Origin of the sequence: Streptomyces sp. NPDC048191 (assembly GCF_040652655.1) — a bacterium.
In the GTDB taxonomy this organism is placed as follows: Bacteria; Actinomycetota; Actinomycetes; order Streptomycetales; family Streptomycetaceae; genus Streptomyces.
This window is the reverse complement of the sequence record NZ_JBEZMO010000001.1, coordinates 228,020-343,362: the sequence shown is the minus strand read 5'-3', so window position 1 is coordinate 343,362 and position 115,343 is coordinate 228,020. Positions and strand designations below refer to the sequence as shown.

Genomic DNA, 115,343 nt, shown 5'->3' with positions numbered 1-115,343 from the left:
GCGGACGGGCGTTCGTCGGCCGGGTCGCCGAGCGGGCGTCGCTGCGCTAGGCGTCCTCGGTGAACAGTTCCCGGACCGCGTCCGCCACCGCCTCCGGCCGCTCCTGCGGCAGATAGTGCCCGGACTCCGGCACCAGCCGCACGCGCAGCTCGTCGGCGTACGGCTCGGCGCCCGCCAGCATCGACGGTACGACGACGGTGTCCCGCTCCCCGCCGAGCAGCAGCGTCGGCACGGTCAGCCGCCGGTGCCGCCAGGTGCCCCGGACCAACGCGGGGATGTCGTGCAGGACGTACTGCCAGAACAGGGACTGGACGGCGGTGGCGCTCGCCGAAGTGGCGGCGGCGTACTCGGCGAGCTCCGCCTCCGTCCACACGGCCGGCCGGCCCGCGACCTGGTGCCGCAGCAGGAACCGGGTGAAGCCGGGCCAGTGCCGCAGCACGGCCCGCCCCAGTACCGGGTACTCGACGAACGCGGTGAACCACAGCCGCCACAGGTTGGGCACGACGGCGCGGTGCCGGGGCCAAGGGTGGGTCATATTGAGCGCGAGGTACCCGGTGAACCGCTCCGGCGCGCGCAGACAGAGCCGGAACCCGAGATGAGCGCCCCAGTCGTGCCCCACCAGTCCGACCCGCTCCAGCCCGAGCGCGTCGAGCAGCGCGAGGGCGTCGTCCGCCAGGGCCTCCATGTCGTAGCCCCGCCGCGTGACCTCCGACCAGCCGAAGCCGCGCAGGTCGGGGCAGAGCAGCCGGTGACCGCCGGCCAGCTGTCCGGCGACCTTGTGCCACGCGTACCAGTGCTGCGGGAACCCGTGCAGCATCAGCAGCGGAGTCCCGGTGCCGGGGTACTCGGCCAGATGCAGCCGGGTACCCCGGACGCCCAGCATTCGGTGCTCGGCGCGCGCGTCCTCGGGCAGTGGACGATCGGTGTGCGGTGCCATGCCTGACCCCTCTCGGGCCGGTGCGGTCCCCCGTCGGGCCCGCGTCGCCGGGTCAGGAGTCGGCGTCAGCGCGAAAGGTTCCCTCCCTTGCGCTCCTTGCCGTTGCGCCAGGCAGGGAGCTGGTCGTAGGTCTTGAACGTGTACGAAGCGTCGTACGACAGCAGGTTCCCTTCGGTCGCCGGCAGACCGAGCCGTCGGTTGAGGGGGCCGGTGAGGGGCCCGCAGTGTTCGGCGGCCGGGGCGGTGAAGGTGTCGTCGTACGCCGAGAACTCGATCACCGGGGGATCCTGGGAGACCCACTTCGACGGGCCGGAGCGCTTCAGCCGGAAGTCGACGGGTGCCGTCGCGCCGATGGTGCAGCCGTGCGGCACCAACGGGCCGACGAGCCGGAAGCGGAGGCTGAACTGCCCGGTGTAGAAGTCGGACCGCCCCCCGTACTCGGGCTGTATCGCCAGCCCCAGGACGGCCGCGCGATCACCTGCGGAGGTGCCGGTCAGGCCTCCCGGTATGGCCGTGGCGGAACTGTGCATCGCGCCCCACACCTGGCCGTTGCCGCCGTCCGGCATCGGACCCTCGGCGTGCGTCATGGTGATCGGGGCGAGGTCCACCCCGACCTTTCCGATCGTCAACCGCGGGGCGGCGGTGTGCACTTCGCATCTCCACCGGGCCGGGTCGACACCGTCGGGAAGGGGCGGGCAGTCGCTGAAGTCGGTCGCGGACGGAGTGGTCGCGGATGGTGCGGGGCCGCCCGACGACGCGTACGCGACTCCCGGCGCGCACACCGCCGCCGCACCGGCGAGGACTGCGGCGGCGCCCCCGAGGACGGCGGCACGACGGGCGAGGGCAGCGCGGACGGAGGCGTGACGGGCGGCGGAGACAGGACGGACGGACGCGGAGACACCGGGGCGAAGGGCGGCGGATTTCGTCATGACACCAGCGTGCCGCCGTGGCCACTCCCTCACCATCCGTGACCTCCCCCACTCGACCCCGACCTCCCCCTGATACGGCGTCAGGGTCCGCCGCGGAGCGGCCGGACGACAAGACGCCGTACGGGAGCGCGAGCAGGCGTCAGCCGAGCCCCGGAATCCGTACCCGCCGCAGCTCGCCGACCTTGAGTGCCTTGGCCAGCACCAGATAGACGAAGGCGAGCGCGAGCGTGCCGGCGGTGGTCGTCAGGACCGCCCCCGCCGTACCGCCTCCCAGGACCCCGGCACAGCCCCGCGCCGCCGCCCAGCCCGCCACGGCGCCTCCGGCCCCGGCGCACAGCAGCCTGACGTAGGTGCCGCGCAGGGTGCCGTCGTCGAGGCGGCCGCCGGTGCGGCGGGCCAGCAGGCGGGCGGTGAGGGCGAGGCCGGCCAGGTAGGAGAGGGTGTAGGCCCCCGCCATGCCGGTGACCGCCCACCGCGCGGGCAGCAGGACATGACAGGCGCTGGCCAGCGCGATGTTGACGATACCGATCCACACGGCCATGAAGAACGGCGTACGGGTGTCCTCGAAGGCGTAGAAGCCGCGCAGCAGCAGGTACTGCGCCGAGAAGGGGATCAGTCCGAGGCCGAAGGCCTGGAGCATGTGGCCGAGCGGCTGGGCGGTGGTGGGGTCGGCCGCGCCGTGGGCGAAGAGGAGGACGGCGATGTCCGGTCCGAGCGCGGTGAAGAGGAAGGCGGCCGGGACGACGACGACCCCGCTGACCCGCAGGGCCCGGGACAGATCGGCGCGCAGATCGCCGGTCCTCCCCTCGGCCGCCGCCCTGCTCATGCGCGGCAGCAGTGCCGTCACCAGCGAGACGGTGACGATGGACTGGGGCAGCATCCAGATGGTCTGCGCGTAGCTGTAGGCGGTGTAGCCGACGCCCGCCTTCGGAAGCTCCGTGTCGGCGGCGTTGGCGTAGTTGGTGACGACGGTGAGGGCGACCAGGTTGGTCAGCACGAACAGCAGCGTCCACTTCGCCGCGTGGATCCCGGAGCCGAGCCCCGATCCGCGCCAGTCGAACCGCGGCCGGAACCGGAAGCCGGCGGCGCGCGCGAAAGGGATGAGCGCGAGGGCCTGCACGGCGATCCCGAGGGTCGTACCGGCACCGAGCCAGCGGACCTCGGTGCCGGTGATGTCGGCGACGGAGTGCGGGACGGTCATCATCCCGAGATAGACACCGAACATCGCCACGAGAACGACGTTGTTGAGCACCGGCGTCCACATCATCGCGCCGAACGTCTCCCGGGCGTTGAGTACCTGGCCGAGGATGGCGAACAGCCCGTAGAAGAAGATCTGCGGCAGCAGGAACCGGGCGAAGACGACGGTCAGCCGGAACGCGTCGTGCTCCTTGGGCGTGTCCCGGATGTACAGGCTCACGATCTCCGGTGCCGCCCACACGGCGAGCACGGTCCCGACGGCCAGTACGGCGACGACGAGGGTCACGAGCCGCTGCTCGTACGCCCGCCCGCCGTCGGCGTGGGTGGCCCGGGCCCGCACCAGCTGCGGCACCAGTACGGCGTTCAGCGCGCCGCCGATCAGCAGGGTGTACAGGCTGGTCGGCACGGTATTGGCCGTGTTGTACGTGGTCGCGAGCAGCCCCGTACCGAGCGCGGCCCCCTGCAGCACCTGCCGGACCAGCCCACTGGCCCGCGAGACGACGGTGCCGCCGGCCATGAGGACGGAGGCCCGTCCGACACCCGCTTCGGCTCTGGGCTTCGCGTGCCGGGCCGTTGTGGTCTTCTCCCCCGTCACCATGCGGTCAATCTACGGCAGTTGGGATCAGGCTCGAACAGGGCGGCCGGGACGGCGGAGTCGACGAAGACGCGCTGCGCTGCCCTGTCGGCCGACCGACCCGAAAACCCGTTTGTCCGAACGCACGCCTCACCGCCGCCTACCTTCGGCCCATCGACGTGTAGCTCAGCAGCAGAGCACCGGGCTTCCAACCCGGAGGGCGCGGGGGCGGAACCCGCCACGTCGGCTATGAACGACGACGCTGAGCAGCAGCACCTCGCCCAGGCGAACCCCGGATACGCGGCCGGTCAGCTGGCCGCGGCGTTCCGTACGGCCGTCGCACACCCGGACCCGGAGACCCGCCGACGCGGCGAGGAACGCGGCCGCAGGTGGCGCGCGGTCCTGAACGGGATGGCGAACGGCCTGCTGACGATCGGTTCCCGCACGCCCGTCGCCGGACTGCCCGCGTGGGTCACGCCGGAGGTCGTGCGGGGCGGCTTCGCCACCGGCGAGCCGAGCGCCGGCGGTCCCCTGCTCGACTTCGAGGTCGCCGCCGCGCGCCGGGCCGGTGTGCCCGAGGACCGGCGGGCGCTGTTCGGTCACTTCCTGTCCGAGGACGGGCTCGCCCACCTCTGCGCACTGCTCGACAGCGGTCGTTACGAGGTGACCGTTCCTGAGGAGGCCGCCCTGCTCACCGTGGCCTGGCTGGTCCGGGCCGAGGAGCCGGACGCCGCGCTGGACCTGGTCGAGGAGCTGGCGCCGTTCGCGGACCGGCTGCGGTTCAGCCCGCGGCCGGCCGAGCGGCCCGCGCCCCGGCCCGATGCCGTACACCGGTCCACCGTCGCCGAAGCCTCCGCGGCGCTCGCGGGCCGGCGCCCCAGCACGGCCGTCGAGACCCAGCGTGAGTCCCTGGCCGTCTGGCAGCCCTTCGGTGACGAACTGCTGCTGCACTGGCTGGAGGTGACCGACGAGGAGGGGTATGTCCGGGTCCCCGAGCCCGCCGAAGGCGACTGGCACGCCCGCTCGGCCGAGCTGCTGCGCCGCTACCGCGAGCTGGCCCGCCGCCACACCCGGTGCACCAAGCACCGCAAGCCCAAGGAGAACCTGGGCATCCTGCGCGGGGCGCTGGAGGAGACCGTCGCCGGTGGCGAACTGGAACCCCGGCGGCTCGGGCTGCTGCGGCACGCCGTCGCCTCCATGGTCCGGCGGCGTGGCCGGCCCGGCTCCGCGGAGCACACCGCACTGCGCCGGGAGCAGGCCGTCCAGGCCGCGCTGCCCTCGCACCACGCACTGGCCCACGTCGTGCTGGGGCGGCTGTCCGGCCTGCCGCGGGACGGCGGGGTGAGTGACGTCGCGCCGGTCGTCGCGCCGGTGAGCGCCGAGGAGGCCGGCGCGACGGGGGTGCCCGCGGGCGCGGTCATACCGCCCGCCGTACGCCGGCCCGTCGAGGCGGCGCTCAGCGCACCCGTCGGCACGCTCGTGGAGCGCGGGGTCGTCCCCTCGGCGGAGGTCCTGGCCGAGCTGGTCCCGCAGCTCGTCGCCGCCACCACCGCCGCGGCGCACCGCGAACCGGCCCTGCGCGCGCTGGCCGCCGCGAACTACCGCGCGTTCCGCAACCGCCGCTCCCTGCTGCTGTTCAACCTCCAGCGGCAGGTGCGGGTGGAGGAACTGCCGTGGGTGCGAGCCGTCGCCGCCCACCGTGCGGACGCGGGGGCCGGGGAGGTGGCGGGCGCCGCGCTGCGTGAGCTGGGCGGGCTCGCGGTGCGGGCTTTCCCCGGCACGATCCTGCCCAACCCGCTGATCCGCGAGCTGTCCGTCCTGGCCCGGCAGGCCGAGCTGGGGGCGCCCTTCGTCGAGGAACTCGCGGCGGACATCTTCATGGGCACGTTCACCCCGAAGTTCCTGACGGCCGCGCGGGTGGCGGCCGAACTCCTCGGCGGCGGTTCCCTCTACGAGCGTTACTACGTCATCGACTACCAGGCGGTGCGCAACCTCGCGGTCATCGAGGCGGGGGACGCCGTGCTCCGGTCCGGTGGTGCGCGTACGTCGCCCGGGTTCGCCACGCTGTGCACGCGGCGCGCCGCCGAGTTGGCGCCGGGCACGCGGACCTCCTCCGGCTCCTGGGTCGCGGGGAACGGCACGGTGATCGAGCAGGCGCAGATCCTCACCACCCACAACCTGGCCACCCTCGTCCACCGGGTCGGTATCGAGCCCGGCACCGGCTGGGACGAGGCGGCCCTGCGCTGCTTCGGCACCGTGTGCCGGCTGACCGGGCGGGTGCACCACAACCCGCGACCGCTCGGCACCATCAAGGATGTCGCCTACGCCTGGCGCCAGATGGTCTTCTACCTGTCGCTGTGCGCGCCGCAGGAGCAGTGGGGCGTCCTCGACCGCCTGACCGAGGACACCGCCCGCCACCCCTGGCACGTGGCCGGCCGGCTCGCTCCCGCTCTCACCGGGCTCCGCCAGGTCATGGCCGGCGCACCGGCCGACGCCGGCGTGGGCCGCCGTCTGCTGGGCTGGAGTACCGGCGGCCACTGGTTCCGCCCGGATCCGGCACCGAACGGACGCCGATGACCGGTGGCTCGAGTGGGGTACCGGCCGCCGTCGCCGGCGAAGTGCGGGTGGTGCCGCGGAAGGTGTGGGAGGCGGTCGCACGTCGAGTGCACGGCCGCCCCCTCCGGCATCCGGGGCTGTCCACCCGGAGCCCTCACGCCCAGGTGATCAGCCGCTTCGGCTGCTCCAGGACCGCCGCCACGTCCGCCAGCACCTTCGAGCCCAGCTCGCCGTCGACCAGGCGGTGGTCGAAGCTCAGTGCCAGCGTGGTGACCTGACGCGGCTTGACCTTGCCCTTGTGCACCCACGGCTGGAGCTTGATCGCGCCGACGGCGAGGATCGCCGACTCACCGGGGTTGAGGATCGGCGTGCCGGTGTCGACGCCGAAGACGCCGACGTTGGTGATCGTCACCGTGCCGCCCTGCATCGCCGCCGGGGAGGTCTTGCCCTCGCGGGCCGTCGAGACCAGCTCGCCGAGCGCCTCGGCCAGCTGCGGGAGCGTTCTGTCGTGCGCGTCCTTGATGTTCGGCACGATCAGCCCGCGCGGGGTGGCCGCCGCGATGCCCAGGTTGACGTAGTGCTTGACCACGATCTCCTGGTTGGCCTCGTCCCAGGACGCGTTGATCTCCGGGTTCCGCTTGATCGCGACCAGCAGGGCCTTGGCGATCAGCAGCAGCGGGTTGACCCGCAGCCCCTGCATCTCCTTGTCCTGCTTGAGCTCCTCGACCAGCTTCATCGTGCGGGTCACGTCGACCGTCACGAACTCCGTGACATGCGGCGCGGTGAACGCCGAACCGACCATCGCCGCCGCCGTCGCCTTGCGGACACCCTTGACCGGGACGCGCGTCTCGCGCGCGCCGTCGTACGACGCGACCGGCGCCGGGGCCACGGGCGCCGCGGGAGCGGCGGTCGGGGCGGCCGTCGGCGCGGTGGACGTGGGTGTGGCCGCCGCGTGGACGTCCTCGCGCGTGATGATGCCGTCCGGGCCGGACGGGGTCACCATGGCCAGGTCGACGCCGAGGTCCTTGGCCAGCTTGCGCACCGGCGGCTTGGCCAGCGGGCGGGGCCTCTCGGCGAGCGCGGCGTGGCCGTGGCCGTTCAGCTCCGTCTGGATGGCCTGGGCCGGCGCGGGGACACTCACCTCCGGGCCCTTGCGGGGACGGCGCTTGGTGGAGGACGTCGACACGCCGTAGCCGACCAGCACCGGCTGGCGGCCCTCCGGCTCGGCCTCGGGCTCCGGCTCCTCGGGAGCTGCCTCCGGCTGCTCCGCCGGTGCCTCTGCGGGTGCCGCTCCGCCCGCCACGTCCACCGCGATGATGGCCGTGCCCACGTCCACCGTGGTGCCCTCGGGGAAGTGCAGGGAGCGGACCACGCCGTCGTAGGGGATGGGCAGTTCGACGGCCGCCTTGGCGGTCTCGACCTCGCACACCACCTGACCGTCGGTGACCGTGTCACCCGGCTGGACGTACCACTTGAGGATCTCGGCCTCGGTGAGTCCCTCACCGACGTCCGGCATCTTGAACTCGCGTACGGACGCTTCCGTCATCGTCGTCACGACCCTCTCCTCAGTACGCCAGCGAGCGGTCGACGGCGTCGAGCACGCGGTCCAGGTCCGGCAGGTACTCCTCCTCCAGGCGGGCCGGGGGGTAGGGGGCGTGGTAGCCGCCGACCCGGAGCACCGGTGCCTCCAGGTGGTAGAAGCAGCGCTCGGTGATCCGGGCGGCGATCTCCGCGCCGGAGCCGAAGAACACCGGCGCCTCGTGGACCACGACCAGGTGGCGGGTCTTCTCGACGGATGCCTGGATGGCGTCGAAGTCCAGCGGGGACACCGAGCGCAGGTCCAGGACCTCCAGGCTCTTGCCCTCCTCGGCGGCCGCGGCGGCGACCTCCTGGCACAGCTTCACCATGGGGCCGTAGGCCGCCAGGGTCAGGTCGGTGCCCTCGCGGACGACCTGGGCCTTGTGCAGCGGGGCGGGGATCGCCTCGGCATCCACCTCGCCCTTGTCCCAGTAGCGGCGCTTCGGCTCGAAGTAGATCACCGGGTCGTCGCTCTGGATGGCCTGCTGCATCATCCAGTACGCGTCCGACGCGTTCGACGGCGACACGATCTTCAGGCCCGCCACGTGCGCGAAGAGGGCCTCGGGGGACTCGGAGTGGTGCTCGACCGCGCCGATGCCGCCGCCGTAGGGGATGCGGATGACGACCGGCATCTTGACCTTGCCCAGCGAGCGCGCGTGCATCTTCGCGAGCTGGGTGACGATCTGGTCGTAGGCCGGGAAGACGAAGCCGTCGAACTGGATCTCCACCACCGGACGGTAGCCGCGCAGGGCCAGGCCGATCGCGGTGCCGACGATGCCGGACTCGGCCAGCGGGGTGTCGATGACGCGGCTCTCGCCGAAGTCCTTCTGCAGACCGTCCGTCACGCGGAACACACCGCCGAGCTTGCCGACGTCCTCACCCATGACCAGGACCTTGGGGTCCGTGTCCAGGGCGCGGCGCAGCGACTCGTTGATGGCCTTGGCCATCGCCATCTTCTCGGCCATCTCAGTGACCCCCTTCTGCGCCCGCGAACGACGCCTGGTAGGCGGCGAACTGCGCTCGCTCCTCGTCGACGAGCGCGTGCCCGTCCGCGTACACGTTCTCGAAGATGGCGAAGTGGTCCGGTTCGGGCATGGCGCGGACCGCTTCGCGCACTCGTTTACCGAACGCCTCGGACTCGGTCTCGAGTTCCTCGAAGAATCCCTCGTCCGCGTGGTTTGAGGCCTCCAGGTACCGGCGAAGGCGCAGGATCGGGTCCTTCGCCTCCCAGGCGGCCCGCTCCTCGTCGCCGCGGTAGCGGGTGGGGTCGTCGGAGGTGGTGTGGGCGCCCATGCGGTAGGTGAACGCCTCGACCAGGGTGGGGCCCTCGCCGGCGCGGGCGCGCTCCAGCGCCCACCTGGTGACGGCGAGGCAGGCCAGCACGTCGTTGCCGTCCACGCGCACGCCGGGGAAGCCGAAGCCCTGGGCGCGCTGGTAGAGCGGCACGCGGGTCTGCCTCTCGGTGGGCTCGGAGATCGCCCACTGGTTGTTCTGGCAGAAGAACACGACGGGGGCGTTGTAGACGGCGGAGAAGGTGAACGATTCGGCGACGTCGCCCTGGCTGCTCGCGCCGTCGCCGAAGTAGGCGATCACCGCGCTGTCCGCGCCGTCCTTGGCGATGCCCATCGCGTAGCCGGTGGCGTGCAGGGTCTGGGAGCCGATGACGATCGTGTACAGGTGGAAGTTGTTGCTGTTGGGGTCCCAGCCGCCGTTGTTCACGCCGCGGAACATGCCGAGCAGCTTGGTCGGGTCGACGTCACGGCACCACGCGACGCCGTGCTCGCGGTAGGTCGGGAAGACGTAGTCGTCCTCGCGGGTGGCCCGGCCGGAGCCGATCTGGGCGGCCTCCTGACCGAGCAGCGACGGCCACAGGCCCAGCTCGCCCTGGCGCTGCAGGGCGATGGCCTCGGCGTCGAAGCGACGGGTGAGCACCATGTCGCGGTACAGGCCGCGCAGGTCTTCGGGGGTGATGCCGGCGACGTAGGCGTCGTACTCGGCGTTCTTGACCCGCTTGCCCTCGGGCGTCAGCAGCTGGACGAGCTCCGGTTCGGTGCTCTTCGCGGCGGCGCGGGTGGTGCGCTTGGCGCCGGTGGTGCCGGCCTTGTCTGCGGCGCTGCGTCGCGGCTTGCGCGCGGCACTGCTGTCCACGGTCACGTGTGCTCCTCCGTCGTTCCGGCCCCCGGGGTTGCCGGTAGGCCAGTGCGGCTCACCTGTTTCGACCACCGGGCACGGGGTGGGTGCCACTCGGCCGGGAACAGGCGTGACAGGTGCCCCGGCGAGCGCCCTGCAACCATCACGTTACCCAGTGCTCCACATTTCTGTGAAACCCCACCTGACCTGCGTTTTTGCTTGGATTTCCAAGTAAATCGAGGAGGTGTGGAAGCGTGCTGGTCACAGCCTTGCGAACGGCCGGAGCAACCGCACGTTATCCCGCTGACCCAGGTGACGGGAAGACTTTCTTTGTGACACCCGCCTCGGGTACGAAGGCGTAGATATCCGCCGAAGAGATCACGAGTCGCCGGTGGAGTTCGGCGGCGCGTTCTCGGCGTGGCCGCGGCGGCGCGGCGGTCCGTTCCGCCTCAGGGCGCGGCGCGGGCCTGACCTGTTCGACGAGCGTCCTGGTCCACCCTGTGACCGAAAGCGACCAGCGACGACTGCCTGTGACAAGCCCCAGCTCACAGCGTCTTTTCGTGCCCTAACATCTGCGGCGTGCCGCGCTCATGTGTACCACCCCCCGTGCCCCACGCGCCCCCTCTGGGCACCCTGCTGCGCCTCTACGCGGCCGGTACCGCACTCACCTGTGAACCGGTCGACCAGGGCCTGCTCAACCGCGGCTACCGGCTGTGCACCACCCGCGGCCGCTACTTCCTCAAGCACCACTTCGACCCCGACACCGCCGACCCGGCCGCCATCGAGCGCCGGCACCGCGCCACGCAGCGCCTGGCCGACCTCGGCGTCCCCGTCGCCGTACCGCTCGCGCACCGCGAGGGCCGTACGGTCGCCGTCGTCGGCGGGCACGCCTACGCCCTGCACCCCTGGATCGACGGCAGGCACCGCCACGGCGGCCAGCTCACGCGGGCGGAGAGCGCACGCCTGGGGGCACTCCTGGGCGCCGTGCACGCCTGCCTGGAGCGCGTCATGCCGCCCAAGGGGCGCACGCGTCCCGCCACGAGCCCCCACCCGGTGGTGAGCGCCGACCCCGCCGACACCTTCGCCCTCATCGACGACCTGCTCGCCCAGGTGCGCCGGCACCGTCCCGCCGACGCCTTCGACGAGCTGGCCCGGCACCGGCTGCTGGAACGCCGTGCCCTCCTGGAGCAGCACGCGGACCGGCGTCCCCCGCGCGGTGGCTCGGTGGGCTGGGTGCACGGCGACTTCCACCCCTTCAACGTCCTCTACAAGGACGACGCGCCGGCGGCCATCGTCGACTGGGACCGGCTCGGCGTGCAGCCGCGCGCCGAGGAGGCCGTACGCGCCGCCGCGATCTTCTTCGTACGGCCCGCGGGCGCCCTGGACCTGCCGAAGGTGCGCGCCTACGCGCGCGCGTACCGGCGCGCGGCCGGGGCCACGCCTTCGGAGCTGGCGGCGGCCGTGCACCGGGTGTGGTGGGAGCGGCTGAACGACTTCTGGATGCTGCGCTGGCACTACGAACGCGGTGACACGCGCGCGGACTGCCAGTTTCCGGCCGCGTCCGCGCTCGCGGTGTGGTGGACCCGCGAGTACGACGCGGTGTGCGACGCGTTCGTGCGGTGAGCGCGCCGGGGGCGGCTCAGAAGGAGGCCTTCGGGGGCGCCGTGGGCGTCCTTCAACCGGTGGGGTCGCCCGCGCCGCCGACGGTGGTGTTCCCGACGCTGGTGCCGTCCGTGGTGCCCGTGTCGGTGCCGCCGTTCGTCGTGCCGGTGTCCGTGCCGCCGTTCGTCGTGCCGGTGTCGGTACCGCCGTTGGTGGTACCGGTGTCCGTGCCGCCGCTCGTCGGGTCCGAGGACTGCGACGGCGAGGTCTGCGGGTCCGTCGGCTCGTCCGTCGGCCCCGTGGACTGCGACTGCGAGGTCTGCGGGTCCGTCGGCGTGTAGCCGGACCCGCCCGAACCCGAGTCCGAGCCGTTGTCGGTGGCGGTGTCCGAGGGCTGGTCCGTGGTGTCGTCCGACGGGCTCGGGGAGTCCGAGTGGTCCTTCGTGGACGTCGAGTGTGTCGCCGGCGGCTTGGTGTCGGTACCCGTGCCGGTGCTGTGGCCCGCGTGCTTGAGCGCCAGCGCGACACCCGCCGCGATCGCGATGACCGCGAAGACGGCGAGGATCCACAGCCTGCCGCGGCCGCTGCCCTTGTTGCCGTGTCCCTCGAAGCCGCCGTCGTCGCCGTTGCCGTATCCCTGCGGCAGGATCGGCTGCGGGATCTGCGCGGTGCCCGAGCCGAAGTCGCCCGGGTGCTGCATCGCGGTCGTCCTCGTGAAACCGCCCGGCGGAGTCTGCCGGCCGTCGTGCGCGTCCACCGGGCCGGTGTTCCAGGTGCCGGTGTGCCCGCCCGCCTCGTAGAGCATCTGCAGGCCGTACTGGACCAGGCCGCGCATCTCCTCGGCCGTCTGGAACCGGTCGTCCGGCTCCTTGGCGAGCGAGCGCATGACCAGGCCGTCCAGCTCCGGGGGGCAGCCCTCGGCGACCGCCGAGGGCGGCGTCGGGATGTCCTGGACGTGCTGGTAGACCACCGACAGCGGGGTCTCGCCGGTGAACGGCGGCCTGAGCGAGAGCAGTTCGTACAGCAGGCAGCCGGTCGCGTACAGGTCGGAGCGGTGGTCCACGGCCTTGCCGAGCGCCTGCTCCGGGGAGAGGTACTGCGGCGTGCCCATGACCATGCCGGTCTGCGTCATCGTTGTCGAGGCGCCGTGCAGGGCGCGCGCGATGCCGAAGTCCATCACCTTGACGGCACCGCTGTTGGTGATGATCACGTTGGCGGGCTTGATGTCACGGTGCACGATGCCGTGCTGGTGCGAGTAGGCGAGCGCCTCCAGCACGCCGGAGACGATGATCAGGGCCTGCTCGGGTCCCGGCGCCTCGGCGTTCATCAGCAGATCGCGGATGGTGCGGCCCTCGACCAGCTCCATCACGATGTACGGCACGGACTGGCCGCCGACGAAGTCCTCGCCGGAGTCGTACACGGCGACGATCGCGTGGTGGTTCAGACCGGCGACGGACTGCGCCTCGCGCGTGAAGCGGGCCTTGGAGACCGGGTCCTCGGCCAGGTCGGCGCGGAGCAGCTTGACCGCGACGGTACGGCCCAGACGGACGTCCTCGGCCGCGAACACCTCGGCCATGCCGCCCCGGCCCAGCCGGTGCGTCAGCCGGTACCGGCCGTCGCCGACGAGCCCGCCGTTGCCCCACATCTCCGGCGCGTCCGACATGCCGCCGCCACTCGCCTCGGGGTCGGACGGGCCCTGGGCGCGCTGCGTCTGTGCCATCAGTCCTCGCCGTCGTTTCTGCCCGCGGTGCGCGCGGTGTTGTCACGGTCTCCGTCGGCCACGCTACAGCCTCCGCGCGAGCCACCGGTTCGGAACCGGAACCGGGACCGGCCGAAGCCGGACCGGCCATGAAACCCCTAGCACGCGCTGTCGTGCAAATTCTGTGTGCCGGTCGTACGGCCCCTGTAACGCTTGCGCGACGCTTCTTGCGCGTACGGTCACGGAACGGGCACCGCGCTTGACGTGTCAGTGGCCTGGGGCAGACTTGGCCGGGAATGACACATTCGATCAAGGCCCGTGCGATGAGCGAAGGCGCCGGACGGCCAGTGGGGGACGCGGAGAGATGAGCCAGGACGGCGCACACGGCCGGTACGCGGGACAGGCTCTGGCCGGTGGCCGCTACCAACTGCGCGACTTGCTCGGCGAGGGCGGCATGGCCTCGGTGCACCTGGCGTACGACGCCGTGCTCGACCGCCAGGTCGCGATCAAGACCCTTCACACGGAACTCGGCCGGGAACAGGCCTTCCGCGAGCGCTTTCGCCGCGAGGCACAGGCCGTGGCCAAGCTCACGCACACCAACATCGTCTCCGTCTTCGACACCGGCGAGGACGATCTGGGTGGTCTGACGACTCCGTACATCGTCATGGAGTACGTCGAGGGCCGCCCGCTGGGCTCGGTCCTCGAGGAGGACATCCGGCAGTACGGCGCGATGCCCGCCGACAGGGCGCTGAAGGTCACCGCGGACGTGCTGGCGGCGCTGGAGATCAGCCACGAGATGGGGCTGGTCCACCGCGACATCAAGCCGGGCAACGTGATGGTGACCAAGCGTGGCGTGGTCAAGGTCATGGACTTCGGCATCGCCCGTGCCATGCAGTCCGGTGTGACGTCGATGACACAGACCGGCATGGTCGTCGGCACCCCGCAGTACCTCTCGCCCGAGCAGGCCCTCGGCCGCGGCGTGGACGCCCGCTCCGACCTGTACTCGGTCGGCATCATGCTGTTCCAGCTGGTCACCGGGCGGCTGCCGTTCGACGCGGACTCGGCGCTGGCGATCGCCTACGCGCATGTGCAGGAGGAGCCGGTCGCGCCCTCCTCGGTCAACCGGTCCCTGCCGCCCGCGGTGGACGCGCTGGTCGCCCGCGCGCTGAAGAAGAACCCGAACGAGCGCTTCCCGACCGCCGAGGCCATGCGGGACGAGTGCCTGCGCGTCGCCGCCTCCTTCCAGGCGGCCGCGCCGAGCATCGTGCCGGGCGCCGGGCCGACGCAGAGCGGCGCGGGCGTCGGCTCCGCGGTGTTCCCGCCGGTCGACCGGACCGCCCAGGCAGCCCCCGGCCCGGTCCAGACGCCGTACCAGCCGGGCCCGTACGGCACTCCGCAGACACCGGCCGCGGCCTACGGCTACCCGCAGCAGGGCGGCTACCCGACACCGCCCTCGATGGGCTACGGCCCGCAGACCGCGCCGACCCCGCCGCCGTACACCATCTCGCCCCAGCAGGCCGCCCAGACGTCCGTGGCCGGCGGCAAGGGCAACAGGCCGGTGATCATCGGCTCGATCGTGGTGTCGCTCGTCGCGGTCGGCGCGCTGGTCGCCGCGCTGATGATGAACAACGACCCCAACCACAAGGGTGGCAGCGGCGGCACCTCGGCGTCCTCCTCCCACCCGGCGGGCTACCGCGGTCCGGACACCACGCGGCAGATCGACAAGACCAAGTGCACCGAGCCGACCGAGGCCTACAACGACGAGACCAAGGTCGAACTGCCCGACTTCCGCTACAAGGACGTCACCTCCGTGAAGGCCTGCTTCCAGGCCGCCCACTGGATGTACAAGGTCACGCCCCAGGACGACAACACCTGGGGCAAGGACACCGTCCTGGACCAGTTCCCCTCGGCGGGCACGAACATCGACCCGAAGCACCCGGGCACCATCGAACTGACCGTCTCCACGGGCAATCCGCCGCAGTGACGGCCGGGACGACCGCGACGGCGTCCCGAAAGCGACCGGGTCAGACGGAGGTTGACGCCCCCTCACCCGGGGCGACGGCTCCGGATCCGAGGGTCCGCTCAACCCGAGGTACTGACCGGCCTCTCGCACAGAGGCAGGGCCCGGCGCTTTCCGTGCCGGGCCCCGGTCGTTTCAGGTATGGCCTGGGTGCTTACGGGAACGGCCCCCGTGGTTACAGGTACGGGCCGCCGGACCGGCCGCCCGTGCGCGGGTCGTCGCCCTCGTGTCCCGTCACGCCGGGCGGAAGCGCGCGGCGCATCTGTTCCAGCTGGGCCCGCGCGGCCATCTGCTGGGCGAACAGCGTCGTCTGGATCCCGTGGAAGAGGCCTTCCAGCCAGCCCACCAACTGGGCCTGTGCGATGCGCAGTTCCGCGTCGCTCGGGGTCGCGTCGTCGTTGAACGGCAGGGAGAGCCGCTCGAGTTCCTCGACCAGTTCCGGCGCGAGGCCGTCCTCCAGCTCCTTCACCGAGCTGGAGTGGATCTCCTTCAGCCGCACCCGGCTGGCCTCGTCCAGAGGAGCCGCACGCACCTCCTCCAGAAGCTGCTTGATCATGCTGCCGATCCGCATGACCTTGGCCGGCTGTTCCACCTGCTCCGTCACCGGGGTCTCACGGGACTCGTCGTCCCCGTTGCCGCCGCCGAGAGCCATCCCGTCCTGGCCCACGACGAGGATCTGGGGGTTCTCCGGCGACCGTTCGTTCCTCGGCATCTCCATGCCGCCATTCTCTCGCACGCCTACACCTCATCACCGTGGTGCCCCCTCATGGGGCTGATCCACCGTTTAGCCCCGACGGCGCACTCTGAAATGCCTTGTTCGCCACTGAATGTGAGGGTTGTACCCGTCGCTCATTCATCGATCCGGCGATCAGGACATCCGGGCTCCGGGAGGTCACCGACGTGACTCCATGGCTGCGCATCACGCTCCGCTGCACAGGACCGCTCCTCGCCCTCGCCGCGGCCCTGCCCGCGTACGGCGCCATACCCAGGCAAACACCCCCGGCGTACGGCAACATACCTGGGCAAACCACCCCGGCGTACGGCACCATACCCGGGCACCCCAAGCCGTCGTACACCGCCGAGCCCGGCCCCGGCGGCTCCACGGGGGCGGGACGTCCGCACCGCTCCGTCCCGCCGATAGGCGGGGGCGGCCCGTACCGCCCCGTACCCCCGGAGCACACCCCACTCGAACGCCCGCACGAGCCCGGCTCCGGCCCTGCGGACTCCGCCGGGCACGATCAGGGTCCCGGTCCCGGTCGGACCGGCTCCCCTCTCGCCGAACCCGCCCCGATACCCATGCCCTCCGACTCCGCCTCGGCCTCGTACCGCCCGCCCGGAGCCGTTGCGCCGACCCGGGCGGGCAGCCCGGCCGGCGAGGGGCGGATGCGGCCGGGCCGGCCGGACGGGCCCGCGGCCGAGGTGGAGGGCGACGACTATCCCGTCCCCACCCGGACCCCCGCCTCCGGCCGGCCGGAGGAGCCGGAGACGGCGGACCTCCCCACCCTGACACCGCCCCCCTCGAACGTCCCCGACGAGGCCGGCCTCAACCAACCCCCGGCACAGAACCCCGCCTCCCAGGGCCAGACCGCCCCCGCACCGGTCCTGCAGATACTCCCCCTGGGCAGCGGCCTGGTCCTCATAGGCCTGGGCCTGGCCCTGGCCTTCCTGGGCCTCAGACTCCGCCGGGACTGACGACGGCAAGCACCCGCGGTCGTACTCCGGAACAGCGTGCCGCCCCGGCCCCGCGGCCCTACGGAGCGACCAGCAGCACCTTCCCGATGTGCCCGCTCGCCTCCACCACGCGATGCCCCTCCGCCGCCTCCGCCATCGGCACCTCCCGGTCCACGACCGGCCGCACATGGCCACCGGCCACCAACGGCCACACATGCTCCCGCACGGCCGCCACGATCGCCGCCTTCTCGCTCACCGGCCGCGCCCGCAACGAGGTCGCACTGATCGCGGCCCGCTTGCTGAGCAGGGTGCCGATGTTCAGTTCACCCTTCACCCCGCCCTGCATGCCGATGATCGCGAGCCGCCCGCTGACGGCAAGCGCCTGGACGTTGCGGTCCAGATACTTGGCCCCCATGTTGTCGAGGATCACATCGGCCCCCGCACCCCCGGTGGCCTGCTTGATCTCGGCGACGAAGTCCTGCTCGCGGTAGTTGATCAGGACGTCCGCGCCCAGCTCGGCACAGCGCTCCAGCTTCTCCTTCGTACCGGCCGTCACCGCGACCTTGGCACCGACGGCCTTGGCGAGCTGGATCGCCATGGTGCCGATGCCGCTGGACCCGCCGTGCACGAGCAGCGTCTCGCCGGGCCGCAGATGGGCGACCATGAACACGTTGGACCAGACCGTGCAGACCACCTCGGGCAGCGCGGCCGCCTGCCTGAGGTCGACGCCCTCGGGCACGGGCAGCAGCTGCCCGGCCGGTACGACGACCCTCTCGGCGTACCCACCGCCCGCGAGCAGCGCGCACACCTCGTCGCCGACGGCCCAGCCGGACACCCCGGGGCCGAGCGCGGCGATCCTGCCGGAGCACTCCAGGCCCGGGTAGGGGGAGGCCCCGGGCGGCGGGTTGTAGAAGCCCTGCCGTTGCAGGATGTCGGCACGGTTGACGGCGCTGGCCACCACCTCGACCAGCACCTCGCCCTCGCCGGGCACCGGGTCGGGGGCCTCCGCCCACACCAGCGCCTCGGGACCACCAGGTTCGGGAATCGTGATCGCATGCATGTCCGCGACGCTACTCCCCACCCGGGCCGGCTCCGGGGCAGACCCGCTCGCTCCCGTTGGTCGGGGGTGCCGGGTCAGTCGCGGGGCAGCGGCCGTGTGCCCGGGGCAACCTGGGCCCCGGGACTCGCCCGCACGATGGTGATCAGCCGGTCCGTCAGCTGCAGCGTGCCGACCGCCGGATCGTCGTATCCGAGCACCCGGTGCCCTCGTACGACACTGATCACCAGGTCCTCGGTCTCGCGCGTCCGCTTGCCCACCTCGCCGCGCACCACGGGACGTTCGACCAGGTCCAGCCCGCTGCCCTGCTGGATCAGGTCCTCCATGACCATGCCGGCGGCGGGGCTGAGCACGGAGAGCCCGAGCAGCCGGCCGGCCGCGCTCGCGGAGGTGATGACGGCGTCGGCCCCGGACTGCTTGAGCAGCGGCGCGTTCTCCTCCTCACGCACGGCTGCCACGATCTTCGCGCCCCGGTTGAGCTGCCGCGCGGTCAGCGTGACGAGGACGGCGGTGTCGTCGCGCTGCGGGGCCACGATGATCTGCCGGGCCTTGTGCGCCTCGGCCCGCTTGAGCACGTCACTGCGCGTCGCGTCGCCCACGACCCCGGCGTAACCCTCGGCGGTCGCGGCGTCGACCGCCTTGGCGCTCGGGTCGACCACGATCACCTGCTCCTTCTTCAGCCCCGTCGCACAGACGGTCTGGATCGCCGAGCGTCCCTTGGTGCCGAAGCCGATGACGACGGTGTGATCGCGCAAGGCGGACCTCCAGCGGTTCAGGCGCCACTCCTCCCGGGTCCGTTCGGTGAGGACCTCCAGCGTGGTACCGACCAGGATGATCAGGAACAGCACGCGCAGGGGCGTGATGACGAAGATGTTGGTGATCCGGGCGCCGTCGCTGACCGGGGTGATGTCGCCGTAGCCGGTGGTGGACAGCGTCACGGTCGCGTAGTAGAAGGCGTCGAGCAGACCGACCGAACCGCCGGCGTCGTCGTGGTAGCCGTCACGGTCGGCGTAGACGACCATCGCGGTGGCGACCAGCACGAGCAGGGCCATGAGCAGCCGTTTGACGACCTGGCGGATCGGGCGGTCCACCACTTTCCTCGGGAGTTTCACCCGATCGGTCACCAGATCCTCGCCCGCCGGACGGGCGATGGCGTCATGGCCCGGAAGTTTCACGTGAAACACACCTCGATGCCGGCCGCCGCCCACGGCAGGTCCAGCAGCTCCGCCTCCTCGCCCTGCCGGGCCCCTCCGGGCGGTACGACGGCCAGCGCGTCGGCGGCGGCGATACCGCGGAGCATGGCCGGACCGTTGTAGTGCAGCGGTACGGCACGATCCCCGCGCAGCACCACGGGGATCAGCCGGGTGTCGTACGGGTGTCCCTGCACCGCCTCCTTCAGCGGCAGCGTGTACGGCTCGGGAGCCGGGTGGGCGGCCAGAGTGCGCAGCAGCGGCTCGGCGAGCGTGAGCAGGCCGGAGACGGCCGCGAGGGGGTTGCCGGGCAGGCCGACGAGGTGCTGGTCGTCCTTGGTGCGGGCCAGCAGCATGGGGTGGCCGGGACGCACCTTGACGCCGTCGACGAGGAGTTCGGCGCCGACGCGCTCCAGGACGGGGTGGACGTGGTCGACGGGGCCGGCGGCGGTGCCTCCGGTGGTGACGATCAGGTCGGCCGTGGCGCCTTTGACGGCCTTGTGCAGCGCCTTGGCGTCGTCGCCGATCCGGCGCACCGCGACGACCTCGGCGCCGAGCGCGCGCAGCCACGGCGGCAGCATGGGGCCGAGCGCGTCCCGGATCAGCCCGTCGTGCGGCCGTCCCTCGGTCAGCAATTCGTCGCCGAGCACGAGGACTTCGACGCGGGGACGCGGTACGGCGGTGACGGTGTCGTACCCGGCCGCCGCGGCGAGCCCCAGCACGGCGGGGGTGACCCGGGTGCCGACGGGCAGCAACTGGTCGCCGCTGCGGCACTCCTGGCCGCGCGGGCGAATGTCCTGGCCGTGCACGATCTCCCGGGTGGCGTGGAGCCGGCCCTGGGTGTCGGTGCGGCCGTGCTCGCTGCGCAGGACCGCGGTGGTGTCGGCCGGGATGCGGGCGCCGGTGGCGATACGGACCGCCTCGCCGTCGGTGAGCGGCTCGGGCTGGGCGTTCCCCGCGAGCACCCCTTCCTCCCGTACCTCCCACGGCCCGGGTCCGGCGACCGCCCAGCCGTCCATCGCGGAGGTGTCGAAGGACGGCAGGTCGGTGAGCGCGTCCAGAGGGGCGGCCAGGACCAGGCCGAGGGCGTCGCCGAGCGGCACGGAGACGGGGGCACGGCGGAGCCGGGCGCGGGCCGCGCGGGCGGCGATCTCACGGGCCCGGTGCCAGGAGGTGGCCCGGTGCCGCTCGCCGTGTGCTTCGGGCGCCGGGGCGGACAGCCGGCCCGGATGGTCGCCCCTGGGCTCTCTCACGAGGGCGAGGGCCTCCTCGACGTCGAGTTCGTCGCTGTCGTCGGCGGGTGCTCCGGCCCGGGTTCCGGGGGCGGTCATCCGGCGTCCGGGGCGCTCGGGCCCCCGCTGTTCTCTGTGCCGCGCTTGCCGTTCTCTTCCGCCCAGCGCAGCGCGAGCGCGGCGGCCTTGCGCGCGGCCTCGGCGACGGCCTCGGGGCCTCCCTCGCCCCGGGCCGCGGCGTAGCCGACGAGGAAGGTGGTCAGCGGGGCGGCGGGCCGGGCGACGCCGTGCGCGGCGTCACGGGCCAGGTCGAGCAGAACGCCGGTGTCGACGTCCAGGTCGATGCCCAGCTCGTCCTTGACTGCGGAGATCCATTCATCCAACACGTGCCCATGCTCCCTGATGCGTGCCCTGGCGTTGACGAGGTCGTCCCAGGTGTCGCAGTCGAAGGACGCGAGCGGGTCCGGGACGCGGGTGAGGCGGAGGGCGCCGGTCAGCCGGCGCAGGGGCAGTCCGGTCAGGCCGTCGGGACCGGCCGCGAGGGCGGCCAGCTCGCGGCGGAGCGCGGCGGCGCGGTAGGCGGCCACGAGCGGCTGGTCCCGGCCGTCGGCGTCGGTGAGCAGCGCCCCGTCGGCCCCGGTTTCGCCGAGGGCGGCCAACAGCCGCCGCAGCGTCGCCGGTTGGAGGAAGGGCAGGTCGGCGGAGAGGACGACGGTGTGGTCGGCGGTGGTGAGCCGCAGCCCGGCGTCCAGCGCGGCGACCGGCCCGGCGCCGGCGGGTTCCTCGCGCACCCAGCGCACCGGCCGGGCGGTGGGCCGCCTGTCGGCCACCACGACGGTCTTCCCGGCGTCCGCGCAGGCCGCGAGCACCCGGTCGATGAGTGTCCGGCCCCCGACCCGCAGGCCGGGCTTGTCGGCCCCGCCGAGCCGCCGGGCGGCACCGCCGGCCAGCACGACGGCGTCGTACGGCACCGGCGTCCCGGGGGCGGCGTTGTCGGTCACCCCCCGAGTATGTCCCGGGGGGTGCCGCTTGTATCGTCCGCGGGGCCTTCCTTCCGGGCCCCGCGTGCGTCACAGGGTGCGCAGGAGCACCGCCGGCTGTTCCACACAGTCCGCCACATACCGCAGGAAGCCGCCCGCCGTGCCGCCGTCGCACACCCGGTGGTCGAAGGTGAGCGAGAGCTGGACGACCTGGCGCACCGCCAGCTCGCCTTCGTGCACCCATGGTTTGGGGACGATCCGGCCGACGCCGAGCATGGCCGCCTCGGGGTGGTTGATGATCGGGGTGGAGCCGTCGACACCGAAGACCCCGTAGTTGTTCAGCGTGAAGGTCCCGCCGGTCAGCTCCCCGGGTGTCAGCGCCCCGGTGCGGGCGGACTCGGTGAGCCGGGCGAACTCGGCGGTCAGCGACTCGGCGTCGCGCGCCTGGGCGTCCCGGACGACCGGCACGACCAGCCCGCGCTCGGTCTGCGCGGCGAACCCGAGGTGGACGTGGTCGAGCTGGACGACCTCGCGGGCCTCGGCGTCGACGTAGGAGTTCAGCTCGGGGAACCGGGCGAGAGCAGCCGTGCAGACGCGGGCGAGCAGCGCGAGGAGGGAGATCTTCGGCCCGCCGGTCGCGTTCATGGCGGCACGCGCACGCATGAGTTCGGTGGCGTCGGCGTCGACCCAGCAGGTGGCGTCCGGGATCTCCTGGCGGCTGCGGGAGAGCTTGTCGGCGACGGCGCCCCGGATGCCCTTGAGCGGGACACGGAGGCCGCCCCCGGGTGCCGTGGCGGCGCGCACCGGCTCCGGTGCGGCGGGGGCGCTGGTGGTCGTGGCCCGTCGCAGGACGTCCTCGACGTCGGCGCGCAGGATCAGCCCGTCGGGCCCCGAGCCGGACAGCTGCCTGAGGTCCAGGCCGTTGTCCCGGGCGAGCCTGCGCACGAGCGGGGAGATCACCGGGACGGGTCCCTCGGCGGGCGCCGGTGCCGTCACGCGCGCGTGGGGCGTGGCGGCGGTCGCGGGCTGCCGGGACCTTCCGTTCCGCTCGGCCCGCACCTCCCCGGGGGCCTCCGCTCGCCGGGCCTGCCCGTTCGCCGCGTCCATGCCCGCGGACGCGGCCCGTATCCGGCGCCGCCGGGCCGCGGGGGCCTGTGTGCCGTAACCGACGAGGACGTTGCCGGAGCCCTCCGGCTCCGCGGCGGCCGACGGTTCGCCCACGGCCACCGTCAACAGCGGGGCACCGACGGGCAGTTCGGTGCCCTCCTCCCCGAAGCGGGCGGTGATCACGCCGCCGTACGGGCAGGGCACCTCGACCGTCGCCTTGGCCGTCTCGACCTCGACGACCGGCTGGTCGACGGCGACGACGTCACCGACCTGGACCAGCCAGCGGACGATCTCCGCCTCGGTGAGTCCCTCGCCGAGGTCGGGCAGCTTGAACTCCAGCACCTGTGCCATCAGCCCTCGGCCTCCCACTGCAGCCGGGCCACGGTGTCCAGGATGCGGTCGACGCCGGGCAGGTGGTGCCGCTCCAGCATGGGCGGCGGGTAGGGGATGTCGAAGCCGGCCACGCGCAGCACCGGCGCCTCCAGGTGGTGGAAGCAGCGCTCGGTGATCCGGGCCGCGATCTCGCCGCCCGGCCCGCCGAAGCCGGTGGACTCGTGGACGACGACCGCGCGTCCGGTGCGCCGTACGGCCGCGCAGACCGTCTCGTCGTCGAACGGCACCAGCGAGCGCAGGTCGACCACTTCCAGGTCCCAGCCCTCGGCCTGCGCGGCCTCGGCGGCCTCCAGGCAGACCGGCAGGGAGGGGCCGTAGGTGATCAGCGTGGCGCTGCGGCCGGGCCGGCGCACCACCGCACGGCCGAGGGGTTCCACGTCGGTCGGGTGCTCGGGGTTCCAGGAGTCCTTGGACCAGTAGAGCCGCTTGGGCTCCAGGAAGACGACGGGGTCGTCGGAGGCGATGGCCTGGCGCAGCAGGCCGTAGGCGTCGGCGACGGTGGCGGGCGTGACGACGTGCAGGCCCGGCGTGGCCATGTAGTAGGCCTCGGAGCAGTCGCTGTGGTGCTCGACGCCGCCGATGCCGCCGCCGTAGGGGACACGGACGGTGATCGGCAGGGGCATCTTCCCGCGCGTGCGGTTGCGCATCCGCGAGACATGGCTGATGAGCTGTTCGAACGCCGGGTAGGCGAACGCGTCGAACTGCATCTCGACCACCGGGCGCAGGCCGTACATGGCCATGCCGACGGCGGTGCCGAGGATGCCGGCCTCGGCGAGCGGGGTGTCGGTGCAGCGGTCCTCGCCGAACTCCTTCGCGAGGCCGTCGGTGACCCGGAAGACACCGCCGAGGGTGCCGACGTCCTCGCCCATGACGTGCACGGCGGGGTCGGCGGCCATCGCGTCGCGCATCGCGCGCGTGAGGGCCTGCGCCATGGTGGCGGGCTTGACGGCCACGGTGGTCATCGGGCGCCGCCTTCCTGCTCGCCGTGCTGCTCCTGCTCGGCTTCCAGTTCGGCCCGCAGCAGGGCGCGCTGTTCGCGCAGCTGGGCGGTGGTCTCGGCGTAGACGTGGTCGAAGAGGGCCATGGGGTCCAGCTCGGGATCGCGGTTCATGCGTTCGCGCAGGGCGGCGGCCATCGCTTCGGCGTCCTTCCTTGCCGAGTCGATGCCGGCCTCGTCGAGCAGTCCGCGCGCGGTCAGCTCCGCCTCCAGCAACTCGATCGGGTCGTGGGCGCGCCAGGCCTCGACCTCGGCGTCGCCCCGGTAGCGGGTGGCGTCGTCGGCGTTGGTGTGGGCGTCGATGCGGTAGGTCACCGCCTCCACCAGGGTCGGGCCACCGCCCGCACGCGCGTGCCGTACCGCGTCGCTGAGGACCTCGTGCACGGCCGCCGCGTCGTTGCCGTCGACCAGCCGGCCCGGCATGCCGTACCCGACGGCCTTGTGGGCCAGGGAGGGGGCGGCGGTCTGCTTGGCGAGCGGGACGGAGATGGCGAAGCCGTTGTTCTGCACGAGGAAGACGACCGGGGCCTGCCAGACGGCGGCGAAGTTCAGCGCCTCGTGGAAGTCGCCCTCGCTGGTGCCGCCGTCGCCGACCAGGGCGAGCGCGACCACGTCGTCGCCCTTGAGGCGGGCGGCGTGCGCGAGCCCGACGGCGTGCGGCAGCTGGGTGGCGAGCGGGGTGGAGAGGGGCGCCACGCGGTGCGCGTGGGGGTCGTAGCCGCTGTGCCAGTCGCCGCGCAGCAGGGTGAGGGCCTCGACGGGGTCCACGCCCCGGGCGACGACGGCGAGCGTGTCGCGGTAGCTGGGGAAGAGCCAGTCACGTTCTTCCAGGGCCAGGGCCGCGGCGACCTCGCAGGCCTCCTGGCCGGTGCTGGAGGGGTAGACGGCGAGGCGGCCCTGCTTGGTGAGCGCGGTGGCCTGCGTGTTGTAACGGCGACCGCGGACCAGCTGTGCGTAGAGCCGGCGCAGCAGGTCCGGGTCGGCCTTGGCGGCCGCCTCGGTGCCGAGGACGCGGTACGGCTCGGTGTCGGGCAGCAGCGGCGCGGGATCCGTGCGGGGCTGCCAGGCGGGCGGCGGGGAAGGCCGGTAAGCGCCCCGCTGCTCCATGACCGTCATGACGGCACCTCCTCGTGGGAGCGGCTACGGGAGACGGGTCGGCTGTGAGCCGTCTCACCAACCGATTGTTCGGTCGCCGGCACATTTTGGCTACAGCTCCCTCCAGGCTGTGGACAAACGGTTCTCCACAGCCTGGAATGAACGCAGGACGTCCACGGCGAGGGAGCGGGGGGCAATGGCAGCTGAACAAATGGCCGACGGACCGCAGGACGGCACGGCGCTGCCGCCCCCGCGTCCGCTGGACGCCATCGATCAGGACATCCTGAAGATGCTGCAGGCGGACGGCCGCGCCTCGATACGGTCCGTCGCCGAACGCGTCCACGTCTCGCGCGCCAACGCCTACGCGCGCATCAACCGGCTCGTCGAGGACGGTGTCATCCGCGGGTTCAGCGCGCGGGTGGACCACGAGCGGGCGGGGCACGGCACGTCCGCCTACGTCACGCTGAAGATCGTCCAGAACACCTGGCGCACGGTCCGCGAGCAGCTCAGACAGCTGCCCGGCGCCTCCCACATCGCTCTTGTGGGAGGCGACTTCGACGTACTGCTGCTGGTGCACACGCCCGACAACCGGGCGCTGCGCGAACTGGTGCTCACCCGGCTCCAGGCCATCCCCGAGGTGCTCAGCACCCGCACGCTGCTGGTGTTCGAGGAGGAGGACCTGGAGCCGGAGGCGTGAGCGGGACCTAGTCCTGGCGCAGTCCCGCGAAGACCAGCCGGGCCACCGCGTCGGCGACCTCGCGTTCGCCGGCGCCCCGCGGGTCCGGCCGGTACCACTCCACGATCGAGTTGATCATCCCGAAGACCAGCCGGGTGGCCAGCCGGACCTCGACGTCGCCGCGCACGTCCCCGTCGGCCGCCGCGGCCTTCAGCAGTTCCGCGACCCGGTGGTCGAAGTCACGGCGCCGCTCCAGCGCCCACCGCTCCGTCGCGGTGTTGCCGCGCACCCGCAGCAGCAGCGTGACGTACGGCAGCTCGCCTATGAGCACCTCGACCATGCGCCGTACGACGTGCTCCAGCCGGTCGACGGGCCGCCCCACGCGCGCGTGCTCCTCGTCCAGGATGGCGAACAGGCCGTCCAGGGCGCGGCTGACGGCCCGGCGCAGCAGCTCCTCCTTGCCGCTGACGTGGTGGTAGATCGACGACTTGGAGATGCCGGCCGCCTTGGACAGGTGCTCCATGGAGGTGCCGTCGTAACCGCGCTCGTTGAAGACCTGGACGGCCACGGAGAGCAGCGTCTCGGGCGTGTACGTGTCGCGTCTGGCCGTGGTCATGGGGTGCCCTCCCGCTTGTCGATGGCATACGCGTGGCGATAGAGCGCGAGGGAGGGCGCGTAGCGTCCGGAGGGGTCGCGCTCGTGCATCTCGTCCAGGACGTCGAAGGCGAACTCGCGGCCGAGCCTGCGGTCCCACTCGAACGGACCGAGCGGGTAGTTCACCCCGAGGCGCATGGCCGTGTCGACGTCCTCCTCGGTGGCGACGCCCTTGGCGACGGCGTCGTGGGCGAGGTCGATGATCCGGGCGACGGTGCGCGCGACGATCATGCCGGGGACGTCGCCGATGACGCTGACGTCCTTGCCGAGTGCCTGGAAGAGGCCCGTGGCCTCAGCGAGGGTGTGCGGCGAGGAGTCCTGGGAGGCGGACAGGGCGATGCGGGTGGCGGTGCGGTAGTCGAGGGCGAGGTCGAAGTAGACGACGTCGCGGAACTCCACGGCGGTCTGGCCGTCGGCGAGCACCAGCTGACCGCCGCTGGGCAGCACCAGCCGGGTGCCGTTGTCCTCGTCCTCCTCGCGGACCTGGATGCCCGCCTCGCGGATCAGCGTGAGCAGTTCGGCCGCGGGGCCGAGGCGGCCCTCGGCGACGACGTACGCGGGCGGCTGTTCCTTGTCGGCGGTGTGCGGCTCGGGCGCCTCGGCGCCTTCGGAGTGGTCGTACCAGCCGTGGCCGGTCTTGCGGCCGAGGCGTCCGGACTCCACCAGCCGGCGCTGGGCGAGGGACGGCGTGAAGCGCACGTCCTGGAAGAAGGACTGCCACACGGAGTGGGTCACGGACTCGTTGACGTCCTGACCGATCAGGTCGGTCAGCTCGAAGGCGCCCATCCTGAACCCGCCGGACCCGCGCAGGACCGCGTCGATGGTGGCCGGGTCGGCGGCCTGGGCCTCATGGACGGCGAAGGCCTCGGCGTAGAACGGCCGGGCGATCCGGTTGACGATGAAGCCCGGGGTGTCGGCGCAGGCCACCGGGGTCTTGCCCCAGGCGCGGGCGGTCTCGTACGCGCGCGTGGCCGACGCGACGTCGGTGGCGAACCCGGAGACGACCTCGACCAGCGGCAGCAGCGGGGCCGGGTTGAAGAAGTGCAGGCCCACGAAGCGGCCGGGCCGGCGCAGGGCCCCGCCGATGGCCGTCACCGACAGCGAGGAGGTGTTGGTGGCGAGCAGGCAGTCCTCGGCGACGATCTCCTCCAGTTCGCCGAAGAGCTGCTGCTTGACGTCGAGCCGCTCCAGGACGGCCTCGATGACCAGCCCGCAGTCCGCCAGCTCCGTCAGGCTCTCGGCGGGCTCGAGGCGGGCGCGGGCCGCGTCCCGGTCGGCGCCGGTGATCCTGCCCTTGTCCGCGAGCCGGTCCAGGCGGGCACCGATGGCCGCGGCCGCTTCCCGGGCACGCCCGGCGACGGCGTCGTAGAGCCGCACGGGGTGGCCGGCGACCAGCGCGACCTGGGCGATGCCCTGGCCCATGGTGCCGGTGCCGACGACGGCCACGGGGCTGCTGAGGTCGAGTGCTGTCATGTGCGCGATCCTCCCGCACGACGTTGTCCACAGATGCGGCGGACCCCCTTGTCCCGACCGATCGTTCGGTTACTCTAGCTCTGACCGCCCGATCCCGCTGCTCTTTCTGCAAGGTCACGAACTCGACGACGAGTTCTCCAGACGAGGAGTTGGTCCCGCATGGCCGCCGAACTGACCGCCCACGAGCTGATCGCGAAGCACCGGCCCACCCTTGACCAGGCCCTGGAAGCGATCCGCACGCGCGCGTACTGGTCCCCCCACCCCGAGCATCCGAAGGCCTACGGCGAGAACGGCAGCCTGGACGCGGCGGCGGGCAAGGCCGCCTTCGACGCCCTGCTGAACACCCGGCTCGACCTCGGCCAGCCCGGCACGGACGACTGGGTGGGCGGCGAGGTGTCGCCGTACGGCGTCGAGCTGGGCGTCAGCTATCCGCACGCGGACGTGGACGTGCTGATCCCCGCGATGCGGGCCGGGCAGCGGGCCTGGCGGGACGCGGGCGCGGAGACCCGGGCGATGGTGTGCCTGGAGATCCTCAAGCGGATCAGCGACCGGACGCACGAGTTCGCGCACGCGGTCATGCACACCAGCGGCCAGGCCTTCATGATGGCCTTCCAGGCGGGCGGCCCGCACGCCCAGGACCGCGCCCTGGAGGCGGTGGCGTACGCGTACGCGGAGCAGGTCCGCACGCCCCAGGCGGCCGAGTGGACCAAGCCCCAGGGCAAGCGCGACCCGCTGGCGCTCACCAAGCAGTTCACGCCGGTCCCGCGCGGCCTCGCCCTGGTCATCGGCTGCAACACCTTCCCGACCTGGAACGGCTACCCGGGCCTGTTCGCCTCCCTGGCCACCGGCAACGCGGTCCTGGTCAAGCCGCACCCCCGCGCGGTGCTGCCGCTCGCGCTGACCGTGCAGGCCGCGCGCCAGGTGCTCAGCGAGACGGGCTTCGACCCGAACCTGGTGGCGCTGACCGCCGAGCGCCCCGGCGAGGGCATCGCCAAGACGCTCGCCACCCGCCCCGAGGTCCGGATCATCGACTACACCGGGTCGACGTCCTTCGGCGACTGGCTGGAGGCCAACGCCCGGCAGGCGCAGGTCTACACCGAGAAGGCCGGCGTCAACACGGTGATCGTGCACTCCACCGACAACTACAAGGGCATGCTGTCCAACCTGGCGTTCTCGCTGTCCCTGTACAGCGGCCAGATGTGCACCACCCCGCAGAACCTGCTCATCCCGCGGGACGGCATCCGCACCGACGCGGGCCCCAAGACCTTCGACGAGGTCACCGCCGACCTCGCCCGCGCGGTCGACGGCCTCCTCGGCGACGACGCCCGGGCGAACGCCCTGCTGGGCGCGATCGTCAACCCGGACGTCAAGGCCCGCCTGGAGGCCGCCGCCGGCCTCGGCGAAGTCGCCCTCGCCTCACGGGAGATCAGCAACCCCGAGTTCCCGGGCGCGGTCGTGCGCACCCCGGTCGTCGTGAAGCTGGACGGCGCCAAGCCGGACGACGAGGCGGCCTACATGAGCGAGTGCTTCGGCCCGGTCTCCTTCGCCGTAGCGGTCGACTCGGTGAGCGACGCGGTGGAGCTGCTGCGCCGCACGGTCCGGGAGAAGGGCGCGATGACGGTCGGCGCCTACACCACCGACAGCGAGGTGGAGCAGGCCGTCGAGGAGGTGTGCCTGGAGGAGGCGGCCCAGCTGTCGCTCAACCTCACCGGCGGGGTGTATGTGAACCAGACCGCCGCGTTCTCCGACTTCCACGGCTCGGGCGGCAACCCGGCGGCGAACGCGGCCCTCACCGACGGCGCGTTCGTGGCCAGCCGCTTCCGGGTGGTGGAGGTACGCCGGGAGGCCTAGGAGGCCGGGACCACGCCTCCCGTGGCGCTCCAGTGGTACAGCGTCATCGCCACGCTGGTGGCGAGGTTGTAGCTGGAGACCTGGGGGCGCATCGGAAGCCGCAGCAGCCGGTCGGCACGCGCGCGCAGCTCGTCCGACAGGCCGCTGCGCTCCGAGCCGAACGCGAGCACGGCGTCGTCCGGGAGCCTGACGCCCCGGATGTCGTCGCCCTCGGGGTCCAGGGCGAACACCGGCCCCGGGGGCAGCTCGTCGACGCCGAGGCGCTCGACGGCGGTCGCGAAGTGCAGTCCGGCGCCGCCGCGCACCACCGTCGGATGCCAGGGGTCGAGCGTGCCCGTGGTGACCACCCCGGTCGCCCCGAAGCCGGCGGCCAGCCGGATCACGGCCCCGGCGTTGCCGAGGTTGCGCGGGTTGTCCAGGACCACGACGGGCGCGCTGCGCGGGATGCGGGCGAGCCTGCGCAGAGCGGCCTCGCGGGACGGCCGTACGGCGAGCGCGGCCACGCCGGTCGGGTGGGGCCGCGGGACGAGCGAGGCGTACGTCTGCGCGGGCACCTGGGTGAGCAGCGCGTCCAGTGCGTCCTGGACGTCCTCCGCCAGCTCCTCGGCGAGGGCGAGGGCCGCCCGCCGGTCCGTGGTGATCGCCACGGGGACCTCGGCCCCGAAGCGCAGTGCGTGCTTGAGGGCGTGGAAGCCGTCGAGCAGCACGGCGTCGTCGGCGTGCGCGAGCCAGCGGGCCAGCGGGTCGGTCATGCGGTGAACCTTCCCCCACGCTCGGCCGCGCTCGCGCGGGGGGAGTCCCATCGGCCCTGGGAGCCGTCCTCGGCGCTCTCCTGAGGGGAGCGCGGCGCGGGCACCGTGCGCTCGTCACGCCGGGCGAACCGCTCACACGCGCGTACGGCGAGTGTGCCCAGCCGGCGCAGGAACGGCGTCGGCAGGAAGACGGCGTCCGCGGTGATCATCGCCAGCGAGAAGAACGGCAGGCCGAGCACGACCGCGATCACCGAGTGCTCGATCATCAGCAGCACCAGCAGGACGTTCTTGACCCGCCGGTTGAACAGGGTGAACGGGAAGGCGACCTGCACCATGACCGTGCCGTAGGCGACGACGGCCATGATCGTGCCGCTGGAGGACATCAGGTCGGCCAGGGCGGGCCAGGGCGAGAAGTAGTCCAGGTGGAGCGGGTAGTAGACGGCGGTGCCGTCCTGCCAGCGCGAGCCCTGGATCTTGTACCAGCCGGCCGTCGCGTAGATCAGGCAGGCCTCCGCCATGATCACGACCAGGGCGCCGTTGTGCAGGACGTTGGCGACGGCGTCCAGCAGGATCCGCGGCTCCGACGACCTCGGCCGGCGGCCGGCGGCCCACCACAGGGCGAGTCCCGCCCACGCCGTCCACAGCAACGCGGGGATCAGCCAGCCGTTGGCGAACCGGCCGGTGAACGTCGCCAGGACGAGCACCAGGCCGAACACCGCCCACAGGGCCGGTCCCACCCGGTCGGCGGCCACCCGTTCCCCACGCTCGCGTGCCGCCTCCACGCGTGCCGCCCGCCGCGCGTCCAGGGACCAGACCTGTCCGCAGCGCGTGAAGACGAGGTAGAAGGACATCAGGTGCAGCACGTTGTCGCCGCCGTCGCCCACGAAGACGCTGCGGTTCTGCAGCGACAGCACGCCCACCATGAACAGCACCGACGCCGTCCGGGTGCGCCAGCCGACGAGCAGCGCGGCGGCGGCGAGTATCGCCAGCAGGTAGAAAGACTCGAACCACAGCTGCCCGTCGGTCCACAGCAGGGCCGTGAAGGCGTGGTTGTCGGCCGTCAGCTCCTTGGCGAGGTTCCAGCCCCAGGGTCCGGCCGGGCCGTACAGCTCCTGGCGGTGCGGGAACTCGCGCAGCAGGAACAGCAGCCACGTCCCGGCGAACCCGATGCGCACCACCGCGCTCTGGTACGGCCCGAGAGCCGCCTCGGTGACCTTGGCGACACCGCGCGAGAGGGTCAGGGAGAGCCTGTTCACTTCACGCCTCCCGCTGCCTCGTCGGCCGTCACGGTCCACCAGGGCAGTACTCGGTAGACGGGCTTGTCGGACACGCGCTCACCGCTCCACCGGGGCGGCTGCACATTGGTGGTGCTGGAACGGATCTGCACGCGCTGGATGACGCCGTCGGCCGGAGAGGTCCGGTACAGGCGCATCACCACGATCCGGCGCAGGTACTGCTCGGAGAGCGAGCCGCGCATGCCCACGGGGCGGTTGTCGGCGCTGTGGGTGGCGGTGAAGAAGTCCCAGGCACGGCGCAGCTCGTTCTGCTGGGCGTGGCTCGGCACCAGGTTGCCGTCTATCGCGGCACCGTCCTGGGCGGACAGGTCGGTCCACCCGGTGGTGCGCAGACCGGCGCTCTTCGTCCGCACCACGGCTCGCACCTGGACGGCGATGTTCTGCTGCAGCGGGTTGGGCGCGAACAGCTTCCAGTTCTGCTCGAACTCGGGGTACACCCACTCCTCGACCGCCTTGCCGTGCTGCTTGGTCACGGTGTTGGCGGGGGCGAGGCTGAGGAACACCATCAGCAGATGCACACAGGCCGCGACCGCGACCACCGCGACCACCGCCGCGGCGGCGACCTGGTAGCGGGGGGAGAGGGCGGCCACTCCGGTACGGGGCCCGGAGGGCGGCAGCACGGGTGCGCCGGGCCCCGCGGCGGTGACCGGACGGGTGGCCCCGCCCGGACCGGCGGGCCCCTGCGGGGTGGCTGTCCGGGCCTGCTCGTCCCGCCCGGCCGCCCGGGCCGCCTGCCCGCCGCGATCGCCGTCGGGCTCCTCGCCGGCCGCCGGGTCCACGCCGCCCGTGGCATCCGTGCCCGTCGGCGAAGCCGGGTCGGCCGGGGAACCCTCCGGGAGACGCGCCCCCACCGACCCGCCGGGGCCGGATCGGACCCCCGGGTCCTCGTCGTACGCGTCCATTCCGCCCCGTCCCCCGTTTCGGCTCAGTCGTTCGGCTCAGTGGGCCCGCTCAGTGGTCCCGCTCAGTGGAGTGGCGCCCGCCACGAGCGTCCCATGCTTCACGTACGCCCCTCCTGGGCGTAGCACGGAACGGTACTCAGCCCGGGCCACCGGGCGCAGCCCCGGGTACGGGCGAGGACCGTGGTCCTCGCCACGCGGCACGGCGCCGGGCCCTGCCCGCACCCGGCCTCCCGCAGGTCGTCCACAGCCCGCCCGCCGGAGTTTTCCACAGCGGTTGACGCCCCTCGCGGGCCCGGCAAGCCATGAACGCACGTGGACCGAACGATCGGTCGGGACGGGGGAGGCTGGACCTCCGGGAACGCCACGGCTCCACCCCCATTCCCTTCTTCTAGAACCTGTTCTATCTTGACGCACCGTCAGATCACCGACCCCCGTCGGAGGGACAGGCCGTGGACTTCACCTTCACCGAGGAGCAGCGGGCGGCGGCCGAGGCGGCGCGCGGGGTGTTCGCCGCGGTGGCCCCGGACGCGGTGCCCAGCCCGGCGCTCACCACAGGGGCCGTGGCCGAGGGCTTCGACCGGGAGCTGTGGTCCCGGCTGGCCGAGGCGGACCTGCTGAGTCTGCTGCTCGACGAGGCACACGGCGGTTCCGGCCTGGACGCGATCGCGCTGTGCCTGGTGCTCAGGGAGTCCGCCAAGGTGCTCGCCCGGGTACCGCTGCTGGAGCACAGCGCGGCGGCAGCGACCGTACAGGCCTACGGCGGACCGGAGTTGGCGGGGCGTCTGCTGGCGCGGGCCGGCCGGGGCGAGCTGGTGCTGACCGTCGCGGCGCACGGCCGCAGCGGCCACGACCCGGCCGGACTGGCCGTCGGCGCACGGCGGGACGGGACGGCATGGGTGCTGGACGGGGTGCAGACGGCGGTGCCGTGGGCGTACGACGCGGACCTCGTGGTGGTACCGGCGCATCTGGAGGGAGGGGCCGCCGAACGGACCGTGCTCGCGCTGGTCCCGCGTGAGGCGGACGGGCTGGTGCCGGCCGAGCAGGTGTCCACCAGCGGGGAGCGGCTGGCCGAGCTGCGGCTCACGTCCGTACGGATCGACGCGGCCGACGTCATCGAGGCGGACGGTGCCTGGGAGTGGCTCCACGCGCTGCTGGCCACCGGTGTCTGCGCGCTGGCACTCGGGCTGGGCGAGCGGGTGCTGGGCATGACCGCCGAGTACACCGGCAAGCGGGAGCAGTTCGGGTATCCGATCGCGACGTTCCAGGCGGTGGCCGTGCAGGCCGCCGACCGGTACATCGATCTGCGCGCCATGGAGGCCACCCTGTGGCAGGCCGCGTGGCGGATCGCCTCGGGTGCGCCGGGGGCACTGCCCGCCGCCGGGGACGTCGCCGTGGCGAAGATCTGGGCGGCGGAGGGGGTGCGCCGGATGGTGCAGACGGCCCAGCACCTGCACGGCGGTTTCGGCGCCGACACCGACTACGCGCTGCACCGCTATCACGCCTGGGCCAAGCACCTGGAGCTGGCGCTCGGCCCCGCGGCGGCGTACGAGGAGCGGCTCGGGGACCTGCTCGCGGCCCATCCGCTGGGCTGACCGCACGCCCCCGGGGCCGGGGGCTACAGGACGAAGCCGGGCTGACCGTCGTCCGTGATCACCTCGCGGCCGGCGGCCTGCCAGACCTGCATGCCGCCGTCGACGTTCACCGCGTCGATGCCCTGCTGGACCAGGTACATGGTGACCTGCGCCGAGCGGCCGCCGGAGCGGCAGATGACGTGAACGCGGCCGTCCTGCGGGGCGGCCTCGGTCAGCTCTCCGTAACGGGCCACGAACTCGCTGATGGGGATGTGCAGCGCTCCCTGGGCATGGCCCGCCTGCCACTCGTCGTCCTCGCGGACGTCCAGGAGGAAGTCGCCGTCCTTGAGGTCCGTGACCTCGACCGTGGGTACACGAGCTGCGAAGTTCATGTCCCCGACGCTACCCGAACGCGCCGGTGCCACCGGAACGAGCCGCGTTCAGCCCTGTTCCAGCAGGGCCGCCAGCTGCGCCTCCCGCTGGGCGATGTCGGCACGCAGCCTGTCGGCGATCTCCTCGAGCAGCGCGTCGGGGTCGTCCGGGGCGAGCCGGAGCATGCCGGCGATGGCGCCGTCCTCCAGTTCGCGTGCGACGAGGGTGAGGAGTTCCTTGCGCTGGGCGAGCCATTCGAGGCGCGCGTACAGTTCCTCGGCCGGGCTCGGGCGCCGCTCGGGCGGAACCGGGCCGGCCGCCCACTCCTCGGCCAGCTCCTTCAGCAGCGCCTCGTGACCGCGGGCGTAGGCGGCGTTGACGCGGGTGAGGAATTCCTCACGCCGCTTCTGTTCCTCTTCTTCCTGGGCGAGGTCGGGGTGGGCCTTGCGAGCCAGGTCGCGGTAGAGCTTGCGGGCCTCCTCGCTGGGCCGCACCCGCTCCGGCGGCCGTACGGCCTGTTCGGTGAGCATGGCGGCGGCCTCCGGGAACAGACCGTGGCCGTCCATCCAGCCGTGCAGCAGTTCCTCCACGCCGGGGATCGGCAGGACCCGGGCGCGGGCCTCCTCGGCGCGGCGGATGTCCTCCGGATCGCCGGTGCGGACGGCCCTGGCCTCGGCGATCTCGGCGTCCAGCTGCTCGATACGGGCGTAGAGGGGGCCGAGCCGCTGTTCGTGCAGCCGGGAGAAGTTCTCGACCTCGACGCGGAAGGTCTCCACGGCGATCTCGTACTCGATCAACGCCTGCTCGGCGGCCCGTACGGCCTGTTCGAGCCGTTCCTCGGGCCGCGGTGCCTGGGACTGTTCGGCTTCCGGGGTCGTCACGCGCCCAGCGTAGCCGCTGCGCCCGGCTCGGACGGGGGGTGCGGGGTCTTGCCGTAGGTCCCGCGCGGGGTATCGCCGTAGGTTTCGTGCGGGGTATCGCCCTGGGCCGCGACGGTCGGTGCCGGGTGCGTGTCCGTCGTGGGTGCTCGCGGGCCCACGCGGCGGAGCCGTATACGGCCACAGCCCGCGCCGCTCACGTCCCGTCCTCCTCACACCCCCGGCTCGGCCGCGATCCGTCCCGTCCTGATCCCCTCCACCAGCTCGGTGTGGTCCGCCTCGGTGCGGTCGGCGTAGGCGACGGCGAAGGCGGCTATCGCCTCGTCGAGCTCCTCGTTCTTGCCGCAGTAGCCGGCGATCAGGCGGGGGTCGGCGCTGTGGGAGTGGGCACGGGCCAGCAGGGCGCCGGTCATACGGCCGTAGTCGTCGATCTGGTCGGCGGCGAGGGCGGCGGGGTCGACGCTGCCCTTGCGGTTGCGGAACTGGCGTACCTGGAAGGGGCGCCCGCCGACCGTCGTCCAGCCGAGCAGGATGTCGCTGACCACCTGCATGCGCTTCTGGCCGAGGACGACCCGGCGGCCCTCGTGCTCCACCGCTGGGGTCGTGAAGCCGGCGGTGGCCAGGTGCGGGACGAGCGCGGAGGGCCGGGCCTCCTTGACCTGGAGCACCAGCGGCTGCTCGCGGTGGTCGAGGAGCAGCACGACGTAGGACCGGGTGCCGACGCTGCCGGTGCCGACGACCCGGAAGGCCACGTCGTGCACGGCGTGCCGGGCGAGCAGGGGGTGCCGGTCCTCGCTGAGCGTGTCGACGTACGCCTCCAGGGACGCGGCGACGGCCGCGGCCTCGGTGTCCGGGATGCGGCGCAGGACCGGTGGGGCGTCCACGAACCGCCGTCCGCCGTCTGCCACCGTCTCGGTCGACTTCGCCGCGAACCGGCCGCTGGTGTTGGCGCGGGCCTTCTCCGAGACCCGCTGCAGGGTGCCGAGCAGGTCGTGGGCGTCGGTGTGGGAGACCAGCTCCTCGTCCGCGATGGCGTTCCACGCGTCCAGGACCGGGAGCCTGGCCAGCAGCCGCATGGTGCGGCGGTAGGCGCCCACCGCGTCCTGGGCGGCCGCGCGGCAGGTGTCCTCGTCGGCACCTGCCTCCCGCCCGGCGAGCACCAGCGAGGTGGCGAGCCGCTTCAGGTCCCACTCCCACGGGCCGTGCACGGTCTCGTCGAAGTCGTTGAGGTCGATGACGAGGTCGCCGCGGGGGTCGCCGTACAGGCCGAAGTTGGCCGCGTGCGCGTCCCCGCATATCTGGGTGCCGATCCGGGTCATGGGGGTGCGGGCCAGGTCGTAGGCCATGAGGCCGGCCGAACCGCGCAGGAACGCGAAGGGGGTCGCAGCCATCCGCCCGACGCGGATGGGGGTCAGCTCCTCCATACGGCCGGCGTTGGACTCGACGACCGCGCTCACCGCGTCGGGGCGGGCGGCGTCCAGGTCGAGCGTGCGGTGGGCACCGCGCGGCACGCTCGAACGCAGCGCCTTGCCCTCCTCCTTGGGCGAGCCCTGCCGTGGCCACTGGGCGAACCCGCGCACCCGCGGCAGCCGGCGCTTCTCCGCGTCCACCGCGTCCACCGCGTCCGCCACCACTTCCACACCGGCTCCGGTCACCGCGACCGCCTCCCCCGAACACCCGTCGGCACGAACATCAACTCGTGCAGACCGTACAACCGACGCCCAGCACGCGTCAGACCCTGTGGATAACTCCCTGTGGACAACCCGCGCCGCTCAGCGAGCCACCGGCCTGCGACCGCACGGGCACGTGAGGAAGCTCTCGCCCGACCGCCGGGGGGCGTTGTCCGTACGCCTTCCGGCTCAGTGACGGGCACGAGGGGGGTGGCGTGGGGAAACCTGTGGTCAGGGGGCAGCGGCCACCTGACGGGAGACGACCATGGGACCGGTGCGAAGGAACGCCTGCGGCGGGCGGGCCACGGCGGGCCCGGGGCGCGAACAGGTCTCCGGCCGGGGCGTCCGCCGTGCCTGAGCTGCCGGACGTCGAGGGTTTCCGCGGTGTGCTCGTGTCCTGCGCGAAGGGCAGGGTCATCCGCCGCGTCGACGTGCGTGACGCGGGTGTCCTGCACGGGGTGAGCGTGCGGCGGCTGCGGGACGCGCTGGAGGGCCGGCGCTTCACCACGCCGGAGCGGCACGGCAAGTGGCTGCTCGCCCACACCGGTGGCCCCACCCTGCTGCTGCACTTCGGCATGACCGGCCGACTGCTGTGCGCCCGTCCCGACGACGCCGTCGAGGCCCACGACCGCGTCCTGTTCGATCTGAGCGGCGACCGCCAGCTCCGCTACCGCGACCAGCGCAAGCTCCAGGGCCTCTGGCTGGCCGACGACGACCTGGCCGTTGCCCGGGTGCTGGACCGTCAGGGCCCCGATGCGCTGACCGTGGAGCGTGAGGAGTTCGAGGCCGCGCTGTCCGCACGCCGTGGCCGCATCAAGACCGCGTTGACCGACCAGTCCGTGGTGGCCGGTCTCGGCAACCTGCTCGCCGACGAGATCCTCTGGCGTGCCGGGCTGCACCCCGGCGCACGGGCGGCCGATCTGACGCAGGCCGAGCTGCGGCATCTGTACAGCCACATGCGGCGCACGCTGCGTTCCGCGGTCAGCGCCGGCTGTGTCCCGCCGCGCGATTCGTGGCTCACCGGCCACCGCGACGACCCCGACCCGGTCTGCCCCCGCTGTGGCACCCACCTGCGGCGCACCCGCCAGGCGGGCCGCGGCACGGTGTGGTGCCCGCGGTGCCAGCGGGGCGCGGCCTGAGCCCCGCGCGCGCCTGACCCCCTGGCCGGGGAAGTCGGGATGACCAGGCCGCGGGCCCACCGGCGTTGAACACCACCCCGGCTCGCCACCGACCGCGCCGTGCGCTGGTCAGCGCCTACGCATCAATCCCGAAGGCCATTACCCATGCCGACCGGGATCGTTTCCCGCCTCGCGGACCGGGCCGTCGTCGGGGATGGTCATGGAGACGACCGTGGGTGCCGGCGAAGCAGGGGCAGCGCTTCGTCCCGGCCGTGCTCACACCAGCGGCGGGCCACGATCTCGGCAACGGGGAAATACCCGCCCTGCTGCCGTTCCCCGGTGCCCGTCAGGCCGTCCAGGCACCGCGTGCGCGACACGGCCTTCACCGAGGATGCCTCCCGGATGTGGACCGGCAACACACCAAGGGCCACGGCCAGTTGGCGCGACCCCGCCATCGGCGCCCCTTCGCCCCGCTCCGCCTCAACCATCACGAAACGGACGTCGGTCGATCGTGCCGAAGCCCCGGGCTCACCCTAGACAAACTTCTTCCGGACGGCCACCGATTGTTGCGGACCCCGCGCGCGGTTACTCGTACGTATTCCCTGCCCCGGAGTCGCCGCATAATGTTCGGCCCGGCCGGACGGTGGGCCCGGAGCGGTAATCGGCGTTTTGCAGAGGCCCGTCGGTAAAATCGGAGACCGGAGAGGTGACTAGCCCGGTGACCTTGTGTGTACTGTTCAGCGAGGGTGCCATCTCGCCCCGTGAGCTGCTCATCGCGCTGGAAAATTACGATCCCGTCGTCTTTGCCATCGGCAATGACGCATATGCGCGTTCTTACCTGCCGCTCATCGAGACGGCAGGCACCGTGGTGGAGTTGACCGGCGATACGGCGGTCGACGCGACGCGGTTGAAAGCCGCCGGTGTCACCGGCATCGTCACCTACAGCGAAGGCGGCATTCCCGTCGGCGCCCGGCTCACCGAGCGGCTCGGCCTCCCAGGGCATGACGTGGCCACCGCCACGGCGCTCACCGACAAACACACCCAGCGCGCCCTGCTGTCGTCCGCGGGGGCGGGCGGCGTGGACAGTCGGCTGATCACGTGCACCGAGGACTGGGACGCGGCAGTCCACGAGATCGGGCTGCCCCTGGTGGTCAAACCCCGGTGCGGTGAGCGGAGCAGGAACGCGCGGCCGGTGCGCGACGCGGACGAGGGACGCGCACTCGTCGCGCGGCTGCTGGACCGGGCGGCCGCCGGCCATGAGAAGGATCTGGTCGCCGAGCAGTACCTGGTCGGGCTGCCCACGCATCCGTACGGGGACTACGTGTCCGTCGAGTCGGTCTCTTCCGAGGGCATCATCCGGCACATCGGCGTGACCGGCAAGTTCCCCCTGTCGCCGCCGTTCCGCGAGATGGGCCACTTCTGTCCCGCGCCCTTCGCCCCGGATTCACTCGGCGAGATCGAGGAGCTGGTCGGAACCGCACTGCGCGCTCTCGGGGTCCGGCACGGCATCACGCACACCGAGGTGAAGCTGACCGCACAAGGACCTCGGATCATAGAGGTGAACGGCCGGCTCGGCGGATTCATGGCCGCCCTTTACCGACGTTCCCAGGGCCTTGATCTCATACAGGTGGCCGCCGATCTCGCACTGGGGCGGCCGGGAATTCCGGCAGGAAAGCCCGACGGCCTGACGCACTTTCAGTACACCACGCGGGCCCCTGTGGACGCGCGTCGGCTTGTTTCCGTGTCCGGCCGTGACGTTCTTCTGACCCACCCCATGGTCGACGCTTATCAGCTGTATGTGATACCTGGTGCTCCGCTGGACCCGGACATGACCTATCTGGACTGCGTCTCGGGTTCGGCCGGCTCACCCGCCGAGATGATGCGCGACATCGACGAGTGCCTCGCCCTGCTGACCTACGAGTTCGAGATGCCCGACGGGTCCCTGAGCATCGACGGGGCCTCCCTCCGAGCCGCCACTTCACCCGCGAGAAGCACATGAATCGTGGTCACCGTGCCATTCGGCACCGGGTGATCAGTTCCGTGGTGGAAATTCCCTGCGTGTAGGAGACCAACCGCAGCTTGCCGGCGGCGGATACCTCGCCGAAGATTTCCTCGACGACCTCGGGCATGATGTCGTCGCCGTGCACCACCAACGCTATGTCGTGTCGGTCCAGGAAATCCCTGGTGACCCGATAAGGCGCGTCCGGGAGCACCTCATCGACATAGCGGCACGCTTCGATCACCGCGATTCGTTCGGCGAGACTCATGATGGGACGACGCTTGTACGAGGCCACCACCTCGTCGGAGAGCACGCCGACCATGAGGTAGTCACCAAATTCACGAGCCTCTTTGAGAAGCGACACATGCCCCGAGTGAAAGAGGTCTCCCACCATGTCCACGTAGACACGTTTCTGGTTGCTCATACCGGCACGGTCTGTCATGGTCGATGCCACCTCGCAAGCTCCACGGAACTCAGCCATCGCCGTCAGTATTGTCCGTAGACTCACTCAAGACGAGGACGGAACTTGAACATCGCGGATTCACACGCAGACGACGTAACAGCCACTTCCGCAGTCAGTTCCCACAACGAGTGGGACCCTCTTGAGGAAGTAATCGTGGGCACCATCGAGGGGGTGACGATTCCGCCCCTGACGCACGAGATGAAGGTCATGGTGCGCCGTGACTACTGGGACTTCTATCGGCAGCACGCCGGAGAGCCCTACCCCGAGCATCTGGTGCAAGGCGCTTCGAAGGCCCTCGACAACCTCCAGAAGGTCCTCGAGGACGAAGGAGTCAAGGTCACCCGGCCCGAGCCCGTCGATTACGCCACCAAGAAGTTCCGCACGCCGTACTTCGAGTCGACCGGCTTCTTCAACGCCGACGTCCGTGACGTGCTCCTGGTCGTGGGTGACGAGATCATCGAGGCGCCGATGGCACTGCCTCCCCGCTACTTCGAGCACCTCAAGTACCACTCGCTGCTCCAGCAGTACTTCGAGCGCGGGGCCCGGTGGACCGCGGCCCCGAAGTGCTCGATGGGCCGGCACATGTACGACTACGACTACCCGGACGAGCACCTCGCGTTCTTCCGCGGCGACCCCAACATCCCGGAGGACGTGGGTCCGCTGGTCGGCCAGTACATGACCAACGAGGCGGAACCCTGTTTCGACGCCGCGGACTTCGTACGGTTCGGCCGCGACATCATCGTGCAGCGCAGCCAGGTCACCAACGAGCTCGGCATCAGGTGGCTGGAGCGGCACCTCGGCAGCAAGTACCGGATCCACCGGGCTCGCTTCCGCTCCTCGGGTCCGGTCCACATCGACACGACCTGGGTGCCGCTCGGTGAGGGCCGGGTGCTCACCTGCCCGGCGCGGCCCTGTCTGTCGCCAGAACTCCTCGACATGTTCAAGCGGGCCGGCTGGGAGATCATCGAGGCCCCGGAGGGGGTGGCGCCCGCGGAGTTCCAGCTCTCCAGCCGGTGGCTGTCGATGAACCTCCTGGTCCTCGACGAGGAACGGGTCGTCGTCGACAAGCACGAGGAACCGACCATCAAGATGCTCAAGAACCTCGGCATGAAGCCGGTTCTCGTGGACTTCAAGGATCACTACGTCTTCGGCGGCGGTCTGCACTGCGCCACCCTCGACGTCCGTCGGCGCGGTGTCCTCAAGAGCTACTTCGACTAGACGCAGGATGTCCCGGTATGACGAGAGGGCGTCCGCCGAGGCGGACGCCCTCTCGTCATGGCAGCAGGAACCGCCGCACCGTCAGCCGGCGGCCGCGGCGCCTATGTCACCGGGACGGTACTCGCGCACCAGCTCGTCGTAGGCCGCGTCGCCCTCGGGAGTGTCCGGCTCCGCCAGCCGGACCCGGTCCCAGTCGGACTCCGGCGCGGTCTGGTAGAGGCCGTAGCACTTGGCGATCCCGATCACCTCGCTGCGGCTGAGCTGCGGCTGGTCGAGGATGCTCACCTCGAGGTCCGTGATGTCGCAGAACGTGTCGGGGTCGAGGTATCCGTTCTGCTCCGCGATCTTCCGCAGCTCGGTGCCGTGCAGCGGCGAGAAGATGAAGCACCCCACGGTGTCGATGTCGTCCGGCAGCCGTCGGGTGAACTCCACCGTCTCGAAGACCAGTTCACGGGTCTCCTCGGGCATGCCGATGATGCAGTTGCCGGTGGTCGAGAAGCTGCGGCCCGAGCAGATCTCGAAGGCGCGGCGCAACTGGTCGTTCGTCTGGAACCGCTTGAGCATCTTCCGCCGGTACTCGGCGTTCCCGTGCTCGATGCCGATGCTGGTGCGCAGCATGTTCATCCGCTCGAGACCGTCGGCCGCGTGCTCCGTCATGGTCTCGGACCGGGTGTTCATCCAGAACGGGATGCGAAAGTCCTCGTAGCGCTCGACCAGTTCGTCGAACTCCCGCGTCGGAAGCGCCAGGAAGGTGTCGGCGAGCCAGTAGACGAGTTCGATGTCGTGGAGCCTGTGCTGGTGTTCCAGTTCCGCCATGGTGCGGTCGAGCGACTTGCGCCGGTAGAACTTGCTGCCTTGTTCGGCGGAAGCAATGCGGTTCTGCCCGGGGGAGTTGCAGTAGGTGCACTGGAACGGGCACCCGCGCTGGCTCTCGATGCCGATGGTCCGCCAGAGCCGGCCTTCCATCGGCCGGTATATCGCCTGTTCCTCGAACAGGCTGTAATCGGCGAACGGCAGCTGGTCGAGGTCCACCCGGGGGCCGAGCGGATTGCGGTACAGCTGTCCGTCCTCCCGGACCCAGAGGTTGGGGATGTCGGTCAGCGACCGGCCGTCGCACATCCGCTCGCACAGCTCGATCAGCGCGATCTCGCCCTCACCGCGGCACACGAAATCACCCACGTTGTCACGCAGGATGAAATTGGGTGCGAAGGTCGCGAAGGGGCCACCCCAGATGGTGGGGATCTTACGGTCCTTCTCGGGCAGCGCCTGGATCATGGCTCGGCCGATGGAGTAGGTGTTCTCCACCACCGAGACGGCGATCAGGTCCGGCTGGTACTCCGCCACCTTGGCCCGGAAGTCGTCCAGCATTCTGGTCTGCCGGAAGTGCACATCACGTTCGAGCCAGTCGAACTGCTTCACGAAGGTCCGGTAGTGGACGTAGTTCGATGTCAGGTCCTCCGCGTAGAAGGTGCTGTCGAAAAGATCGACCTGGAAGCCTCGTTCGCGCAGCAGTGCGGTGAAGAGCCCCATAGAATAGGGCATCATCGCCGCCTGCTGAATGTTCGGATAAACCAGCAGGACCCGGAAATCCGATGGTTTCTTCCGTGCGTGCCGCTTCGCGCCCCGAGTTTGCACTACGACTTCGACTTTCTGAGCCATCCACGCTCCCACCGATGTCGGCCATACCGCGACAATAGGACCTGCACGCTGACATATACGCTTCAACCAGGTCAACCGCGGAAGATCGGATTGAGGAAGCGCCCCGGGTGTGCAACCCCGGAATTTCCGCGGTTGCACACCCGGTCAGTGGCCACGCCGGCCGAACCTACCGGCTCGGGCTGCCCCACCGCCGCCGCAGCAGGCCGGCCTCGACGCACTGCTGAAGCAGGTTCCACACGGCCCGGGGGCTCAACTGCCCCTCGCCAGCGGCAAGTGCCTCGGCGAAGCCGAACCAGTCAGGGGCGTCCGCGAGCATCCAGCGGCAGAGTCCGGCGGCCGCGGCGGGCAGTTCGACGTCGACTCCCTTCCCGCCGTAGTCGACCACGACGGGCGGTTCGGCGATCAGCAGCCGGGCCGCGGCATCGGGTTCGACCTGGAAGGCCGCCTGGTGGTGGGAGGCGAGATTGCCGAGCAGGTCTTCCTCGAGCAGTTTCTGGGGATCCTCCAGTGCCTCCCTGGCGCGCCCGGCCGCCCAGGCCATCCCCTCCCGCGCCTCGGCGGACGGCCCGGCCGGCCCGAAGGCGTCGAAGGGGGTGGTCCGCATGCGCGGATCGCACGTGAGCCGGCGTTCCAGGGCGGCCAGCACGACATGCGACCACGTGGGCAGTGAGAAGTGGTAGCCGAGGGACAGTGAGGCCTCGTCGTCGGCCAGCGTCGTGTGGTAGATGCCGCGGGGCATGATCAGTGCGGAGCCGCGCCGCATCTCGATCACCTCCAGATCGGTCACCAGCTCCGACTGCGTGCCCATGCGTGGCAGGGAGGGCGGGAAGTCCAGCCGCGCCGCGAGCTCCTCGTTGTAGAGGGGGTATTCGAGGAACGGATGGCGGCCCACACGCCAGCGCTTGTGTCCGCGCAGGTGCACCACGACGCTGTCGAACCGGTCGTAGTGGAGGCCCAGTCCGGAGCCGGCTCCCGCAGGTGTGTACACCATGCTCAGCACGAACGGCCAGGTGCTGCTCCAGGGGTCCAACAGCCCCCGCGTCGCCACCGGCTGATGCGGCAGGCCGAGCGACTCCAGGATGCCGGCGCCCCGTTGGCGCGCCTCGGGCAGGTGCTCCAGCATGCGCCAGCAGACGATGGTGTGGCCGGAGTGGTAGAGCGGCACCGCGTCGCTGATCGACGTCGGCGGAAAGGTGTACAGGTCCTGTACGTTCTCCGTCGCGCCCGCGGTTCCCGCGGCGCGGTCCTTGTCGCGGAAGCCGTACACCGACACCTTCATGTCAGGGGCGAACTCGGCCAGCGCCTCGGGCGTGGGAAAACGCTCGGCTATGCGCTCTTCGAGGTCTTTCGGATCACCATGCTCGACGAGGTGGCGGCCTTCGGCCCAGTGCGTCCGCGGCGCGTTGCGCTCACTCGCGCGCGGAAACAACTGCCGCAACGCGTCGACTGTGGATTCATCGGCGGTCATTTCGGTCTCTCCCATCTCGGTGAACTTTCTGCGCGTATCCTCATACAGCCAACTAGCGTTGCCGAAGTATTGGCCGCTCTGTAACATACGGTGATCAACTGGGAGGTGGAGTGTCCTCGCTGCATTTTCCGGCGAAGCATGTCGTCAACGGGCCCGGAGTCGGGCCCGACGGTGCGGTGAGCAAAACCGCCCGACTACGGCACATGCTGCGCTCCAACGAACTGGAGTTCATTCTCGAAGCGCACAACGGCATCAGCGCGGTCATCGCGGAAGAGGCCGGTTTCAAAGGGATCTGGGCCTCCGGACTCGCATTGTCCGCACAGTTCGGGGTGCGTGACAACAACGAGACGAGTTGGACCCAGGTCGTCGACATGGTCGAATTCATGGCCGACGCGACCTCGGTACCGATTCTTCTCGACGGCGATACCGGATACGGCAACTTCAACAACGCCCGGAGACTGGTGCGTAAACTTGAGCAGCGCGGCGTCGCCGGCGTGTGCATCGAGGACAAGTCGTTCCCGAAGACCAATAGTTTCATCAACGGCGAACGGCAGCTACTCGCGGACGTCAATGAGTTCTGCGGCAAGATCGCCGCGGCGAAGGACTCGCAGCTCGACGACGATTTCTGCGTCGTCGCGCGCGTCGAGGCGTACATCGCGGGGCGGGACACCCGTGAGGCGATCACTCGCGCCGAGGCGTACCGCAAGGCCGGTGCCGACGCCATCCTCATTCACAGCGCCCTGTCCAAGCCGGACCAGATCCTCGAGTTCGCGAGGGAATGGGGCGGGCGCGCCCCGCTCGTGATCGTGCCGACCAAGTACTACAGCACCCCGACGCACGTCTTCCGCGATGCCGGGGTCAGCTTGGTGATCTGGGCGAACCACCTCATACGCAGCGCTGTCGACGCGATGCAGGGGACCGCCCGCCAGATCTTCGAGAACCAGTCGCTGGTGGAGGTCGAGGACCGCGTCGCGAGCATCAAGGAGATCTTCCGACTCCAGTGCGCGGAGGAACTGGCCGCCGCGGAGCACCGCTACGCGAAGGGCACACGGCCGGACACCGCAGCCGTCGTACTCGCCGCGAGCCGCGGCGACGAGCTGACGCATCTCACCCAGGACCGCCCCAAGACCATGCTCTCGGTCAATGGGAAGCCGCTGCTCGCACGCCTCGTCGAACTGTGCCGCAAACAGGGGATCGACGGCATCTCGGTGGTGGCGGGTTACCGGGCCGACAGCGTCGACATCAAGGACATCGACCTGGTCCTGAACGACGGCCACGCCACGAGCGGTGAACTCGCCTCCCTCGCCTGCGCGCGGCACGCCTTCCGCGACGACACGGTGATCCTCTACGGCGACCTGCTCTTCCGCTCCTACATCCTGCGCGAACTGATGGACTCTGACAGCGAGTTGACGGTTGTCGTCGATTCGCAGGAGAGTGACACGGGCCTCGACCGCGACGACGCGTACTGCTCCTCCCCCGACAACCGTTCACTCTGGGGGCAGCACGTCCTGCTGAGCCGCATCACCGGCGCCGGAAGCCGCAACGGCGCACGGCCCGACGGCCGTTGGATCGGCATGATGCGGGCCCAGGGCGAAGGCCGCGCCTGGATCGAGGAGGGCCTCGACACGCTCGGCACGCGCCCCGACTTCGACGGGCTCACGCTGGGCGACCTGCTCAACCACATCGTCGCCGAGGGACACCCGGTGCGCGTCATGTACATCCACGGGCACTGGCTCGATGTGAACTCACTCGCCGATCTGGAGCAGGCGGGCCGGTTCACCGCCGGCCAGTCCTGAAGGAGCACTCGTGATCCAGGCCCGCGACTTCGTTCACGACGCCCTCGGCCGGGGCTACGACTGGTACGCCGGGGTGCCCTGCTCCTTCCTGACCCCGTTCATCAACTACGTCATCGGCGACGGCGCCATCGGCTACGTGTCGGCGGCGAACGAGGGCGACGCGGTCGCCATCGCCGCCGGCACCTGGATCGGTGGACATCGCGGCATCGCGATGATGCAGAACTCCGGTCTCGGCAACGCCCTCAACCCACTGACCTCACTGCTGCACACCTTCCGCATCCCGGTGCTCCTGATCTGCACGCACCGCGGCGCGCCGGGAGTCGACGACGAACCGCAGCACGACCTGATGGGCCGCGTCACCGGCCCGTTGCTGGACACGGTGCACGTTCCCTGGACCCGGTTTCCCAGCGATCCGGCGGAGATTTCCGCCGTACTGGACGAGGCCGATCACCGGGCCGCGGAGCGCCGGGCGTACGCACTGGTCCTGGAGAAGGGCAGCTGCGCACCGCATCCGCCGGCACCGGCAGCAGCCGCTCCCCGGCCGACGCCCGTGCCCGTCGAAGGCCGCGGCCATGTACTGACCGCGGCGGAGCGCGGCTCACGGCAGGAGGCGCTGGAGGCGATCGTCGCCGCCAGCGACGAGCCCCGCACCGTCGTCGTGGCCACTACCGGCTACACCGGCCGTGAGCTGTACGCGATCGCGGACCGGCCGAACCACCTGTACATGGTCGGCTCCATGGGGTGCGCCTCGTCGCTGGGGCTCGGCCTGGCGCTGGCCCGGCCGGACCTGCGTGTGGTCGTGGCCGACGGCGACGGAGCGGCTCTGATGCGCATGGGAAATCTCGCGACGATCGGTGCGTACCTGCCGAAGAACCTGCTGCATGTGGTGCTCGACAACGAAGCGCACGACTCGACGGGCGCGCAGGCGACCGTCAGTTCCCGGATCGATCTCGCCGGCGTCGCCGCGGCCTGCGGCTACCGCCGGGTGCTGCGCACGGACTCGGCCACGGAGCTGCGGGAGTTCCTGCGCACTCCGGAGCAGGACGGCCCGTACTTCGCGCACATGAAGATCCGTACCGGCACGCGTGGCACACTCCCCCGGCCGGCGCTCCGGCCGCCCGACGTACTCGACCGGCTGATGGACCGCATTGGACGTACCCCGTGAAGACGATCCTGCTCAATCCCGGCCCGGTGACGCTCTCCCGGCGCGTACGCGAGGCGATGTCCCGGCCCGATCTGTGCCATCGCGAGCCCGAGTTCGGCGCGCTCCAGGACGGCCTGCGCCGCAAGCTGCTCGATGTGTACGCCCTCGACCCGGCGGACTGGGCGGCGGTGCTGCTCACCGGCTCCGGCACGGCCGCGGTCGAGGCCATGCTCACCAGCCTGGTACCGGCGGACGGCCGCCTGCTGATCGTCGAGAACGGCGTGTACGGCGAGCGCATGACACACATCGCCCGCTCCTACGGCATCGCCCACGAGCGGGTCACCGCCCCGTGGTCCGACGCCATCGACCTGTCCGCCGTGGAACGGGCGCTCGGCGACGGCGACTTCACCCACGTCGCCGTGGTCCATCACGAGACCACGACCGGCCGGCTCAACGACATCGCAGCGCTGTCGAAGCTCGCGGCGGCCCACGGTGCGCGGCTGCTGCTCGACAGTGTCAGCGGCTTCGGTGCCGAGACGCTGGACTTCGACGGCTGGCATCTCGACGGCTGCGCGGCCGCAGCGAACAAGTGCCTGCACGGCGTACCCGGCAGCGCCTTCGTCCTGGTCCGTCGCGCGGCGCCGGCCGCCGCACCGAGCCGCACGGTCTATCTGGATCTGCACGCCTACCTCGCCCAGCAGGACCGGCGGGCCACGCCCTTCACCCAGTCGGTGCAGACGTTCTACGCGCTCGACGAGGCGCTGGACGAGTTCTTCGAGGAGGGCGGCCGGAGGGGCCGGCAGGCGTTGTTCCGGCACCGCATGACGCGCATCCGTGAGGCCCTGCTGGCCCTCGGCGTCGAACCGCTGCTACCGGACGCCGAGTCGTCCTGTGTGCTGCAGTCCTTCAGACTGCCGCCGGGTCACGACTACGAAGCGGTGCACGACCGGCTCAAGCAGGACGGCTTCATCGTCTACGCCGGCCAGGGCGGGCTGTCGGGACGTGTCTTCCGGATCTCCGCGATGGGCGACATCACCGAGGAGGACCTGGCGCGCCTGCTCGACGCGTTCTCCACCCTCTTCCGGACCGTAGGCCGCCGGGACTGAGGTACCGGGCCGACGGCACACGGAGGTGTGCCGTCCCCCTCCTCACGTGTGGACGGCGTCCTCGACCGGTACCGGTCGCGCGCGGCGGGCCCAGTGAGCGGCGGCGGACAGGCCGAGCGCGAGGCCCGCGTACAGGACGCCGAGCAGAACCCACCCGAGCCGGCCGAGTCCGAGAATCATGACGGTGACGAGGATCGGCCCGAGCGAGTCGTAGATGCGCGTACCCATCGCGAACGCTCCGAGGTACTCGCCCTGGCGGTCCTCAGGGGCGAGTTCGTAGGACAGCCCCCAGCCACCGGCCGACTGGAGCATCTCCGCCAGAGTGAGCAGCACGCATCCGATGCCGAGGACGACGACCGCGCCGAGCGCGGGCAACGCTCCGGTACTCGCGAGCACCAGGCAGGCGACCAGCAGCAGCGCGCCCGACTTCAGCACTCCCCGGGCGGCTCCCCGTACCGTGTCCGTGCCGCGGCTCGCGCGCACCTGAAGCGTCACCACGAGGAAGGTGTTGACCAGGAAGGTGCCGGCGACGGTCCAGGTCGGCGCGTGCGTGTGGCGCACGATCCACAACGGCAACGCCACGGTGAGGATGGCGGCGTAGGTCATCAGCAGCCCGTTCAACACGCAGACCGTGAGGTACCGCAGGTCACGCAGCACCGATCGCGGGCGGTCGGCCGGCGACCGCGGGGACGACGCCGACCGGGCCGCCGGGGTCGCAGGCATCGTCAGCAGGATCACGGCCGCGATGGCGAACGACGCGGCGTCGGCCAGCATCAGCGAGACGTACGCGGCGCGGGTGCCCACGCCCAGCGCTATCCCGGCGGCCAGGGCACCGACGGCGATGCCGCCGTTGACGACGGCCTGGTTGTAGGCCCGGGCGCGAACTCGCTGCTCCTGCCCCGCGATCCGGGACAGGTAGGCACCCCGGATCGGCGACCCGCCCACTTCCGCGAGAGCGGCGATGACAGCGAGCGTCACGAACTCCGGGAAGGTACGCACGAACGGATAGGCCGCGAACACGACCGCCTGGACGGCCGTGAGAAGCACCCAGACGCGCCGGTACCCGAAGCGGTCGCCCAGCGAGCCGAGCGGTACCGCGGCGATCATCGCTGCAAGGCCCGCCAGCGACAGTCCCGAGGCCACCGCGCCCGGCCCGAGCCCGACGATACGGGTGAAGAACAGCACGCTGACCGTGAGAAACATACCGGTCCCCGTCGCATCGACGAGGGAAACGAGTGCGTACCTGCGTAAAGGCCCGGCGGGTGGAAGTACGGCACGGAGCCATTTCGCGGCGATCACAGAATCAGGCATTGAATTATCGTACCAGCCTCCCCATTCTACTATCCCGGCCGATTACGGTGAGGCCAGCATTTCAGACGCTTGACAATTATGTCGAGCGAAGCCACCGTAGTCGCCATGGTCGCCTTTACCGCTGAGCACAACGCGTTTCGTCAGCTGGTCCGGGACTTTACCGAGAAGGAAATCGGGCCGCACGGGGATGAATGGGAAGCGAATGGGATATTCCCCGCGCACGAGCTGTTCCCCAAGATGGGCCGGCTCGGTCTGCTCGGCGTGGAGTACGACGAGCGGTACGGCGGCCAGGGCGCGGACCACCTCTACACGGTGATCCTGCACGAGGAACTCGGCCGCGTCGCCCCCGGCGGCGTGGCCTTGGGCATCGGCGTCCAGACGGACATGGCGACCCCGGCGCTGCACCATTTCGGCAGCGCGGAACTCAAGCGGAAGTACCTGGTCCCGGCGACCACGGGCGAGGCGGTCTGCTCGGTCGCGGTGACCGAGCCCGATACCGGCTCCGACGTGGCCGCCCTGCGCACCCGCGCGACGCGCGACGGCGACGACTGGGTGATCAACGGCTCGAAGCTGTACATCACCAACGGCACGCAGGCCGACTGGATCTGCCTGCTCGCCCGCACGTCCGACGAGCCCGGCTACGGCAGCTTCTCGCAGATCGTCGTCCCGACGGACACACCCGGCGTGCAGGTCCACCGCAAGCTCGACAAGCTCGGCATGCGCTCCTCCGACACCGCCGAGCTGACCTTCACCGACGTGCGGGTTCCGGTCGGCAACACGATCGGCGAGCCGGGCCTCGGCTTCTACCAGCAGATGAGCCAGTTCCAGAACGAGCGCCTGGTCTGCTGCTACGCCGCGGTCGGCGGCATGGAGACGGCCCTGAACCGGACCGTGAACTATCTGAAGACCCGCCGGGCCTTCGGCAAGCCCCTGATCGACCAGCAGTACATCAGCTTCACGCTGGCCGAGCTGAGTGCGCGGCTGGACATGCTGCGGCACTACACCTACGCGGCCGCGGAGGCGTACATCCGCGGTGAGGACGCGACCCGGTTCGCGACCATCGGAAAACTGGAGGCAGGCCGACTGGCCCGCGAGATCTCGGCGGTCTGTCTGCAGTTCCACGGCGGCATCGGCTACATGGAGGAGTCGTGGACCGCCCGGTACTTCCGGGACAGCCCCGCGTGGTCGATCGGCGGCGGCACCGACGAGGTCATGCTGTACGCCCTGTCCCACCTGGACGGCTACCACGCGAATTAGCGCTGCCGTCCGCATTCCCTTCCCAGGACAGATGTGGGCTGTTCCAGGAGTCATTTTCGCAGGGGGAGAAACGCCACAGTGAGCCTCACATGTGAAACAACCATTCACGGTGCATTCGCCGCCCACGCCAGGCGGCAGCCCCAGGCGACCGCCATCATCTCCGCGGGGCGGCGCACCAGCTATGCGGCCCTGGACGCCGCCGCCGACACCTACGCGGCGGAACTGGCCGAGCGCGGAGTCGGTCCCGGTACCGTCATTCCACTGCTTCTCCCGCGGTCCGCCCAGCTCATCGCGATGCAATTGGGAATTCTCCGGTGCGGGGCGGCCTACGCCGGACTCGACCTGCGCTGGCCGGCCGAACGGACCGCGGCGGTCATCGACTCGCTCTCCGCGCCGCTGATCGTCACCGCCGACGGATCCGCACACGATCCGGGGAAGAAGCCCGTCCTCCCGGTGCCCGCGGAAGACGTCACCGAGGTGGCCGCGAGGTCCCGCGGCTTCCGGGCCCCCACCGTCGACGGGGCGTCCCCGGCGACCCTCTTTTTCACGTCCGGGACGACGGGCCGGCCCAAGATCGTGGTCACCCCGCACCAGGCGGTCACCCGGATGTTCCGGCCCGGCGGACTCGCCGGATTCGGCCCCGGTCACGCCACGCCACAGGCCGCACCGCTGCCCTGGGACATGTACGCGTTCGAAGTGTGGGGCCAACTCGTCAGCGGTGGCACGACGGCGCCGGTGGCGGAGGACCACCTCATGCCGCGGACGCTGCGCGAACTCGTCTCGACCGCCGGGGTGGACACCCTGTGGCTCACCACATCGCTGTTCAACCTCTTCGTCGATGAGGACATCGACTGTTTCAGCGGCCTGCGCCAGGTGCTGACCGGCGGGGAGAAGCTCTCCCCCGCACACGTCCGCGCGTTCCTCGGGCGGCATCCGGGCATTCCGTTGCGCAACGGCTACGGGCCCGCGGAGAACTGCATGCTGACCACCACTCACCTGTTGCGTCCCGAGGACTGTGACCTGCCCGGGGGTGTACCCGTGGGCACGCCGGTACCGGGTACCAGGGTGCTGGTCCTCGCCCCGGACGACCGGCCGTGCCCGCAGGGCGAGCCGGGCGAGATATGCGTCGCGGGCGAGGGCCTCGCGTGCGGTTACGCCGGCGACCCGGAACTCACCGCCGCCAAGTTCCCGACCGTCGTGGTGGACGGCGCGCCGGTCCGCCTCTACCGGACCGGTGACCTCGGTGTCACCGACCCGTCGGGGGTGCTGCATTTCCTCGGACGAGCGGACCGGCAGGTGAAGATCAGCGGGCACCGGGTGGAACTGGAGGAGATCGAGGTCGCGGTGCGCGGCGTCCCCGGTGTCCGCGCCTGCGTCGCTGTTCCCGTCGTCGGCGCGCACGGCGAGGTGGGTCGGATCTCGCTGTTCTACACGGACGACTCGGCCGTGCCGCCCGACGCCGACGACCCCCTGGCCGTCCGCGCGCGACTGCTGCGCCAGCTGCCCGGTTACATGGTGCCGGGGACCGTGCAGCGCGTCGACCGGTTCCCCGTCACCGCGAACGGCAAGATCGACTCCGCCGCCCTGCTCCGGCTCACGAGGCCGGTCCGGCGGGCGTCCCGGCTCGCGTCGGAAGGCGGTCGTCCATGACCGGCCGACCCGTCAGGAGTCGCTGGCTGCCCTTCGGCACCGCGCCGGACGCCGCGGTCCGGCTGCTCTGCCTGCCGCACGCGGGGGCGGGTGCCGCTGTCTACCGTTCCTGGGGCACCGGAGCTACCGGCGGAGTGGCGGTGTGCCCGGTGCAGCCCCCCGGCCGGGAGAAGCGGCGCCGCGAACCCGCCCTGGTCTCCGCGACCGAACTGGCGCGCCTGCTCGCCCCCGAGATCATCGCGGATGTGCCGCCGCCGTACGCGTTGCTCGGTCACAGTACGGGCGCCCTGGTGGCCTTCGAACTGTGCCGGGAGATCCGCCGGCTCGGCGGCACCGCGCCGGTCCACCTCTTCGTCTCCGGCCGCCCCGCGCCTCAGCTTCCGATGCGCCGCACCCGGCTGAGCGGTCTCTCGGTCACCGAACTGGCCGAGGTCCTGCGCCGTCTCGGGGGCACTCCGCCGGAAGTCCTCGAGAACCAGGCCCTCCTGGCCTCGATCCACCCCCTTCTCGTGGCCGACTTCAAGGTCAACGAGGAGTACACCTACCGGCCGGAGTCCCCTCTCGGCATTCCCCTCACCGTCTTCGCGGCCACCCGGGACGCCGGGACGAGCCTCGACGAGGCAGCGGCGTGGGAGACGCAGACGGACGGCGGGTTCCGGATGCTCACGCTGGACGGCGGCCACTTCGCGGTGTTCGACCAGGCCCCCGAGATCCACGGACACATCGCCACGTCCCTGCGGACGCCGTCATGACGCGCGCGGCGGACGGAACCCCACCGCGGCTGTCCCACGTCGGCGACCAGATGTCGCGCATGTCCGGGCTCCGCGCGCTGATGGAGGACATCGCGGCCTCGACCGCGGGCGACCGGGCCGGCGAGTGGCTCAACCTCGGCATCGGCAATCCGGCGGTCCTTCCCGCCGTGACCGGGATGTGGCGCCGGCTCACCTGGCACGCACACGAGGAGAGCTTCGCGGACGCGGGCCAGTACGGCCCGTCCCGGGGAGCGCCGGTCCTGGTCCGGGCCATCGCCGACTACTTCCGCAGTCGTCTCGGGTGGCGGATAGGCAGCGAGAACATCGTGGTCAGCCCCGGCAGCCAGATGCTCTGCTTCGTCGCGGCCGCGGTGTTCGCGGGCCCCGGCAGCACGGGCACGCGCAGGGTCCTCCTGCCGATGACGCCGGACTACACCGGTTACCAGGGACTGTGCATGGTGCCCGGCGGGGTCGCCGGAACACCGTCCCTCCCCGTGCGGGAGGAGGGCCGGCTCTTCAGCTACGTCCTCGACCTGGACGCGGTCGCCCGTCATCCGGACCCCGGCATGCTGCTGCTGTCCAGCCCGGGCAACCCGACAGGCCGCGCCCTGAGTCCGGCGGAACAGGACGGCCTCATCGAGATCGCCGAGCGACTCGACGTGCCCCTGTTCGTCGACCACGCCTACGGCCGGCCCTTCCCGCAGATCGGTCCGACCCAGGCCCCTCCTGTGCTCCATCCGAACGTCGTCAACTGCTTCAGCATGTCCAAACTGGGTCTACCGGGCGAGCGCATCGGCTTTGCCATCGGCCCCGAGCGGTTCATCACCCCGATCGTCTCCTGCCTGTCCAACTCGGTCCTGCACACGCCCAGGCTGGCCCAGGCAGCCGTCGCGGCCGGTCTGCGTTCGGGCGCGATCGACGACGTGGTCTCGACGGCGGTCAGGCCCTTCTACCTCGAACGCCGACTGCTCGTGGAGAAGCTGCTGAGCAGCGCCATGCCGCCGGGCGTCGACTGGCGGCTGCACGCGAACGAGGGCGGCATGTTCGCCTGGGTGTGGGTCGACGAGGACTGGTTCGATGACCTCGCGCTCTACGACAGGCTCAAGGAGCAGCACGTCTTCATCGCTCCGGGCCGGAGCTTCTTCACCGGCAGCCCGCGTCCCGGCGAGCACGGCACCCGGTGCTTCCGTATCACGCTCTCCGTGGACGAGGACGTGCTGAGGGAAGGCATCAGGCGCATCGGCCGCGTCATCGGCCAGGCCGGCCCGCGGCACGCCCCCTGACAAGACCCTTGAGAAGACCGAGAAGACCCCGGATGAGAGGGAGGAATCGTCGCGTTGACCGAGAGCCGCGAAGACCACGTGGACGCCGAGTTCGAGCCGCCGCTCGGGCCACTCGAAAGCACGGTGGCACGCATCCAGGCCGAGGTCCTCGGCATCGACCGGATAGGCCGGTCCGACAGCTTCTACGACTTCGGTGGCACGTCCCTCCAGGCCATCCGGATCTGCACGAGGATCGAGCGGGAGACCGGCCGGCAGGCTCAGCCCGAGTGGCTGTTCGAGTTCGATGTCCTGTCGGAATTCGTCAGTCTCCTGCCGGCACCGGGCGGGGAGGCAGCGCCTTGAGCCGTGACCGTTGCCGCGACGACCATCCTCTGACGTTCGTGCAGGAGGCGCTCTGGCTCTCGGAGCAGTTCGCCGTCGGGACGCCCCCCTACGTCGAGAGCTGGGCGCAACGGCTCAGAGGCCACCTGGACGCCGATGCGCTGGTCCTGGCGCTGAAGCGGATCAGGGACCGCCACCCCGCCCTGCGGTCGCAGTTCGTCCTGGAGGACGACCGCCTCGTCCAGCGCGTGCGGCACGATGCCGACCTCGTCGTGGAGCGGGTGGACGCGCAGGGCGAGGATTCCGGCGACGCGCTGCGAAGGGCGGCGCAGCGGCCGATCGACATCAGCGAGACCACCCTCCGGGTGGTGCTGCTGAAGCTGGCGCACGACGATCACGTTCTTCTCGTCCAGTGCCACCACATCGTCGTCGACGACCACTCGTTCGACCTGCTGTCCAGGGAGATCGAGGCACTGTACACGGCGGCCGTCGGCGGACAGGCCGTCGAACCCCCCGCCCCCGGGAGCACCGTCGGCCGGTACGCGGCGGATCAACGGGCCCGCGGGATACCCGAGTCGTCCTTGGCGTACTGGACCCGTTACCTCGACGGCGCCGAACCCCTGCCCGCGTTCCCGCCGGCCGGGCGAGCGCTCCCGACCCGGCACGACAACCGGTGCGGCCGGGTCACCGAAAGGGTGGACGCCGATGTCGCCCGCCGCGTCCAGAAGCGCGCCCGGGCGCTGCGAACGACGCCCACCGTCGTCCTGCTCGCCTCGCTCGGCATGACGCTGGCCGCCTCGGCGGGCGTCGAGGACGTCGTCATGGGCCACCCGGTGTCACAGCGGGGCCCGGCCGGCCTCGACCGGGTGTTCGGCTGCTTCACCGACACCATGCCGCTGCGGCTGCGCGCGCTGCCCGGGTCGACGTTCGGCGAGCTGTGCGGCTCCGTGAAACGAGACGTGATCTCCGCGCTGCGCCACCGCGACGTTCCGTGGGCCCACGTCGCGCGGCATCTGCCGCACACACCGGGCATGTTGCCCGGTGAAGGGCTCATCAGGGTGGTGATGGTGGTCGAGGAGCCCACACCGCTGACGCTTCCCGGCCTCACGTGCGAGCGCGTCCCCGTCGTGCCGGCGGGGGTGAAGTTCGACTGGTTCGTCGACGTGGTGGCGGAGGCGGGCGGCTACACCTGCCACGTCGACTACGCCGCGGACAGTTTCACCCCCGACGAGGCCACGCGGGCGCTCCGGCAGTGGACGCGCACCCTCGCCGAGGTGTCGGACGATCCGGACCTCACCGTCGCGGCTCTCGGCCGGACGTTCGCCGCCGAACCCGCGTGACCCGGACCAGGCGCGGGCCTGACGTCATTCGCCGCCGCCTCCCGCATGTTGCAGCGCGGTCCCGACCAGGCCGAAGCCCCTGTGGGGAGTCCTGCCGAGAGCCGCGAACACCGTCGGAAAGACATCGGCGTGGCTGGCCGGTCCCCGCGTGATGCCGGGTCCCGCCGCGGCCAGCCACGCGGTGCTCTCCGCCTTCGAGCGGCCGCCGTGCCCGCCCTCGTCCCGATGGCCGTGGTCGGTGACGACGATGACCGTCCACTCCTCACCGCTGCGTTCCGCGATCGCCGCGGTGATGTCGCCGATCCGGGCGTCCGCTCTCTCGACGGCCTCGCGGTACTCAGGTCCGATGCCATGGCGATGGGCCACCGAGTCGGGCTCGCCGAAGCAGACGAAGGCGGCATCGACCTTGTCGTGCCGCAGAACGCCGACGGCGTCGCGCGCGACGGATTCGTCGGCTTCGTGGTACCCGAGCTTGTCGCCGTTCATCATCATCAGCCGGGAGGGCGGCCGGAATATTCTCGTGGCCAGCGGCTGCCAGGCGGCGGCCACATAGGTGCGCACGCTTTTGTCCATCCAGGTGAGTGCGTGCAGAAAGTCGGGGAAAGAGGCCAGCCGATTACCGGCAAGACTGTTGTCGTACACCCCGTGGAAGGCCGGCCAGACGCCCGTCGCGACGGTGGCCCACAGTGGTCCGGAATTCACCGGTGCCTGATCGCTCACGCTGAATTCGCTCAGGAACCCGGCCTTCACGACGGTGTCGAGGTGGGGGGTGCTGGCCTCCTGCAGCGTGTCATGGCGCACACCATCCACGCCGATGACGATCACTTTGCGATCGGGCATACGGGACACCTCCGGTTGATCTTCATCGAATATTTCCCGTGCCGAAGCACGTGCCGGGATTCCGCAAGATGCCGGTGATCTGCTCGGTTATCTCGACAGGTACCCGGTGGTCAACGGCCGAAGGCTCGTACGTGACGTGCGCGACATAGCCGGGCTTCTGGTTCACCCACATGACTTTCAACTTGCGGTAATAAGGGTCGGGGGCGGTTATCGGTATTTCCTCCACCCGCACTCCCGGAAGTGTCAGATCCTCGTTCCCGTTACTGTCGACGCCCATGTCGACCTTGACGAACTCCGGCCCTCCGAGCGCCTCGAGTACCGGGTCGATGCTCGCGTCCCGGTGGCGTTCCGCGGCGCGCCAGTCCTCACGGACGGCGACGACGAGGTCGTCGAAGGACCGGACGCCGAGTGAGTTGACCCGGGTGAGCCGGATGTCCGAGAAGAAGCCGACCGCGTGCTGGACGGCCGGGGTGTTCCTGTTGGCGATCTGCGTCCCGAGCAGCACGTCACGTTGCCGCATGACACGGGAGACCGCGACGCCGGTCGCGCAGAGGAGCACGGTGAACGGCGACACCCTCAGGGCACGGGCGAGTTCCAGCGTCCGGGCCGAGCAGTCCGCGGGCAGGGCCAGCTCGTGATGCCTCCTGGCCGGCTGCGGGGACGCCGCCTGGACGGGTGGCGGGGCGGGCCAGCGCACGGTGCCGGTGTAGCCGGAGACGATCGAGGCCCAGAAGGGCACGGCCGAGTGCCGCAGCTCCCGCCAGGAATTCCTCTGCAGCTGGGCGAACTCGCCGTAGCTCATCCCGAGCGGTGGAAGCGCGGCCGGCCGGCCGGTCAGCCGTGCGGCATACAGCTCGGCGAGATCCCGGACGATTATCACGTACGACAGACCGTCATAGACCAGGTGACTGATGGTGATCGAAAGGAACACACACCCGGCGACGTCGTGCAGCTCGGCCCGGAAGAGGGGCCTGCCGTCCACGATGTCATCCATGGTGTGACGTCGCTGCAGGAGCACGTGCGCCAGCGAATCGACGTCGTCGGCCGGAGAGGCGCTCGTGCGGAAAGGGTCCTGTGGTTCCGCGTGGACCTGCTGCACCTGGCCCGATCCACGGCTGCCCATGGTCGTGCGGAGGGCCGCGTGACGCCTGACGAGATCATCGACCGCGAGGGAGAGGCACGCCCTGTCGATCTCTCCCTCGAGCCGGTAGAGCCGCACCTCGTTGCAGCAGGCCGCACAGTACGGAATGCGCCGGTAACGCTCCAGCTCCACCTCTTGCTGAAACGACAGCGGATGGTGTTCGACGTCCCGGAGATTCACCGCCGGCCCTCCGGCCCGGGCGGGTCTTCCGACGCGTCGCGGGGCAGCAGGTCCCTTACACGGGCGGCGAGTTGCCCGGGCGTCGGTTCGGAGAACACGGTCTCGAGTGCCAGCCGGACGCCGAGGCGTTCCTCGATCTGCGAGACGACCTCCAGCGCGGCGAGCGAATCGCCGCCCGCATCGTAGAAGTCGGCGTCGGCCGAGTCCGGCGTCTCGCCGAGCGCCGTCTCCCAGGCGGCCATGACCTGCCCCGCGATCACGTCGTCGGAGGCCTTCTCCCCGCTCCCGGCCCGCGCGTCGGCCACGCCCGGATCGGTGAGGGTCGGTGCTGCCGCCGGCTCCCCGTAGTGGGGGTCCCAGTAGCGCCGCGTCCTGAACCGGTAACCCGGCAGCGGCACCCGGCTGAATCCGCCACCGCTGAACAAGGGGCCGAACCGCACGTCCACACCCGCTTGCCAGATCGCGGCGAGCGCGGCCACCACCGCGCCGGCCGCGTCGCCGTGGCCCGGTACCTCGTGGCCGTCGATCCGGACCGGTCCGGCGCCCGTCATCGAGACCCGGATGCCGTCCCCTGGTTCGCCCGCTCCCGTCCGCTCACGGTCCCAACTGCCCTCGGCGGCGCGGGTGAGCGCCTGTGGGACCGGGATCTCTCCGGTGAACGCCGCTGCCGCGGCCGTGCCGAGTCCGGATGCCACGATGCGCGTCGGCTCGATGCCGTGCGCCGCCCACATGCGGGCGAGCGCGTACTCGAACGCGCACTGGGCGACGGCACGATCGCGCTCGTCCCACTGTTCCGCGGACAGGGCGGGCACCACGTCTTCGCATCGACCCCACGCCTCGTGGAAACCGGGGTGCCGACGGGCGAGTTCCCGCACCAGTTCCGGCGTCGCACCGGCGTCGGCCGGGAAGCTGAAGGTGATCTCATCGAGGGCACGACGGTGCGCCGGCTCGGCGGTGCGGAGCAACCCCGCCACCTCGCCCAGGTCGTCTCCGGTCACCGCACAGCGGTAGTCGAACGCCTCGCGTCCCTCGGCGAGGGTGAACGCCGCGTCCGGCAGGCCGATGTCACCGGACAGCGCCTCCGCCAGATCCCGCAGCTGCAGCCGGAGCGATTCGGGGTTCTTGGCGCTGACCAGCAACGGCCAGTGCCCGTGACGCGGCGGCGGAGCGGGGCGTTCGGGTGCCTCTTCCAGCACCAGGTGAACGTTCGTGCCGCCCACGCCGAAGGCACTGACACCGGCACGACGCGGCCGGTCGTCCGGCCACGGTTCGCACGCGGTGGGGATACGGAAGGCGCTCTCTTCGATACCCAGAGCCGGATTGGGCGTCTCCACGTGGGCGCTGGGGAAGATGACGCCCTCTTCCAGGCTGAGCACGGTCTTGATCAACCCGACGACCCCGGCTGCCGCGTCCAGATGCCCGATGCTGCTCTTCACCGCGCCCAGGGCGCACGAGCCGCGTGGTGCCTCCCTGTCGAACACGTCCCTCAGGGCGGCCACCTCCACCACGTCCCCGAGGGCCGTCCCGGTGCCGTGGGCCTCGACGTACCCGATGTCGCCCGGCCTCACGTCCGCGATGGTGTGCGCCATCGTGATGGCTCCGACCTGACCCGAGACGCTGGGCGCGGTGTAACCGACCTTGTCGTTCCCGTCGTTGTTCAGGCCGTAGCCGGAGATGACGGCCCGGATCACGTCTCCGTCGTGGATCGCGTCGGGCAGCCGCTTGAGCACCACGACTCCGGCACCGTCGCCGGGTACGGTGCCCGCCGCCTTCGAGTCGAACGTCCGGCAGTACCCGTCCGGTGACAGGATCGAGCCTTCCTGGAAGACGTAGCCCTCCTCCGGGAAATCGATCGCTGTACCCCCGGCCAGCGCGATGTCGCACTGGCCCATCAGCAAGGCCTGCGCCGCCTGCGTGACGGCGACAAGAGAGCTGGAGCAGGCGGTCGACACGGTCATGCTCGGCCCATGCAGGTTCAGCTTGAACGACACACGCGTACTGAGGTGATCAGCGGTTCCGTTGATCACGTGCTTCAACTCGTTCGAGGTGACCGGGGCATACGAGTTCTTGCTGCACGCACCGAACACGCCGGCGCGCGCACGGAGCCGTGGCGCCGCGTAGCCCGCGTCCTCCAGCGCGTGCCACGCCGTCATGAGGAACAGGCGGTGCTGCGGGTCCATGGCCGTCGCGTCCGACGTGGAGAAGCCGAAGAACTCGTTGTCGAACATGTCCGAGTCACGGATCATGCCGCGCGCGGGGACGTAGCGCGGATCATCAAGTCGCCGTGCCGGAACGCCCCGGGCGAGCAACTCTTCGCGCGACAGGCGCGTGACAGAGTCGGTTCCCTTTTGCAGATTCTGCGCGAAGCGCCGATAGTCCTCCGCACCGGGAACGCGGCATGCCAATCCGATGACTGCTATTTTGCGAGACTCGGGCATATCGCCACAACCTCCATCTGTTCGCGCCGGGCCTGCTTCCGAATGCGTGCTCGGTAAACGCTCTTTGATCAGACCTGACCCTGCTTCGCGAACGAACCGGCAGGCATGGCGATGGCCGCGAGTCGGCGTCGGTCGATTTTCCCATTCGCCGTGAGAGGCAGCCGGTCGACTACGGCCCAGAGCGGGGGAACCATATATGAGGGCAGATGGTCCCGCACCCGGTCTCTCAACTCGGCAGGCGTCACCGTCGTCTCCGGCGCCAGCCGTACCGCGGCAATGAGCCTCTTGTCGGCGCTGTCGCCGTCCGTGACCGTCACGACCGACTCCTCGACTTCCGGCTGAGCGGTCAGAAACTCACTGATCGCCCCCGGCTCGATACGGAAGCCGCGCACCTTGACCTGGTCGTCCACCCGGCCCAGAAAGCGGAGCCGGCCGGCCCCGTCGATACGCACCAAGTCACCTGTGCGGTACAACCGCTCGTCCACGTCGGGCGAGAAGAAGCCGAAGGACCGATCTGTTTCCGTCCTGTCGTTGAGGTAGCCTGCCGCAAGTCCTTCCCCGGCGGCATACAGTTCTCCGACAGCCCCGGGCATCAACAGCCTCGCACGATCGTCGAGAACATATATCCGCGTTCCGGGAACGGGTAGGCCGATAGGGATCTGCCCGTCGATGTCTGCGGGGTCGTGAAGCGAATGGACCGCCGTGAAAGTCGTGTTCTCGGTCGGACCGTATCCGTTCGTGATCACAAGGCCGGGGTTCTCCGCCAGAGCACGTTTGACGTGCTCGTGGGGCACCACGTCTCCACCCGTCAGGAGCTGTCGCAGGCAGCCCAACGATGTCGCCGCGAAGTCCTGCACGAGCCTGAAGAGGCCCGCCGTGAGCCAGGCCACGGTGATCCGGCGTTCCTCGAGGAAAGCGCCTATCTCGCCGGGGGTGAGCAGGTCCGGCGGACAGACCTCGAGCGTCGCTCCCGTCAGCAGGCTGCCCCAGATCTCGACGGTGGAGGCGTCGAAGGCGAGTGACGACAGACGCAGACAGCGCTCCCCGGGGCCCAGCGTCAGATAGTCGGCACCGTGCACCAAGCGGATCACCGCGCGGTGCGGAATCGCCACACCTTTCGGCTCCCCCGTCGAGCCCGAGGTGAAGGCGATGTACGCCAGTCGGCCGGGGTCGGGCCGGGCGGGCGTCACCCCCGCACCGTCGGCCTCCCATCCCCGGCGCCACGGACTGACCGGAGGAACGCCGAGCGACGCGAGCCGAGCGGCCCCGTCGCCGGCCACGATCGCGGCGGCGGGGGCCGCCTTGGCGATGATCTTCCCGGTGTGGGAAGGGGGTTGCGTGAGATCGACTCCGACATAGGTGGCTCCCGCCCAGAGGGTGCCCAGCACCGCCACGGTCTCCGCCACCGAGCGCGGAACGGCGACCAGCACGGTGTCGCCCTCGCGGACGCCGGCGGTACGCAGCAGGCTCGCCTGCTCGGCCGCGGCGGCGGCCAGTTCGGAGTAGGTCAGCGCCGATTCCGCGTCGCGCACGGCCGGCACAGCGGGCCATCGCTCCGCCGCCTTACGGAAGAGTTCGTCCACAGATGAATGCGGGAAGTCGCGAGGCGTGTCATTGACGGCTTCGAGTATCTTCCGCGCCTGGGCGGATATACACCGCACATCCGCCAGCGTCATGCCTGGACGGTCCTCGGCCGTCGCCTTCGCGAGCTCTTCCACCGCGGCCGAACAATTCGCGACGAATCTCTCCGCCTCGTCCCTGTTCCACAGGTCCGTCGCGTAGTCGAGATGCCCCTCGAACGACCCGCCGGTTCCGGTCGGCCGCAGAGAGAGAACGCACTGCGCCGCAGGTTCGGCAGCGTAGGAGATCCGGACGAGCTGACCAGGTGAGAACTCCTCCCTGCCCAGGCTCCGTTTCAGCGTTTCCGCAACGCTGCGCACGAACGCGTGCGGTGCGAGGTCGTCGTCGACATCGATACGGACCGAAACCGGGTTTTCGGGGACGGCGACGCCGACCAGCAAAGTGCTCGCACCGGTCAATCTGCTCAGCGTCAGGCCGAACGCGGCGAGAAGGACGGGGAATCGGGTGTCAGCGGGCAGCCCGGCGGGGAGCCGACCACTGCGCATTACCGGCGCTCTCCGTCACCCGCGCCCATCAGTTGGCCGAGCAACTCCGCCTGGTTTCGAACGGTGGGAGCCCGAAGGACGTCGATGGCCCTGATCGTGAGACCGGAGGATTGTGTCAGCTTACCGATGAGAGAGATGAGCACAAACGAATCCCCGCCGGCGTCAAAAAAACCGGTGTCGTCGTTGAACGTGTCATAGCCCAGCGTATCCCGCCAAGCGGAACGGACGAGACCGATGAGATCAGCTTTACCGTTTTCCATGATCTACGCCTCTCCAATTGACCGGAAGCCGTAGTATCGCGCTCGAGTCGAGGTTTGTCTAAAGTCCGGACTGCGTCATTGGCAGAACAACGGCCGGCCGGTTGACTGATGCCCGCGCCGGAATTCAGGCGCGGGCATCGCCGCCTCAGCCGGCCCGGTGACGGAGGTCTGTCGCCGCGGACCCGAACGTTTCGGAGTCACCCCCGTAGTCCTCCAGGAGGTGCTGCCACGAACTCAGATACTGCTGGATCAGCCAGGCCACCACGTCGGCGCAGTGCGGCGGGATCGCGGACATCGTCTCGGGCCACTTGCGCAGCACCGTCTCGTGCGCCCAAAGCCAGCGCAGCAACTCGCGCCCCCGGTCCGTCGAACGCACGGCCGGATCGCGGGCCAGCCGGTCGAGGTACCTGCGGACGTCGGCTGCCGAAGAGGCGACGGGCGGCGCACCGCGTCGCGTGAGGCCGGCGGTCCCGCGCTCCACCGGGACCGCGGACCGTCCCCCGCCCTCCTGCCGGCCGGCTCCCTTCCGCCTGCCCGGCGGCGCCGCCTCAAGGCCCTGGTCGAGACGCTGGCGTACGTCGCGCGCGGTCCCCAAGGAGATCCCGGCCTCCCGGGCCACCTCGCGCAGCGTCGCCTCGGGGCGCTCGGCGATCACCTTGGCCGCACGCAGCCGCCCCTCGGACGCGGCGAGCGGGCGGGCTCTCCCGTCCGCCCCCTTCCGGACGTTCGACTGCGGAATATCCGGGCTTGAACGCCGGATCGCCGCCACCGTCTTGTCGGACAGTCCGGCGCACCGGGCGATCTCCCGGTTCGACAGGTCCGGGTGGCTCCGGATGATGCGCCGGGCCGCCGATTTCCGATCGGCCATGGCCAGCGGAAGACCGTGCGCGGTGTTCGCCTCCACCGCACGCAGAAAGGCATCCGTCTCCGAACCGTCGAAGAACTCCACTTCTATCTTCGTCTTGCCATTGAGCCTGGCCGCACGCAAACGGTGCATCCCGTCGATTACTCGCATAGTCTGCCGGTGCACTAAAATCGGAGGCGTTTCCGTCTCCGCGAGAACGCGAACATGATCGAGGTCTTCCCCGTCCAGCCGCGGAGAGTCCGCATCCTTCAGTTCGTCGATCCGGACGAACTGGCGTATCGGACGTTGCTCCACAATTGCTCCCTCTTCTGTGCAATTCCAGTGCTTTGGTGATCCGTTTCCAGTCGGAGTCGGTCTACGCGGACACGGCGTCGCGTGACATGCGAAGGGCATCGGCGAGCGCCATGGCGGCCTGGTCCAGGTCGTGGGCGTCGCGCCGGCCGGAGTGCCCGACGTTCAGCGTGGTCATACCGCCGGGTGCTCGGCCGTGCCCCACCACGACCCGGGCCAGGGTGAACAGGTTCGCCTGCAACTGACTCAGTCGGACGTCGTCCGGAAGGACGAAGGCCGTACAGGCCGCGCTGCGGAGTTCGGCGACAGGGGTCAGATCGGCCTCCTCCGCGCAGCGCCGTCGGAACCGCTCGGCGGAGGACCGCCGTTGGGCGATGTAGGAGTCCAGGCCGGTGTCCTGGATCAGGGATACGGACAGCTGGAGCCCGAGCAGTGCCGCCGCCGGCGGTGGCGCGGGCGGCCGGTCGCCGAGATGGGCGCGCAGGTCCAGGTAGCCGCCGAGCCGCGTGGGCGCCGCCTCCTCCAGCGCGGCGAGTGCCCGTGGGCCGAGTGCGACCAGGCTGAGGCCCGGCGGTGCCATGACACCGCTGGCGGAGGAGGACAGAGCGACGTCGACACCCCACTCGTCCATCCACAGGTCGTCGGCGCAGAAGCTCAGGGTGGCATCGGCGATGACCATCGACGGCAGGTCCTTCAGGACGCGCAGCACCGCCGCGAGATCGGTCAGGGTGCCGTCCGCGGGATCGGCCATGGCCATCAGGACGAAGCGTGGAGGGGGCCCCTCGGCGAGCTGCTCGGCCAGCGTCGTGCTGTTCACGCCCGCGCCGAAGACGGCCTCCGAAACGGCGACGTGCATGCCGAGCCGCTCCACGACCGGCCGCCACCGGCGGACGGCGGAGCGCCCGCCGGCGATGAGGAACCGGTCGCCCGGGCGGCCGAGCGTGCCGACCACCGTCTCCAGCGCGAGTTCCTCGGGACAGGCCAGCGGCAGCACCCGGCCGGCGGTGCGGAAGAGCGCGGGAAGGGTACTGCCGAGTTCCTGGCGAGCCGCGGTCACGAACGGGGCTCCGGCGGCGACGGGCTGTCCGCCGAGCAGGGTGCGCACCTCTCCGGGGAGGTGCGGCGTCCCAGGGACCCACCAGTCCGCTTCGAGCAGCCGATGTATGGCCGCTCCCGTGCGCTCCGGTGTCGGCGTGGCTTGTGCCGGCTGTGTCCATTTCCGGCGGTCAACGGCCCTGATCAGCAAGAAGTGCGGCACGAAGATCAGCGAGCCGGCCAGCGTGAGCACGATCAGGAGCGTGCGCAGAACGCCTGCGGAGGTGCCGAAGGCGATGAGCGCCGCCATGATCGGCAGCTCGATGGGGGACAACAGCCACAGGACCCGCACGACCCTCCGGAACGTCCGGCGCAGGCGTGGATGCTCCAGGATGTTCGCCGCGTCGGGCCGTATCTGCCGGACGACGGCGATGTAGACAGCCTGGACCACGGTGAGCGCCGAGACGAGCGCGACGTTCCCCGCCTGCGGATGCGCGCGCAGGAGCGCCGCGCCCGCCCCTGCGATCAGCGACATGTTGCCGATCCAGTGTGCGAGCTGCTCCAGGAGCGTGCCGGAGACCGAGGGCCGGTTCCTGGAGCGTGCGAGGTCGCCGTCGACACAGTCGAACAGGATGGCGACGAGGACGAGGGAACCGGCCAGGACCTGACGTCCGGCCGCGAGGGCGACGGACGCGGTCACCAGCAGGATCGCCCAGGCGACGGTCACCGCGTTCGAACTGAGCCGCGAGTCGCGGAGCTTCGGCACCAGCCATCCACTGGCCAGTTTGAACGGTGTGTAGAGCGGCGGGTACGACGGACCGGTGTTCTTTCGCGCGTCGCCGGACACGGGTTTATTCCGGCGCGTCATCAAAGGTGATGTCGGGGGAGAGTTCGGCGGCGATACTCTCCGCCTGCCACGGCTCCAGCTCGGGCGAGAGGCTCGCGAACTCCGGCGCGCCACCCGTCACATCGGGCTCCAGCTCGAGCGGCGATTCCCCCAGACCCTCCGCCGGGCTATTTTTTTCTTTACCCTTGCCCATTTCAATTCTCCTTTGTTGAACAGAGAAGAACAACCGGCCGATCGATTATCAGTCCGCTTTCCAGGGCTGTCAACCTCGATCAACGGTGCCCGTTTTGTTCCCGGAGGCGTCGAATGCAACGCCAATTTCTTTGCAATTTCCCCCGAGGTGGGGGCATCGCGTCTCAACCTTTTTCGGATGCGACCTCCAGGACGTAGACGCGAGCCAGGTCCTCGACGCGTTTGGGCACGAGCGCCGCATCGGCCGTCGCCAGGAACACCAGGCCGGTGGTCGAAGCCGAGTGCAGCCGGGTGCCGATGGTGTCGCCGGTCCGCGTGGACATCCGCACCTCCACCACGTCCGGCACCCGGGCCAGTTCCTCGGCGGTGGACACGCGGACCACACGGCCGGGCCGCACCGGCAGGTCGCAGTTGGCGATGACCTCGTCCCGCAGCGGAACGACCGGACCGCTCACCCCTGCGGGGCGGCCGAGCGAGGTGTCCATGAACACCCGCCAGAGGTCGATGCCGTACTTCATCTCCACCGCGTCGACGATTCCGCCGCCCGCCGGGCGGCAGGAGATCTCACCGATCACGAATCCGTCCGCGGTGCCGAACAACTCCATGTGCGTCACCCCGGTGTCCAGCCCGAGGGCGTTCACCGTGGCCTGGTGCAGTTCGCGGATCGTGCCGACCGCAGGGTCGTCCTCGGGCAGCAGATACGAGCCGGTGAAGGCGTCCGTCCGGCCCAGCAGGGGCATGAAGTACCGCTGCACGGCCGCGAATTCGACATGCCCGTCCGAGACCACCCCGTCACAGTGGTACTCACCCTCCATCGCGACGAACCGCTCGACCAGCAGGGGGCACGCCGCACGGCGCAGCCCGTCCGCGGCGGGCGAGGCGAGCAGTTCGGTCAGCTGCTGGGCCGAGGACACCAGGAAGGTGTTCATCGAGCCGGTACCGAGGGCCGGCTTGATCACCACCGGCCACCCCAGCTCGGCCGCCGCGGCGGGCGCCTGGTCCGGCGATCCGATCACCCGGTGCGCGGCGACGGGCAGGCCCGCCGCGGTGAGGGCGGACTTCATCACCGCCTTGTTGGAGAATCGGTTCGCCGTCTCGAAACCGATCCCGTCCAGCCCCAGGAACGACCGCAGATAGCCGCCGGCCGGAAGGCTCCGCTCGGACGGAGCCACCACGTGATCGACCGGCTGACGCCCCAGCAGGTCCAGGGCCACCCGGCGGACGGCCGTCAGGTCGGCGATGTCATCGACGAAGTGCAGCCGCTCGTCCGGGCTGTACATCCGTGCGTACGAGCTTTCGGTGATGACATCGATCTCGGCGTCGGGTGCCACCGCGCGGAGCCGGTCCACCGCCTCCGACTTGCCGGAGTTCACCATCAACACTTGAGCGGGCATGACCGTTCCTTTTCGTTCGAGCCGATGGCGCAACTCCGCCTGTCTGTCCCGGTTCCGGTCCGCCCGGTCATGCCGGCACCGCCCGCGCGCGGTCGAGGTACCACAGGACATAGGCGTAGACGGCGAGCCAGGCCTGCGGTGTGACCAGCGCCCGCTCGTACTTCAGCCAGCCCGCGAGAGCGTCTGCCGCGCCGATGTACAGCCTGGCGCGCAGGACGGACGGTTCGTCCACCGGACCGAGTCCGGCCAGCAGCCGCTCCTCGAGCCGCTTCAGGTTGCCGTCCACGGTGAACGGGGTCGTCAGCCCGGAGAGGTCGAGCGTGCCGTTCGGCGCCGCGGGCAGTTCGGGCAGCAGCGCTTCGGACGTACCGTCGGCGATGGCCTGGAGCAGGCCGCTCATCGGCAGCGCGCTGTGCAGCAGGGTCGCGAAGTCGTAACTGGGGTCGCCGAACCCGATGTCCGGCCGGTCCCGGCCGTCCCACACCGTGCGGGGGTCGACGAAGACCGGGGAGCCGTCCCCGCGGCGCAGCATGTTCTTCAGGTGCACGTCCCCGTGCACCAGGCACCCGGAGTCGGGCAGCAGCGAGGCGGCGGTCTCGTCCAGCCAGCGCGTCATCGCCGCGTACCCCGCCGGCCTGGCACCGGTCGGGAGGACGACGTCCGCGTCGAGTACCGCGGCCAGGTCCCAGCCGGGGAAGAAGCTCCGGAAGGTCGTGACGAACCCCTCGTGTTCCACGATCGCGTGGAAGCGTTCCCTGAGGAGGTAGTCCGCGACGGTGGGCCGCTGCGGTCTCGCCGTCGACTCGTAGAGGACGCCCAGCGACCGAAGGTGGGGTTCGAGCACCGCCGACGCGTCCCCGGCGAGTACGAATTTCGCCTTGTCGTCGAAGACGACGTTGTCGAGGGTGAGCGGATCGACCTGCTCCATCAGGGACGTCGCCTGCGCGCCCTCGCGGTGCACACCGTGCACCACCGGGAACAGCGGGGGGTGACCCTGCGCGGTGAGCCGGGAGTTGACGTCGGCGACGAACGCGGTCTCCGCGTCGATGACCGCGCGCGGCCCGACCTTGGCCACGAGCGGGACGCCCGCCTCGAAGGCCACGATGCCCAGCGAGTCCGCACCGTTGGCGTAAGTGGCCGTCACCCCGTTCGGTACGGCGGCCCGATCGGCCCCGGCGGCCTCGGCCCAGTCGCGCAGACGATCGGCTGTGAGCATGTCGATGACCGCGCGGGTGTGCGCCACGCTGTCGGCGATGCCGGTGACGAGGAGACCATCGCGTGATCCGCCCAGCACCATGGTCCAACGCAGCAGGAAGCGGCCTTCCTCGACATCGGTGTGCGGCACCTGCGCCGCGTCGTCCTCGCCGAACCGGGCGATGGACCGGCTGAGCGCGCCCAGATGGGCGTGCCTGTCGGGCGGCTCGGTGCTCGCCGCGACCGCGGTGATGCCCAGCTTGGACAACTGCCCTGCCGCGGTGGACAACAGCAGCATCTGGTTGGTGCAGCCGGAGAGCTGCGGGAACCGCTCGCCGACTCCGTGGCCGGGATAGGCGAACACGACGGAGACCTGGTCCGCGGGCAGAGGCGTACCGTGCCGCTCGAAGACCGCGCGCACGACGGCACGCTCCTGGTCGGTCGTGGTACGCACGGTGCCGTGCAGGTCGGGAGTCGTTGCGGCCGGGATAGTCACGGGTTCGGCGCTCCTAACGGGATTCGGCGGACACGTTCTTGGCGATGGACTCGATGATCTCGGCGGCGCGCACGGGCATCAGCGAGAGCAGCACTTCGCTGAATCCGTGCGTGGCCTCCGCGAAGCCCTGGAGGTAGATCCGCGGCCGGAAGTCCTCGGCGCTCTCGATGGCGTAGTCGCGCCGGATCGCGTAGCGCTCCGGGGTCTCCATCCGCAGGTGTCCGGCGAGTCCGGCCAGTGCCGGGATCGGCATCGGATAGCGGTACCCGGTGGCGAGGATCACGGCGTCGGCGTCGACCTGGCTGGTCGCGCCGCTGTCGAGGTGGAAGTACGTGGCCGTCGCACGGTCGGCGTCCGAGTGGGCCCCGACCAGTTCGGTGAGCCGATGGAGGGTGAGCGCACCGCGCCTGGAGGACAGGTCCTCGTAGTACTCGCGGTAGATCTGCGGAATGAGGTCGTAGCTCACACCGGTGTGGGCGGCGAGGCCGTAGTCGTCGATGATCCTCTGGCGGAACTCGCCGCTCTGCCGGTAGAACCAGTCCGGGAACTCGGGCAGGAACAGTTCGTTGACGAAATGGGTGTCGTCCTCGGGGCGCATGGCGAAGCCGCGGATGTTCGTGGTGATCCGCGCGTTCGGATAGGAACGGCGCAGGTGCATGAACACATCGGCGGACGTCTGGCCGGAGCCGACGACATTGAAGTGGTACGGCGCGGACAGGTCGCCGAACCCGGTCTCCAGCCGCTCCCGGGTCTCGGAGGCGTGGAAGACCCGTTCCCCGAGTTCGACGCCCTCGGGGACGTTCGGAACGCCGCCGGGCGCTATCACCAGATTGCGGGTGAGCACCGCGCTCGTCTCCCCGCCGGCCAGGTCGCGGACGAGTACCCGCAGCAGGTCCGTGCCGTGCTCGCCCGGCACGGCGGTCACCTCGACGACCTCGGTGCCCCATCGGACGATGTCGTCGAACTGCTCGGCGGCCCAGGCGTAGTAGTCGTTGAACTCTACGCGCGTCGGGTAGAAGGTGCGCAGGTTGATGAATTTCGCCAGCCGGTCCCGGCCCTGCTCGGCCAGGTAGTTCAGGAACGAGTAGCGGCTGCGCGGGTTGCACATCGTGATCAGGTCCTTGGTGAAGGACACCTGCATTTCCGCACCGTCGAACATCAGCCCGGAGTGCCAGGCGAAGCCGGGTTTGCGGTCGAAGAAGAGCGAGCGCAGCGGGCGGCCGGACTCCTCCAGGGCTATCGCGACGGCCAGGTTCGAGGGACCGAAACCGATGCCGACGAGATCATGGACGTCCGGTTCGTTGAGGTGCACGTGGGGTTCTCTCCCTTGTGATGGAGGGCGGGACGGGACGGACGGCGGGCGGGCCGAGCGGTCAGTGGGGTCGGCACAGGGCTCGCAGTCGGTGTTCGAGCTGTTCCTCGTCGGCGCCCTCGACCAGGAACGCGGCCTTTCCGTCCACCGCGTCGGCCGGGCCGGTCTGCTGTTCCGGCCCCTGGGGGGCGGAGAACTCGACGAGCCAGTCCGGTCGTTCGGCGGGAACGCTGGGCTGCGGGCCACCGGTCCAGAGCAGCCAGCCGGTCGGTGCGGCCGTGCGCGCCAGTTCCGCGGGTCCCGTCCACAGCCCGGCGGACAACAGACACGCGGCCTGGGACAGGTCGACGCCGTAGGTGTGGCGAACGGCGTTCTTGATCAGCGCTCCGCCGGTGCGGCAGGCGACCTCGCCCGCGAAGAGCGCGCCTCGGGCGTCTTCGAGGAACTCCATGTGCAGCACGTGCACGCCGTGACCCGCGGGCAGGTTGGCGACGAAACGCTCGGCGGTGTCCGTGAGCAGCTTCGTACGGAGCGACCCGGGATCGAGCATGACCGAGCCGAGGTTGTCGGTGCGGAACCGGTGCGGCGGGCTGAGGTAACGCGACGGCGAGACGAGCGGCGCCGTGCCGCCGTCGACCAGGACGTCCACGTGGAGAACGGTGCCCGCGACGTACTGCTCGGCCATCAGCCCACCGCTGTGCAGGGCGGTGAGCAGGCCGGGGTCCTCGAGGCACGCCCGCCGGACCGACGGCCCGTCGGGCAGCACCCGCACTCCGACGGAGCCGGCGCCGTCGCGGGGCTTGACGACGATGGTGCCGAGATCCTCCTGGGCCGCGTACAGGTCCTCGCAGCAGCGCACCTCACGGAAGGGCACGGCCGGCACCGGAAGCCCGTCGAACAGGCGCTTCATCGCGATCTTGTCGCGGAACCGCAGGGCCGTCGCCGAACCGAGTCCAGGGATGCCGAAGAGGGTGCGGGCCTCGGCGGCCCGCAGTACGTCGTCCTCCGAGTTCGCGAAGAGCCGGTCCGGCCTGTCCGCGGCACAGAGACGGAACAGCTCGGCGGTCGCGGCGGGTGAGGCGTAGTCCTCCACGACCACGCGGCGCACCCCTTCGGCCAGGTCCCCGGGCCCACGATCGGCGTCGGCCGAGGTGAACAGGGTGATACGGACGTCGGGGTCGGCTGCCCGCAGCCAGTGGTCGCACCGCGCGGCCGACCCGGGCCGTTGCATGATCAGGACGTGCACGTACGTCACCCTTCCGTTTGCGCCGTGACGAGGCGGTGATCGAGCCGGGCGACCGGCAGGGGCAGGAGCAGGACCGCGCCGAGCAGCAGCGCGCCGAGCGCGGCCCACCCGGCGCCGCCCCAGCCGAGTACGACGACGGTGATCAGTGGCGGTCCGAGCACGTCCTGCGCGCTGTTGGCCAGTGCGAAGATCGAGAGGTACTCGGCCTTGCGGTGCTCCGGCGCGTATCTGTAGGACAGCTCCCAGGCGCCGATCGACTGCCACAGTTCACCGAGAGTCAGCAGCACGGTGGCGGCCATCAGCGCGGCCCCGGCGAAGACCGGGCCCAACGGGGCCGCCGCGGCGGCGAACACCGCGCACGAGGTGATCAGCGCGCACCCGGCGAGCCGCATCGCGCGTAGACCACCGCCGTCCCGTTCCGCGCCCTTGGCGAGCGGGACCTGGAAGAGCACCGCCATCACGGTGTTCAGCACCACCAGCGCCGACACCAGCGCGGTGGGCGCGTCCGTCCTCCGCACCGTCCACAGCGGCACGGCCACCGCAAGCACGGACATGTGGACGGCGAGTACGCAGTTCACCGCGGTGAGCGCCAGATACCTCCGGTCACCGAACCCGCGCAGAAAGTTCAGTCCGCCCCGGCGCACGGGCGGTGGTGCCGATTCCACCCTCAGCCGTGCGAGCAACAGGGCGGCGACCACGAACGACCCGGCGTCCGCCAGGATGATCGTCCGGTACGCCGACGCCGATCCGACGGTCAGCAGCGGAGCGGTGAGCAGGGCGCCGAGGGAGAACCCGACATTGCGCACCGAACGCATCGTCGCCATGGCACGCGTACGGTCCTGGCCCGGCACCGCCACCGACACCACCGCCTGACTCGCGGGCGAGACCACGCGCTCGACGAGCCCGAGGAGCGCCGACACGACGACGAAGGCGACCGGTCCGTGCACGAAGGCGAGAACCGCGAACCACACCGCACGCCACAGCTGATACACCATCAGCATCCGCCGGGCGCCCCACCGGTCGGTGAGGACGCCGAGCGGAACCGTCGCCAAGAACGCCGTCAGCCCGGTGACGGCCAGTCCGGCACCGACCTGCGCCTCGCTCAGACCGACCACGCGGATGAAGAAGATCGTGGACCCGGCCAGGTAGAAGCCTGTTCCGACCGAGTCGAACAGCGTGATGACGGCGAATGCCCGACCGGCCGCGGACCGCGGAACGTAGGCCCGTAAGAGCCGTTCGATCAGCAAGTGCGGACCTCGATCAGCCCGGCGGCACAGGCCGCGTTCCGTGCGGCGTGCACGGCCGTCGTGCCGGTGGCGAGCAGATGGCCGATGCGGTCCCAGGAACTGGTCGGTTCCCTGATCACCGTGCCGGGCTCCGCGGTCAGCTCGACCTCGCGTACGCCTTCCGCGGTCCGGCTCTCCGCCAGCCCCGTGACCGTACGCACCACGCCCGGCGGTGCGGACAGGAACCGGATCGCCGCGCCCGCGACGGCCGGGCCGCGGGTCGGTGCGCCGCGGCCCTCCAGGACGCCGAGCAGGTCGGCCACCATCCGGCCGCCGTAGGCGAGGTCGATGAGCACGTCGATGCTGTCGCCCGGCAGCCGCCCCGCACACTCGACGAGATGCGGTCGTACCCCGTCGACGAGAATCCACTCGGCGTGCAGCACGCCGGACCCGAACCCTGTCGAGTCGATCAACCGCCGCATCAGCCGGGTGAGTTCGCCGATGACCGCGGGAGGCAGCGCCGCCGGGACGACATGCCCCAGCTCCACCGGCGACGGCCCTGACTGCAACAGCTTCTCGGTGACGTTGACGAACAGCAGCTCACCACGGTCGACCAGGCACTCCACGCTTACCTCGGGCCCGGACAGCCGTTCCTCGACGAGGAAGCGGCCGGCTCCGGTGTCACGAGCGCGCATCCTCGGCTCGTCCGCCGTGGTCGCGGCCTTCCACGCCACCGCCGCGTCGTCCTCGGCGTCGAGCAGCCGAACACCGAGGCTGGCCTGCCGGTCGACCGGTTTCACCACACAACGGCCACCGTGTCCGGCCCGGAACGCGACGACGTCCTGCACACTTTCGGCCGGCCGCCAACGAGGCTGCGGCAGTCCGGCGGAATCGGCGTGGGCACGCAGGGCGGACTTGTCCCGCAGGACCGCCGCCGCCGATGTGCCCGCCCCGGGCAGTCCCCACGCGTCGGCCAGGGTCGCGGCGGCCACCACGCCGTACTCGGTCGCCGGGACGACGGCGCGAACGTGTCCGGGCTTCGGAACTGCACGCAGCACCCTGGCAGGATCCTGTTCGTCCTGCACCGGCGCGTGGACAACGCCTTTGACGCACGCGTGGCTCGCGGCCCGTCTGTGCGCGTCACGCGCGGTGGCGACGTGTTCATCCTCCACGACGAGGACGGACGCCGCTGGTAACAGGCTGTCAAGATCCGAGAGCAGCCCCTTGCTGAACCCGCAAAGGACATGCGTGACGTCCACGAGTTGCATCCCCCAATGAAGCAGCTAAAGTCGGGCGGTCAACCCCGGCGGAGCCTGCAGTACACCTCCGCCTTCACCTGAGTTCATTTCGTGTCCATGCCAGGGCAGTCTAGCGATCATGCTGGTTCTGTCCAGCCGTTTATGGCGGACGCCCCCGGTCCGGATCAGCGGCCCTGCGAAACGTTCCTTGTCAGGTGCGCGGTCGATGGGTAGCGTTCCTGCACGATTGCGCCGACCGGGGAATGGCTGCACAGGAGGTGTCCCGTGCGACATGAGATTCGCTCCTCCTTAGCGGACGAGTCGGAGTATTTTGACGAGCTGGACAAAGACCTCGGACCGGCGGGTTCGTGGGGGCGGCTACTGGCGCTTGAAGGCGACAGGAGGTGGCTGTTCGAATACCACACGTTCAGCGACGACATGGATCGCCCCGTGGCGGTTGTGCCGGTATATCGCAGACGGGTGAAAAAGTGGCCCAACTCCTTCTACACGCCACATGCGTTGAACGCCGACAACAACGTCCCGGACACCGATGAGTGTCTTCTCGTGGGCGGTCGCGACGGCGTGTCGTCCTCACTGCATGTGCGCTCCGATGCCCGCAGCCCTGAGGTGTACCGAGAAATCCTGTACGCGATTCGGGCCAGCTACCCCGAAAAGTACCGTTATCTGTACTTCCCCTGCTTCCCTCAGGCCCAGCTGGACCTGGTGAGCGAGGCCCTCCCGACGAAGCTGCTGCGTGCGCCGATAGGCCAGGACGCGAGGATGGACCGGCTCTTCGGCGACTGGGAAAAGAGCCTGCTGTCGAAACAACGGTCGACGCTGCGCCGGGACATCCTCGATTCCGGGCGTCTGGGAGTGCGAACGGCCGTCTTTTCTTGGTCCGAAGCCCGCGAGCAGGCCGCTCCGTTGATCGTGGACCACCATCGCCGGAAGGAGATGGTCGACCACCCGGACCTCGTTGATTTCAGGATCCGGCAGTGGGAGGCCCAACCCGGGGTGCGGATACTCGTCTACAAGGCGTGGGGTCCGGGCGTCACGGGCTTTCTTGTCGCAGCCGTCTGGAAGGACTGGATGGATCTGCTGGAGATAGGCCTCTCCCCTGGCGGCGCTGAAGAACGGCGATGCGTCTACGCGCAGCTGATCGCACATCTCCCCGCGTCGACCGCCAAAGCGATGAACCTGACGAAAATGCGCGCCGGCCTCAGCGCCAAGCAGGCGAAATCCGCCCGTGGCGCGTACTTCTCCGAAGTGGAATCCGGTCTTTCGCTCATTCCGCGCTGAGCGGCCCCACCCCGCCCCGCCCCGAGACCGGCCAGGGCCTGGGTGTCCCGGGGGCTCTGGGCCTCGGTGCCGGATCGCCCTGCATGACTCCGGAATACCCCCTGGGGGTATCTGGTTGTGAGGAGGACCAGATCCGGCAAGGGGAGGCTGACGATGGACCACACCGCACACCAGCACCACCACGCCCACCATGACTCCGGTGTCTCCTGGCGCACCGCCGCACAGGCCACGCTGCACTGCCTGACGGGCTGCGCCATCGGCGAAGTCCTCGGCATGGTCATCGGCACCGCCGCGGGCCTGCACAACGCGGCCACCGTCGTCGTCTCCATCGCGCTGGCCTTCGTCTTCGGGTACGCGCTGACCATGCGTGGTGTGCTGCGCGCCGGGCTGCCGGCCCGCCAGGCGTTCAGGGTTGCTCTGGCCGCGGACACCGTGTCCATCGCCGTCATGGAAGTGATCGACAACACCGTCGTCCTGGGCGTGCCCGGTGCCATGGACGCCGGTCTCGGCCAGTTCCTCTTCTGGGCGTCGCTCGCACTCTCCCTGGCTATGGCCTTCGTGCTCACCACGCCGGTGAACCGGTGGATGATCGGCCGCGGCAGGGGGCATGCCGTCGTGCACGCCTACCACTGACGGACGTCGGCGCCGCCCCGCTCGCGACGCTTGCACCGGCGCCGGAACCCGAGGCCGGCGCACAGCGCGGCACGCCCGAGGAACAGGTGGCCGCCCATGGGCGACAGCTGCACGACGATGAGGACCAGAACCGCGTCGGGGGCCCAGCCGGTCCACTTCGCGTCAGGGGTCACTCGGTTCGTGTCAGGGGTCACCCGGTGGACGCGCCCCGAGCGGTTCGGCGGCTCGTCGCGGACGGGGAGCAGGAAGCACCGCCCGCCCGGGAGAGTCACGGCACGCGGTGTCGAAGCGCTCCCAGAGCACGGCCAGGTCCAGCACGTCGTACGGCAGAAGCGGGCAGCAAGACCGCGTTCCCGGACTTGGCCGGGAAGGACGCCGGCACCGCGAGACCCCGGAGGAGATCCTCGACCGTCGCTCCGCCTCGGGGGAGATCGGCACGGACACGTACACCGAGGCCCACGAACGTCTCGCCGCCCGCCGATCGAGGCCACAGTGACCGCACTCCGCAACCACCGGCTCAACTGACCGTGCTGCTTGCCGCGGTGGCCGGGCTGATCTCGGGCACCAGCACGACACCGCTCGCGGGGAAGCCGTAGACCCTGTCCGTGAGATAGCTCACCGGCGGGGTCGTCCACGTCCGTCGCCTGGCTGTGCGATCCCTCACAACCCGGGCCACAACGAGAAGCGGGCCCCTGCCGTGACTTCCGTCACCGGCAGAGACCCGTCTCGTCTCTGTGCGCGAGGGGGGAGTTGAACCCCCACGCCCTTGCGGGCACTGGAACCTGAATCCAGCGCGTCTGCCTATTCCGCCACCCGCGCATTGGGTGTGTCTTCCGTTTCCGGCCCTTTCGGGCTGGCCCCTTCCGACACCCAGAACATTAGCACGCCGTACGGGGTGGGTTCACATCCCTTCCCCGGGCCCGGGACAGGCCCGCAGCCGCCCCCTTCCCCGCCCGGCGGCAGGGCCGCACCCTCCTACCCGGAGCTCGCGCCCCGTACGTATCAAGGAGACCCGTCTCACGTATCAACCTCGTACCGGTCCCCGGCATCTCCCCAGGAGGCGGGACAGGTCCACAGCCAGGTGCGGGACACTGGTCTTCGCCCCCCTCTACGATCCATGGCAACGGGAGTGCGCACCAGGAGTTCGAAGGGGAGCCGCTGGGGGAACCGGCTGATTGCCGGGCGCGTAGATACGATCAGTGAGCAGTACCAGCACGACCGGGCAAGGCAGCGCACACAACAGGCAAGACAACGGCAGGGACGGAGGAGGTGCCCCATGGGAGTTCTGAAGAAGTTCGAGCAGCGTCTCGAAGGTCTGGTGAACGGCACCTTCGCCAAGGTCTTCAAGTCCGAGGTCCAGCCCGTGGAGATCGCCGGCGCGCTCCAGCGTGAGTGCGACAACAACGCGACGATCTGGAACCGCGACCGGACCGTCGTACCCAACGACTTCATCGTGGAGCTGAGCGCGCCGGACTACGAGCGCCTCAGCCCCTACTCGGGCCAGCTCGGCGACGAGCTGGCCGGCATGGTGCGCGACTACGCCAAGCAGCAGCGCTACACCTTCATGGGGCCGATCAAGGTCAACCTGGAGAAGGCCGACGACCTGGACACCGGCCTGTACCGGGTGCGCTCGCGCACCCTCGCCTCCTCCAGCAGCCAGCAGGCCCCCGCGGCCCCGGCCCCCGGCCGCCCCGCGCAGAGCGCCCCGGGCGGTTACGGCTACCCGCCCGCCGCCACGCCCGCCGGCGCACCCCCGATGCCGTCCGCGCCGCCGCCCGGCGCCCGCCCCGGCGGATACGGCTACCCCCAGCCCGCCACCCAGCGGCCCGCGGCCGCTCCGATGAGCGGCGGGCGCACCCGCTACTGGATCGAGATCAACGGCACCCGCCACCAGATCTCCCGCGCGACGCTCGTGCTGGGCCGCAGCACCGACGCCGACGTGCGGATCGACGACCCCGGCGTCTCGCGCCGGCACTGCGAGATCCGGACCGGAACGCCCTCGACGATCCAGGATCTCGGTTCCACCAACGGCATCGTGGTGGACGGGCAGCACACCACCCGCGCTACGCTCCGCGACGGCTCGCGGATCGTCGTGGGCAGCACCACCGTTATCTATAGGCAAGCCGAAGGGTGAAGCGGGGGCAATGTCAGAGCTGACCCTCACGGTCATGCGGCTGGGTTTCCTGGCCGTACTGTGGCTGTTCGTGATCGTGGCCGTGCAGGTCATCCGGAGCGACCTGTTCGGTACGCGCGTCACCCAGCGCGGATCGCGTAGGGAGGCCGGTCGCCAGCAGCAGGCGCCCCGGCAGCAGCCGGCCGCGCCCCCGCAGCAGCGCAATCAGCAGCGGGGCCAGCAGGGCGGCGGCCGGCGCGGCCGCAACGCCCCCAGCAAGCTGGTGGTGACGGAAGGCACACTCACCGGCACCACGGTCGCCCTGCAGGGCCAGACGATCACGCTGGGCCGGGCACACGACTCCACGATCGTGCTGGACGACGACTACGCCTCCAGCCGCCATGCCAGGATCTACCCGGACCGCGACGGCCAGTGGATCGTCGAGGACCTCGGCTCCACCAACGGCACCTACCTGGACCGGTCCCGGCTGACGACTCCCACGCCGATCCCGCTGGGCGCGCCGATCCGCATCGGCAAGACCGTCATCGAGCTGCGGAAGTAGTACGACAATGAGCGAGCGGAGCGAGCACGCAGCGGCAGGCCGCACCCGGGCCGCCGGCGCGCTCCCGACCGGAGGGTGGGCAGTGTGGCTCGACACGACCGGCTGCATTCGGAGCCGACGGGCGAGGTGCGCATGAGTCTGTCACTGCGCTTTGCCGCCGGATCGCACAAGGGCATGATCCGTGAGGGCAACGAGGACTCCGGCTACGCCGGTCCCCGCCTGCTCGCGATCGCCGACGGCATGGGCGGCCAGGCGGCCGGCGAGGTCGCCTCCTCCGAGGTCATCTCCACCCTCGTCACGCTCGACGACGACGTGCCCGGCTCCGACATCCTCACCTCGCTCGGCACGGCCGTACAGCGCGCCAACGACCAGCTGCGCGCCATGGTCGAGGAGGACCCCCAGCTCGAAGGCATGGGGACGACCCTCACCGCGCTGCTGTGGACCGGACAGCGGCTCGGCCTGGTCCACGTCGGCGACTCCCGCGCCTATCTGCTGCGCGACGGCGTCCTCACCCAGATCACCCAGGACCACACCTGGGTGCAGCGGCTCGTCGACGAGGGCCGGATCACCGAGGAAGAGGCCACCACCCACCCGCAGCGCTCCCTGCTGATGCGCGCCCTCGGCAGCGCCGAGCACGTCGAGCCCGATCTGTCGATCCGCGAGGTGCGGGCCGGCGACCGCTATCTGATCTGCTCCGACGGGCTGTCCGGGGTCGTCTCCCACCAGACGCTGGAGGAGACCCTCGCCAGCTACCAGGGCCCGCAGGAGACCGTGCAGGAGCTGATCCAGCTCGCGCTGCGCGGCGGCGGCCCCGACAACATCACCGTCATCGTCGCCGACGTCCTGGACCTGGACACCGGTGACACCCTCGCCGGGCAGCTGTCGGACCAGCCGGTCGTGGTCGGCGCGGTCGCCGAGAACCAGCACCACCTGCACGACAACGGCATCATGCAGACCCCGGCCGGCCGCGCCTCCCACCTGGGCCGCAGGCAGCCCGGGCACGGCGGCGGCGAGTTCGGCCCGCCCGGCTCCGGTGACACCACCGGGTACGTCCCGGCGGGCAGCTTCGACGACTACGCCGACGGCGACTTCACCAAGGCGCGCGGCGGACGCCGGTGGCTGAAGAGATCCCTGTACAGCGTCCTCGCCCTGGCCGTCCTCGGCGGCGGCCTCTACGGCGGCTACCGCTGGACGCAGACGCAGTACTACGTCGGCGCCAAGGGCGAGCACGTGGCGCTGTACCGCGGCATCAGCCAGGACCTGGCCTGGGTGTCCCTGTCGAAGGTCGAGAAGGACCACCCCGAGATCGAACTCAAGTACCTGCCGCCCTACCAGCAGAAGCAGGTGAAGGCCACGATCACCGCGGGCGGTCTGCAGCAGGCCCAGGCGAAGATCGACGCGCTGTCGGTACAGGCCTCCGCATGCCGGAAGCAGGCGGAACGCAACGCCGCCCAGTCGCAGCAGAACGCCAAGACGGGCCAGGGCGAGGCCGGAGGCACCACGGGAACCACCCGTACCGCTTTCACGTCCAAGGCATCACCGACACCGCACCCATCCGGTTCGGCGCCCGCTACGAAGAACCCTTCGAAGCCCCCGTCCGCATCCGCCACTCCGAACCCCGGCCCGAGCCTCTCCGAGGATGAGAAGAAGGTCGTCGATCAGTGCGGCAAGCAGTAGCGAAGCCGCGAGAGGCCCTGTCACACGATGAGCAGTACGAGTAACCCCGCGACGCACCACACGTCCACGATCGGCGCGATCGGCGCGCCGAGCCGCCGCAACACCGAGCTGGCCCTGCTGGTCTTCGCCGTGGCCATCCCGGTGTTCGCCTACGCCAACGTGGGCCTGGCCATCAACGACTCGGTGCCCGCAGGGCTGCTGGAGTACGGCCTCGGCCTCGGTCTGCTGGCCGGCGTGGCCCATCTCGCGGTGCGCAAGTTCGCCCCGTACGCCGACCCGCTGCTGCTGCCGCTGGCCACCCTGCTCAACGGACTCGGGCTGGTCGTCATCTGGCGGCTGGACCAGTCGAAACTGCTGCAGTCGCTGCGCGGCTTCGCCCCGTACGCGCCCCGGCAGCTGCTGTACACCGCGCTGGCCATCGCCGTGTTCGCCGTGGTGCTGATCTTCCTGAAGGACCACCGCGTCCTGCAGCGATACACGTACATCTCGATGTTCGGCGCCCTGGTCCTGCTGATCCTGCCGCTGGTGCCGGGCCTCGGGGCCAACATCTTCGGCGCCAAGATCTGGATCAGGGTCCCGGGTCTGGGCACGCTCCAGCCCGGCGAGTTCGCGAAGATCGTCCTCGCCATCTTCTTCGCCGGCTACCTGATGGTGAAGCGCGACGCCCTGGCCCTCGCCAGCCGCCGCTTCATGGGCCTGTACCTGCCGCGCGGCCGCGACCTCGGCCCCATCCTGGTCGTCTGGGCGATCTCGATCCTCATCCTGGTCTTCGAGACCGACCTCGGCACCTCGCTGCTGTTCTTCGGAATGTTCGTCATCATGCTGTACGTCGCCACCGAGCGGACCAGCTGGATCGTCTTCGGTCTGCTGATGTCGGCGGTCGGCGCGGTCGGCGTGGCGAGCTTCGAGCCGCACATCCAGACGCGTGTGCAGGCCTGGCTCAACCCGATGCGCGAGTACAAGCTCAGCCGCCAGGTCACCCACGACGGCATCCTCCACTCCGACCAGCTCCAGCAGGCCCTGTGGGCGTTCGGCTCCGGCGGCACCCTCGGCACCGGCTGGGGCCAGGGCCACTCGGACCTGATCAAGTTCGCCGCGAACTCCGACTTCGTCCTCGCCACCTTCGGCGAGGAGCTGGGTCTCGCCGGTGTCATGGCGATCCTGCTGATCTACGGCCTGATCGTGGAGCGCGGCGTGCGCACCGCCCTCGCCGCCCGCGACCCGTTCGGCAAGCTGCTCGCCGTCGGGCTGTCCGGCGCCTTCGCCCTCCAGGTCTTCGTGGTGGCCGGCGGTGTCATGGGGCTCATCCCGCTGACCGGTATGACCCTGCCGTTCGTCGCGTACGGCGGCTCGTCCGTGCTGGCCAACTGGGCGCTGATCGGCATCCTCATCCGCATCAGCGACACCGCCCGCCGCCCGGCGCCCGCCCCGGCCGCCAACCCCGACGCCGAGATGACCCAGGTGGTGCGCCCGTCATGAACAAGCCCCTGCGCCGGATCGCGATCTTCTGCGGCCTCCTCGTCCTGGCCCTGCTCATCCGCGACAACTGGCTCCAGTACCTCAAGGCCGACCAGTTGCGCACCGACCCCGCCAACCGCCGCGTCGCCATCGAGCGGTACGCCAACCCGCGCGGCGACATCATCGTCGACGGCAACCCGATAACCGGCTCGGTCGAGGCCAAGAGCGGCGACTTCAAGTACAAGCGGACGTACAAGAACGGGGCCATGTGGGCCCCCATCACCGGCTACTCCTCCCAGGCCTACGGCAGCAACATGCTGGAGGGCGTCGAGGACGGCATCCTCACCGGCACCGACGACAAGCTCTTCTTCCGCAACACCCTCGACATGATCACGGGCAAGCCGAAGCAGGGCGGCAACGTCGTCACCACGCTGAACTCGGCGGCGCAGAAGGCGGCGTTCGACGGCCTGAAGGCGCAAGGGGGCAAGGGCGCCGTGGTCGCCCTGGAGCCCTCCACCGGCAAGATCCTCGCGCTGGCCTCCTACCCGTCGTACGACCCGTCCTCCATCGCCGGCGGCTCGGACGGCACTACCTGGACCAGCCTGACCAAGGACAAGGCCGAGCCCATGCTGAACCGGGCGCTGCGCGAGACCTACCCGCCGGGCTCCACCTTCAAGGTGGTCACCGCGGCGGCCGCGCTGGAGAACGGTCTGTACAAGTCGGCCGACGAGCCCACCAACTCGCCGCTGCCCTGGATCATGCCGGGCACGACGACGCCGCTGAAGAACGAGGGCAACATCCAGTGCAAGAACGTGTCCCTGCGTGAGGCACTGCGGCTGTCCTGCAACAGCGTCTTCGGCAAGGTCGGCGCGGACCTCGGCAACGACAAGATGCTGGCCGAGGCGAAGAAGTTCGGCTTCGACTCCGAGCAGTTCACCCCGATCCGCTCCAGCGCGTCGGCGTTCTCGGACAACATGAACAAGTCGCAGACCGCGCTGTCCTCCATCGGCCAGTACAACACCGCCGCGACCCCGCTGCAGATGGCCATGGTCGCCTCGGCGGTCGCCAACGACGGCAAGTTGATGAAGCCGTACATGGTCGACGAGCTGGAGTCCTCCAACCTCGACCCGGTCGAGAAGACCCAGCCGGAGGAGATGAGCCGGCCGCTGTCGCCGGCCAACGCGCAGATCCTGCAGGACATGATGGAGACGGTCGTCAAGCAGGGCACTGGCACGAAGGCGCAGATCCCGGGCGTCACCGTGGGCGGCAAGACCGGTACCGCGCAGCACGGTGTGGCGAACAGCGCCAACCCGTACGCCTGGTTCGTCTCCTTCGCCAAGATGCCCGACGGCAGCTCGCCGGTCGCCGTGGCCGTGGTGATCGAGGACGAGAGCGCCAACCGCGACGACATCTCCGGCGGCGGCCTGGCCGCGCCGATCGCCAAGAACGTCATGGAGGCGGTCATCCAGTCCAAGAAGTGACGGAAGTGACCCCCATCACGTCCCCTTCACATCGCCGCACGTTGCGATACCGGTCCTGTATCGGGTTACGGGCTTGGCCAGGTCACACAGAGCGAGCCGGGTACGGTAGGCCCGGACGGCAGCCTCCGGCCGCACACGACTGTGCGGCCGGGACCGACGGAGAGGGCTGGTAGGTAGCTATGGAAGAGCCGCGTCGCCTCGGCGGCCGGTACGAGCTGGGCCAGGTGCTCGGCCGTGGTGGCATGGCCGAGGTCTACCTCGCGCATGACACCCGCCTGGGCCGCACCGTGGCAGTGAAGACCCTGCGCGCCGACCTGGCACGCGACCCTTCCTTCCAGGCCCGGTTCCGCCGGGAGGCCCAGTCGGCCGCCTCGCTCAACCATCCCGCGATCGTCGCGGTCTACGACACGGGCGAGGACTACATCGACGGGGTCTCGATCCCGTACATCGTCATGGAGTACGTCGACGGCTCCACGCTCCGTGAGCTTCTTCACTCCGGCCGCAAGCTCCTGCCCGAGCGCGCGATGGAAATGACCATCGGCATCCTCCAGGGCCTGGAGTACGCCCACCGCAACGGCATCGTCCACCGCGACATCAAGCCGGCCAACGTCATGCTGACCCGCAACGGCCAGGTCAAGGTGATGGACTTCGGCATCGCCCGCGCCATGGGCGACGCCGGCATGACCATGACCCAGACAGCGGCGGTCATCGGCACGGCCCAGTACCTCTCGCCGGAGCAGGCGAAGGGCGAGCAGGTCGACGCCAGGTCGGACCTGTACTCGACGGGTTGCCTCCTGTACGAGCTGCTGACGGTACGGCCCCCCTTCGTCGGCGACTCCCCTGTCGCGGTGGCCTACCAGCACGTCCGCGAGGAGCCCCAGCCCCCGTCGGTCTTCGATCCCGAGATCACCTCCGAGATGGACGCGATCGTCCTGAAGGCGCTGGTCAAGGACCCGAACTACCGCTACCAGTCGGCCGACGAGATGCGCGCCGACATCGAGGCCTGCCTGGACGGCCAGCCGGTCGCGGCGACGGCCGCGCTGGGCGCGGTGGGCTACGGCGGCTACCCCGACGACCAGCCGACGACGGCCCTGCGCCCGGACGCCGGTGCGGGAGCGACCAGCATGCTCCCGCCGATGAACCCGGACGACGGCGGCTACGGCTACGACGAGCCCTCGGGCCGCCGCCGCCAACCGCAGAAGAAGTCCAACACCTCCACGATCCTCCTGGTGGTCGCGGGCGTCCTGGTCCTGATCGGCGCGATCCTGATCGGCAAATGGTTCGCCACCGGCGGCAACCCGGGCGACGGCAAGGTACCGGTACCGAACTTCGTCGGTCAGACGGAGAAATCGGCACGGGCCATGGCCGAGAACGTGGACCTGAAGCTCGCCCCGCCGACCCGGAAGCCCTGCGAGGACCAGCCCAAGGGCGACGTCTGCTCGCAGAACCCCGGCGAAGGCACCAAGGTCGACAAGGGCAGCACCGTCAGCCTGGTGATCTCGACGGGCGCTCCCAAGGTCCAGGTGCCGGACGTCCGCGGCAGCCAGTTCGACCAGGCCGAGTCCCTCCTGACGGACAAGGGCTTCAAGGTCGAGAAGAAGACCCAGGTGTCGTCCCAGACGCCCAACGTCGTCATCGACCAGAACCCGCAGGCCGGCGCCAGCAAGCAGAAGGGCACGACGATCACTCTCACGGTCGCCAAACCGGAGGAGAAGGTCACCATCCCCGGCGACGTCGTCGGCAAGTCCTGCGACGATGCCAAGTCCGAGCTGCAGAACCTGGGTCTCTCCCCGACCTGCGTCGACACCCCCACCACCAACCAGGACGACGACGGCAAGGTCCTGTCGACCAACCCGCAGGCGGGCCAGCAGGTCGACAAGAACCAGCAGGTCACCCTCAACGTCGGCAAGTTCCAGCAGGCCCAGCCGACCCAGGTGCCCAACGTCACGACCCAGCCGCTGAAGCAGGCCCAGCAGACCCTTCAGCAGCAGGGATTCACGCAGATCACGGTCAACGGACCGACTGACGACAAGGCACGGGTCATCCAGCAGACCCCGCCGGCGGGAACCCAGGCCGACCCGAGCAACACCCAGATCGTCCTGACCACCGCCGACTTCGGCGGCGGCAACGGAGGCAACGACAACGGCGGCATCTTCGGCGGCATCAACGGCTGACCGCTCCGGCCCCGGTTCCCGACCAGCTGGGAACCGGGGTCTCCCTGTCTCTTCACCTCAGAAGAGGGGAAGTTTCAAGACAAGATCATTTCCGGCATATGCACACCCAAGGGCCTCACGAAAACGGCATGCTCCATATTCCGGACAAGTAGCAAGACCGAAGCGTTACTTCCCGGACAAAGCGCCGCACTTCTACGCTCCACACCATGAATAGAAATGCTGTTCGAATTTCCATGGTGGGCCTCGCCGCAGCGGCGTTGGTCGGCGCAACGTCGGTGAGCAACGCATACGCCGCCACCGGTGTTTCGGGGTGCTCGACCACGGGCTCTTCGGGCGGAGCCACCTTCACGAACTGGACCTCGAAGCACGTCGACATCCAGGACATGAACGTCTACGACACGGCGTCAGACGGCTACAGTGTGGCCATCCGGCTGATCTCCTACAACGGAAGCACCAGCCATTACTGGCCCTGGCACCACAACTACAAGGGTGCTGGAACCTCCATTCATCTGGACACCACTGCCAGTGACGCCTACGGCCCGCTGAAGAAGCTCACCGTCGAGGTGGGCACCTTCAAGGGCAGCGAGGAGTGGTTCGGCTGCACGGACTCCTGCCCTAGTCCCTCAGTCCCGGCCGACGGCCCCGCCGCTGCCGGCACTCCCGCAAGGGGGCCCGGCAGCGGCCGCGGGGGCCGCCTGGGCGCCGTCACGGGGACCGCGAAGGACCGCTGTCAGCCCCGCAGTTCCGCCGGAGGCGTCCGCTCGCTGTCCACCTTCTCCACCCGGACCAGCTCCCCCCACACCACGTACCGGTACTCCGAGGTGTAGACGGGCGTGCACGTCGTCAGGGTGATGTAGTGGCCCGGCTTCTTCTTGCCGGACTCCTTCGGGACCTGGTCGGTGACCTTGACGTTGTACTTCGAGGTCTCCGGAAGGATCGAGAAGACCTTGTAGACGTACCAGTCGTCCCGCGTCTCGAAGACGATCGGGTCGCCCTTGCGCACCTTGTCGATGTTGTGGAACTTCGCTCCGTGGCCGTCGCGGTGGGCGGCGAGGGTGAAGTTGCCCGTCTTGCCGGACATGGGAAGGGTCGCCTTGACCGGTTCCGTGTAGTAGCCGGCCACACCGTCGTTGAGGACGTCCGTGCCCGTGCCCTTCTCGACCAGGACCTCGCCGTTCTTCATCGCCGGCACATGCAGGAAGCCGATGCCGTCCTTGGTGTCCAGCGCACCCGGGCCGGAGGCCGTGGAATGGGCCCAGTTCCGGCGGACCCTGTCGGCCTCCTTGTTCGCCTTGCGGTCCGCTATCACGTTCGTCCACCACAGGGAGTAGACGACGAACAGGGCCAGCAACAGCCCCACCGTGATGAGGATTTCACCGAGGACGCTGACCGCCATGGCGATACGGCCGGGACGCCGGCCCCGCGCGGCGGGAGCCGGATCGGACGCGTCCGTGTGTTCTTCGGTGTCGTCGGCGGTCGCTGCCACTGTTTCCTCTGCCCCTACTCGCTTCGGCCCCACTCGAGGCCCTACTCGATGAGCGCGTCCGGCTTGCCCTTGCTGCGCGGGCGTTCCTCCACCATCTTGCCCCAGACGATCAGCCGGTACTTGCTGGTGAACTCCGGCGTGCAGGTGGTGAGGGTGATGTAGCGGCCGGGCGCGGTGAAGCCCGAGCCCTTCGGGACGGGGTCCAGCACGCTCGTGTTGGCCGGCGGGGTCACCGGCAGCATCGAGGTCACCTTGTACACGTAGTACATGTCCTGCGTCTCGACCACGACCGCGTCGCCGGCCTTGAGCCGGTTGATGTACCGGAACGGTTCGCCGTGCGTGTTGCGGTGGGCGGCGAGTCCGAAGTTGCCGGTCTTGGCGTCCGGCATCGCCGTCTTCAGCGGAGCCTCGCCGTAGTGCCCGACCATGCCCTTGTCGAGCACCTTCCGGTTGCTGACGCCCTCCGCGATCGGCGCGACCACGTCCAGCTTGGGGATGTGCAGGATGGCGAATCCCTGCCCCGGCGCGAAGACACCCGGGTTGCGCTTGCCGCTGGCCCAGTCGTTCTGGAGCTGGTGCGTCTCGCTGCCCGCCTGCGCATGGGCGCGGACATTGGTCCACCACAGCTGGTAGGTGACGAACAGCAGCATCAGCACACCGGTGGTGATGAACACCTCGCCGATCGCCCGGCTCGCGACGACGGCCGCGCTCGGCCTGCGCAGCCGGGCCTGCCGCCGCGCCTCCACCCGGCTCAGCGGCCGGTCCCGCTCCGGTGTCCCGGCGGGCGCCGTCTCCCGGCCACCGCCATGACGCCCACCACGCCGCTTGGCGGCCTTTCTACGGGCAGCACGGCCGCCGACCGCCGCTCCGGTGGCAGAGGAGCCGGAAGGGGCCGTAGAGGCCGCCGAGGAGCCCCTGGGCTCGCTCTCCGCACCCGGCGCCGCATCGGGGACCCGCAGCGCCATCGTCTCGTCGTCCAGAACGGGGCGGTACGGCTCCTCGTAGGCCCCTTCGTAGGACCGCTCGTACGAGGCCTGGGACGACGTGTTGTACGCCCCCTCGTACGGCTCCTGCTGTGCCGCGCCCGCCGCGCCCCAGTCCCCAAGCGCACCGGAAGCCCCGTACGACTGATCCCCGTACGAGGCATCGGTCTCGCGCTCCGGGCGCAGCGCGGTCACGCCGTGGCCCTGCCCACCACCGGGGCCAGCCCCGTCGACCTCGCCACGGCACCCTGGTCGCCACACTCCACCAGCCAGTTGGCCAGCATCCGGTGACCGTGCTCGGTCAGCACCGACTCGGGATGGAACTGCACGCCCTCCACCGGGAGTTCACGGTGCCGCAGGCCCATGACGATGCCGTCGTGGGTGCGGGCGGTCACTTCCAGCTCGGCCGGGACCGTCGCCGGCTCCGCGGCCAGCGAGTGGTAGCGGGTCGCCGTGAAGGGCGAGGGCAGGCCCGTGAAGACGCCCTTGCCCCCGTGCTCCACCAGCGAGGTCTTGCCGTGCAGCAGCTCGGGCGCCCGGTCCACCACACCGCCGTACGCCACCTGCATCGACTGCATGCCGAGGCACACCCCGAAGACCGGCACCCCGGTCGAGGCGCAGTGCCGGACCATGTCCACGCACACGCCCGCCTGCTCCGGCGTCCCCGGTCCGGGCGAGAGCAGCACCCCGTCGAAGCCGTCCTGGGCGTGCGCCGTCGACACCTCGTCGTTGCGCAGCACCTCGCACTCGGCGCCCAGCTGGTACAGGTACTGGACGAGGTTGAAGACGAAGCTGTCGTAGTTGTCGACGACGAGAATCCGCGCACTCACTGGTTGTCCACCGTCACATCGTTGAAGGGCATCAGTGGTTCGGCCCACGGGAAGACGTACTGGAAGAGGATGTAGACCACGGCCAGGACCAGGACGAGCGAGATGAGCGCCTTCACCCACGCGTTCCCCGGCAGATGCCGCCAGATCCAGCCGTACATGCCGTTCCTTCCGTATCCCCACGGCACCTGACTCACGCCGTACGCCACCAGACTAACGGCGCAGAGCCCTCGGTTCGCCTGCCTCCACGGACTGTGTGGAGTCCAGGTGCGCCCAGACGATCAGCCGGTGACTGTGCCCCCATTCCGGATCGCACGTGGTCAGCGTCAGATACCGGCCCGGACGCGTATACCCGGACTTACGTGGCACAGGGTCGATCACCTCAACGTCCGTCGGCACGGTTTTGTAGGGCCCTTTGTCGATCCGATACGTGAACCAGGTCGTCCCGTCCGTCAGCACGACCGCGTCGCCCGGCCGCAGCTTCGGGAAGTCCTTGAAGGGATCTCCGTAGGTGCGCCGGTGACCGGCCACCGCGAAGTTGCCCTCCTGGCCAAGCCGCGCGGTCCCGGCGTAATGGGCGAGGCCCTTCGCCAGCACATCGCGGCCGGTGCCCTCCAGAACCGGCTTGTTCCACGTGAAACCGAGCCGCGGGATGTACATGATCGCGAAGGCCTTGCCGTAGTGGTACGGCTCCGGGTCCGTCACGGTCACCGTCGTCTCGCCCGGCGTGTCGGCGGCCGACCGCACGCTCCCCTTCGACCACTGCCGGTGCAGCTGATCGATCTGGTCGCTCATGGCACCGTCGGCCCGCACGCCCGTCCAGAACAGCACATAGGCGACGAAGAGCACGATCAGGGCGCCGACGGTGATGCACAGCTCGCTGACGGTCCGGACGATCACGCGCACCGGCGCCTCCGTGAAGGACGGGCTGGCTACTGCACGGGCTTCGCGTAGTGCAGATCCACTGTGCCCGAGTAGCCGGGAAGAGTCACCGTCCCGTCATCGGTGACTTTCCAGCCGAGGCCGTAGACGTTGACGTACACCATGTAGGTCTGGATCGCCTTGCTCGCCGCGAGCGCCTGCTGCAGCTTGCCCGGGTCCCCGACCGCCGTGATCTTGTAGGGCGGCGAGTAGACCCGGCCCTGCAGGATCAGGGTGTTGCCGACGCAGCGCACCGCGCTGGTGGAGATCAGCCGCTGGTCCATGACCTTGATCCCCTTGGCGCCGCCCTGCCACAGGGCGTTCACCACGGCCTGCAGGTCCTGCTGGTGGATCACCAGGTAGTCGGGCTGCGGCTCGGGATAGCCGGGCAGCTTGGCGGTGGCGTTGGGCGGGGCGTCGTTGAGGGTGACCGTGAGCGCGTGGCCGGTGAGCTTCTGGGTGCCGGCGCTCTTCTCCAGCCCGCTCAGCTTCTTGTCCTGCGCCTTGGTGCTGCCGTCGTCACTCTCGGCGAAGGACTCCACGCTCCCGCGCAGTGTCGCGTTGGACTCGTCCAGGTCCTTGTTCTTCCGGCTGCGCTGCTGGATCAGGTCGGAGAGCTTCAGCAGGGAGCCGTCCTGGCGGATGTCGGTGCCCTTGGCCGTGTTGAAGCTGGTGAAGAAGATCAGCCCCGCGAGCGCGAAGACGGCCGCGGTGAGCACCCGCACGGGGCGGACACGCGGTCGGCGGCCAGGGCCGGAGCCCGTTGATTGCGTCCCGGGGGAGTCGGCAGAATTGCTCAACGTACCCTTATCTCCTTCGGCGCCACGGAAGCACTACGCTAACGGACGCCCGGGGGAGCACACAGAGTCGTCAGCTTGACCCCTTGTACGCTGCCCCGAGCCCCGAACCGGTTACCTGCGCGGCCACGCAGCGCATCGACAGGAGAGACCCTCGTGCCGAAGTCACGTATCCGCAAGAAGGCCGACTACACGCCGCCGCCGGCGAAGCAGGCGGCCGCGATCAAGCTGAGCAGCCGCGCCTGGGTCGCACCCGTCATGCTGGCCATGTTCGTCATCGGCCTGGCCTGGATCGTCGTCTTCTACGTGACCGACGGCTCGCTGCCCATCGACGCCCTCGACAACTGGAACATCGTGGTCGGCTTCGGCTTCATCGCCGCCGGCTTCGGTGTCTCCACGCAGTGGAAGTAGCTCTGCCCAGGGCTATCCACTGAGTTATCCACAGGCGTTTTCCACATGGGGAAAAGAACGACGATCTGTGGATAACCCATTGGGTGTTGACGCCGGTACGACTGGCCAACCGGCCGTAACACACCTGTTCGCCCCCTCGCTGACCTGCGGATACACATCCGAGCAGCAGGGGGCACAGCTGTGTCCGCACGCGGTGCACAAGATCCGCCACGGCCTGTGGACAACGGTTCGGTATCAGGTGAGCTGAGCGGTCCTGACCAGCGTGAGGACCACCACGACGGCCAGGACGACCGCACAGGTGCCGTACTGGATCAGTGTCCGCTTCTGCCGCGGGGCGTGGACCATCGCATAGCCGACGACGACACCGGCGACCAGTCCGCCGATGTGGGCCTCCCAGGCGATGTGCATGGCCGGGGTGAAGGTGATGATCAGGTTGATCACCAGCAGGGCGACGAGCGGGCGCAGGTCGTAGTTGAGCCGGCGCATCAGCACGCCGGTGGCGCCGAAGAGGCCGAAGATCGCTCCGGAGGCACCCAGGGACTGCTGGGTGGGGTCGGCGATCAGATAGGTGAGCGCACTGCCGGCCAGGCCGGAGACGAAGTACAGCGCGAGGTAGCGCGCGCGGCCGAGGGCGGCTTCCAGGGGGCCGCCGATCCACCACAGGCTGAGCATGTTGAACAGGATGTGGGCGTAACCGCCGTGCAGGAACATCGCGGTCAGCATGCGGTAGTACTGACCCTCGGCGACGCCCTCGATCGGGCCGAACAGGGTGAACTGGGCGCGGCCGATCAGCTCGAACCGGTCGGTGAGGCTGTTGCCCACGGCCAGCTGCGCCAGGAACACGGCGAGGTTGATGCCGATCAGGACCTTGGTGAGCAGCCGCGGGTCGGCCGTGATCGTGCCACCGGCGAGCGTGCGCGGCTGGGACGCGGTCGGCGCGTGTCCCGTGCCGCTGCCGCCGCGTACGCACTCGGGGCACTGGAAGCCGACCGAGGCGCTGACCATGCACTCGGGGCAGATGGGGCGCTCGCAGCGGGTGCAGCGCACGCCGGTCTCTCGGTCCGGGTGCCGGTAGCACACGGGCACGCGGTGGGCGGCGTCCTGCGTGCTGCCTTCGGCGTGGTCCATCGCTTCCCCTTGTTCGTCGTGGGCCTGCCCCCGGCAATGCCCCGCCCCGCTCATCCTTGGTACGGATGAGCGGGGCGTTTGGTTCCCTGCGGGATGTTCCGGCTCGGGAGCGCCGGGATGTACCGGCGGGTGCGCGGTGGGCTCGGCCCTAGCGCTTCTCGACGACGACCGACTCGATGACGACGTCGTTGACCGGGCGGTCGTTGCGGCCGGTGGGCACGGCGACGATGGCGTCGACGACCTTCTGGCTGGCGGGGTCGGTGACCTCGCCGAAGATGGTGTGCTTGCGGTTCAGCCAGGTCGTCGGGGCGACCGTGATGAAGAACTGCGAGCCGTTGGTGCCCGGGCCGGCGTTGGCCATGGCGAGCAGGTACGGCTTGCTGAACGACAGGTCCGGGTGGAACTCGTCCCCGAACTTGTAGCCGGGCCCGCCGATGCCGCTGCCCAGCGGGTCGCCGCCCTGGATCATGAAACCGCTGATGACGCGGTGGAAGATCGTGCCGTTGTAGAGCGGCTTGCTGCTCTTCTCACCGGTCCCGGGGTGCGTCCACTCGCGCTCGCCCTGAGCCAGCTCGACGAAGTTCTTCACCGTCTCCGGCGCGTGGTTCGGGAAAAGCTGGACCACGATGTCGCCGTGGTTGGTCTTCAGGGTGGCGTAAAGCTGCTCAGCCACGATCTGCCTTCCGTTGTCTTCCTGTGACTCCCCGATCCTCGCACGGCCGGGCCCGTACGTCGCCCGGCAGCCACGAGTTCCGCCCGGGAGGCAGCGCCCGGCGGGGTTTCGTGGCAGTGTCGACAGCAGGATCGGGTTGCCCGGGAATCACCCGGAAGCGAGCTGAAGAAAGCGATCAGCACCCATATGCCCGCCCTCGCATGCCGCACGGACTGTTGACAGGCATGATCCGTAAAAGGGTGGAAAGTCGAATTACCGTACGCCACCGAGGAGGAGGAACCCGTGACCCGCATCGACAGCGTGCGCGCCGCGACCGGCTCGGCGAAGGACAGCGTGCTGCACGCCGCGGAAGTGGTGGCGCCCTACGCCGACACGGCCAAGGAGCGTGCCGCGCTCTATGCGCAGGAGGCACGCGTACGGCTGGCGCCCGTGGTGTCGCAGGCCGCCGAACAGGCCCGCGTGCAGTACGACGCCCGGCTCGCCCCGCGTCTGGAGCAGGCACGTGCGCATGTGCCGACGAAGGTGGACCTGGCGGCACAGGAGGCCGCCGTCCGGGCCCGCAAGGCTGCCCGGCAGGCTGCCGAGTACTCACGTCAGGCCGCCGAGTACTCACGTCCGAAGATCGAGCAGGCCGTGGCCGCGACCGCTCCGGTCCGTGACGAGGCCGCCGCGCGTGGCGCGGCCGCCCTGGCCGCGCTGCGTGGTCAGGTCTCGGCGGAGGACATTCATAAGCTGGCCCGCAGGAATGAGCGCCGGTGCAGGGCCGGCCGGGCGGTGAAGGGCCTGGCGCTGCTCGGCCTGCTGGCCGGTGGCGCCTTCGCGGCCTGGAAGTGGTGGGACAAGCAGGCCAACCCCGACTGGCTGGTCGAGCCGCCGGCCGCGACGGAGGTACCCGAGTCGGGTGGCCGGATCAGCTCGGTGGACGGCAGCGGTACCTCGGCCCTGGACCCCGAGGTCCAGGCGAAGCAGGCCGAGGAGGACGCGAACGACGACGACCAGCAGTAGCCCGGCCGGGAAGTGCCCGGGGTCGTCGCGGGACTCCCCGGAGACGGAAGATCACCTGCCGTCGGCCCTCAAATGGGCCGTGGGCCGGTCGAGTTGACGCTCGCCCTGCCCACGGCCCGTTTCACGTGAAACCATCCGAAAAAACGCCTCCCGATCTGCGTTTCCGCAGGTCGGGAGGCGTTTCATTGTGGAGCCTAGGGGAGTCGAACCCCTGACATCCGCCATGCAAAGACGGCGCTCTACCAACTGAGCTAAGGCCCCGGGAAGCAGCAGCCGACCGGAGGAACCGCGTTCCGGTGGGTGCCGCAGACCAGAGTACCGGGTCACCCCGGGTATCCCGCAAAAAGATTGGGGGTCCCCGCGGATGACCACGCTCCGTAAGATGCTCGACGTGGTTCGCTACAGCGAACCGCGGTTTTTTAGGGGAAGCGATGGGGAGACGCAATGGACGCCGCACAGCAGGAAGCCACCGCGAGAGCGCGGGAGCTGCAGCGGAACTGGTACGGGGAGCCGTTGGGGGCGCTCTTCCGTAAGCTCATCGACGATCTCGGGCTCAATCAGGCCCGTCTCGCGGCGGTTCTGGGGCTGTCCGCCCCGATGCTCTCGCAGCTGATGAGCGGCCAGCGCGCGAAGATCGGCAATCCTGCTGTGGTCCAGCGGGTGCAGCTGCTGCAGGAGCTGGCGGCCCAGGTCGCGGACGGCAGCGTGAGCGCCGCCGAGGCGACCGAGCGGATGGACGAGATCAAGAAGTCGCAGGGGGGCTCCGTGCTCAACAACACCACCCAGACCACGAGCGGTTCGGGGGCGCCGACGGTCAAGCGGGTGGTCCGCGAGATCCAGTCGCTGCTGCGCTCGGTGGCCGCCGCCGGCGACATCATCGACGCGGCGGACAGTCTCGCGCCGTCCCACCCCGAGCTGGCGGAGTTCCTCCGTGTCTACGGTGCCGGCCGCACCTCCGACGCCGTCGCGCACTACCAGTCCCACCAGAACTAGGACCCACGGCCCGGTTCCCGGAGGGGGTCCGGGGCCGGGCCGGGGCCGGTTTTCGTGAGGGGGCTGGAGCGGTCCTTGACCGTGGTGCGGGGTCGTATCGCTCATCGCGGGGGAAGTGGGGAACGAAACGGGTAGGGGAACTGTCGCGGGTCCGAGGGGGAGGAGTGACGGGCTGCCATGGGTGAGGTCTTCGCCGGTCGGTACGAGCTGGCCGACCCGATCGGACGCGGGGGTGTGGGCGCCGTATGGCGTGCCTGGGACCACCGCCGACGGCGCTATGTGGCCGCCAAGGTGCTCCAGCAGCGCGATGCCCACTCGCTGCTGCGCTTCGTACGGGAGCAGGCGCTGCGGATCGACCATCCTCATGTCCTCGCCCCGGCCAGCTGGGCCGCCGACGACGACAAGGTGCTCTTCACCATGGACCTGGTGGCGGGCGGCTCCCTGGTCCACCTCGTCGGGGACTACGGCCCGCTGCCGCCGGCGTTCGTGTGCACCCTGCTCGACCAGCTCCTGTCCGGGCTCGCCGCCGTCCACGCCGAAGGGGTCATCCACCGGGACATCAAGCCCGCCAACGTCCTCCTGGAAGCGACCGGCACCGGCAGGCCGCGGCTGCGGCTGTCCGACTTCGGCATCGCCATGCGGCTCGGCGAACCCCGCCTGACGGAGACCAACCTCGTGGTGGGCACGCCCGGTTACCTCGCGCCCGAGCAGATGCTCGGCTTTGAACCCGACTTTCCCGCCGACCTGTTCGCCGTGGGCCTGGTCGCGCTGTATCTCCTCGAAGGTGCCAAGCCGGACGCCAAGGCGCTCGTCGAGTACTTCGCGGAGAACGGGACACCGGGACCGCCCAAGGGCATCCCGGAGCCGCTCTGGCAGGTCGTCGCCACTCTGCTCCAGCCCGACCCGGAGGCCCGGTTCCGTACCGCCACGGGTGCGCGCAAGGCGCTCGCCGCCGCCGCGGAGCTCCTGCCGGAGCCCGAGCCGGACGACGAGCTGATCGAGATCTTCGACCAACTCGGCCCGCTTCCCCCGGGGTTCGCCCCCGACGGTCCCCTCAAGCGGGCTACCGGAGTGGCCCTGCACCTGGTCGAGGGCACGGAAACCGGTCCGGCCGACGGCACCGGGGCTGGTGCGGGCGCTGCTGCGGCCACCGGCGAAAGGGCTGGTGCGGACACCGGTCCACCCCGCGGTACCGGTGCGGTTCCGGCTGCCGACGCGGGCACCGGTTCCCTCTCGGACACCGGCAGCTTCCGGCTGCCGCCGCCCCAGGAGCCCCCGGCCCCCGAGCCGTACCACCCGCGACCGGCACCCCGGCCCGCCGTCCAGCAGCTCCCACCGCCCTCCCAACTCCCGTTTTCCGACCCGCACATGAGCCGCCAGAGCGGTGACCCACGGGTAGACGCCTCCACCGCTTCGTACACGGCTCGGGACACGCGGGTTCCGCCCCCGGCCCACCCGCCTCCCGGCGTGCCCGCACACGGCCGCAGGGCTCGCCGGGCCGGCCGGAAGCGGCGGCCCGGGCCGCCCGCCAAGGCCGCGATCCCGATCCTGCTGCTGGCGCTGGCCTGCTACGCCGTGGGTTTCTGGGCGTTGACCCGCGTCTGAGTCCGCCGCGCCGCCAGCGTCCACCCGGCCAGCACCAGCAGCAGCGCGGTCCCCAGGCCGAGCCCGCCGACGGCGACCAGCTCCATCACCGGGTCGCCCCCGCCCCCGGGGTTCCCGGTGAACGCCGCCTCCCGGTCCTGCCCGGTGACCGTGAAGACATCACCGGGCACGGGCTGCCCGGCGTACTCCGGTCCCGCGTGCGCCCGCCCGGCCACCCGGACCCGCAGCGTCACCTCGAAGGGGCCGCGTCCGAACGTGCCGGCCACCTGCTCGCTGAGGTGCAGGGCCAGGTAGTAGTCGCCGGCGAAGCGGACGGAGCTCACCGCGGCGGCAGCGGCGTAGCGGTTGGCGTACTCCACCTGTGGGACGGGGCGGAGTACGGCGGACTTCGGCGTGCCGGTGTAGCCGAGGGCAGCGTCCTCGACGTAGCCGCGGACGGGGTTGTAGAGGGAGAGGTTCAGGGCTCCGCCGACATAGCCGTGGCCCTGGGCGCCGGTCAGGTCGGCGGAGGCGTGCAGTTGTCGGCCCCAGTCGACGGGCACCTTGTAGAAGCGGGTCTCGCCGGGCACGAGCGCGGTCCGCCAGTTGCCCTGGCCCAGTGGGCGGGCCGAGGCGAACCCGGCGCCGCCGGAACGGTCGCGGGGTGCGCCGCCGGGTGGTTCGGGCGTGCCGGAGTCCCAGGTCTGCGGCGGGACGGTGGCGCCGGCCCGCGCCGGGCCCGGTTCGGTGGCGGGCGCGATCTCCAGATCCCAGCGCCGGGCAGGGGTCGTGGCGGACGTCCCGTCGTCGAGGCGCTGGACGAGCAGGTAGTACGTGCCCCGGCCCTGGCACAGGGTCTTGCCGGCGTCCCGCTCGGCCAGCGCGGTGACCGGGCGCGGGCTGAGCCCGGCGCCGAAGCGGGCGGAGGCGTAGCCGCAGGGCGTGCCGTGCGCGTCCTGGACGGACACTCTGATGCCGTCGGTGGCGAAGACGGTGGCGTCGGCCGGGGGCACGGCGGTGACCGGGACGTAGGCCGAGTCGGCTGCCGAGAGGACGAGGCGGAAGTAGAGCCTGCCGCTTTTGGCGAGGGAGCTGCGGTAGGTGCGGCCGGGGTCGAGCCGTTCGGCCGTGGCCGGGCTGGTGGCGCCGGCTACGGTGCGGTCGCCCGGCGCGAAGGCGTACGGCTGCGGCCGGGTGTCCTCGCCGGTGGCCGGAGTGGCGTGCGCGGGCGTGGCGAGCGGCAGGACGAGCAGCACGCACAGGCCCGGCAGCAGGGCGGTCCGCGCGGCGCGGGCGCCACAGGCCGCCCGGCGGCCGTACCGCCGTCGCAACCGCCACCACCACGCCGTTCGTCGCGCTCGCCCCCGCACGTGCCGTCCTCCCCCAGTCGTCAACGCTCCCGACGCGCCCGGCCCCGTCGGCCGCGCCCCATCCTGCCCCGGGCGCCCGTGCTTCGTCCGGGCGTCTCCCGAACGCCTACAGGACCCGGTGGACCCCCGCAACACACGGCACGGGCCGCGGTGGCGGAAAACGGCAACACAAAACCCCGACCGCGAGGGCGGCCGGGGTCTGTATCAGTTTCTGGTATCGGCACTCACGAACCCGTGGGCACGGAGTCAGTCGCCTCCGTCCACAGATCCTGCTCGGCGCGATCCGCCTGGATCTGGCGGTACACGAGGAGCCCGCCGATGGCGGCCAGTGCGACCAGGAGCAGCTTCTTCACCGCGCGACCTCGTCTTTCCTTGACGTAGGGGACCTCTGGCGCCCGACTATACACACCGACCGATATCGATCAGTGACCTGCGTCGGGGCTCAACTCCCGCCTCCGACAGCGCAATAGGCCAGGTCGGGCACCGTTCCGATCGGAGGGTGATCACACCCCCACGGACGGTTACTTTGCTCCCTCTTCGCTCACTCTCAACGGGTTTGAGGAGGTTTCCGGCCTTCTTGCGGCCATACGGGTGGTGTTCATCGGAACATCGACGCGCCACGGGCGGAGGTCCACCACTTCCCGGCCCACATACACATCATGAGGAAAGTACGCAAATCGCCCAACCCGAAAGTGAGGGGCCATGACCAAGAACAAGGTCATGAAGCTGTGGACCGCCATCGTCACCGCCTTCTTCGCGCTGTGCTCGGCGCTCGGACTCGTCGCCACCACGACCGCCACCGCCTCGGCGGCCACACCCGGGAACGACAGCCCCAGCAGCACCGGCACCGCGCACAGGACCATCCCGACGATCCCGGCACCACGTCACTGGTCCAGGTCCCACGCCAGTGCCCTGCCCCCCACGATGAAGCAACGCATCCGGGCCGAGGCCCACGGAAAGTCCCCCAGCTGCCGGCAGCGGCCCGTGAACGAGAACCAGTCGGAGACCGCGACCACTCCTGAAGAGCACTCGGCGACCTCGCTCGACTGCTGAGCGTCCGCCCTCACGCAGTACCGCAACGTCTCGACACCACGGCGACTTGCGTACGCATCAGTCGACACGGAAAAAGACCCCCGGCCGGGTTCGGCCGGGGGTCTCGCGCTTTTGTGCCCTGGGAGCATGGCCGACGAACCGACCATGCCTGAGGAAAGGTGGTGAGTGCTGCCGTGTCCCGGCGCATCACCGTTGTCACCGCTGTCCACGGCCCGTCCGCGCGGTTCCTGCCGGACGCCCACGCGTCCCTGTGCGAGCAGCGGCTTCCCGGCGGCTGGGAGTGGGACTGGGTGATCCAGGAGGACGGCACGACGGACGAGGTCCGCCGGTACGTGCCCGAGGACGCGCGGGTGAGCTTCCGGCAGGGCCGTCCCGGCGGGCCCGGGGTCGCCCGGACGATCGCGCTGGCGCGCGCCACGGGCGGGTACGTGAAGGTCCTGGACGCGGACGACCGGCTCACACCGGGCACGCTGGCCCGCGATCTGGCCGTACTGGAGGCCGACCGCACCATCGGCTGGACGACGTCCCGCGCCCTGGACCTGCTGCCCGACGGCTCGACGGTGGGTTTTCCCGGTGATCCGGAGGAGGGCCCGCTGGAACGCGGTGCCGTACTCGATCAGTGGAAGCGGAACGACTTTCGCGCGCCGGTCCATCCCGCGACCCTGTGCGTCCGGCGGGAACTGCTCATCGCGCTCGGCGGCTGGATGGCCCTGCCCGCCTCCGAGGACACCGGGCTGCTGCTGGCGCTGGACGCGGTGAGCCGCGGCTGGTTCTCGGCGGAGGCCGGTTTGCTGTACCGCAAGTGGGAGGGCCAGGTCACGGGCCGGGCGTCCCACGTCGACCCCGTCGAGCGCGAGGCCCGGATGACAGTCGCCGAGGCCCGGGCCCGCGCGCTGGCGGACCTCCGGTGGGCCTACCCGGGCAGTGCGCCCGCGCGGTGAGTCACCGCGCGAGCACGATCGCCTGCGAGGGGCACCTCTCGGCCGCCTCCCTGACCTGCGGGTCGTCCGCGGACTCCGCCCGGCCGGGCCGTACGACGCCGTATCCGTCCTCGAACGCGAACACGGCCGGCGCCCGGTACGCGCACTCGGCGGAGCCGTAGCACACGGAGCGGTCGACGGAGACCTTCATACGTCCTCCAGCCCTGGTCGGTGGCTTCCTGGACGTCACTTCCCGGCGAACGGCGCTCTGAACCGGACCGGTTCGCGCTACCGCTGCCCGCCCGCCACCGAGAGCCAGTGGGCGACCCGGCGGACCGTGGGCTCGTCGAGCAGGTCGGCCATGGCCCGTACCGCCGCGCCGTCCTCGTCGCTCAGGTCGTACAGGCCGGCCTTGCTCAGACCGGCCAGGAGCACCTGGTGCCGGCGGCCCGTCATGCGTTCCGCCAGCCTGGCCGGTTCGGCGGCGCCGGCTGGCGGACCACCGGCCGGGGCGGCGGGTGCGGATGCCTTGGCGACCGGAGCGTCGAAGAGGTGCCACTCGCCGTCCTCGGGGCCCCACAGCGCGACCGTCGCCTCCTCGCCGCGCGCCCGCAGGGTCTGGGTCATGTCTCCCACGGCGTACAGCACGGGCTCCCGGTCGGGGGACTCTGCGCCCACCGTCCAGGAGTCCGGCGAGGGACGGTGGAACATCGCGACCCAGCGCGGAGAACCGGGCGGTCGCGGGCACGGGGGACGCTTCTGCATGACACTCACCCCTTCGGGAACAGCCGGCGGACCGACCGTATCTGACGTACCGTCAGATCACCAGTGCGCGCCCCCGGCGGACTCTTGCTCCTGGCCTCTTCACGACCGGCGTGACACCCTGCCCGCACCCCGGAGCAGGGGTTGCGGTGTCGTCCCGGACGAGGGAGGCCGAGGATGAGCGGACAGGAAGAGACGACGACCACAGCGGTCACGGAGGCCGAGGCGCTGCGCAGGCTCCACGCGGCCCGCGCACACAGCGCCTACGACCGTGCGGTCGCCGCGTGCCGGTACGCCGGTGTCGGCCGGGACGTGGCCGAGGTCGTCCCGACGGGCCCGGTCGGCCGGGCCGCCAACGCGCTGCGCCTGTCGGCCGCATCGCTCGCCGCACTGACTGCGAGCACCCCGGATCCGGCGGCGGACGCCCGCTGCGCCCGCAACGCCGCCGCCACCGCGGCGCTGGCCGCCCAGGTGGCCGCGGCCCGGGACAGCGGTACGACAGGGCCGGCCATGGAGCCCGCGAGCACCTCGGTGTCCGTCGGCGCCCTGCGCGCGGCTCTGGCGGCGTCCCAGGCCGCCGCGGCGGCGGCCGGCGGCCGCGCAGGGGGGCGGGACGCGGCCCTGAACGCCTCCGCCGAGGAGACCGAGCGCCACGCCGTGGCCGCCGCCCGCGCGGCCGGATGGCTCGAAGCGCACAGGACGGCGGGCTGAGGAAGCGAACACGACCGTCGTTCCAGGCATAGTGCGCAGAATTGCCGAACAAGCACCCAACGGGCGATGTTTCACGTGAAACATCATCCGGGTTTCACGTGAAACGTCATCCGGCTCGCCGGAACACACCACTCATTCGCCCCACCCGCCCGGCACCGGTCCCTCCCCTCGTGGGGACCGGTGCCGAACGGTGTGGAGCATCGACCCGCGCCGCGTCGGCTCGGCGCGGGTCGAGGAAGGGAGCCGACCCGGAGGATTCGCGTGCTCTCTCCGTGGTCGGTGGAATTTGGCCGAGATCGCTCGATGCCCTGCGCTATCTCTCCAGGCAGAGAGCCGTGGCCTGTCCGGACGGTGTGTGATGGGTTCGCTACTGCGTCCGGATCCTGCCATCTGTTGCCCGTCGGGGAGGAGACCGCGGCCTCCGGTCCAGTGCTTATCCGCAGGTCAGCCATATAAGGTGGGTTTTCCGGTCCGGACGTCCAGATGCGGGGGGAAGTAAAGGGGTGGGACCTTGAGTTCCGACTCAGGGACACGTACAGCCTTCGCCGAGCGGCTCGCGCTGCTGTACAAGGAGGCCGGAAACCCTCCCCTCAAGAGCGTCGCCGCGGCGGTCGTACGGCTGCAGCGGGTCGATGAACGCGGGCGTCCCGTACGGGTGTCGGCGCAGCGAATCAGCGACTGGCGCCGGGCCAAGAACGTACCGGCCCAGTTCGCCGCCCTCGCGGCGGTGCTGCACATCCTGATCCCGGAGGCGCGGCGTCTGCGGCCCGCACCGGTGTCCGCCGGACTGTACGACCTCGCGCACTGGCAGCGGCTGTGGGAACGCGCGCTGGCCGATCCGGTGGCCGGCGACCGGATCGCACCGCCCGCCGAGGAGAACCGGCAGCCGCCCGCCCAGGCCCCTCCGGTCGCCGGGGGCGTGTGCCCGTACCGCGGGCTCTCCCCGTACCGGCAGGAGGACGCCCGGTGGTTCTTCGGCCGGGAGCGCAGCACGAGCGCGCTCGTCACCCAGCTGCGCGACGCCGAGCGGACCGGCGGACTGGTGATGCTGGTGGGCGCCTCGGGCGCGGGCAAGTCCTCGCTGCTGAACGCGGGCCTGGTGCCTGCCGTCCGCGGCGGCGCGCTGCGCGACGGACACGCCACAGGCACACCGAACACCGGCCCGGCACCTTCCCCAGCCTCCCCGCAGAGCACCGACGACGGCGTCCTCCAGCTCGTCCCCGGGGCCGACCCCCTGGGTGAACTGGTCCGTCGCATCCCCGATCTCACCACCGTCGCCGCCGAGGCCCGCCGGGCCGAGGAGGAGGCGACGGAGAACCCGGCGCTTCCCGGCTCCGACTCCCCTCGGGTGGCCCGGGCGGCCCGCGAGGCCGTGGCGGAGTGGGCCCGTCGGCAGGCGCCCGCCGGGAGCCGGCCGGTCGTCATCGTGGACCAGTTCGAGGAAGCGTTCACCCTCTGCACCGACGAGGCGAACCGGCGCACCTTCATCCAGCTCCTGAACGCCGCCTGCACCACGCCCGTCGACGCGGACGAGGCCGCCCCGGTCCGTGTCGTCCTCGGCATCCGTGCCGACTTCTACGAGCAGTGCCTCGGCTATCCCGAACTCTCCGACGCACTCCAGCACCGGCACATGGTGCTCGGCCCGCTGACCAGCACCGAGCTGCGCGACGCGGTGACCGGGCCGGCCAAGGCGGTGGGGCTCGAGCTGGAGCCGGGGCTCGCCGAGCTGATCGTCCGTGAGGTGAGCGCCGACGGCCCGCGCGGGGCCCACGACGCCGGTGTGCTCCCGTTGCTCTCGCACGCCCTGCTCGCCACCTGGCAGCGCCGCAAGGCCGGACGGCTGACGCTGGCCGGCTACCGCGCGGCGGGCGGGATCCAGGGGGCCGTCGCGGCGACCGCCGAACGCGCCTGGTCGGGGCTCGACCCCGCGGCCCGTACGGCCGCCCGGCTGCTCCTGCTGCGCCTGGTACGGCTCGGCGAGGACACCCAGGCCACGCGCCGGCGAGGCACCCGGCGGCAGCTTGCGGAGGAGTCGGCGGACCCGGGCAAGACGGAGGAGTCCCTCGAGGCGCTCGTCCAGGCCCGGCTGGTGACGCTGGACGCGGAGACCGTGGAGATCACCCACGAGGCGCTGCTGCACGCCTGGCCCCGGCTGCGGCACTGGATCGACGACGACCGGGGCGACCAGTTGCTGCGCCAGCGGCTGGAGGAGGACGGCCGCTCCTGGGAGGACTCGGGCCGGGACAGCTCCCTGCTCTACCGGGGCTCCCGGCTGGAACAGGCGCGCAGCTGGGCCAGGTCGGCCGGGGACACGTATCTGACCCGCAGCGCGGTGGAGTTCCTGGCCGCGGCCGTCCGGCTGCGCAAGCGCACGGTGTGGATCAGCCGGGCCGCCGTGGCCGCACTGGTGGCGCTCGCGCTGGTCGCGGGCGGTTCCGCGGTGATCGCCCGGCAGCAGCGGGACGACGCCGTGTTCGAGCAGGTGCTCGCCGAGGCCGACCGGGTCCAGCGCACGGACCCGTCCCTGGCCGCCCAGCTCGACCTGGTCGCCCATCAGCTGCGCCCGGACGACGAGGGCACGTACAGCAGGCTGGTCTCGATCGTCAACGCCCCGCTGGCCACCCCGCTGTCCGGCCACACCGGTGCCGTCTACCTCACCTCGTTCAGCCCCGACGGAAAGACGCTGGCCACCGCCAGCTACGACCGGACCGTCCGGCTGTGGAACGTGGCCGACCGGAGCCACCCCCGGCCGCTCGGCAAACCGCTCACCGGCCACACCAGCTGGGTGAGCAGCGCCGTCTTCAGCCCGGACGGCCACACGCTCGCCAGCGCCGGCGACGACGGGACGATCCGGCTGTGGGACGTGGCCGACCCCGCCCACCCGAAGCCCCTGGGCAAGCCCCTCACCGGTCACCGGGGCACGATCTACCTGATCGCCTTCAGCCCGGACGGACACACCCTGGCCTCGGTCGGCGAGGACCGCACCGTACGCCTGTGGGACGTGGCCGACCCGCACCGGCCGGCGCAACTCGAAGCGCTGCGCGGCCACACCGCCCCGGTGCGCAGCGTCGCCTTCAGCCCCGACGGGCACACGCTGGCGGCCGGCGGTGACGACGACACGATCCTGCTGTGGAACACGGCCGACCCACGCCACCCGAAGGCGTACCGCACGGCGCTCAAGGGCCATACGGACCTCGTGCACTCGGTGGCGTTCAGTCCCGACGGTCACACCCTGGCCAGCGGCAGCGCGGACGACACGATCCGGCTGTGGGACGTGACCGACCCCGCACGCCCGTCCGCACTGGGCTCACCCCTGACCGGCCACACCGGGCCGATCTGGTCGGTGGCCTTCAGCCCGGACGGCACGAGGCTGGCCGCCGCGAGCGCGGACAGCACGGCCAGCCTGTGGAACGTCACCGACCCGACCTCCCCCTCGCAGGTCGGCGAGCCGCTCGCGGGCAGCAGCGGCGAGATGTACGCCCTGGGGTTCAGCCCCGACGGGCGGACCCTGGCCACCGGCAGCGGCGACAGCAAGGTGCGCCTGTGGTCGATACCGACCTCCGACGTGATCGGCCGGAGCGCGGCGTTCCGTCCGGACGGACGGGTGCTGGCCACGGCGGCGCAGGACGGCGGGATCCGGCTGTGGAACGTGACGCGGCCCGGCCGGCCCGTACGGCTGGGCCGGCCGTTCATGCGTGGGAAGGACGGCCAGCGGGTGGCGTTCTCCCCCAACGGGCGCACCCTCGCCGTCCTCACCGGCCACCGGACGGTACAGCTGTGGAACGTCGCCGACCCCGCCCGCCCGGCCCCCGCCGGAGCACCCCTCACCCTGCAGACCCGCTTCATGGGCGACAACGCGCTGGCGTTCAGCCCGGACGGCCGCACCCTGGCCACCGCCTACGACAACCACAGCTTCCAGCTGTGGAACGTCGCCGACCCCGCGCGCGCCGTGCCCCTCGGGGGGCCGGTCACCAGCCACCGCGGGTACATCAACGCCCTCGTCTTCAGCCGGGACGGACACACTCTGGCCAGCGGCAGCGCGGACAGCACGATCCGCCTGTGGAACGTCTCCGATCCGGCCCGCCCGACCGGGCTCGGTGCCCCACTGACCGAGCACTCCGGGCCGGTCAACGCGCTCGCGTTCACGCCGGACGGGCACACCTTGGCCAGCGGCAGCGACGACGACACGGTCCGGCTGTGGAACGTCACCGACCCCGCCTCGGCGACCTCGCTCGGCGAGCCGCTCACCGGCCACACCGAGGCGGTCACATCACTGACGTTCAGCCCGGGTGGACGCACACTGGCCAGCGGCGGCGACGACAACACGATCCGGCTGTGGAACGTCACCCGCCCTGGCTCGGCGACGCCCATCGGCCAGTCGATGAGCCCCAACGGCCAGACCGGCAACTTCCTGTCCTTCAGCCCCACGAGCCGCGTCCTCGGGGTCTCCAGCGGTGCCGACACGGTCCGCCTGTGGAGCCTGGACGCCGACCCGGCGATCGACCACATCTGCTCGGTCACCCGGGGCGTACTGACCGCGCAGAAGTGGCACGAGTACCTGCCCCGCCTCTCCTACGACCCGCCCTGTGGTCACTGATCGGCCAACCTGACTTGTTATCGGCCGACTTACCCCCGCGAGGCGTCCGGTCTTGTTACCCTTGGCCATAGCCCGATCGCTGGTGCATCCCCCGTCGCCAGCGATCGGGCCTTTTCGTCGGCTCGGACCCCCTGCCTCAGGCGGCGAGGGCGTGCCCCGGATGCAGGACGACCTTGGTGTAGCCCTCGATCCGCTTGTCGAACTTCTCGTAGGCCTGCGGTGCGTCCTCCAGCGGCAGCTCGTGGGATACCACGAAGCTGGGCTTGGCCCGCCCGGCGATGATCAGGTCGCGCAGCTGCCGGTTGTACCGCTTGACGTTGCACTGGCCGGTGCCCATCTGCTGGCCCTTCTCGAACATCCGGCCGATGGAGACCAGCAGCTGGCCGTGCTTGGCGTGCTCGTCGGGGCCGCCCGGGTCGGAGGGCACGTACAGCCCCGGCACGCCGAGCATGCCGGTCGGCCGTACCGTCTCCACGAGGGAGTTCAGGACGACCGCCGGTTCCTCGTGGCTGGCGTCGTGTGCCTGGGCCTGGTAGCCGACGGCGTCCACGCCCTTGTCGGTTCCCTCACCGGCCGTCTGCTCCTTGATCTGCTCGGCCGGGTCGCCCTTGGTGAAGTCGATGGGGATCGCCCCGATCTCCTCCGCCTTGGCAAGCCGTTCGGGCACCCGGTCCACCGAGAACACCTTCGCCGCACCGCGCAGCAGCGCGGAGTAGGCGGCCATCAGCCCCACGGGCCCGGCACCGAAGACGGCCACGCTCTCGCCGGGCGACACCTGGGCGAGTTCGCAGCCGTGGTAGCCGGTCGGGAAGATGTCGGCGAGCAGCACGAAGTCGGTCTCGAAGTCGTTGCCCGGCGGCAGTTTCAGACAGTTGAAGTCGGCGAAGGGCACCCGCAGCAGCTCCGCCTGACCGCCCTTGTACGGGCCCATGGCCACATAGCCGTACGCTCCGCCGGCGAAGCCCGGATTGACCGTCAGGCAGAAGCCGGTCTTCTCGGCGAGGCAGTTCTTGCAGAATCCGCAGGCGACATTGAACGGCATCACCACGCGGTCTCCCTTGGCGAGGGAGGTCACACCGGAGCCGGTCTCCTCGATGACGCCGAGGTTCTCGTGCCCGAAGACGATGCCCGCCTCGGCCGCCGTGCGACCCTCGTACATGTGCAGGTCCGAGCCGCAGATCGCGCTCGACGTGACCCGCACCAGCACATCGTTGGGATGCTGGATCCGCGGATCGTCGACATCCCTGACCGTCACGCTGAACGGCTTCTCATAAACGACGGCTTTCACCTCAGCCACCTCCGCATAGAGCGCTGGATGACGGCGGCGAGGAAGGCCGCGGCCGGGGGACGCACGCTCGCTTCACCGCCGGTACTTCCAGGGAACGCCCACCGCCCGGTGATGTCAAAAGACCCCCAACCATGATCGGTTGGGGGTCTTTTCGCTGGTGGGGCTAACAGGATTTGAACCTGTGGCCTCATCCTTATCAGGGATGCGCTCTAACCAACTGAGCTATAGCCCCGCCGCGCTGTGCGGTGTGTCCCGCGCGCTGACTCCTGAAGATTAGCGCACGACCACGTCAGTCCCAAAATCGGTTGTCGGGGGACCGTCAGGTCAGGGGCCCGCAGGGCGTCCGGACCGCCTCACTCGTCCTCCGCCAGGGTCAGCTCGATGCCGCCCACGAAGCTCGCGGAGAGGTTGTAGACGAACGCGCCGAGCGTCGCGAGCGCCGTGGCCAGGACGACGTCGATGACCGCGATGATCGTCGTGAACATCAGGACGTGGGGGAGCGAGAGGAACGACTGCAGGTCAAAGCCGTTCGCCTCGTTCGAGCCCGTCGCCTCCGAGATCGTGCCGCCCACCGTCGAGAACACGCCCATCGCGTCCATGACCATCCACAGCACCGCCGAGGCGACGATCGTGCAGATGCCGAGCGCGATGGAGAGCAGGAAGCTGACCTTCATCACCGACCACGGGTCGGCCTTGGCCACCCGCAGCCGCGCCTTGCGGGTGCGCGGCGCCGTCCGGGCGCCGGTACGGGGCCGCCGTACGGCCTCGGCCGGGGGCTGCGCCGGATAGGCCTGCGGCGGGTGGTACGGCCCGGCGGGCTGCTCCGGGCGCCGCTCCCCGGGGAGCGGGGACGACGACTGTGCCTCGCCGGCCGCGGCAGGGCCTCGGGTGTCCGTCACAGTTCCCCCCTGGGATCCAGACGTGCCGGAGGAGCCCTTCTCGGACGCCTTCACCGGCTTCAGGTTGGTCGTGTGCGGGTCGGTCGTGCTCCCCGCGCCCGCACCGTACGCGGCGGAGCCACGGCCGCCGCCGCCCGTTTCCGTACCCCTGGGGGTACCGGCCGATCCGGCGCCCGTGGCTCCGCTCACGATGACTCTCTCCTCGTGCTACTCGGCCGAGGGCGCCTCACCCTCGTCCACGCCGGTGGTCGCGGCATCCTCGGCGGTCTCGTCGACAGCGTCCTCGCCGTCGACCTCCTCCGCCTCGCGCCCCGCCTCGGCGTTACGTGCGATACCGACCACGGCATCGCGCTTGCCCAGGTTGATCAGTTGGACGCCCATGGTGTCACGGCCCGTCTCCCTGACTTCGCTGACCCGCGTGCGAATCACACCGCCAGAGAGGGTGATCGCGAGGATCTCGTCACTCTCCTCGACGACCAGCGCCCCGACGAGCGAACCACGGTCCTCCACGATCTTGGCGGCCTTGATACCGAGGCCGCCGCGGCCCTGGACGCGGTACTCGTCGACGGCGGTCCGCTTCGCGTACCCGCCGTCTGTGGCAGTGAACACGAACGTACCGGGCCGAACAACATTCATCGACAGAAGTTCATCGCCCTCACGGAAACTCATGCCCTTCACACCGGACGTGGCGCGGCCCATCGGGCGCAGCGACTCGTCGGAGGCGGTGAACCTGATCGACTGTGCCTTCTTGCTGATCAGAAGCAGATCGTCGTCCGCCGAGACCAGTTCGGCACCGATCAGCTCGTCGTCGCTGCCGCCCTCGCGCTCACGCAGGTTGATCGCGATCACACCGCCGGAGCGGGGCGAATCGTAATCCTTCAGAGGCGTCTTCTTGACCAGACCGGACTTGGTGGCCAGCACCAGGTACGGCGCCGCCTCGTAGTCACGGATCGCGAGGATCTCGGCGATCGCCTCGTCCGGCTGGAAGGCGAGCAGGTTCGCCACGTGCTGGCCGCGGGCGTCCCGGCCGGCCTCGGGGAGCTCGTACGCCTTCGCCCGGTACACCCGGCCCTTGTTTGTGAAGAACAGCAGCCAGTGGTGGGTGGTGGAGACGAAGAAGTGGTCGACGATGTCGTCTTCCTTCAGCTTCGTGCCGCGTACGCCCTTGCCGCCGCGCTTCTGCGCCCGGTAGTCGTCCGTCTTGGTCCGCTTGACGTAGCCGCCGCGCGTGACCGTGACGACGATGTCCTCCTCGGCGATCAGGTCCTCGATGGACATGTCGCCCTCGTACGGGATCAGCTTGGTCTGCCGGTCGTCGCCGTACTTCTCGACGATCGCGGCCAGCTCCTCGCTGACGATCCCGCGTTGGCGGACCGGGGAGGCGAGGATCTCGTTGTACTCGTTGATCTTCGCCTGGAGTTCGTCGTGCTCCTGGACGATCTTCTGCCGCTCCAGGGCCGCCAGCCGCCGCAGCTGCATCTCGAGGATCGCGTTGGCCTGGATCTCGTCGATCTCCAGCAGGCCCATCAGGCCGCTGCGCGCGACGTCGACGGTCTCGCTGCGCCGGATCAGCGCGATGACCTCGTCGATCGCGTCCAGCGCCTTCAGCAGACCGCGCAGGATGTGCGCCCGCTCCTCGGCCTTGCGCAGCCGGAAGCGGGTCCGGCGGACGATGACCTCGATCTGGTGCGTCACCCAGTGGCGGATGAACGCGTCGAGGGACAGCGTGCGCGGCACGCCGTCGACCAGCGCCAGCATGTTGGCGCCGAAGTTCGTCTGCAGGTCGGTGTGCTTGTACAGGTTGTTCAGCACGACCTTGGCGACCGCGTCCCGCTTGAGGACGATCACCAGGCGCTGGCCCGTACGGGACGACGTCTCGTCGCGGACGTCCGCGATGCCGCCGATCTTGCCGTCCTTCACCAGGTCGGCGATCTTCTGCGCCAGGTTGTCGGGATTCACCTGGTACGGCAGCTCGGTCACGACCAGGCACTGGCGGCCCTGGATCTCCTCGACCTCGACCACCGCGCGCATCGTGATGGAGCCGCGCCCGGTGCGGTACGCCTCCTCGATGCCCTTGCGGCCCACCACCAGGGCTCCGGTCGGGAAGTCCGGGCCCTTGATGCGCTCCATGAGCGCGTCCAGCAGCTCCTCGTGCGAGACGTCGGGGTTCTCCAGGTACCACTGGGCACCGGCCGCGACCTCGCGCAGGTTGTGCGGCGGGATGTTGGTCGCCATGCCGACCGCGATGCCGGCCGAGCCGTTGATCAGCAGGTTCGGGAAACGGGCCGGCAGGACGGTCGGCTCCTGGGAGCGGCCGTCGTAGTTGTCCGTGAAGTCGACGGTCTCCTCGTCGATGTCGCGGACCATCTCCATCGACAGCGGCGCCATCTTGCACTCGGTGTACCGCATGGCGGCCGCCGGGTCGTTGCCCGGGGAGCCGAAGTTGCCGTTGGAGTCCACCAGCGGCATCCGCATCGACCACGGCTGCGCGAGGCGGACCAGGGCGTCGTAGATCGAACTGTCGCCGTGCGGGTGGTAGTTGCCCATGACGTCACCGACGACACGGGCGCACTTGTAGAAGCCGCGGTCGGGGCGGTAGCCGCCGTCGTACATCGCGTACAGCACGCGCCGGTGGACGGGCTTGAGGCCGTCCCGGACGTCGGGCAGCGCACGGGACACGATGACGGACATCGCGTAGTCCAGGTACGAGCGCTGCATCTCCGTCTCGAGCCCGACGGGCTCGACGCGCATGGCGAGTTCGCCCTCGGTCTCAGGAGTCTCTGGAGTGTTCTCGTCGGCCATTGCTGGTGAAGATCCTTCCTGGTGCGGTCAGCTGAGACCGACTCAGATGTCGAGGAAGCGGACGTCCTTGGCGTTGCGCTGGATGAACTGGCGGCGCGCCTCGACGTCCTCGCCCATGAGGACCGAGAACAGGTCGTCGGCCTGGGCGGCGTCGTCCAGGGTCACCTGGCCGAGGACCCGGTGCTCCTGGTCCATCGTGGTCACGCGCAGCTCCTCGGCGTTCATCTCGCCGAGACCCTTGAAGCGCTGGATCGAGTCCTCGCGCACGCGCTTGCCGCGCTGGCGGCCCATCTCGATCAGTGCGTCGCGCTCGCGGTCGGAGTACGCGTACTCCACGTCGTCCCGGCCCCACTTGATCTTGTACAGCGGGGGACGGGACAGGTACACGTGTCCGGCCTCGACCAGCGGCCGCATGAAGCGGAACAGGAAGGTCAGCAGCAGGGTGCTGATGTGCTGGCCGTCGACGTCGGCGTCCGCCATCAGGATGATCTTGTGATAGCGGAGCTTCTCGATGTCGAAGTCCTCGTGCACACCCGTGCCGAAGGCCGAGATCAGCGCCTGGATCTCCTGGTTCTGCAGGATCTTGTCGATCCGCGCCTTCTCGACGTTGAGGATCTTGCCTCGGATCGGGAGGATCGCCTGATACTGCGGGTTGCGGCCGGACTTGGCCGAGCCGCCGGCGGAGTCACCCTCGACGATGAAGATCTCGCACTTGGTGGGGTCGTTCGACTGGCAGTCGGAGAGCTTGCCCGGCAGGGACGCCGACTCCAGCAGCCCCTTGCGGCGGGTCAGGTCGCGCGCCTTGCGGGCCGCCACGCGCGCGGTGGCCGCCTGGATGCCCTTGCGGACGATGTCCGCCGCCTCGACCGGGTTGCGGTCCAGCCAGTCGTTGAGGTGTTCGTAGACCGCCCTCTGCACGAAGGTCTTGGCCTCCGTGTTGCCCAGCTTGGTCTTGGTCTGGCCCTCGAACTGCGGCTCGCTCAGCTTGACCGAGATGATCGCGGTCAGACCCTCACGGATGTCGTCACCGGTGAGGTTGTCGTCCTTCTCGCGCAGCAGCTTCTTGTCGCGCGCGTACTTGTTGATCAGGCTCGTGAGGGCCGCGCGGAAGCCCTCCTCGTGCGTACCGCCCTCGTGGGTGTGGATGATGTTGGCGAACGAGTACACGCCCTCGCTGTAGCCGCTGTTCCACTGCATCGCGACCTCGAGGGACAGGCTCTTGTCCTTGTCCTCCGCCTCCAGGTCGATGACGGTGGGGTGCACCACCTCTCCCTTGCGGGAGTTGAGGTACTTCACGAAGTCGACGATGCCGCCCTCGTAGTAGTACGTGACGGTCTTGACCTCGGCCTTCTCGTCCGCGCCCGCCTCGTCGGCCCCTGCGACCGCCTTCGCCGACTCACGCTCGTCGGTCAGCCGGATCGTCAGGCCCTTGTTGAGGAACGCCATCTCCTGGAAACGCCGCGACAGCGTCTCGAAGGAGTACTCGGTGGTCTCGAAGATGTCCGGGTCGGCCCAGAAGGTGACCGAGGTGCCGGTCTCGTCCGTGGCCTCGTGCTGGTCGAGCGGGGCCGTCGGGACGCCGAGCTTGTAGTCCTGCGTCCAGCGGTGGCCGTCGGTCCTGATCTCGACGGAGACCTTCGTGGACAGCGCGTTCACGACGGACACACCCACGCCGTGCAGACCGCCGGAGACGGCGTAACCGCCGCCGCCGAACTTGCCGCCCGCGTGCAGCACGGTCAGCACGACCTCCACGGCCGGCTTGCCCTCGGAGGGCACGATGCCCACGGGGATGCCACGGCCGTTGTCGACGACCCGGACGCCGCCGTCGGCGAGGATCGTGACGTCGATCGTGTCGGCGTACCCGGCCAGCGCCTCGTCGACCGAGTTGTCGACGACCTCGTACACCAGGTGGTGCAGGCCGCGCTCGCCCGTGGAACCGATGTACATGCCGGGCCGCTTGCGGACCGCGTCCAGCCCTTCGAGCACGGTGATGGCGCTGGCGTCGTACGAAGCCGAGGCGGTGGCCTCGGCGTTCACGGGGGCCTCGGCAGGCTCGCCGTTCACGCCGGCGTCGGTGGACGGGATGTTCTCGTTGGGGTTGCCGGAATCGGCCACGAAGCGCCCTTTCTGGCACAGCACGAGCCGGGCTCGTCGGCAGGTTGCCGGAGCGGCTGCGGCATGTAGCGGTGGTAAGCCTTGATCAGCGTTGCTCAGCTTTTCCCGGGCGGTCCCCACATTGGGGCGGGATTGTCTTCCAGTCTACCGGTAGCTCTGACATCGATGGGGGTTTGCCGGTACCTGAGTCCCCATGTGCCGCCCTGAACCGGCCTCGATCGGGTCCCGATATACGGATGGGGGCTCCAAGGGGCTCACAGCGGCACTCAGCGCTTCGAGCCGTCAACCCTTGGCTACTGGGGGGTCAGATGGCGATGTGCACGCGGGACGGGGGCCGTCCACAGGCGTGCACGCGGGCACGCCGACACCCCCGGACGACCCTTCGACGTGAGGTACGTCACCCGTACGTATCGCCGGGTCCGGTGCTCCCCGGAGCCCGCAGCGGGCCGTAGCGACGGGCCGGACCGCCGGGATTGAGCACCTTGATCATCCGTACGGTGCCGTGCCCCAGGTCCTCGTTGAGCCGGGCGACCAGCGCCGGCGCGAGGTGGCGCAGTTGGGTCGCCCAGGCCGTGGAGTCGCACTGCACGACCAGCACCCGCTCGTCCTCGTCGTACCGCTGTGGCACACAGTGCTTGGCCAGGTCCTCGCCGACGATCTGCGGCCAGCGGCCCATCACCCCGCCCACCGCCGCGGGCGTCTCCCAGCCGCGCTCGGTCAGCAGCCGGTTGATCGCGGCACCCAGCGCCATCGGGTCGCGGCCGTCGGCGCGCGCGCCGGAGCGCAGCCCGCCACCACGCCGGGCCTGCTTCTTCTGCCGCGCCGCGTCACCACGCGCGCGTGCCTGCTCCTTCGCCGCGCGCAACGCCACGCGCGCGAGGTCCACACCGGAGGGTTCCGGAGCCTTCTTCGGATCCTTCGGGGCGGGTTCGTCGGCGCTCATACGCGCTCCACCGTCCCCCCGGACACGGTGTACCGCGCCCCGGCCAGTACCTGCGGTACGTCGTCGTCCACGGCCGCGGTGACCAGCACCTGCTCGCCGGGCGCGACCAGCTCGGCCAGCCGCTCCCGGCGGCGCGCGTCCAGCTCGGCGAAGACGTCGTCCAGGACCAGCACCGGCTCGTTGCCCTCGGCCCGCAGCAGGTCGTAGGAGGCCAGCCGCAGAGCGAGCGCGTAGGACCAGGACTCGCCGTGCGAGGCGTACCCCTTGGCGGGCAGCTGACCGAGTTTGAGAATCAAATCGTCCCGGTGGGGGCCGACGAGGGTCACCCCGCGCTCGATCTCCTGCTTGCGCGCCTCCGCCAGCGCCGCCATCAGCTGGACGTGGAGATCCTCGCGCGCGTGGGCGTCACCGGGCGCCGACGGCCTGTACTCCAG

Annotated in this window: 97 protein-coding genes and 4 tRNA genes (2 of these 101 running past the window's edge); 38 read left to right on the top strand and 63 right to left on the bottom strand. The window is 70.5% G+C overall.

Going from position 1 to position 115,343, the window contains the following annotated elements; genetic code table 11:
• On the top strand, positions 1-50 hold the end of the coding sequence (locus AB0D93_RS01550) for a hypothetical protein (RefSeq protein WP_362111047.1). It extends 406 nt beyond the left edge of the window; only the last 50 of its 456 coding nucleotides appear in the window; the start codon falls outside the window, past its left edge; it ends in the stop codon at positions 48-50.
• Here the strand turns inward: AB0D93_RS01550 and AB0D93_RS01545 are convergent.
• The 3 genes from AB0D93_RS01545 to murJ form a co-directional block, all read right to left on the bottom strand.
• Entirely contained in the window at positions 47-937 is an 891-nt protein-coding gene (locus AB0D93_RS01545) for an alpha/beta hydrolase (protein ID WP_362111044.1), read from the bottom strand. The two genes, AB0D93_RS01550 and AB0D93_RS01545, sit on opposite strands and share 4 nt — an antisense overlap.
• 65 nt (positions 938-1,002) lie before the next feature.
• Entirely contained in the window at positions 1,003-1,866 is an 864-nt protein-coding gene (locus AB0D93_RS01540; RefSeq protein ID WP_362111041.1) for a hypothetical protein, read from the bottom strand.
• A gap of 139 nt (positions 1,867-2,005) precedes the next feature.
• Entirely contained in the window at positions 2,006-3,580 is a 1,575-nt protein-coding gene (gene murJ, locus AB0D93_RS01535; RefSeq protein ID WP_362111835.1) for a murein biosynthesis integral membrane protein MurJ, read from the bottom strand.
• A gap of 232 nt (positions 3,581-3,812) precedes the next feature.
• Here murJ and AB0D93_RS01530 point away from each other — a divergent pair.
• A tRNA-Gly gene (locus AB0D93_RS01530) sits at positions 3,813-3,884 on the top strand.
• Between the two features lie 2 nt (positions 3,885-3,886).
• Positions 3,887-6,214, top strand: coding sequence for a hypothetical protein (locus AB0D93_RS01525; RefSeq protein WP_362111038.1), 2,328 nt, complete (start codon positions 3,887-3,889; stop codon positions 6,212-6,214).
• A gap of 133 nt (positions 6,215-6,347) precedes the next feature.
• Here AB0D93_RS01525 and AB0D93_RS01520 read toward each other — a convergent pair whose 3' ends face one another.
• The 3 genes from AB0D93_RS01520 to pdhA (AB0D93_RS01510) are packed head-to-tail and all read right to left on the bottom strand — an operon-like array spanning position 6,348 to position 9,925.
• Positions 6,348-7,748, bottom strand: a complete 1,401-nt coding sequence (locus AB0D93_RS01520; protein WP_362111035.1) for a dihydrolipoamide acetyltransferase family protein — start codon at positions 7,746-7,748, stop codon at positions 6,348-6,350.
• Positions 7,749-7,758: 10 nt separating this feature from the next.
• A complete protein-coding gene (locus AB0D93_RS01515; protein WP_362111032.1) occupies positions 7,759-8,736 on the bottom strand; it encodes an alpha-ketoacid dehydrogenase subunit beta in 978 nt (325 codons plus the stop codon).
• Position 8,737: 1 nt separating this feature from the next.
• Complete coding sequence (pdhA, locus tag AB0D93_RS01510) at positions 8,738-9,925, bottom strand: pyruvate dehydrogenase (acetyl-transferring) E1 component subunit alpha (protein WP_362111029.1); 1,188 nt, start codon at positions 9,923-9,925, stop codon at positions 8,738-8,740.
• A gap of 582 nt (positions 9,926-10,507) precedes the next feature.
• Between pdhA (AB0D93_RS01510) and AB0D93_RS01505 the strand changes: the two genes are divergently transcribed.
• Positions 10,508-11,524 carry a phosphotransferase gene (locus tag AB0D93_RS01505; protein ID WP_362111026.1) on the top strand — a complete coding sequence of 339 codons (1,017 nt, stop codon included), beginning with the start codon at positions 10,508-10,510 and terminating at the stop codon, positions 11,522-11,524.
• Positions 11,525-11,576: 52 nt separating this feature from the next.
• On the opposite strand, the gene AB0D93_RS01500 is transcribed toward AB0D93_RS01505, so the two are convergent.
• Positions 11,577-13,223, bottom strand: coding sequence for a protein kinase (locus AB0D93_RS01500; RefSeq protein ID WP_362111023.1), 1,647 nt, complete (start codon positions 13,221-13,223; stop codon positions 11,577-11,579).
• 343 nt (positions 13,224-13,566) lie between these two features.
• Here AB0D93_RS01500 and AB0D93_RS01495 point away from each other — a divergent pair, with 343 nt between their 5' ends.
• Positions 13,567-15,186 carry a protein kinase gene (locus AB0D93_RS01495; RefSeq protein WP_362111020.1) on the top strand — a complete coding sequence of 540 codons (1,620 nt, stop codon included), beginning with the start codon at positions 13,567-13,569 and terminating at the stop codon, positions 15,184-15,186.
• A 211-nt stretch (positions 15,187-15,397) separates the two neighbouring features.
• Here AB0D93_RS01495 and AB0D93_RS01490 read toward each other — a convergent pair whose 3' ends face one another.
• The gene (locus tag AB0D93_RS01490; RefSeq protein WP_362111017.1) at positions 15,398-15,940 is read right to left on the bottom strand and encodes a bacterial proteasome activator family protein; all 543 of its coding nucleotides are present in this window, start codon (positions 15,938-15,940) and stop codon (positions 15,398-15,400) included.
• Positions 15,941-16,122: 182 nt separating this feature from the next.
• Between AB0D93_RS01490 and AB0D93_RS01485 the strand changes: the two genes are divergently transcribed.
• Entirely contained in the window at positions 16,123-16,914 is a 792-nt protein-coding gene (locus AB0D93_RS01485; RefSeq protein ID WP_362111014.1) for a hypothetical protein, read from the top strand.
• A gap of 58 nt (positions 16,915-16,972) precedes the next feature.
• Here AB0D93_RS01485 and AB0D93_RS01480 read toward each other — a convergent pair whose 3' ends face one another.
• The 7 genes from AB0D93_RS01480 to pdhA (AB0D93_RS01450) form a co-directional block, all read right to left on the bottom strand.
• Positions 16,973-17,953: an NAD(P)H-quinone oxidoreductase gene (locus AB0D93_RS01480; protein ID WP_362111011.1), complete on the bottom strand. Its 981-nt coding sequence runs from the start codon at positions 17,951-17,953 to the stop codon at positions 16,973-16,975.
• Between the two features lie 74 nt (positions 17,954-18,027).
• Positions 18,028-19,125: a potassium channel family protein gene (locus AB0D93_RS01475; RefSeq protein WP_362111008.1), complete on the bottom strand. Its 1,098-nt coding sequence runs from the start codon at positions 19,123-19,125 to the stop codon at positions 18,028-18,030.
• Positions 19,122-20,471: a molybdopterin molybdotransferase MoeA gene (locus AB0D93_RS01470; protein ID WP_362111005.1), complete on the bottom strand. Its 1,350-nt coding sequence runs from the start codon at positions 20,469-20,471 to the stop codon at positions 19,122-19,124. The genes AB0D93_RS01475 and AB0D93_RS01470 overlap by 4 nt, the downstream gene beginning before the upstream one ends.
• The gene (locus AB0D93_RS01465) at positions 20,468-21,373 is read right to left on the bottom strand and encodes an NTP transferase domain-containing protein (RefSeq protein ID WP_362111002.1); all 906 of its coding nucleotides are present in this window, start codon (positions 21,371-21,373) and stop codon (positions 20,468-20,470) included. The genes AB0D93_RS01470 and AB0D93_RS01465 overlap by 4 nt, the downstream gene beginning before the upstream one ends.
• Positions 21,374-21,442: 69 nt before the next feature.
• The gene (locus AB0D93_RS01460) at positions 21,443-22,810 is read right to left on the bottom strand and encodes a dihydrolipoamide acetyltransferase family protein (RefSeq protein WP_362110999.1); all 1,368 of its coding nucleotides are present in this window, start codon (positions 22,808-22,810) and stop codon (positions 21,443-21,445) included.
• A complete protein-coding gene (locus AB0D93_RS01455; protein WP_362110996.1) occupies positions 22,810-23,814 on the bottom strand; it encodes an alpha-ketoacid dehydrogenase subunit beta in 1,005 nt (334 codons plus the stop codon). The genes AB0D93_RS01460 and AB0D93_RS01455 overlap by 1 nt, the downstream gene beginning before the upstream one ends.
• Positions 23,811-24,965 (bottom strand): pyruvate dehydrogenase (acetyl-transferring) E1 component subunit alpha, encoded by a 1,155-nt coding sequence (gene pdhA / locus AB0D93_RS01450; protein ID WP_362110993.1) that lies wholly within the window; start codon positions 24,963-24,965, stop codon positions 23,811-23,813. The genes AB0D93_RS01455 and pdhA (AB0D93_RS01450) overlap by 4 nt, the downstream gene beginning before the upstream one ends.
• Before the next feature lie 190 nt (positions 24,966-25,155).
• On the opposite strand from pdhA (AB0D93_RS01450), the gene AB0D93_RS01445 reads away from it, so the two are divergent.
• Positions 25,156-25,641 carry an Lrp/AsnC family transcriptional regulator gene (locus AB0D93_RS01445; protein ID WP_362111832.1) on the top strand — a complete coding sequence of 162 codons (486 nt, stop codon included), beginning with the start codon at positions 25,156-25,158 and terminating at the stop codon, positions 25,639-25,641.
• A gap of 7 nt (positions 25,642-25,648) precedes the next feature.
• Here the strand turns inward: AB0D93_RS01445 and AB0D93_RS01440 are convergent, their stop codons facing one another.
• Entirely contained in the window at positions 25,649-26,236 is a 588-nt protein-coding gene (locus AB0D93_RS01440; RefSeq protein ID WP_362110990.1) for a TetR/AcrR family transcriptional regulator, read from the bottom strand.
• A complete protein-coding gene (locus AB0D93_RS01435; RefSeq protein WP_362110987.1) occupies positions 26,233-27,747 on the bottom strand; it encodes a 3-hydroxyacyl-CoA dehydrogenase in 1,515 nt (504 codons plus the stop codon). The genes AB0D93_RS01440 and AB0D93_RS01435 overlap by 4 nt, the downstream gene beginning before the upstream one ends.
• A 159-nt stretch (positions 27,748-27,906) precedes the next feature.
• Between AB0D93_RS01435 and paaN the strand changes: the two genes are divergently transcribed.
• Positions 27,907-29,598, top strand: a complete 1,692-nt coding sequence (gene paaN / locus AB0D93_RS01430; RefSeq protein ID WP_362110984.1) for a phenylacetic acid degradation protein PaaN — start codon at positions 27,907-27,909, stop codon at positions 29,596-29,598.
• Here paaN and AB0D93_RS01425 read toward each other — a convergent pair.
• From AB0D93_RS01425 to AB0D93_RS01415, 3 genes are read right to left on the bottom strand one after another with little or no spacing between them, the layout of a single operon-like run.
• Complete coding sequence (locus tag AB0D93_RS01425) at positions 29,595-30,350, bottom strand: TrmH family RNA methyltransferase (protein WP_362110981.1); 756 nt, start codon at positions 30,348-30,350, stop codon at positions 29,595-29,597. The genes paaN and AB0D93_RS01425 overlap by 4 nt on opposite strands.
• Positions 30,347-31,606, bottom strand: a complete 1,260-nt coding sequence (locus tag AB0D93_RS01420; protein WP_362110978.1) for an HTTM domain-containing protein — start codon at positions 31,604-31,606, stop codon at positions 30,347-30,349. The genes AB0D93_RS01425 and AB0D93_RS01420 overlap by 4 nt, the downstream gene beginning before the upstream one ends.
• A complete protein-coding gene (locus AB0D93_RS01415) occupies positions 31,603-32,547 on the bottom strand; it encodes a DUF5819 family protein (protein WP_362110975.1) in 945 nt (314 codons plus the stop codon). Before AB0D93_RS01415 ends, AB0D93_RS01420 begins: the two co-directional genes overlap by 4 nt.
• A gap of 449 nt (positions 32,548-32,996) precedes the next feature.
• Between AB0D93_RS01415 and AB0D93_RS01410 the strand changes: the two genes are divergently transcribed.
• Positions 32,997-34,139, top strand: coding sequence for an acyl-CoA dehydrogenase family protein (locus tag AB0D93_RS01410; RefSeq protein WP_362110972.1), 1,143 nt, complete (start codon positions 32,997-32,999; stop codon positions 34,137-34,139).
• A 23-nt stretch (positions 34,140-34,162) separates the two neighbouring features.
• Here AB0D93_RS01410 and AB0D93_RS01405 read toward each other — a convergent pair whose 3' ends face one another.
• The 3 genes from AB0D93_RS01405 to AB0D93_RS01395 form a co-directional block, all read right to left on the bottom strand.
• Positions 34,163-34,510 (bottom strand): rhodanese-like domain-containing protein, encoded by a 348-nt coding sequence (locus AB0D93_RS01405; RefSeq protein WP_362110969.1) that lies wholly within the window; start codon positions 34,508-34,510, stop codon positions 34,163-34,165.
• A gap of 48 nt (positions 34,511-34,558) precedes the next feature.
• Positions 34,559-35,371: a hypothetical protein gene (locus AB0D93_RS01400; protein WP_362110966.1), complete on the bottom strand. Its 813-nt coding sequence runs from the start codon at positions 35,369-35,371 to the stop codon at positions 34,559-34,561.
• 209 nt (positions 35,372-35,580) lie between these two features.
• Complete coding sequence (locus tag AB0D93_RS01395; protein WP_362111828.1) at positions 35,581-37,008, bottom strand: DUF2252 domain-containing protein; 1,428 nt, start codon at positions 37,006-37,008, stop codon at positions 35,581-35,583.
• Positions 37,009-37,388: 380 nt separating this feature from the next.
• Between AB0D93_RS01395 and AB0D93_RS01390 the strand changes: the two genes are divergently transcribed.
• Complete coding sequence (locus AB0D93_RS01390) at positions 37,389-38,177, top strand: DNA-formamidopyrimidine glycosylase family protein (protein ID WP_362110963.1); 789 nt, start codon at positions 37,389-37,391, stop codon at positions 38,175-38,177.
• 685 nt (positions 38,178-38,862) lie between these two features.
• A complete protein-coding gene (locus tag AB0D93_RS01385) occupies positions 38,863-40,155 on the top strand; it encodes an ATP-grasp domain-containing protein (RefSeq protein ID WP_362110960.1) in 1,293 nt (430 codons plus the stop codon).
• Between the two features lie 7 nt (positions 40,156-40,162).
• Here AB0D93_RS01385 and AB0D93_RS01380 read toward each other — a convergent pair whose 3' ends face one another.
• The gene (locus AB0D93_RS01380; protein WP_362110957.1) at positions 40,163-40,636 is read right to left on the bottom strand and encodes an adenylyltransferase/cytidyltransferase family protein; all 474 of its coding nucleotides are present in this window, start codon (positions 40,634-40,636) and stop codon (positions 40,163-40,165) included.
• 135 nt (positions 40,637-40,771) lie between these two features.
• Between AB0D93_RS01380 and AB0D93_RS01375 the strand changes: the two genes are divergently transcribed.
• On the top strand, positions 40,772-41,836 hold the full coding sequence (locus AB0D93_RS01375) for an amidinotransferase (RefSeq protein WP_362110954.1): 1,065 nt from the start codon (positions 40,772-40,774) through the stop codon (positions 41,834-41,836).
• A gap of 81 nt (positions 41,837-41,917) precedes the next feature.
• Here the strand turns inward: AB0D93_RS01375 and AB0D93_RS01370 are convergent, their stop codons facing one another.
• Together AB0D93_RS01370 and AB0D93_RS01365 are read right to left on the bottom strand one after the other, a co-directional pair.
• Positions 41,918-43,381 carry a radical SAM protein gene (locus tag AB0D93_RS01370; RefSeq protein WP_362110951.1) on the bottom strand — a complete coding sequence of 488 codons (1,464 nt, stop codon included), beginning with the start codon at positions 43,379-43,381 and terminating at the stop codon, positions 41,918-41,920.
• 280 nt (positions 43,382-43,661) lie between these two features.
• On the bottom strand, positions 43,662-45,050 hold the full coding sequence (locus AB0D93_RS01365) for a cupin domain-containing protein (RefSeq protein ID WP_362110948.1): 1,389 nt from the start codon (positions 45,048-45,050) through the stop codon (positions 43,662-43,664).
• A gap of 89 nt (positions 45,051-45,139) precedes the next feature.
• Here AB0D93_RS01365 and aepX point away from each other — a divergent pair, with 89 nt between their 5' ends.
• From aepX to AB0D93_RS01350, 3 genes are read left to right on the top strand one after another with little or no spacing between them, the layout of a single operon-like run.
• Positions 45,140-46,759 (top strand): phosphoenolpyruvate mutase, encoded by a 1,620-nt coding sequence (gene aepX, locus AB0D93_RS01360; protein ID WP_362110945.1) that lies wholly within the window; start codon positions 45,140-45,142, stop codon positions 46,757-46,759.
• Positions 46,760-46,769: 10 nt separating this feature from the next.
• Entirely contained in the window at positions 46,770-47,924 is a 1,155-nt protein-coding gene (gene aepY / locus AB0D93_RS01355) for a phosphonopyruvate decarboxylase (RefSeq protein ID WP_362110942.1), read from the top strand.
• On the top strand, positions 47,921-49,009 hold the full coding sequence (locus AB0D93_RS01350) for a 2-aminoethylphosphonate aminotransferase (protein WP_362110939.1): 1,089 nt from the start codon (positions 47,921-47,923) through the stop codon (positions 49,007-49,009). The genes aepY and AB0D93_RS01350 overlap by 4 nt, the downstream gene beginning before the upstream one ends.
• Before the next feature lie 42 nt (positions 49,010-49,051).
• On the opposite strand, the gene AB0D93_RS01345 is transcribed toward AB0D93_RS01350, so the two are convergent.
• Positions 49,052-50,320, bottom strand: coding sequence for an MFS transporter (locus AB0D93_RS01345; protein ID WP_362110936.1), 1,269 nt, complete (start codon positions 50,318-50,320; stop codon positions 49,052-49,054).
• 105 nt (positions 50,321-50,425) lie between these two features.
• Between AB0D93_RS01345 and AB0D93_RS01340 the strand changes: the two genes are divergently transcribed.
• The 6 genes from AB0D93_RS01340 (at position 50,426) to AB0D93_RS01315 (ending at position 56,923) form a co-directional block, all read left to right on the top strand.
• Positions 50,426-51,577 carry an acyl-CoA dehydrogenase family protein gene (locus AB0D93_RS01340; protein ID WP_362110933.1) on the top strand — a complete coding sequence of 384 codons (1,152 nt, stop codon included), beginning with the start codon at positions 50,426-50,428 and terminating at the stop codon, positions 51,575-51,577.
• Positions 51,578-51,655: 78 nt separating this feature from the next.
• Positions 51,656-53,227, top strand: a complete 1,572-nt coding sequence (locus AB0D93_RS01335) for an amino acid adenylation domain-containing protein (RefSeq protein WP_362110930.1) — start codon at positions 51,656-51,658, stop codon at positions 53,225-53,227.
• Positions 53,224-53,979: an alpha/beta fold hydrolase gene (locus tag AB0D93_RS01330; RefSeq protein ID WP_362110927.1), complete on the top strand. Its 756-nt coding sequence runs from the start codon at positions 53,224-53,226 to the stop codon at positions 53,977-53,979. The genes AB0D93_RS01335 and AB0D93_RS01330 overlap by 4 nt, the downstream gene beginning before the upstream one ends.
• Positions 53,976-55,262 carry an aminotransferase class I/II-fold pyridoxal phosphate-dependent enzyme gene (locus AB0D93_RS01325; RefSeq protein ID WP_362110924.1) on the top strand — a complete coding sequence of 429 codons (1,287 nt, stop codon included), beginning with the start codon at positions 53,976-53,978 and terminating at the stop codon, positions 55,260-55,262. The genes AB0D93_RS01330 and AB0D93_RS01325 overlap by 4 nt, the downstream gene beginning before the upstream one ends.
• A gap of 54 nt (positions 55,263-55,316) precedes the next feature.
• Positions 55,317-55,604 carry a phosphopantetheine-binding protein gene (locus AB0D93_RS01320; RefSeq protein ID WP_362110921.1) on the top strand — a complete coding sequence of 96 codons (288 nt, stop codon included), beginning with the start codon at positions 55,317-55,319 and terminating at the stop codon, positions 55,602-55,604.
• Entirely contained in the window at positions 55,601-56,923 is a 1,323-nt protein-coding gene (locus tag AB0D93_RS01315) for a condensation domain-containing protein (RefSeq protein ID WP_362110918.1), read from the top strand. The genes AB0D93_RS01320 and AB0D93_RS01315 overlap by 4 nt, the downstream gene beginning before the upstream one ends.
• Before the next feature lie 24 nt (positions 56,924-56,947).
• Here AB0D93_RS01315 and AB0D93_RS01310 read toward each other — a convergent pair whose 3' ends face one another.
• The 14 genes from AB0D93_RS01310 to AB0D93_RS01245 all read right to left on the bottom strand — a co-directional run bounded on the left by AB0D93_RS01310 (position 56,948) and on the right by AB0D93_RS01245 (position 75,064).
• Positions 56,948-57,763: an alkaline phosphatase family protein gene (locus AB0D93_RS01310; protein ID WP_362110915.1), complete on the bottom strand. Its 816-nt coding sequence runs from the start codon at positions 57,761-57,763 to the stop codon at positions 56,948-56,950.
• 22 nt (positions 57,764-57,785) lie between these two features.
• Entirely contained in the window at positions 57,786-59,084 is a 1,299-nt protein-coding gene (locus tag AB0D93_RS01305) for a condensation domain-containing protein (protein ID WP_362110912.1), read from the bottom strand.
• Positions 59,081-61,522 carry a beta-ketoacyl synthase N-terminal-like domain-containing protein gene (locus AB0D93_RS01300; RefSeq protein WP_362110909.1) on the bottom strand — a complete coding sequence of 814 codons (2,442 nt, stop codon included), beginning with the start codon at positions 61,520-61,522 and terminating at the stop codon, positions 59,081-59,083. The genes AB0D93_RS01305 and AB0D93_RS01300 overlap by 4 nt, the downstream gene beginning before the upstream one ends.
• Before the next feature lie 68 nt (positions 61,523-61,590).
• A complete protein-coding gene (locus AB0D93_RS01295; RefSeq protein ID WP_362110906.1) occupies positions 61,591-63,648 on the bottom strand; it encodes an amino acid adenylation domain-containing protein in 2,058 nt (685 codons plus the stop codon).
• Positions 63,648-63,908, bottom strand: coding sequence for an acyl carrier protein (locus AB0D93_RS01290; protein WP_362110903.1), 261 nt, complete (start codon positions 63,906-63,908; stop codon positions 63,648-63,650). The genes AB0D93_RS01295 and AB0D93_RS01290 overlap by 1 nt, the downstream gene beginning before the upstream one ends.
• 145 nt (positions 63,909-64,053) lie before the next feature.
• Complete coding sequence (locus tag AB0D93_RS01285; protein ID WP_362110900.1) at positions 64,054-65,067, bottom strand: ParB N-terminal domain-containing protein; 1,014 nt, start codon at positions 65,065-65,067, stop codon at positions 64,054-64,056.
• A gap of 61 nt (positions 65,068-65,128) precedes the next feature.
• Positions 65,129-66,946, bottom strand: a complete 1,818-nt coding sequence (locus AB0D93_RS01280) for an aminotransferase class V-fold PLP-dependent enzyme (RefSeq protein ID WP_362110897.1) — start codon at positions 66,944-66,946, stop codon at positions 65,129-65,131.
• A 4-nt stretch (positions 66,947-66,950) separates the two neighbouring features.
• Positions 66,951-67,139 (bottom strand): hypothetical protein, encoded by a 189-nt coding sequence (locus tag AB0D93_RS01275; RefSeq protein WP_362110894.1) that lies wholly within the window; start codon positions 67,137-67,139, stop codon positions 66,951-66,953.
• 163 nt (positions 67,140-67,302) lie between these two features.
• A complete protein-coding gene (locus AB0D93_RS01270) occupies positions 67,303-68,532 on the bottom strand; it encodes an ATP-grasp domain-containing protein (protein ID WP_362110891.1) in 1,230 nt (409 codons plus the stop codon).
• Between the two features lie 67 nt (positions 68,533-68,599).
• Positions 68,600-70,222, bottom strand: coding sequence for a phosphotransferase (locus AB0D93_RS01265; RefSeq protein ID WP_362110888.1), 1,623 nt, complete (start codon positions 70,220-70,222; stop codon positions 68,600-68,602).
• Positions 70,223-70,235: 13 nt separating this feature from the next.
• Positions 70,236-71,534 carry a SidA/IucD/PvdA family monooxygenase gene (locus AB0D93_RS01260; RefSeq protein ID WP_362110885.1) on the bottom strand — a complete coding sequence of 433 codons (1,299 nt, stop codon included), beginning with the start codon at positions 71,532-71,534 and terminating at the stop codon, positions 70,236-70,238.
• 61 nt (positions 71,535-71,595) lie between these two features.
• On the bottom strand, positions 71,596-72,780 hold the full coding sequence (locus AB0D93_RS01255) for a hypothetical protein (RefSeq protein WP_362110882.1): 1,185 nt from the start codon (positions 72,778-72,780) through the stop codon (positions 71,596-71,598).
• A 5-nt stretch (positions 72,781-72,785) separates the two neighbouring features.
• Positions 72,786-74,027 (bottom strand): MFS transporter, encoded by a 1,242-nt coding sequence (locus tag AB0D93_RS01250; protein ID WP_362110879.1) that lies wholly within the window; start codon positions 74,025-74,027, stop codon positions 72,786-72,788.
• Positions 74,021-75,064, bottom strand: coding sequence for an ATP-grasp domain-containing protein (locus tag AB0D93_RS01245; protein WP_362110876.1), 1,044 nt, complete (start codon positions 75,062-75,064; stop codon positions 74,021-74,023). The genes AB0D93_RS01250 and AB0D93_RS01245 overlap by 7 nt, the downstream gene beginning before the upstream one ends.
• 465 nt (positions 75,065-75,529) lie before the next feature.
• On the opposite strand from AB0D93_RS01245, the gene AB0D93_RS01240 reads away from it, so the two are divergent.
• Complete coding sequence (locus tag AB0D93_RS01240) at positions 75,530-76,543, top strand: hypothetical protein (protein WP_362110873.1); 1,014 nt, start codon at positions 75,530-75,532, stop codon at positions 76,541-76,543.
• Between the two features lie 153 nt (positions 76,544-76,696).
• Positions 76,697-77,176, top strand: a complete 480-nt coding sequence (locus tag AB0D93_RS01235; RefSeq protein ID WP_362110870.1) for a DUF4396 domain-containing protein — start codon at positions 76,697-76,699, stop codon at positions 77,174-77,176.
• On the opposite strand, the gene AB0D93_RS01230 is transcribed toward AB0D93_RS01235, so the two are convergent.
• Positions 77,167-77,349, bottom strand: a complete 183-nt coding sequence (locus tag AB0D93_RS01230; protein WP_362110867.1) for a hypothetical protein — start codon at positions 77,347-77,349, stop codon at positions 77,167-77,169. The two genes, AB0D93_RS01235 and AB0D93_RS01230, sit on opposite strands and share 10 nt — an antisense overlap.
• Before the next feature lie 562 nt (positions 77,350-77,911).
• Positions 77,912-77,995, bottom strand: a tRNA-Leu gene (locus AB0D93_RS01225).
• A 457-nt stretch (positions 77,996-78,452) separates the two neighbouring features.
• Here AB0D93_RS01225 and AB0D93_RS01220 point away from each other — a divergent pair.
• The 7 genes from AB0D93_RS01220 to AB0D93_RS01190 all read left to right on the top strand — a co-directional run bounded on the left by AB0D93_RS01220 (position 78,453) and on the right by AB0D93_RS01190 (position 87,468).
• On the top strand, positions 78,453-79,310 hold the full coding sequence (locus AB0D93_RS01220; protein ID WP_362110864.1) for a DUF3662 and FHA domain-containing protein: 858 nt from the start codon (positions 78,453-78,455) through the stop codon (positions 79,308-79,310).
• Between the two features lie 10 nt (positions 79,311-79,320).
• Entirely contained in the window at positions 79,321-79,851 is a 531-nt protein-coding gene (locus AB0D93_RS01215) for an FHA domain-containing protein (RefSeq protein ID WP_362110861.1), read from the top strand.
• A gap of 132 nt (positions 79,852-79,983) precedes the next feature.
• Complete coding sequence (locus AB0D93_RS01210; RefSeq protein WP_362110858.1) at positions 79,984-81,528, top strand: Stp1/IreP family PP2C-type Ser/Thr phosphatase; 1,545 nt, start codon at positions 79,984-79,986, stop codon at positions 81,526-81,528.
• Positions 81,529-81,555: 27 nt separating this feature from the next.
• Positions 81,556-83,007 carry an FtsW/RodA/SpoVE family cell cycle protein gene (locus tag AB0D93_RS01205; protein ID WP_362110855.1) on the top strand — a complete coding sequence of 484 codons (1,452 nt, stop codon included), beginning with the start codon at positions 81,556-81,558 and terminating at the stop codon, positions 83,005-83,007.
• A complete protein-coding gene (locus AB0D93_RS01200; protein WP_362110852.1) occupies positions 83,004-84,467 on the top strand; it encodes a penicillin-binding protein 2 in 1,464 nt (487 codons plus the stop codon). Before AB0D93_RS01205 ends, AB0D93_RS01200 begins: the two co-directional genes overlap by 4 nt.
• 179 nt (positions 84,468-84,646) lie before the next feature.
• A complete protein-coding gene (gene pknB, locus AB0D93_RS01195; protein WP_362110849.1) occupies positions 84,647-86,641 on the top strand; it encodes a Stk1 family PASTA domain-containing Ser/Thr kinase in 1,995 nt (664 codons plus the stop codon).
• A 206-nt stretch (positions 86,642-86,847) separates the two neighbouring features.
• Positions 86,848-87,468 carry a hypothetical protein gene (locus tag AB0D93_RS01190; protein WP_362110846.1) on the top strand — a complete coding sequence of 207 codons (621 nt, stop codon included), beginning with the start codon at positions 86,848-86,850 and terminating at the stop codon, positions 87,466-87,468.
• Here the strand turns inward: AB0D93_RS01190 and AB0D93_RS01185 are convergent.
• Genes AB0D93_RS01185 through AB0D93_RS01160 form a run of 6 tightly spaced genes read right to left on the bottom strand, consistent with a single transcriptional unit; the run spans position 87,372 to position 91,658 of the window.
• Entirely contained in the window at positions 87,372-88,127 is a 756-nt protein-coding gene (locus tag AB0D93_RS01185) for a class E sortase (RefSeq protein ID WP_362110843.1), read from the bottom strand. The two genes, AB0D93_RS01190 and AB0D93_RS01185, sit on opposite strands and share 97 nt — an antisense overlap.
• A gap of 41 nt (positions 88,128-88,168) precedes the next feature.
• Entirely contained in the window at positions 88,169-89,305 is a 1,137-nt protein-coding gene (locus AB0D93_RS01180) for a class E sortase (RefSeq protein ID WP_362110840.1), read from the bottom strand.
• Entirely contained in the window at positions 89,302-89,940 is a 639-nt protein-coding gene (locus AB0D93_RS01175; protein ID WP_362110837.1) for an aminodeoxychorismate/anthranilate synthase component II, read from the bottom strand. Before AB0D93_RS01175 ends, AB0D93_RS01180 begins: the two co-directional genes overlap by 4 nt.
• Positions 89,937-90,098, bottom strand: coding sequence for a hypothetical protein (locus tag AB0D93_RS01170; RefSeq protein WP_362110834.1), 162 nt, complete (start codon positions 90,096-90,098; stop codon positions 89,937-89,939). Before AB0D93_RS01170 ends, AB0D93_RS01175 begins: the two co-directional genes overlap by 4 nt.
• 52 nt (positions 90,099-90,150) lie before the next feature.
• Positions 90,151-90,843, bottom strand: coding sequence for a class E sortase (locus tag AB0D93_RS01165; RefSeq protein WP_362110831.1), 693 nt, complete (start codon positions 90,841-90,843; stop codon positions 90,151-90,153).
• 26 nt (positions 90,844-90,869) lie between these two features.
• A complete protein-coding gene (locus tag AB0D93_RS01160) occupies positions 90,870-91,658 on the bottom strand; it encodes a DUF881 domain-containing protein (RefSeq protein WP_362110828.1) in 789 nt (262 codons plus the stop codon).
• Between the two features lie 153 nt (positions 91,659-91,811).
• Between AB0D93_RS01160 and crgA the strand changes: the two genes are divergently transcribed.
• The gene (crgA, locus tag AB0D93_RS01155; RefSeq protein ID WP_362110825.1) at positions 91,812-92,066 is read left to right on the top strand and encodes a cell division protein CrgA; all 255 of its coding nucleotides are present in this window, start codon (positions 91,812-91,814) and stop codon (positions 92,064-92,066) included.
• 234 nt (positions 92,067-92,300) lie between these two features.
• Here the strand turns inward: crgA and AB0D93_RS01150 are convergent, their stop codons facing one another.
• Together AB0D93_RS01150 and AB0D93_RS01145 are read right to left on the bottom strand one after the other, a co-directional pair.
• On the bottom strand, positions 92,301-93,194 hold the full coding sequence (locus tag AB0D93_RS01150) for a rhomboid family intramembrane serine protease (protein ID WP_362110822.1): 894 nt from the start codon (positions 93,192-93,194) through the stop codon (positions 92,301-92,303).
• Positions 93,195-93,342: 148 nt separating this feature from the next.
• Positions 93,343-93,867, bottom strand: coding sequence for a peptidylprolyl isomerase (locus tag AB0D93_RS01145; protein WP_362110819.1), 525 nt, complete (start codon positions 93,865-93,867; stop codon positions 93,343-93,345).
• Positions 93,868-94,149: 282 nt separating this feature from the next.
• Here AB0D93_RS01145 and AB0D93_RS01140 point away from each other — a divergent pair, with 282 nt between their 5' ends.
• Entirely contained in the window at positions 94,150-94,872 is a 723-nt protein-coding gene (locus AB0D93_RS01140) for a DUF5324 family protein (RefSeq protein WP_362110816.1), read from the top strand.
• A gap of 188 nt (positions 94,873-95,060) precedes the next feature.
• Here the strand turns inward: AB0D93_RS01140 and AB0D93_RS01135 are convergent.
• Positions 95,061-95,133 (bottom strand) — tRNA-Ala (locus tag AB0D93_RS01135).
• Between the two features lie 183 nt (positions 95,134-95,316).
• On the opposite strand from AB0D93_RS01135, the gene AB0D93_RS01130 reads away from it, so the two are divergent.
• A complete protein-coding gene (locus tag AB0D93_RS01130) occupies positions 95,317-95,865 on the top strand; it encodes a DNA-binding protein (RefSeq protein ID WP_351217327.1) in 549 nt (182 codons plus the stop codon).
• Positions 95,866-96,042: 177 nt separating this feature from the next.
• Positions 96,043-97,470 (top strand): serine/threonine-protein kinase, encoded by a 1,428-nt coding sequence (locus AB0D93_RS01125; protein WP_362110812.1) that lies wholly within the window; start codon positions 96,043-96,045, stop codon positions 97,468-97,470.
• Here AB0D93_RS01125 and AB0D93_RS01120 read toward each other — a convergent pair.
• Together AB0D93_RS01120 and AB0D93_RS01115 are read right to left on the bottom strand one after the other, a co-directional pair.
• On the bottom strand, positions 97,434-98,780 hold the full coding sequence (locus AB0D93_RS01120) for a hypothetical protein (RefSeq protein WP_362110809.1): 1,347 nt from the start codon (positions 98,778-98,780) through the stop codon (positions 97,434-97,436). The two genes, AB0D93_RS01125 and AB0D93_RS01120, sit on opposite strands and share 37 nt — an antisense overlap.
• Positions 98,781-99,043: 263 nt before the next feature.
• Entirely contained in the window at positions 99,044-99,172 is a 129-nt protein-coding gene (locus tag AB0D93_RS01115) for a DLW-39 family protein (protein ID WP_003999697.1), read from the bottom strand.
• Positions 99,173-99,521: 349 nt separating this feature from the next.
• Here AB0D93_RS01115 and AB0D93_RS01110 point away from each other — a divergent pair, with 349 nt between their 5' ends.
• The gene (locus AB0D93_RS01110) at positions 99,522-99,872 is read left to right on the top strand and encodes a DUF6344 domain-containing protein (protein ID WP_362110806.1); all 351 of its coding nucleotides are present in this window, start codon (positions 99,522-99,524) and stop codon (positions 99,870-99,872) included.
• A 161-nt stretch (positions 99,873-100,033) separates the two neighbouring features.
• Positions 100,034-100,813, top strand: a complete 780-nt coding sequence (locus AB0D93_RS01105) for a glycosyltransferase (RefSeq protein ID WP_362110803.1) — start codon at positions 100,034-100,036, stop codon at positions 100,811-100,813.
• A gap of 1 nt (position 100,814) precedes the next feature.
• Here the strand turns inward: AB0D93_RS01105 and AB0D93_RS01100 are convergent, their stop codons facing one another.
• Both AB0D93_RS01100 and AB0D93_RS01095 read right to left on the bottom strand, forming a co-directional pair.
• Positions 100,815-101,003 carry a ferredoxin gene (locus tag AB0D93_RS01100; RefSeq protein WP_362110800.1) on the bottom strand — a complete coding sequence of 63 codons (189 nt, stop codon included), beginning with the start codon at positions 101,001-101,003 and terminating at the stop codon, positions 100,815-100,817.
• 77 nt (positions 101,004-101,080) lie between these two features.
• On the bottom strand, positions 101,081-101,557 hold the full coding sequence (locus AB0D93_RS01095) for a hypothetical protein (RefSeq protein WP_362110797.1): 477 nt from the start codon (positions 101,555-101,557) through the stop codon (positions 101,081-101,083).
• A gap of 174 nt (positions 101,558-101,731) precedes the next feature.
• Between AB0D93_RS01095 and AB0D93_RS01090 the strand changes: the two genes are divergently transcribed.
• Together AB0D93_RS01090 and AB0D93_RS01085 are read left to right on the top strand one after the other, a co-directional pair.
• Positions 101,732-102,265 (top strand): hypothetical protein, encoded by a 534-nt coding sequence (locus tag AB0D93_RS01090; RefSeq protein WP_362110794.1) that lies wholly within the window; start codon positions 101,732-101,734, stop codon positions 102,263-102,265.
• Between the two features lie 511 nt (positions 102,266-102,776).
• Complete coding sequence (locus tag AB0D93_RS01085) at positions 102,777-106,862, top strand: AAA family ATPase (protein ID WP_362110791.1); 4,086 nt, start codon at positions 102,777-102,779, stop codon at positions 106,860-106,862.
• A 136-nt stretch (positions 106,863-106,998) separates the two neighbouring features.
• Here the strand turns inward: AB0D93_RS01085 and AB0D93_RS01080 are convergent, their stop codons facing one another.
• The 7 genes from AB0D93_RS01080 to recF all read right to left on the bottom strand — a co-directional run.
• Entirely contained in the window at positions 106,999-108,150 is a 1,152-nt protein-coding gene (locus tag AB0D93_RS01080) for a glutathione-independent formaldehyde dehydrogenase (protein WP_362110788.1), read from the bottom strand.
• 155 nt (positions 108,151-108,305) lie between these two features.
• Positions 108,306-108,382: transfer RNA gene (locus tag AB0D93_RS01075), tRNA-Ile, on the bottom strand.
• Between the two features lie 121 nt (positions 108,383-108,503).
• The gene (locus tag AB0D93_RS01070; protein ID WP_362110785.1) at positions 108,504-109,238 is read right to left on the bottom strand and encodes a DUF3566 domain-containing protein; all 735 of its coding nucleotides are present in this window, start codon (positions 109,236-109,238) and stop codon (positions 108,504-108,506) included.
• Between the two features lie 18 nt (positions 109,239-109,256).
• Positions 109,257-111,851 carry a DNA gyrase subunit A gene (gene gyrA / locus AB0D93_RS01065; protein WP_362110782.1) on the bottom strand — a complete coding sequence of 865 codons (2,595 nt, stop codon included), beginning with the start codon at positions 111,849-111,851 and terminating at the stop codon, positions 109,257-109,259.
• Between the two features lie 42 nt (positions 111,852-111,893).
• Positions 111,894-113,990 carry a DNA topoisomerase (ATP-hydrolyzing) subunit B gene (gene gyrB, locus AB0D93_RS01060; protein ID WP_362110779.1) on the bottom strand — a complete coding sequence of 699 codons (2,097 nt, stop codon included), beginning with the start codon at positions 113,988-113,990 and terminating at the stop codon, positions 111,894-111,896.
• A gap of 373 nt (positions 113,991-114,363) precedes the next feature.
• Positions 114,364-114,909: a DciA family protein gene (locus tag AB0D93_RS01055; protein ID WP_362110776.1), complete on the bottom strand. Its 546-nt coding sequence runs from the start codon at positions 114,907-114,909 to the stop codon at positions 114,364-114,366.
• Positions 114,906-115,343, bottom strand: the final stretch of a protein-coding gene (gene recF / locus AB0D93_RS01050; RefSeq protein WP_362110773.1) for a DNA replication/repair protein RecF. 684 nt of this gene lie beyond the right edge of the window; only the last 438 of its 1,122 coding nucleotides appear in the window; its start codon lies off the right edge, out of view; the stop codon is at positions 114,906-114,908. Before recF ends, AB0D93_RS01055 begins: the two co-directional genes overlap by 4 nt.

Excerpts from the sequence above, each read along its gene's own strand:
- AB0D93_RS01545 (WP_362111044.1), bottom strand. The coding sequence starts at position 937 with ATGGCACCGCACACCGATCGTCCACTGCCCGAGGACGCGCGCGCCGAG.
- AB0D93_RS01540 (WP_362111041.1), bottom strand. The coding sequence starts at position 1,866 with ATGACGAAATCCGCCGCCCTTCGCCCCGGTGTCTCCGCGTCCGTCCGT.
- murJ (WP_362111835.1), bottom strand. The coding sequence starts at position 3,580 with ATGGCCGGCGGCACCGTCGTCTCGCGGGCCAGTGGGCTGGTCCGGCAG.
- AB0D93_RS01525 (WP_362111038.1), top strand. The coding sequence starts at position 3,887 with ATGAACGACGACGCTGAGCAGCAGCACCTCGCCCAGGCGAACCCCGGA.
- AB0D93_RS01515 (WP_362111032.1), bottom strand. The coding sequence starts at position 8,736 with ATGGCCGAGAAGATGGCGATGGCCAAGGCCATCAACGAGTCGCTGCGC.
- AB0D93_RS01500 (WP_362111023.1), bottom strand. The coding sequence starts at position 13,223 with ATGGCACAGACGCAGCGCGCCCAGGGCCCGTCCGACCCCGAGGCGAGT.
- AB0D93_RS01495 (WP_362111020.1), top strand. The coding sequence starts at position 13,567 with ATGAGCCAGGACGGCGCACACGGCCGGTACGCGGGACAGGCTCTGGCC.
- AB0D93_RS01490 (WP_362111017.1), bottom strand. The coding sequence starts at position 15,940 with ATGGAGATGCCGAGGAACGAACGGTCGCCGGAGAACCCCCAGATCCTC.
- AB0D93_RS01480 (WP_362111011.1), bottom strand. The coding sequence starts at position 17,953 with ATGCATGCGATCACGATTCCCGAACCTGGTGGTCCCGAGGCGCTGGTG.
- AB0D93_RS01470 (WP_362111005.1), bottom strand. The coding sequence starts at position 20,471 with ATGACCGCCCCCGGAACCCGGGCCGGAGCACCCGCCGACGACAGCGAC.
- AB0D93_RS01460 (WP_362110999.1), bottom strand. The coding sequence starts at position 22,810 with ATGGCACAGGTGCTGGAGTTCAAGCTGCCCGACCTCGGCGAGGGACTC.
- AB0D93_RS01455 (WP_362110996.1), bottom strand. The coding sequence starts at position 23,814 with ATGACCACCGTGGCCGTCAAGCCCGCCACCATGGCGCAGGCCCTCACG.
- pdhA (WP_362110993.1), bottom strand. The coding sequence starts at position 24,965 with ATGACGGTCATGGAGCAGCGGGGCGCTTACCGGCCTTCCCCGCCGCCC.
- AB0D93_RS01445 (WP_362111832.1), top strand. The coding sequence starts at position 25,156 with ATGGCCGACGGACCGCAGGACGGCACGGCGCTGCCGCCCCCGCGTCCG.
- AB0D93_RS01440 (WP_362110990.1), bottom strand. The coding sequence starts at position 26,236 with ATGACCACGGCCAGACGCGACACGTACACGCCCGAGACGCTGCTCTCC.
- AB0D93_RS01435 (WP_362110987.1), bottom strand. The coding sequence starts at position 27,747 with ATGACAGCACTCGACCTCAGCAGCCCCGTGGCCGTCGTCGGCACCGGC.
- paaN (WP_362110984.1), top strand. The coding sequence starts at position 27,907 with ATGGCCGCCGAACTGACCGCCCACGAGCTGATCGCGAAGCACCGGCCC.
- AB0D93_RS01425 (WP_362110981.1), bottom strand. The coding sequence starts at position 30,350 with ATGACCGACCCGCTGGCCCGCTGGCTCGCGCACGCCGACGACGCCGTG.
- AB0D93_RS01415 (WP_362110975.1), bottom strand. The coding sequence starts at position 32,547 with ATGGACGCGTACGACGAGGACCCGGGGGTCCGATCCGGCCCCGGCGGG.
- AB0D93_RS01405 (WP_362110969.1), bottom strand. The coding sequence starts at position 34,510 with ATGAACTTCGCAGCTCGTGTACCCACGGTCGAGGTCACGGACCTCAAG.
- AB0D93_RS01380 (WP_362110957.1), bottom strand. The coding sequence starts at position 40,636 with ATGGCTGAGTTCCGTGGAGCTTGCGAGGTGGCATCGACCATGACAGAC.
- AB0D93_RS01370 (WP_362110951.1), bottom strand. The coding sequence starts at position 43,381 with ATGATGCCCTATTCTATGGGGCTCTTCACCGCACTGCTGCGCGAACGA.
- AB0D93_RS01365 (WP_362110948.1), bottom strand. The coding sequence starts at position 45,050 with ATGTTACAGAGCGGCCAATACTTCGGCAACGCTAGTTGGCTGTATGAG.
- AB0D93_RS01345 (WP_362110936.1), bottom strand. The coding sequence starts at position 50,320 with ATGCCTGATTCTGTGATCGCCGCGAAATGGCTCCGTGCCGTACTTCCA.
- AB0D93_RS01340 (WP_362110933.1), top strand. The coding sequence starts at position 50,426 with ATGGTCGCCTTTACCGCTGAGCACAACGCGTTTCGTCAGCTGGTCCGG.
- AB0D93_RS01330 (WP_362110927.1), top strand. The coding sequence starts at position 53,224 with ATGACCGGCCGACCCGTCAGGAGTCGCTGGCTGCCCTTCGGCACCGCG.
- AB0D93_RS01325 (WP_362110924.1), top strand. The coding sequence starts at position 53,976 with ATGACGCGCGCGGCGGACGGAACCCCACCGCGGCTGTCCCACGTCGGC.
- AB0D93_RS01310 (WP_362110915.1), bottom strand. The coding sequence starts at position 57,763 with ATGCCCGATCGCAAAGTGATCGTCATCGGCGTGGATGGTGTGCGCCAT.
- AB0D93_RS01300 (WP_362110909.1), bottom strand. The coding sequence starts at position 61,522 with ATGCCCGAGTCTCGCAAAATAGCAGTCATCGGATTGGCATGCCGCGTT.
- AB0D93_RS01295 (WP_362110906.1), bottom strand. The coding sequence starts at position 63,648 with ATGCGCAGTGGTCGGCTCCCCGCCGGGCTGCCCGCTGACACCCGATTC.
- AB0D93_RS01290 (WP_362110903.1), bottom strand. The coding sequence starts at position 63,908 with ATGGAAAACGGTAAAGCTGATCTCATCGGTCTCGTCCGTTCCGCTTGG.
- AB0D93_RS01275 (WP_362110894.1), bottom strand. The coding sequence starts at position 67,139 with ATGGGCAAGGGTAAAGAAAAAAATAGCCCGGCGGAGGGTCTGGGGGAA.
- AB0D93_RS01270 (WP_362110891.1), bottom strand. The coding sequence starts at position 68,532 with ATGCCCGCTCAAGTGTTGATGGTGAACTCCGGCAAGTCGGAGGCGGTG.
- AB0D93_RS01235 (WP_362110870.1), top strand. The coding sequence starts at position 76,697 with ATGGACCACACCGCACACCAGCACCACCACGCCCACCATGACTCCGGT.
- AB0D93_RS01220 (WP_362110864.1), top strand. The coding sequence starts at position 78,453 with ATGGGAGTTCTGAAGAAGTTCGAGCAGCGTCTCGAAGGTCTGGTGAAC.
- AB0D93_RS01215 (WP_362110861.1), top strand. The coding sequence starts at position 79,321 with ATGTCAGAGCTGACCCTCACGGTCATGCGGCTGGGTTTCCTGGCCGTA.
- AB0D93_RS01210 (WP_362110858.1), top strand. The coding sequence starts at position 79,984 with ATGAGTCTGTCACTGCGCTTTGCCGCCGGATCGCACAAGGGCATGATC.
- AB0D93_RS01205 (WP_362110855.1), top strand. The coding sequence starts at position 81,556 with ATGAGCAGTACGAGTAACCCCGCGACGCACCACACGTCCACGATCGGC.
- AB0D93_RS01200 (WP_362110852.1), top strand. The coding sequence starts at position 83,004 with ATGAACAAGCCCCTGCGCCGGATCGCGATCTTCTGCGGCCTCCTCGTC.
- pknB (WP_362110849.1), top strand. The coding sequence starts at position 84,647 with ATGGAAGAGCCGCGTCGCCTCGGCGGCCGGTACGAGCTGGGCCAGGTG.
- AB0D93_RS01190 (WP_362110846.1), top strand. The coding sequence starts at position 86,848 with ATGAATAGAAATGCTGTTCGAATTTCCATGGTGGGCCTCGCCGCAGCG.
- AB0D93_RS01170 (WP_362110834.1), bottom strand. The coding sequence starts at position 90,098 with ATGTACGGCTGGATCTGGCGGCATCTGCCGGGGAACGCGTGGGTGAAG.
- AB0D93_RS01150 (WP_362110822.1), bottom strand. The coding sequence starts at position 93,194 with ATGGACCACGCCGAAGGCAGCACGCAGGACGCCGCCCACCGCGTGCCC.
- AB0D93_RS01130 (WP_351217327.1), top strand. The coding sequence starts at position 95,317 with ATGGACGCCGCACAGCAGGAAGCCACCGCGAGAGCGCGGGAGCTGCAG.
- AB0D93_RS01125 (WP_362110812.1), top strand. The coding sequence starts at position 96,043 with ATGGGTGAGGTCTTCGCCGGTCGGTACGAGCTGGCCGACCCGATCGGA.
- AB0D93_RS01110 (WP_362110806.1), top strand. The coding sequence starts at position 99,522 with ATGACCAAGAACAAGGTCATGAAGCTGTGGACCGCCATCGTCACCGCC.
- AB0D93_RS01100 (WP_362110800.1), bottom strand. The coding sequence starts at position 101,003 with ATGAAGGTCTCCGTCGACCGCTCCGTGTGCTACGGCTCCGCCGAGTGC.
- AB0D93_RS01095 (WP_362110797.1), bottom strand. The coding sequence starts at position 101,557 with ATGCAGAAGCGTCCCCCGTGCCCGCGACCGCCCGGTTCTCCGCGCTGG.
- AB0D93_RS01090 (WP_362110794.1), top strand. The coding sequence starts at position 101,732 with ATGAGCGGACAGGAAGAGACGACGACCACAGCGGTCACGGAGGCCGAG.
- gyrA (WP_362110782.1), bottom strand. The coding sequence starts at position 111,851 with ATGGCCGACGAGAACACTCCAGAGACTCCTGAGACCGAGGGCGAACTC.
- AB0D93_RS01055 (WP_362110776.1), bottom strand. The coding sequence starts at position 114,909 with ATGAGCGCCGACGAACCCGCCCCGAAGGATCCGAAGAAGGCTCCGGAA.